Source organism: Pseudomonas sp. WMBT8 (assembly GCF_050916005.1).
In the GTDB taxonomy this organism is placed as follows: domain Bacteria; phylum Pseudomonadota; class Gammaproteobacteria; order Pseudomonadales; family Pseudomonadaceae; genus Aquipseudomonas.
This window is the reverse complement of record NZ_CP188096.1, coordinates 1,546,670-1,662,012: the sequence shown is the minus strand read 5'-3', so window position 1 is coordinate 1,662,012 and position 115,343 is coordinate 1,546,670. Positions and strand designations below refer to the sequence as shown.

The 115,343-nt window shown below is 60.4% G+C and carries 94 protein-coding genes and 1 tRNA gene (2 of these 95 running past the window's edge); 43 read left to right on the top strand and 52 right to left on the bottom strand.

What is annotated here, in order from left to right; all coding sequences use genetic code 11:
- The 5 genes in view from ACO77H_RS07355 to ACO77H_RS07335 are tightly spaced (at most 26 nt apart) and all read left to right on the top strand, a layout consistent with a single transcriptional unit that may run on beyond the window.
- Positions 1-365, top strand: the final stretch of a protein-coding gene (locus ACO77H_RS07355; RefSeq protein ID WP_169954285.1) for a DMT family transporter. The gene continues 529 nt to the left of window position 1, outside the view; 365 of the gene's 894 nt are visible here — the last part of the coding sequence; the start codon falls outside the window, past its left edge; it ends in the stop codon at positions 363-365.
- Between the two features lie 26 nt (positions 366-391).
- Positions 392-2,251 carry a molybdopterin-synthase adenylyltransferase MoeB gene (moeB, locus tag ACO77H_RS07350; RefSeq protein WP_170043303.1) on the top strand — a complete coding sequence of 620 codons (1,860 nt, stop codon included), beginning with the start codon at positions 392-394 and terminating at the stop codon, positions 2,249-2,251.
- A 25-nt stretch (positions 2,252-2,276) separates the two neighbouring features.
- The gene (locus ACO77H_RS07345) at positions 2,277-3,191 is read left to right on the top strand and encodes a PLP-dependent cysteine synthase family protein (RefSeq protein ID WP_172313222.1); all 915 of its coding nucleotides are present in this window, start codon (positions 2,277-2,279) and stop codon (positions 3,189-3,191) included.
- A gap of 23 nt (positions 3,192-3,214) precedes the next feature.
- Positions 3,215-4,207 (top strand): serine O-acetyltransferase, encoded by a 993-nt coding sequence (locus tag ACO77H_RS07340; RefSeq protein WP_169954249.1) that lies wholly within the window; start codon positions 3,215-3,217, stop codon positions 4,205-4,207.
- A 2-nt stretch (positions 4,208-4,209) separates the two neighbouring features.
- Complete coding sequence (locus ACO77H_RS07335; RefSeq protein ID WP_170043301.1) at positions 4,210-4,938, top strand: alanyl-tRNA editing protein; 729 nt, start codon at positions 4,210-4,212, stop codon at positions 4,936-4,938.
- A 54-nt stretch (positions 4,939-4,992) separates the two neighbouring features.
- Here ACO77H_RS07335 and ACO77H_RS07330 read toward each other — a convergent pair whose 3' ends face one another.
- The 7 genes from ACO77H_RS07330 to ACO77H_RS07300 all read right to left on the bottom strand — a co-directional run bounded on the left by ACO77H_RS07330 (position 4,993) and on the right by ACO77H_RS07300 (position 14,595).
- Positions 4,993-5,928, bottom strand: a complete 936-nt coding sequence (locus tag ACO77H_RS07330; RefSeq protein ID WP_432755203.1) for a hypothetical protein — start codon at positions 5,926-5,928, stop codon at positions 4,993-4,995.
- A 166-nt stretch (positions 5,929-6,094) separates the two neighbouring features.
- Positions 6,095-7,579, bottom strand: coding sequence for a 2-methylcitrate dehydratase (gene prpD / locus ACO77H_RS07325; RefSeq protein ID WP_172313230.1), 1,485 nt, complete (start codon positions 7,577-7,579; stop codon positions 6,095-6,097).
- A 247-nt stretch (positions 7,580-7,826) separates the two neighbouring features.
- A complete protein-coding gene (gene prpF / locus ACO77H_RS07320) occupies positions 7,827-9,017 on the bottom strand; it encodes a 2-methylaconitate cis-trans isomerase PrpF (RefSeq protein WP_169954253.1) in 1,191 nt (396 codons plus the stop codon).
- An 11-nt stretch (positions 9,018-9,028) separates the two neighbouring features.
- Positions 9,029-11,623 carry a Fe/S-dependent 2-methylisocitrate dehydratase AcnD gene (acnD, locus tag ACO77H_RS07315; protein WP_432755202.1) on the bottom strand — a complete coding sequence of 865 codons (2,595 nt, stop codon included), beginning with the start codon at positions 11,621-11,623 and terminating at the stop codon, positions 9,029-9,031.
- 202 nt (positions 11,624-11,825) lie between these two features.
- Entirely contained in the window at positions 11,826-12,953 is a 1,128-nt protein-coding gene (gene prpC, locus ACO77H_RS07310; RefSeq protein WP_170057721.1) for a bifunctional 2-methylcitrate synthase/citrate synthase, read from the bottom strand.
- A gap of 41 nt (positions 12,954-12,994) precedes the next feature.
- On the bottom strand, positions 12,995-13,888 hold the full coding sequence (prpB, locus tag ACO77H_RS07305; RefSeq protein ID WP_169954256.1) for a methylisocitrate lyase: 894 nt from the start codon (positions 13,886-13,888) through the stop codon (positions 12,995-12,997).
- The gene (locus ACO77H_RS07300; RefSeq protein WP_169954257.1) at positions 13,885-14,595 is read right to left on the bottom strand and encodes a GntR family transcriptional regulator; all 711 of its coding nucleotides are present in this window, start codon (positions 14,593-14,595) and stop codon (positions 13,885-13,887) included. The genes prpB and ACO77H_RS07300 overlap by 4 nt, the downstream gene beginning before the upstream one ends.
- A 272-nt stretch (positions 14,596-14,867) precedes the next feature.
- On the opposite strand from ACO77H_RS07300, the gene ACO77H_RS07295 reads away from it, so the two are divergent.
- The 4 genes from ACO77H_RS07295 (at position 14,868) to pabB (ending at position 19,385) form a co-directional block, all read left to right on the top strand.
- Complete coding sequence (locus tag ACO77H_RS07295) at positions 14,868-15,404, top strand: ATP-dependent zinc protease family protein (protein ID WP_038442340.1); 537 nt, start codon at positions 14,868-14,870, stop codon at positions 15,402-15,404.
- A gap of 5 nt (positions 15,405-15,409) precedes the next feature.
- Complete coding sequence (locus tag ACO77H_RS07290) at positions 15,410-16,942, top strand: inactive transglutaminase family protein (protein ID WP_169954258.1); 1,533 nt, start codon at positions 15,410-15,412, stop codon at positions 16,940-16,942.
- Positions 16,942-17,928 carry an alpha-L-glutamate ligase-like protein gene (locus tag ACO77H_RS07285; RefSeq protein WP_170057719.1) on the top strand — a complete coding sequence of 329 codons (987 nt, stop codon included), beginning with the start codon at positions 16,942-16,944 and terminating at the stop codon, positions 17,926-17,928. The genes ACO77H_RS07290 and ACO77H_RS07285 overlap by 1 nt, the downstream gene beginning before the upstream one ends.
- 113 nt (positions 17,929-18,041) lie before the next feature.
- A complete protein-coding gene (gene pabB / locus ACO77H_RS07280; RefSeq protein WP_169954260.1) occupies positions 18,042-19,385 on the top strand; it encodes an aminodeoxychorismate synthase component I in 1,344 nt (447 codons plus the stop codon).
- Positions 19,386-19,644: 259 nt separating this feature from the next.
- On the opposite strand, the gene thrH is transcribed toward pabB, so the two are convergent.
- On the bottom strand, positions 19,645-20,262 hold the full coding sequence (thrH, locus tag ACO77H_RS07275) for a bifunctional phosphoserine phosphatase/homoserine phosphotransferase ThrH (protein WP_029298307.1): 618 nt from the start codon (positions 20,260-20,262) through the stop codon (positions 19,645-19,647).
- A gap of 154 nt (positions 20,263-20,416) precedes the next feature.
- Between thrH and ACO77H_RS07270 the strand changes: the two genes are divergently transcribed.
- From ACO77H_RS07270 to ACO77H_RS07260, 3 genes are all read left to right on the top strand, one after another.
- A complete protein-coding gene (locus tag ACO77H_RS07270) occupies positions 20,417-21,151 on the top strand; it encodes a phosphoadenylyl-sulfate reductase (protein ID WP_057960355.1) in 735 nt (244 codons plus the stop codon).
- Between the two features lie 500 nt (positions 21,152-21,651).
- Positions 21,652-23,178, top strand: coding sequence for an NCS1 family nucleobase:cation symporter-1 (locus ACO77H_RS07265; RefSeq protein WP_432755201.1), 1,527 nt, complete (start codon positions 21,652-21,654; stop codon positions 23,176-23,178).
- A gap of 14 nt (positions 23,179-23,192) precedes the next feature.
- Complete coding sequence (locus tag ACO77H_RS07260; RefSeq protein WP_170043295.1) at positions 23,193-23,921, top strand: aspartate/glutamate racemase family protein; 729 nt, start codon at positions 23,193-23,195, stop codon at positions 23,919-23,921.
- A gap of 14 nt (positions 23,922-23,935) precedes the next feature.
- On the opposite strand, the gene ACO77H_RS07255 is transcribed toward ACO77H_RS07260, so the two are convergent.
- Positions 23,936-24,397 carry an anti-virulence regulator CigR family protein gene (locus ACO77H_RS07255; protein WP_407073419.1) on the bottom strand — a complete coding sequence of 154 codons (462 nt, stop codon included), beginning with the start codon at positions 24,395-24,397 and terminating at the stop codon, positions 23,936-23,938.
- 76 nt (positions 24,398-24,473) lie between these two features.
- Positions 24,474-25,397 carry a LysR family transcriptional regulator gene (locus tag ACO77H_RS07250; protein WP_169954265.1) on the bottom strand — a complete coding sequence of 308 codons (924 nt, stop codon included), beginning with the start codon at positions 25,395-25,397 and terminating at the stop codon, positions 24,474-24,476.
- A gap of 125 nt (positions 25,398-25,522) precedes the next feature.
- Between ACO77H_RS07250 and ACO77H_RS07245 the strand changes: the two genes are divergently transcribed.
- Positions 25,523-26,269, top strand: a complete 747-nt coding sequence (locus ACO77H_RS07245; protein WP_169954266.1) for a 3-oxoacyl-ACP reductase family protein — start codon at positions 25,523-25,525, stop codon at positions 26,267-26,269.
- 61 nt (positions 26,270-26,330) lie between these two features.
- On the opposite strand, the gene ACO77H_RS07240 is transcribed toward ACO77H_RS07245, so the two are convergent.
- Positions 26,331-27,020 carry an HAD-IA family hydrolase gene (locus ACO77H_RS07240; RefSeq protein WP_170043292.1) on the bottom strand — a complete coding sequence of 230 codons (690 nt, stop codon included), beginning with the start codon at positions 27,018-27,020 and terminating at the stop codon, positions 26,331-26,333.
- Between the two features lie 115 nt (positions 27,021-27,135).
- Here ACO77H_RS07240 and ACO77H_RS07235 point away from each other — a divergent pair, with 115 nt between their 5' ends.
- Complete coding sequence (locus ACO77H_RS07235; RefSeq protein ID WP_169954268.1) at positions 27,136-27,492, top strand: DUF2784 domain-containing protein; 357 nt, start codon at positions 27,136-27,138, stop codon at positions 27,490-27,492.
- Positions 27,493-27,587: 95 nt separating this feature from the next.
- The gene (locus ACO77H_RS07230) at positions 27,588-28,247 is read left to right on the top strand and encodes an aminopeptidase P family protein (RefSeq protein WP_262381421.1); all 660 of its coding nucleotides are present in this window, start codon (positions 27,588-27,590) and stop codon (positions 28,245-28,247) included.
- A gap of 5 nt (positions 28,248-28,252) precedes the next feature.
- On the opposite strand, the gene ACO77H_RS07225 is transcribed toward ACO77H_RS07230, so the two are convergent.
- The 3 genes from ACO77H_RS07225 to ACO77H_RS07215 form a co-directional block, all read right to left on the bottom strand.
- The gene (locus ACO77H_RS07225; protein ID WP_169954269.1) at positions 28,253-29,263 is read right to left on the bottom strand and encodes an alpha/beta hydrolase family protein; all 1,011 of its coding nucleotides are present in this window, start codon (positions 29,261-29,263) and stop codon (positions 28,253-28,255) included.
- A gap of 322 nt (positions 29,264-29,585) precedes the next feature.
- Entirely contained in the window at positions 29,586-30,011 is a 426-nt protein-coding gene (locus ACO77H_RS07220; RefSeq protein WP_169954270.1) for a response regulator, read from the bottom strand.
- An 80-nt stretch (positions 30,012-30,091) separates the two neighbouring features.
- The gene (locus ACO77H_RS07215; protein WP_432755200.1) at positions 30,092-31,321 is read right to left on the bottom strand and encodes an EAL domain-containing response regulator; all 1,230 of its coding nucleotides are present in this window, start codon (positions 31,319-31,321) and stop codon (positions 30,092-30,094) included.
- Between the two features lie 450 nt (positions 31,322-31,771).
- Here ACO77H_RS07215 and ACO77H_RS07210 point away from each other — a divergent pair, with 450 nt between their 5' ends.
- Genes ACO77H_RS07210 through ACO77H_RS07195 form a run of 4 tightly spaced genes read left to right on the top strand, consistent with a single transcriptional unit; the run spans position 31,772 to position 36,687 of the window.
- A complete protein-coding gene (locus ACO77H_RS07210; RefSeq protein WP_169954272.1) occupies positions 31,772-32,350 on the top strand; it encodes a fimbrial protein in 579 nt (192 codons plus the stop codon).
- 26 nt (positions 32,351-32,376) lie between these two features.
- Entirely contained in the window at positions 32,377-33,096 is a 720-nt protein-coding gene (locus tag ACO77H_RS07205) for a fimbrial biogenesis chaperone (RefSeq protein WP_262380928.1), read from the top strand.
- Positions 33,097-33,110: 14 nt separating this feature from the next.
- Positions 33,111-35,606, top strand: coding sequence for a fimbria/pilus outer membrane usher protein (locus ACO77H_RS07200; RefSeq protein ID WP_432755199.1), 2,496 nt, complete (start codon positions 33,111-33,113; stop codon positions 35,604-35,606).
- 19 nt (positions 35,607-35,625) lie between these two features.
- Positions 35,626-36,687 carry a fimbrial protein gene (locus tag ACO77H_RS07195; protein WP_169954274.1) on the top strand — a complete coding sequence of 354 codons (1,062 nt, stop codon included), beginning with the start codon at positions 35,626-35,628 and terminating at the stop codon, positions 36,685-36,687.
- 127 nt (positions 36,688-36,814) lie between these two features.
- Here the strand turns inward: ACO77H_RS07195 and ACO77H_RS07190 are convergent, their stop codons facing one another.
- From ACO77H_RS07190 to ACO77H_RS07175, 4 genes are all read right to left on the bottom strand, one after another.
- Complete coding sequence (locus ACO77H_RS07190; RefSeq protein ID WP_170057711.1) at positions 36,815-40,441, bottom strand: transporter substrate-binding domain-containing protein; 3,627 nt, start codon at positions 40,439-40,441, stop codon at positions 36,815-36,817.
- Positions 40,442-40,443: 2 nt separating this feature from the next.
- The gene (locus ACO77H_RS07185) at positions 40,444-41,070 is read right to left on the bottom strand and encodes a response regulator transcription factor (RefSeq protein WP_169954276.1); all 627 of its coding nucleotides are present in this window, start codon (positions 41,068-41,070) and stop codon (positions 40,444-40,446) included.
- A 112-nt stretch (positions 41,071-41,182) separates the two neighbouring features.
- Positions 41,183-42,415 carry an EAL domain-containing response regulator gene (locus tag ACO77H_RS07180; protein ID WP_432755198.1) on the bottom strand — a complete coding sequence of 411 codons (1,233 nt, stop codon included), beginning with the start codon at positions 42,413-42,415 and terminating at the stop codon, positions 41,183-41,185.
- Between the two features lie 312 nt (positions 42,416-42,727).
- Positions 42,728-42,817: transfer RNA gene (locus ACO77H_RS07175), tRNA-Ser, on the bottom strand.
- A 333-nt stretch (positions 42,818-43,150) separates the two neighbouring features.
- On the opposite strand from ACO77H_RS07175, the gene ACO77H_RS07170 reads away from it, so the two are divergent.
- From ACO77H_RS07170 to ACO77H_RS07160, 3 genes are all read left to right on the top strand, one after another.
- Positions 43,151-43,840 (top strand): crotonase/enoyl-CoA hydratase family protein, encoded by a 690-nt coding sequence (locus ACO77H_RS07170; RefSeq protein WP_432755197.1) that lies wholly within the window; start codon positions 43,151-43,153, stop codon positions 43,838-43,840.
- Positions 43,841-44,056: 216 nt separating this feature from the next.
- A complete protein-coding gene (locus ACO77H_RS07165; RefSeq protein WP_169956994.1) occupies positions 44,057-44,779 on the top strand; it encodes a 1-acylglycerol-3-phosphate O-acyltransferase in 723 nt (240 codons plus the stop codon).
- Positions 44,780-44,858: 79 nt separating this feature from the next.
- Positions 44,859-45,830 (top strand): magnesium and cobalt transport protein CorA, encoded by a 972-nt coding sequence (locus ACO77H_RS07160; protein ID WP_169956993.1) that lies wholly within the window; start codon positions 44,859-44,861, stop codon positions 45,828-45,830.
- A 24-nt stretch (positions 45,831-45,854) separates the two neighbouring features.
- Here ACO77H_RS07160 and ACO77H_RS07155 read toward each other — a convergent pair whose 3' ends face one another.
- From ACO77H_RS07155 to ACO77H_RS07145, 3 genes are all read right to left on the bottom strand, one after another.
- Positions 45,855-46,577, bottom strand: a complete 723-nt coding sequence (locus tag ACO77H_RS07155; protein WP_169956992.1) for an amidotransferase — start codon at positions 46,575-46,577, stop codon at positions 45,855-45,857.
- Positions 46,578-46,675: 98 nt separating this feature from the next.
- Entirely contained in the window at positions 46,676-48,820 is a 2,145-nt protein-coding gene (locus ACO77H_RS07150; RefSeq protein ID WP_432755196.1) for a 3-hydroxyacyl-CoA dehydrogenase NAD-binding domain-containing protein, read from the bottom strand.
- A 16-nt stretch (positions 48,821-48,836) separates the two neighbouring features.
- Entirely contained in the window at positions 48,837-50,042 is a 1,206-nt protein-coding gene (locus tag ACO77H_RS07145; RefSeq protein ID WP_169956990.1) for an acetyl-CoA C-acetyltransferase, read from the bottom strand.
- Positions 50,043-50,728: 686 nt separating this feature from the next.
- On the opposite strand from ACO77H_RS07145, the gene ACO77H_RS07140 reads away from it, so the two are divergent.
- Positions 50,729-51,541 (top strand): c-type cytochrome, encoded by an 813-nt coding sequence (locus tag ACO77H_RS07140; protein WP_170057707.1) that lies wholly within the window; start codon positions 50,729-50,731, stop codon positions 51,539-51,541.
- A gap of 36 nt (positions 51,542-51,577) precedes the next feature.
- Here the strand turns inward: ACO77H_RS07140 and ACO77H_RS07135 are convergent, their stop codons facing one another.
- The 5 genes from ACO77H_RS07135 to ACO77H_RS07115 form a co-directional block, all read right to left on the bottom strand.
- Entirely contained in the window at positions 51,578-52,117 is a 540-nt protein-coding gene (locus ACO77H_RS07135; RefSeq protein ID WP_169956988.1) for a C40 family peptidase, read from the bottom strand.
- Between the two features lie 144 nt (positions 52,118-52,261).
- Positions 52,262-52,891, bottom strand: coding sequence for a C40 family peptidase (locus ACO77H_RS07130; protein ID WP_057438759.1), 630 nt, complete (start codon positions 52,889-52,891; stop codon positions 52,262-52,264).
- Positions 52,892-53,104: 213 nt separating this feature from the next.
- On the bottom strand, positions 53,105-53,809 hold the full coding sequence (gene hda, locus ACO77H_RS07125) for a DnaA regulatory inactivator Hda (protein ID WP_029292403.1): 705 nt from the start codon (positions 53,807-53,809) through the stop codon (positions 53,105-53,107).
- A 215-nt stretch (positions 53,810-54,024) separates the two neighbouring features.
- A complete protein-coding gene (locus ACO77H_RS07120; RefSeq protein WP_169956987.1) occupies positions 54,025-55,098 on the bottom strand; it encodes an AI-2E family transporter in 1,074 nt (357 codons plus the stop codon).
- Positions 55,099-55,141: 43 nt separating this feature from the next.
- Entirely contained in the window at positions 55,142-56,200 is a 1,059-nt protein-coding gene (locus ACO77H_RS07115; RefSeq protein ID WP_432755195.1) for a DUF2066 domain-containing protein, read from the bottom strand.
- Positions 56,201-56,558: 358 nt separating this feature from the next.
- Between ACO77H_RS07115 and purM the strand changes: the two genes are divergently transcribed.
- The 4 genes from purM (at position 56,559) to ACO77H_RS07095 (ending at position 59,545) form a co-directional block, all read left to right on the top strand.
- A complete protein-coding gene (purM, locus tag ACO77H_RS07110) occupies positions 56,559-57,617 on the top strand; it encodes a phosphoribosylformylglycinamidine cyclo-ligase (RefSeq protein WP_169956985.1) in 1,059 nt (352 codons plus the stop codon).
- The gene (gene purN / locus ACO77H_RS07105; RefSeq protein ID WP_169956984.1) at positions 57,617-58,267 is read left to right on the top strand and encodes a phosphoribosylglycinamide formyltransferase; all 651 of its coding nucleotides are present in this window, start codon (positions 57,617-57,619) and stop codon (positions 58,265-58,267) included. The genes purM and purN overlap by 1 nt, the downstream gene beginning before the upstream one ends.
- A gap of 8 nt (positions 58,268-58,275) precedes the next feature.
- The gene (locus tag ACO77H_RS07100; RefSeq protein ID WP_169956983.1) at positions 58,276-58,989 is read left to right on the top strand and encodes a DUF3108 domain-containing protein; all 714 of its coding nucleotides are present in this window, start codon (positions 58,276-58,278) and stop codon (positions 58,987-58,989) included.
- A gap of 367 nt (positions 58,990-59,356) precedes the next feature.
- The gene (locus ACO77H_RS07095) at positions 59,357-59,545 is read left to right on the top strand and encodes a hypothetical protein (RefSeq protein WP_169956982.1); all 189 of its coding nucleotides are present in this window, start codon (positions 59,357-59,359) and stop codon (positions 59,543-59,545) included.
- Between the two features lie 93 nt (positions 59,546-59,638).
- Here ACO77H_RS07095 and ACO77H_RS07090 read toward each other — a convergent pair whose 3' ends face one another.
- From ACO77H_RS07090 to ACO77H_RS07065, 6 genes are all read right to left on the bottom strand, one after another.
- The gene (locus ACO77H_RS07090) at positions 59,639-60,184 is read right to left on the bottom strand and encodes a DUF2058 domain-containing protein (protein ID WP_076963006.1); all 546 of its coding nucleotides are present in this window, start codon (positions 60,182-60,184) and stop codon (positions 59,639-59,641) included.
- A gap of 25 nt (positions 60,185-60,209) precedes the next feature.
- The gene (mazG, locus tag ACO77H_RS07085) at positions 60,210-61,043 is read right to left on the bottom strand and encodes a nucleoside triphosphate pyrophosphohydrolase (protein WP_169956981.1); all 834 of its coding nucleotides are present in this window, start codon (positions 61,041-61,043) and stop codon (positions 60,210-60,212) included.
- Between the two features lie 166 nt (positions 61,044-61,209).
- Entirely contained in the window at positions 61,210-63,453 is a 2,244-nt protein-coding gene (relA, locus tag ACO77H_RS07080) for a GTP diphosphokinase (RefSeq protein WP_169956980.1), read from the bottom strand.
- Positions 63,454-63,573: 120 nt separating this feature from the next.
- Positions 63,574-64,926 carry a 23S rRNA (uracil(1939)-C(5))-methyltransferase RlmD gene (gene rlmD, locus ACO77H_RS07075; protein ID WP_172313356.1) on the bottom strand — a complete coding sequence of 451 codons (1,353 nt, stop codon included), beginning with the start codon at positions 64,924-64,926 and terminating at the stop codon, positions 63,574-63,576.
- Positions 64,926-65,828, bottom strand: coding sequence for a cysteine synthase CysM (gene cysM, locus ACO77H_RS07070; protein WP_169956978.1), 903 nt, complete (start codon positions 65,826-65,828; stop codon positions 64,926-64,928). Before cysM ends, rlmD begins: the two co-directional genes overlap by 1 nt.
- Before the next feature lie 193 nt (positions 65,829-66,021).
- Positions 66,022-75,381 (bottom strand): retention module-containing protein, encoded by a 9,360-nt coding sequence (locus ACO77H_RS07065; protein WP_432755194.1) that lies wholly within the window; start codon positions 75,379-75,381, stop codon positions 66,022-66,024.
- Between the two features lie 466 nt (positions 75,382-75,847).
- Between ACO77H_RS07065 and ACO77H_RS07060 the strand changes: the two genes are divergently transcribed.
- From ACO77H_RS07060 to ACO77H_RS07050, 3 genes are read left to right on the top strand one after another with little or no spacing between them, the layout of a single operon-like run.
- Positions 75,848-77,206 (top strand): TolC family outer membrane protein, encoded by a 1,359-nt coding sequence (locus ACO77H_RS07060; RefSeq protein WP_169955621.1) that lies wholly within the window; start codon positions 75,848-75,850, stop codon positions 77,204-77,206.
- A gap of 22 nt (positions 77,207-77,228) precedes the next feature.
- Entirely contained in the window at positions 77,229-79,388 is a 2,160-nt protein-coding gene (locus ACO77H_RS07055; protein WP_169955620.1) for a type I secretion system permease/ATPase, read from the top strand.
- A 10-nt stretch (positions 79,389-79,398) separates the two neighbouring features.
- Entirely contained in the window at positions 79,399-80,754 is a 1,356-nt protein-coding gene (locus tag ACO77H_RS07050; protein ID WP_169955619.1) for an HlyD family type I secretion periplasmic adaptor subunit, read from the top strand.
- Positions 80,755-80,874: 120 nt separating this feature from the next.
- Here ACO77H_RS07050 and ACO77H_RS07045 read toward each other — a convergent pair whose 3' ends face one another.
- Positions 80,875-81,471 carry a tRNA-uridine aminocarboxypropyltransferase gene (locus tag ACO77H_RS07045; protein ID WP_432755193.1) on the bottom strand — a complete coding sequence of 199 codons (597 nt, stop codon included), beginning with the start codon at positions 81,469-81,471 and terminating at the stop codon, positions 80,875-80,877.
- Positions 81,472-81,473: 2 nt separating this feature from the next.
- Complete coding sequence (locus ACO77H_RS07040; RefSeq protein ID WP_169955617.1) at positions 81,474-82,367, bottom strand: LysR family transcriptional regulator; 894 nt, start codon at positions 82,365-82,367, stop codon at positions 81,474-81,476.
- Between the two features lie 287 nt (positions 82,368-82,654).
- Between ACO77H_RS07040 and speB the strand changes: the two genes are divergently transcribed.
- Together speB and ACO77H_RS07030 are read left to right on the top strand one after the other, a co-directional pair.
- The gene (speB, locus tag ACO77H_RS07035) at positions 82,655-83,605 is read left to right on the top strand and encodes an agmatinase (protein ID WP_169955616.1); all 951 of its coding nucleotides are present in this window, start codon (positions 82,655-82,657) and stop codon (positions 83,603-83,605) included.
- A gap of 53 nt (positions 83,606-83,658) precedes the next feature.
- On the top strand, positions 83,659-85,041 hold the full coding sequence (locus tag ACO77H_RS07030; RefSeq protein WP_169955615.1) for a sodium:solute symporter: 1,383 nt from the start codon (positions 83,659-83,661) through the stop codon (positions 85,039-85,041).
- 197 nt (positions 85,042-85,238) lie between these two features.
- On the opposite strand, the gene ACO77H_RS07025 is transcribed toward ACO77H_RS07030, so the two are convergent.
- Positions 85,239-85,361 carry a PA1414 family protein gene (locus ACO77H_RS07025; RefSeq protein WP_003210728.1) on the bottom strand — a complete coding sequence of 41 codons (123 nt, stop codon included), beginning with the start codon at positions 85,359-85,361 and terminating at the stop codon, positions 85,239-85,241.
- 139 nt (positions 85,362-85,500) lie between these two features.
- Positions 85,501-86,394, bottom strand: a complete 894-nt coding sequence (gene ptrR / locus ACO77H_RS07020) for a putrescine utilization regulator PtrR (protein ID WP_432755192.1) — start codon at positions 86,392-86,394, stop codon at positions 85,501-85,503.
- A gap of 101 nt (positions 86,395-86,495) precedes the next feature.
- Here ptrR and ACO77H_RS07015 point away from each other — a divergent pair, with 101 nt between their 5' ends.
- Positions 86,496-87,659 carry a YbfB/YjiJ family MFS transporter gene (locus ACO77H_RS07015; protein WP_432755191.1) on the top strand — a complete coding sequence of 388 codons (1,164 nt, stop codon included), beginning with the start codon at positions 86,496-86,498 and terminating at the stop codon, positions 87,657-87,659.
- On the opposite strand, the gene ACO77H_RS07010 is transcribed toward ACO77H_RS07015, so the two are convergent.
- Together ACO77H_RS07010 and ACO77H_RS07005 are read right to left on the bottom strand one after the other, a co-directional pair.
- Positions 87,649-88,056 carry a DUF2177 family protein gene (locus tag ACO77H_RS07010; RefSeq protein ID WP_169955612.1) on the bottom strand — a complete coding sequence of 136 codons (408 nt, stop codon included), beginning with the start codon at positions 88,054-88,056 and terminating at the stop codon, positions 87,649-87,651. The genes ACO77H_RS07015 and ACO77H_RS07010 overlap by 11 nt on opposite strands.
- A gap of 66 nt (positions 88,057-88,122) precedes the next feature.
- Entirely contained in the window at positions 88,123-88,959 is an 837-nt protein-coding gene (locus ACO77H_RS07005) for a CvfB family protein (RefSeq protein WP_038446825.1), read from the bottom strand.
- A gap of 334 nt (positions 88,960-89,293) precedes the next feature.
- On the opposite strand from ACO77H_RS07005, the gene ACO77H_RS07000 reads away from it, so the two are divergent.
- From ACO77H_RS07000 to ACO77H_RS06990, 3 genes are all read left to right on the top strand, one after another.
- Positions 89,294-89,473: a hypothetical protein gene (locus ACO77H_RS07000; RefSeq protein ID WP_007946007.1), complete on the top strand. Its 180-nt coding sequence runs from the start codon at positions 89,294-89,296 to the stop codon at positions 89,471-89,473.
- A gap of 216 nt (positions 89,474-89,689) precedes the next feature.
- Positions 89,690-90,412, top strand: a complete 723-nt coding sequence (locus ACO77H_RS06995) for a TorF family putative porin (RefSeq protein WP_169955611.1) — start codon at positions 89,690-89,692, stop codon at positions 90,410-90,412.
- 66 nt (positions 90,413-90,478) lie between these two features.
- The gene (locus ACO77H_RS06990; RefSeq protein WP_432755190.1) at positions 90,479-91,345 is read left to right on the top strand and encodes a DUF6279 family lipoprotein; all 867 of its coding nucleotides are present in this window, start codon (positions 90,479-90,481) and stop codon (positions 91,343-91,345) included.
- 15 nt (positions 91,346-91,360) lie between these two features.
- Here ACO77H_RS06990 and ACO77H_RS06985 read toward each other — a convergent pair whose 3' ends face one another.
- The 3 genes from ACO77H_RS06985 to ACO77H_RS06975 all read right to left on the bottom strand — a co-directional run bounded on the left by ACO77H_RS06985 (position 91,361) and on the right by ACO77H_RS06975 (position 94,405).
- Positions 91,361-92,170, bottom strand: coding sequence for a copper resistance protein B (locus ACO77H_RS06985; protein WP_432755189.1), 810 nt, complete (start codon positions 92,168-92,170; stop codon positions 91,361-91,363).
- Positions 92,171-92,180: 10 nt separating this feature from the next.
- Positions 92,181-93,917: a copper resistance system multicopper oxidase gene (locus tag ACO77H_RS06980; protein ID WP_432755188.1), complete on the bottom strand. Its 1,737-nt coding sequence runs from the start codon at positions 93,915-93,917 to the stop codon at positions 92,181-92,183.
- A 98-nt stretch (positions 93,918-94,015) separates the two neighbouring features.
- The gene (locus ACO77H_RS06975; protein WP_169955607.1) at positions 94,016-94,405 is read right to left on the bottom strand and encodes a transcriptional regulator; all 390 of its coding nucleotides are present in this window, start codon (positions 94,403-94,405) and stop codon (positions 94,016-94,018) included.
- 155 nt (positions 94,406-94,560) lie between these two features.
- Between ACO77H_RS06975 and ACO77H_RS06970 the strand changes: the two genes are divergently transcribed.
- Positions 94,561-94,836, top strand: a complete 276-nt coding sequence (locus ACO77H_RS06970; protein WP_170043270.1) for a hypothetical protein — start codon at positions 94,561-94,563, stop codon at positions 94,834-94,836.
- A gap of 48 nt (positions 94,837-94,884) precedes the next feature.
- Here ACO77H_RS06970 and ACO77H_RS06965 read toward each other — a convergent pair whose 3' ends face one another.
- Positions 94,885-96,231 (bottom strand): DEAD/DEAH box helicase, encoded by a 1,347-nt coding sequence (locus ACO77H_RS06965; RefSeq protein WP_169955605.1) that lies wholly within the window; start codon positions 96,229-96,231, stop codon positions 94,885-94,887.
- Positions 96,232-96,424: 193 nt separating this feature from the next.
- Between ACO77H_RS06965 and ACO77H_RS06960 the strand changes: the two genes are divergently transcribed.
- Entirely contained in the window at positions 96,425-97,723 is a 1,299-nt protein-coding gene (locus tag ACO77H_RS06960; RefSeq protein WP_169955604.1) for a mechanosensitive ion channel family protein, read from the top strand.
- A 120-nt stretch (positions 97,724-97,843) separates the two neighbouring features.
- Here the strand turns inward: ACO77H_RS06960 and ACO77H_RS06955 are convergent, their stop codons facing one another.
- The 3 genes from ACO77H_RS06955 to ACO77H_RS06945 form a co-directional block, all read right to left on the bottom strand.
- On the bottom strand, positions 97,844-98,713 hold the full coding sequence (locus ACO77H_RS06955; RefSeq protein ID WP_128593759.1) for a carboxylate/amino acid/amine transporter: 870 nt from the start codon (positions 98,711-98,713) through the stop codon (positions 97,844-97,846).
- Positions 98,714-98,916: 203 nt separating this feature from the next.
- A complete protein-coding gene (locus tag ACO77H_RS06950) occupies positions 98,917-99,516 on the bottom strand; it encodes an FMN-dependent NADH-azoreductase (protein WP_169955603.1) in 600 nt (199 codons plus the stop codon).
- 145 nt (positions 99,517-99,661) lie between these two features.
- Entirely contained in the window at positions 99,662-99,976 is a 315-nt protein-coding gene (locus ACO77H_RS06945; protein ID WP_169955602.1) for a 3-phosphoglycerate kinase, read from the bottom strand.
- Between the two features lie 49 nt (positions 99,977-100,025).
- On the opposite strand from ACO77H_RS06945, the gene ACO77H_RS06940 reads away from it, so the two are divergent.
- From ACO77H_RS06940 to aqpZ, 5 genes are all read left to right on the top strand, one after another.
- The gene (locus ACO77H_RS06940; protein ID WP_169955601.1) at positions 100,026-100,949 is read left to right on the top strand and encodes a LysR family transcriptional regulator; all 924 of its coding nucleotides are present in this window, start codon (positions 100,026-100,028) and stop codon (positions 100,947-100,949) included.
- A gap of 14 nt (positions 100,950-100,963) precedes the next feature.
- Positions 100,964-101,767: an alpha/beta fold hydrolase gene (locus tag ACO77H_RS06935; RefSeq protein WP_170043269.1), complete on the top strand. Its 804-nt coding sequence runs from the start codon at positions 100,964-100,966 to the stop codon at positions 101,765-101,767.
- A gap of 3 nt (positions 101,768-101,770) precedes the next feature.
- Positions 101,771-102,331: a peptidylprolyl isomerase gene (locus tag ACO77H_RS06930; RefSeq protein ID WP_432755187.1), complete on the top strand. Its 561-nt coding sequence runs from the start codon at positions 101,771-101,773 to the stop codon at positions 102,329-102,331.
- Positions 102,332-102,411: 80 nt separating this feature from the next.
- Complete coding sequence (locus ACO77H_RS06925; protein WP_169955598.1) at positions 102,412-104,244, top strand: ABC transporter ATP-binding protein; 1,833 nt, start codon at positions 102,412-102,414, stop codon at positions 104,242-104,244.
- A 167-nt stretch (positions 104,245-104,411) separates the two neighbouring features.
- Positions 104,412-105,113, top strand: coding sequence for an aquaporin Z (gene aqpZ, locus ACO77H_RS06920; RefSeq protein ID WP_169955597.1), 702 nt, complete (start codon positions 104,412-104,414; stop codon positions 105,111-105,113).
- Between the two features lie 146 nt (positions 105,114-105,259).
- On the opposite strand, the gene ACO77H_RS06915 is transcribed toward aqpZ, so the two are convergent.
- From ACO77H_RS06915 to aceK, 7 genes are all read right to left on the bottom strand, one after another.
- The gene (locus ACO77H_RS06915; protein WP_432755186.1) at positions 105,260-106,384 is read right to left on the bottom strand and encodes a GNAT family N-acetyltransferase; all 1,125 of its coding nucleotides are present in this window, start codon (positions 106,382-106,384) and stop codon (positions 105,260-105,262) included.
- Positions 106,385-106,549: 165 nt separating this feature from the next.
- A complete protein-coding gene (locus ACO77H_RS06910) occupies positions 106,550-107,884 on the bottom strand; it encodes an OprO/OprP family phosphate-selective porin (RefSeq protein WP_169955595.1) in 1,335 nt (444 codons plus the stop codon).
- 335 nt (positions 107,885-108,219) lie between these two features.
- The gene (locus ACO77H_RS06905; RefSeq protein WP_172313372.1) at positions 108,220-108,453 is read right to left on the bottom strand and encodes an anti-sigma factor family protein; all 234 of its coding nucleotides are present in this window, start codon (positions 108,451-108,453) and stop codon (positions 108,220-108,222) included.
- Positions 108,447-109,061 (bottom strand): RNA polymerase sigma factor, encoded by a 615-nt coding sequence (locus ACO77H_RS06900; protein WP_170043263.1) that lies wholly within the window; start codon positions 109,059-109,061, stop codon positions 108,447-108,449. Before ACO77H_RS06900 ends, ACO77H_RS06905 begins: the two co-directional genes overlap by 7 nt.
- A 43-nt stretch (positions 109,062-109,104) precedes the next feature.
- On the bottom strand, positions 109,105-110,226 hold the full coding sequence (locus tag ACO77H_RS06895; protein WP_170043262.1) for a beta-ketoacyl-ACP synthase III: 1,122 nt from the start codon (positions 110,224-110,226) through the stop codon (positions 109,105-109,107).
- A gap of 226 nt (positions 110,227-110,452) precedes the next feature.
- Complete coding sequence (hrpA, locus tag ACO77H_RS06890; protein ID WP_432755185.1) at positions 110,453-114,364, bottom strand: ATP-dependent RNA helicase HrpA; 3,912 nt, start codon at positions 114,362-114,364, stop codon at positions 110,453-110,455.
- 188 nt (positions 114,365-114,552) lie between these two features.
- Positions 114,553-115,343 carry the final stretch of a bifunctional isocitrate dehydrogenase kinase/phosphatase gene (aceK, locus tag ACO77H_RS06885; protein ID WP_432755739.1) on the bottom strand. Its footprint extends 943 nt past the window's final position, so only the last 791 of its 1,734 coding nucleotides appear in the window; its start codon lies off the right edge, out of view; the stop codon is at positions 114,553-114,555.

Genomic DNA, 115,343 nt, shown 5'->3' with positions numbered 1-115,343 from the left:
TCAGTGTGATCACCTACAACACCCTGCCCATCGGGATTGCCGGGCTGATGCTGTTCGTCGCCGGGCTGTGGTTTGAATCACCGACCTTCGAGGCCATTACCCTGCGTTCCTGGAGCGCCCTGTTCTACCTGGGCCTGGTGGCCTCGGTCGGTGGGTTTATCGTGTACTTCATGCTGCTCAAGCGCCTGAGCCCGATCATCCTGTCGTTCGTCTTCATTATTTTCCCGGTGTTCGCCGTGATCATCGGCGCCTGGTACGAAGGCCTGGAACTGTCCCGGGACCTGATGCTGTATTCGGCGATCCTGCTGGTCGGCTTTGCCATCACCAAGTTGCCGATCGAAAAGCTGCTGGCAAAACCCAATTGACCCTTTCCCCACCACGCGAGAGAAACATGGACGTCCTCCGCCAAACCGCCCTGGCACAGATCTACGCCCACGCCAGCAGCACCTACCCCGAAGAGTGCTGCGGCTTTGTCTTCGCCGACGGCAGTGTGTACCTGGGCAGCAATATCCAGAACGAGTTACACCGCAAGAACCCCGAGGCCTACCCCCGCAGCGCGGCCAACGGCTACACCTTCTCGGTGACCGACACGCTGCTGATGAACAAGGCCTTTCGCACGGATAACCCGGTGGTGGTGATCTACCACTCCCACCCGGATGTCGGTGCCTATTTCAGCGACGAGGATCAGGACAAGGCCCTCTACATGGGGGAACCGATCTACCCCGTCAGCTACCTGGTGGTGGATGTCCGCCAAGGCAAGGCCCTTGGGTCGAAGCTGTTTGCCTGGGATGGCACGCACTTCGCCCTCACCCCCTTCAACGACCTGCAAACGGAGTTGTACATGAACGCTGTCTCTTTCCCCGACATCCTGGCCCGTGTGGCCAAGTTGCCAGAATCGACCCTCGAGGGTGCCGGATCGACATTGCGCGAAGTCATTGAAGGCCTCTGTGCCCGCTACCCGCAGCTACGGGCGCACCTGTTCCACGAAAACAACGGTCGACTCAAGGAACATTTCCTGTTCACGGCCGGGGAAGAACTGATCGGCCCCGACGAGCCGCTGCCCGAGAAAGCCAGGATCGAAGTGCTGCTCGCCACCTCCGGCGGCATCGACATCGAGTCCCTGAGCAACGAGGAAGTGCAGCGCTATGTGCGCCATATCACCCTGCCCGGCGTCGGCCGCGAAGGGCAACTGAACCTGAAGAAAGCCAAGGTGCTGATCATCGGTACCGGTGGCCTGGGCTCGCCCATCAGCCTGTACCTGGCCGCAGCCGGCATCGGCACCCTGGGGCTGGTGGACTTCGATGTGGTGGAAAGCAGCAACCTGCAACGCCAGGTCGTGCACGGCAACAGCACCCTGGGCCTGCCCAAGGTCGAATCCGCCAAGCGCCGGCTGCAGGACCTCAACGCCCATATCCGAATCAACACCTACGACACCGCGCTGAATGCCGACAACGCCCTGGAACTGGTCGGCGCCTACGACCTGGTGATCGACGGTACTGACAACTTCGAGACCCGCTACCAGGTCAATGATGCCTGCGTACAGTTGGGCAAGCCGTTGGTGTACGGCGCGATCTACCGCTTCGACGGCCAGATCAGCGTGTTCAACTATCAAGGCGGGCCCTGCTACCGCTGCCTGTACCCCCACGCGCCACCCGCGGAACTGGCGCCCAATTGCAGCGCCGGTGGGGTGATCGGTGTATTGCCCGGTGTGGTCGGGATGATCCAGGCCACCGAGGCGATCAAGCTGTTGATCGGCCTCGGCGAATCCTTGTCCGGCCGGTTGATGCGTTTTGATGCCCTGGCCATGAAATTCAGTGAACTGCGTTTCAAGCGCCGCGCCGACTGCCCGTGCTGTTCCGACTTGCGTGAAGAACACCAACCCGCCGCCGTGTGTGCCGATACCCTCCGCGGCACCCAGGGCCTGGCAGAAGAGCACTACATCAAGCCCCAGGTGCTCAAGCAACTGCTGGAGCAGCGCCGCAGCGCCGATATCCTGCTGGATGTACGCGACGCCAGCGAGCTGGAGGTCTGCCAACTGCCCGGCGTGGTGCACATCCCCCTGGCCCAGCTCGACGAGCAACTCGATACCCTCAGCCGTGACAACACCCATTACCTGATCTGCTATGCCGGCAGCCGCGCCGAGCAAGCCGCCAGTACGTTGCTGGCCGCAGGCTTTGCCAACACCCGGGTGCTGCAAGGCGGCATGAAACACTGGGTACGCGACGTCGAACCCGACATGCCGTTGTACTGACCACAGGCCTTGGGGTACTTATCCGATGCTGCATAACTCCATACTCGACGCCATTGGCCAAACGCCTATCGTGCGCCTGGAACAATTCTCCGAAGACCTCGGTATCGAGGTCTTCGCCAAGCTTGAATCCCTGAACCCGGGCGGTAGCCACAAGGCACGGATTGCCCTGGGAATGATCCTCGACGCCGAGCGCCGGGGCATCCTGATTCGCGATTCGGGGCAAACCATCATCGAACCCAGCGGTGGCAACACGGGCATCGGCCTGGTGATGGCCGGCAACGTGCTGGGCTACAAAGTGGTGCTGGTGATTCCCGACAACTACAGCCCCGAAAAGCAAAAGCTGCTGCGCCTGTATGGCGCCAAGGTGGTGCTGTCCGATAGCCGCCTGGGCAACAACTCCCATGGCGAAAAGTGCATGGAGTTGCAGCTGGAAAACCCCAGCTTCGTCATGCTCAACCAACAGCGCAACGGCGCCAACCCCCAGACCCACCGCGACACCACCGCCCCGGAAATCATCCGTGCCTTTGGCGAGCGCCAGGTCGACTATTTCGTCAGCGGGATAGGCACCGGGGGCCACATCACCGGGATCGGTGAAACCCTCAAGGCCACCTGGCCGCAGATCCGCGTGATGGGCGTGGAGCCCGAGGAGTGCGACCTGCTCAGTGATAGCCATGCGCCGCATCATATCCAGGGCCTGTCCATCGGCCTGATCCCGAGCATTCTCAACCTGAACGTGCTGGACGGCATGCTCAAGGTCTCGCGCCTCGATTGCCTGGAAATGATGAAACGCATCATGCGTACCGATGCCATCAGCCTGGGGCTGTCGTCGGCCGCCAATATGGTGGCCATCGCCAAGCTCGCACCGGAACTGCCCACCGACACCGTCGTCCTGACCATGGTGTACGACAGCGCCGACAGTTATCTGCCCTGCTTCGAATAACGACAATTACGGGGGTGCCTTCCATGGGAGGCTTTATCGACATGCAACAGCTGCACGATGAGCTGCTGACCCACCTCATCAAGACCCTGTCGCCGGCGCAGATGGCACAGTTGCAGCCACACCTGGCGGCGTTGATCCAGCCCGCCGCGCAGGAGGTGGCCGAGGACTTGATCGCCTATGCCTGGCGCGATCCGGCGTCCAGGGGCCGCGGCGAACTGATCCTGGAGTCCTACGCCTCATTCAAGGCCGTGCTGTATTACCGGCTGGCGCATCGGGTATGGAATCTACCCGACCAGGCCCACGGCCAGTTCTGTGCGATCGCGCTGACGTTGAGCAACCAGGGCAAGATCCTGTCCGGCGCCGAAATCCACCCCGCCGCCCGCATTGGCCGGCGCTTCGTTCTGGATCATGGCTTTGGCACGGTGGTCGGCGAGACCTGCGAGATCGGCAATGACTGCTACATCCTGTGTGGCGTGACCCTGGGCGCCCGGGGCATCGCCAACAACCCGGACGGCAAGCGTCACCCACGCCTGGGCAACAACGTGGAAGTCGGCGCGGGCGCGAGGGTGCTCGGGTATGTGCTGATTGGCGACAACGTGTTTATCAGCCCCTCCTGTGTCATCACCCAGGACGTGCCCGCGGGCACCAAGGTCAAGGTGGTCAACCAGATCCAGTTGCAGAAAAACGACGAAGCTGACGCCAGCAATTACCTCGGGGCATTTGCCCTCGACGAGCGCCTGCACGTGGTCGGCGAAGTCAACATCAGCCACCGGGTCACGGTGCTGGATGCCGACTTCCACCCACTGTCAGGCCTGGTGCTGGAGCCCACGGTCAAGGAGCGTCATCACCTGCAGTTTCGCCTGCGCACGCTGCAGGCCCCCACCTACCCCCCGCGCCTGCCGCTGAACCTGAAGGTGTGCGGACCGAGGTTCGAGGTCACCCTGCTCTCCCCACCCGGGCTGAGCGCAATGGTGCGGCGCCTGCTGCAAACCAGCCCACTGATCGTTGGAGGATGAACATGTCCGTACACACCATGGAAACCTTGGCGCTGTTCGACAGCGCGCCTTACCAGAACGCCTTCAGCGCCCGGGTAATCGCCGTCAGCGAACAGGGCGTGGCCCTCGAACACACGCTGTTCTACCCCACCGGCGGTGGGCAACCCGGCGATACCGGTTACTTCACCCTGCCGGACGGCAGCCGGGTCAATGTGACCGGCACCGTACGCGACCCGGTCCTGCGCTCGATCATCTGGCACCAAGTGGAACACTGCCCCGAGTCATTGCGTGCGGGGGTACAGGTAGATGCCGGCCTGGACTGGGAGCGTCGCTACCAACACATGAAAATGCACACCTGCCTGCATCTGTTATGCTCGATCATCGACGCACCGGTAACCGGTTGCAGCATCAGCGCCGACAAGGGCCGCCTGGACTTCGACCTGCCGGAAATGACCCTCGACAAGGAAAGCATCACCCGCGACCTCAATGCCTTGATCGAGCAGGCCCATGGGGTCAAGTCGCTGTCGATGCCGGCCTCCGAATATTCCACCCTGCTGCAAATCACCCGCACCCAGGCCGTCGCGCCTCCGGTGATCCAGGGCGCGGTACGGGTGATAGAAATTGCCGACATCGATATCCAGCCGTGTGGCGGCACCCATGTGGTCAACACCGAGGAAATCGGTCGTGTGTTCTGCGAAAAAATCGAGAAGAAGAGCAAGCACAACCGACGGGTGATCCTGCGGTTCGAGTGAATCGGCAAGCAGCCAACAGGGAGGCCCAGCCTCCCCTTATCGACGCGTTTGCCCTTACTTCGACTGGGCTTTGACCTGGGCACTCAATTGCGCTATTTGCTGTTGCAGTTGGGAAATCACCTGGGTGAACTCAGTCATCATTTGATCGATGCGAGCGCGCAATTGCTCGTTCTCGCGCATAAGATCATCAACACTGCGGGCCGACGGCGCCGTGGCTTCATCGGCCTGGGCCGATGGGGTGGCGCCCTTGGCACGGGGCGCTTGCTCAGCCGGCGCAGAGTCCGCCGCGGTATTGCTGTCAGCCTTCGGGCCTGCGCTAGGAGCCTGGTTTGCGGAAGTACCGGCCCCCGTTATTTTCTGGCTCAACGCCTGGATCTGCTCTTGCAGCCTGGTAACCACCGTCGTGAACTGGGTTTGCAACCGCTCGACCGTTTCACGCAGTTGGTCGTTTTCAGCAGTCAACTGCTCAAGATTACCCGGCGCTTCGGGGCCTGAAGCCGGCGTACTTTCTGCGTGGGCCGATGCTGCAGGCGCTGTTCCGTCCTGCTGCACCGCTGTGCTGTCCTGCCGAGCCGCTGGTTTTTCACCCGCGCCCTGATTGGATGGAGCGTCCTCTTTCTGCGGTTTTTGCATCGTGTTGACTTGCTGAGTCAGCTCAGCCACTTGCTGCTGCAGCGCGGTGATTATCGGCGAGAACCTGGCCACCAACTGGTTAAGCTGGTCGCGCAGCTGATTGTTTTGCTGGGAAAGCTGAGCGAGCTGGGCCGGGGCGGTATTGGTCGCAGATGACGGTGAGTTGACCAAGCCCTTGTGGGCCGCAAACTGCCCGCGCTGCTGTGCAGTCATAGGCTTTCGAGGGGATGCTGAATCTGCTGGAGTCTGGCCGGGAGTCTGGGTTTTGGCGCTGTTTTCTGGCGGCGCGGATGCAGGCTTGGAGGGCATTTCATAGCCGTGGTAGGGCGCGTACTGCTGCTGGTTTACGCTAGTCATGGCGAACCTCTCATTTAATTCACAGGTATTGCTTGCCAGACGACCCGGTACAAAAGGTCATCTGGCTACCTGATTGGCAATTATCTGAAGACGGTTCCGAAGATGTAGGACATACGATTGGCAAAGTGTGTCGACTGCAAATCCTGCCACCTCGCAGCGGCTTTTATTACATCACCCACAGATCCACAAATCGATTCACCGGCGTCCCTTCCAGCCGTGCCTGGTCCTTGCACAGTGCAAAAATCTCAGCGCTGCGCTGCGCAGTGAAACGTGTCGCCAGGTTGGCCTTGAACTTGTCTTCCAGCAACGGAATGCCATCCGCCCGGCGCCGACGATGGCCAATCGGGTATTCCACCGCAACCTGTTCGGTGCTCGAACCATCGGTGAAAAACACCTGCACGGCGTTGGCAATGGAACGCTTGTCAGCTTCCAGGTATTCGCGGCTGTAACGCGGGTCTTCGACGATGACCATTTTTTTGCGTAACTCATCGATGATCGGGTGTGCGGCATGGAATTCATCTTCGTACTGCTCGGCCACCAGGTTGCCAAACGCCAGGGGCACGGCGGTCATGTATTGCAGGCAGTGGTCGCGGTCGGCCGCATTAGCCAGTTGGCCGACCTTGGAAATGATGCGAATGGCCGACTCGTGGGTGGTGATCACGATGCGCTCGATTTCATGCAAGCGCTGCTTGACCTGCGGGTGCAAGGTGACGGCGGCTTCACAGGCGGTCTGGGCGTGGAATTCGGCGGGAAAGCTGATCTTGAACAGCACGTTTTCCATCACATAAGTGCCATAGGGCTGGGGCAGGCTGAACGCGCGCTTGTCCTCAGGCTTGAGGGCTAGGTCCTTATTGGTGTGGCTGAACAGCACGTCATAAAAACCCCATTGCGGCGCGCTCAACACACCCGGGATGCCCATTTCGCCGCGCAGGGCGATATCCGCCAGGCGCACGCCACGGCTCGACGCATCCCCCGCCGCCCACGACTTGCGCGACCCGGCATTCGGCGCATGACGGTAAGTGCGCAGCGCCTGCCCATCGACAAACGCCTGGGACAACGCCGCCAGCAGTTGCTCACGATTGGCACCCATCAACTTGGCGCAGACCGCCGTAGAGGCGACTTTGACCAGCAGCACATGGTCGAGGCCGACGCGGTTGAAGGAGTTTTCCAGGGCAATCACGCCCTGGATTTCGTGGGCCATGATCATCGCTTCCAGCACCGCGCGCACGGTCAGCGGCGCCTCGCCATGGGCCACGCGTTTTTGCGACAGGTGATCGGCAACGGCCAGGATGCCGCCGAGGTTATCCGAAGGATGGCCCCATTCGGCAGCGAGCCAGGTGTCGTTGTAATCGAGCCAACGCACGATGCAGCCGATGTCCCACGCGGCCTTGACCGGGTCCAGGCGATAGGACGTACCCGGCACCCGGGCACCGAACGGCACCACTGTGCCTTCGACAATCGGTCCCAAATGCTTGGTGCACTCAGGAAAGCGCAGGGCCAGCAGGCCGCAGCCGAGGGTGTCCATCAGGCAGTTGCGGGCGGTGTCCAGGGCGTCCCGTGAGTCGATGCGGTAGTTGAGGACGTAATCGGCGATGTCCTGCAAAACCTGGTCATAGTCGGGGCGGTTGTTCTGGTCGACGTTGGCGCTCATGGCAGTACTCCAAAATAGGTGGGTGTGTTCCTTCCTCAGGCTCAGGGTTGGTCGTTTGTGGCAGGTCTCTCGCCTGCTCTAATACAAAAATCGAGAAGCCACCGCTAGCCCCCTGTGGGAGCGGGCTTGTGTGGGAGCGGGCTTGCTCGCGAAGACGTCGGCCCAGCAAACATTGACATTGACTGACCCACTGCTTTCGCGGGCAAGCCCGCTCCCACACAAGCCCGCTCCCACATTGGGGCCGGCTTTAGAATGCGTCGCCGGGCACGCGCACGTAGCCTTCCATCAAGACCCGCGCACTGCGGCTCATGATGGCCTTCTTCACCACCCATTCGCCGTTGACCTGGCTGGCCTCTGCGCCCACGCGCAAGGTGCCGGACGGATGCCCGAAGCGCACGGCATTGCGTTCCACACCGCCCGCCGCGAGGTTGACCAGTGTCCCGGAAATCGCCGCCGCCGTGCCAATCGCCACCGCGGCCGTGCCCATCATCGCGTGGTGCAGCTTGCCCATGGACAGCGCCCGCACCAGCAGGTCCACATCGCCGGCCTTGATCGCCTTGCCACTGGAGGCCAGGTAATCCGCAGGCTTGGCCACGAACGCCAGCTTCGGTGTGTGCTGGCGCTGGGCCGCTTCGTCCAGGTGCTTGATCAGGCCCATGCGCAACGCCCCATGGGCCCGCACTGTCTCGAACATGGCCAGGGCTTTCGGATCGCTATTGATCGCGCCTTGCAGCTCGGTGCCGGTGTAGCCGAGGTCTTGCGCGTTGATAAAAATCGTCGGGATCCCCGCGTTGATCAGCGTCGCCTTGAAGGTGCCGACACCCGGCACTTGCAGGTCGTCGATCAGGTTGCCGGTGGGGAACATCGAACCGCCGCCGCCCTCTTCTTCGGCTGCCGGGTCGAGGAATTCCAGTTGCACTTCGGCCGCCGGGAAGGTCACGCCATCCAGCTCGAAGTCGCCGGTTTCCTGCACCGCGCCGTCGGTGATCGGCACATGGGCGATGATGGTCTTGCCGATATTCGCCTGCCAAACCCGCACCACGGCCACGCCGTTAGAGGGGATACGCGCAGCGTCCACCAGGCCAGCACTGATGGCGAATGCACCCACCGCTGCCGACAGGTTGCCGCAGTTGCCGCTCCAGTCGACAAAAGGCTTGTCGATGGACACCTGGCCAAACAGGTAGTCCACGTCATGCTCGGCGCGGGTGCTCTTGGCGAGGATCACGGTTTTGCTGGTGCTCGACGTGGCACCGCCCATGCCGTCGATCTGCTTGTCATAGGGGTCGGGGCTGCCGATCACCCGCAGCAGCAGGGCATCGCGCGCCGCCCCCGGGACCTGGGCCGATTCGGGCAAGTCCTTGAGGTTGAAAAACACGCCCTTGCTGGTGCCGCCACGCATGTAGGTGGCGGCGATCTTGATTTGCGCTACGTGTGTCATGGTTATCCTCTTCAGGCGGTCGCCGCCGATTCCAGGAAGTCCTGGGCAAAACGCTGCAACACGCCGCCCGCCTCGTAGATCGACACTTCTTCGGCGGTGTCCAGGCGGCAGGTCACTGGCACTTCGACACGTTCGCCATTCTTGCGGTTGATCACCAGGGTCAACTGCGCACGCGGGGTGCGCTCGCCGATTACGTCATAGGTTTCGCTGCCATCGATCTGCAGGGTCTTGCGGTCGGTGCCCGGCAAAAACTCCAGGGGCAGCACGCCCATGCCCACCAGGTTGGTGCGGTGGATGCGTTCGAAGCCTTCGGCGGCAATCGCTTCCACACCCGCCAGGCGCACGCCCTTGGCCGCCCAGTCGCGGGACGAACCCTGGCCGTAGTCGGCGCCGGCAATGATGATCAGCGGCTGCTTGCGCTCCATGTAGGTTTCGATGGCTTCCCACATCCGCGTGACCCGGCCTTCGGGTTCGATGCGCGCCAGGGAACCCTGCTTGACCTTGCCGTTTTCCTGGACCATTTCATTGAACAGCTTGGGGTTGGCAAAGGTCGCGCGCTGGGCGGTCAGGTGGTCGCCACGGTGTGTTGCATAGGAGTTGAAGTCGACTTCCGGCAAGCCCATTTTCGCCAGGTACTCGCCGGCGGCACTGTCGAGCATGATCGCGTTGGACGGCGACAGGTGGTCAGTGGTGATGTTGTCCGGCAGCACCGCCAGCGGGCGCATGCCCTTGAGCGGACGCGCACCGGCCAGGGCGCCTTCCCAGTACGGCGGACGACGGATGTAGGTGCTTTGCGGGCGCCAGTCGTATAGCGGGGTGACTTTCGGGCCGGTGTCTTCATGGATCGCGAACATCGGGATGTAGACCTGGCGGAACTGCTCAGGCTTGACCGAGGCCTTGACCACCGCGTCGATTTCTTCGTCGCTCGGCCAGATGTCCTGCAGGCGGATTTCCTTGCCACTCGCGTCCAGGCCCAGTACGTCTTTTTCGATATCGAAACGGATGGTGCCGGCAATCGCGTAGGCCACCACCAGCGGTGGCGACGCCAGGAACGCTTGCTTGGCGTACGGGTGGATGCGCCCGTCGAAGTTGCGGTTACCCGAGAGCACGGCGGTGGCGTACAGGTCGCGGTCGATGATTTCTTGCTGGATCACCGGGTCGAGTGCACCGGACATGCCGTTGCAGGTGGTGCAGGCGAAGGCAACGACACCAAAACCCAACTGCTCCAACTCGCTGGTCAGCCCGGCTTCGTCGAGGTACATAGCCACGGTTTTCGAACCCGGGGCCAGGGATGACTTGACCCACGGCTTGCGGGCCAGCCCCAGCTTGTTGGCATTGCGCGCCAGCAGGCCGGCGGCGATCACGTTGCGCGGGTTGCTGGTGTTGGTGCAACTGGTAATGGCAGCGATGATCACCGCGCCGTCGGGCATTTGCCCCGGCACGTCATCCCATTGCCCGGAAATGCCCTTGGCCGCCAGGTCGCTGGTAGCCACACGTGCATGCGGGTTGCTCGGGCCGGCCATATTGCGCACGACGCTGGACAGGTCAAAGCTCAGGCCACGCTCGTATTGCGCCCCCTTGAGGTCATCGGCCCACAGGCCGGTGTGCCGTGCGTACTGCTCGACCCGGGCGACTTGTTCGTCTTCGCGACCGGTGAGCTTGAGATAGGCGATGGTCTGCGCGTCGATGTAGAACATCGCCGCCGTGGCGCCGTATTCCGGGGCCATGTTGGAGATGGTGGCGCGGTCGCCCAGGGTCAGGGCCGAAGCGCCTTCACCGAAGAACTCCAGCCAGGCACCGACGACTTTCTGCTGGCGCAGGAACTCGGTCAGGGCCAGCACCATGTCGGTGGCGGTGATGCCCGGTTGCAGCTTGCCCGTCAGTTCGACGCCAACGCTTTCCGGCAGGCGCATCCACGACGCGCGGCCAAGCATCACACTTTCGGCTTCCAGGCCGCCGACGCCAATGGCAATCACGCCCAGGGCGTCGACGTGGGGGGTGTGGCTGTCGGTGCCGACGCAAGTATCCGGGAAGGCCACGCCGTCACGCACCTGGATCACCGGGGACATTTTCTCCAGGTTGATCTGGTGCATGATGCCGTTGCCCGGCGGGATCACATCGACGTTCTTGAAGGCCTTTTTGGTCCACTCGATAAAGTGGAAACGGTCTTCGTTGCGGCGGTCTTCGATGGCGCGATTTTTCTCGAAGGCCTGTGGGTCAGAACCACCGGCCTCGACCGCCAGGGAGTGGTCGACGATCAGTTGGGTCGGCACCACCGGGTTGACCTGGGCCGGGTCCCCCCCTTGCAGGGCGATGGCATCACGCAGGCCGGCGAGGTCCACCAGGGCGGTCTGGCCGAGGATGTCATGGCATACCACACGGGCCGGGAACCAGGGAAAGTCGAGGTCGCGCTTGCGTTCGATCAACTGGCTCAGGGACGCGTTGAGCGTCGCCGGGTCGCAGCGGCGCACCAGGTTTTCGGCGAGCACGCGGGAGGTGTAGGGCAGCGTGGCGTAGGCACCGGGGGTGATGGCCTCGACAGCCGCACGGGCGTCGAAGTAATCCAGGCGGCTGCCGGGGAGCGGTTTGCGAAATTCAGTGTTCATCGTCAGGACTCGGTCACGGTAGTTACAGAAGGAAGACCTGTACCGACCCAGAATTGGAATGAGGTCAAAATGTGGGAGCGGGCTTGCTCGCGAATGTGGTGTGTCATTCAACACATTCAGTGACTGTTACCCCGCATTCGCGAGCAAGCCCGCTCCCACACTTCTGATTCGGTTACCAATTCGGGATTGTCGGTCTCCTCATTCAGCGACGTTCGATTGGCACGAACTTGCGCTGCTCGACGCCGATGTACTCGGCGCTTGGACGGATGATGCGGTTGTTGGCACGCTGCTCGAACACATGCGCCGCCCAGCCGGTGAGGCGCGAGCAGACGAAGATAGGCGTGAACAGCTTGGTCGGGATGCCCATGAAGTGGTACGCCGAGGCATGGTAGAAGTCGGCGTTGGGGAACAGTTTTTTCTGTTCCCACATGGTTTTGTCGATGGCTTCGGAGACCGGGAACAGCACCTTGTCGCCCACTTCATCGGCGAGTTTTTTCGACCAGCCCTTGATCACTTCATTACGCGGGTCGTTGTCTTTATAGATCGCGTGGCCAAAGCCCATGATCTTGTCCTTGCGCTCCAACATGCCAAGGGTGCCTTTCACGGCTTCTTCGGCCGAGGAGAAACGCTCGATCATTTCCATCGCCGCTTCGTTGGCGCCGCCATGCAGCGGGCCGCGCAGCGAGCCGATGGCGGCGGTGACGCAGGAATACAAGTCGGACAGGGTCGAGGCACACACACGAGCGGTGAAAGTCGAGGCGTTGAACTCGTGCTCGGCGTACAGGATCAGCGACACGTTCATGACTTTTTCGTGCAGCGGGCTCGGCTTCTCGCCGTGCAGCAGATGCAGGAAATGCCCACCGATGCTCGGCTCGTCGGTCACGCAGTCGATGCGCTTGCCGTCATGGCTGAAGCGGTACCAGTAGCACATGATCGCCGGGAACGCGGCCAGCAGGCGGTCGGTGACATCGCGCTGCACGCTGAAGTCTTGTTCCGGCTCGATGTTGCCGAGGAACGAGCAACCGGTGCGCATCACGTCCATCGGGTGGGCGTCGGCGGGGATGCGCTCCAGCACTTCCTTGAGCGCCTGGGGCAGGTCACGCAGCTTGCTCAGCTTGGCGCTGTAGGCCGCCAGCTCGGCCTTGCTCGGCAATTCGCCGTACAACAGCAGGTAGGCGACTTCTTCAAACTGCGCGTCGGCGGCCAGTTCACGCACGTCGTAGCCGCGATAGGTCAGGCCGGCACCGGCCTGGCCCACGGTGGACAGTGCCGTCTGCCCGGCCACCTGGCCACGCAGGCCGGCGCCACTGAGTACTTTTGCTTCAGCCATGGTTCTTCTCCAATTTTGTAGTTATCTGGGAGGCGCTGCGCTTATTTCTTGGCGGCGAACAGCGCGTCGAGCTTCTGCTCGAAGGTGTGGTAGTCAATGCGATCGTAAAGCTCCATGCGGGTTTGCATGGTGTCGATCACGTTCTGTTGGGTGCCGTCGCGACGGATCGCGGTGTAGACGTTCTCGGCGGCCTTGTTCATGGCGCGGAATGCCGACAACGGGTACAGCACGATGGAAACATCGGCAGATTTCAACTGTTCGGTGGTGTACAGCGGCGTCGCGCCGAATTCCGTGATGTTGGCCAGGATCGGCGCCTTCACACGGGAGGCGAACAGCTTGTACATCTCCAGCTCGGTGATGGCCTCGGGGAAGACCATGTCGGCGCCGGCCTCGATGCACGCGGCAGCGCGTTCCAGGGCAGACTCCAGGCCTTCCACGGCCAGGGCGTCGGTGCGCGCCATGATCACGAAGCTGTCATCGGTGCGGGCATCCACGGCAGCCTTGATGCGGTCGACCATTTCCTGCTGCGAGACGATTTCCTTATTCGGGCGATGGCCGCAGCGCTTGGCGCCCACCTGGTCTTCGATATGGATCGCGGCGGCGCCGAACTTGATCATCGACTTGACGGTACGCGCCACGTTGAACGCCGAGGAACCGAAACCGGTGTCCACGTCCACCAGCAGCGGCAGGTCGCATACGTCGGTGATCCGGCGCACGTCGGTCAGCACGTCATCCAGGCCGGTGATGCCCAGGTCCGGCACACCCAGGGAGCCCGCGGCGACACCGCCACCAGACAGGTAAATGGCCTTGAAACCGGCGCGCTTGGCCAGCAAGGCATGGTTGGCGTTGATCGCGCCAACCACTTGCAGCGGGTGTTCGCTGGCTACCGCATCACGGAAACGCTGGCCTGGGGTGCTGTTTTTATCGGAACTCATGACTCACCTCTCGAGGGGGCGCCGTCGGGGAAGTGACGGGCGATATTGCGTTTGGAAGCGCCGATATGACGGCGCATCAACAACTCGGCCAGTTCACCGTCGCGATCGGCAATCGCGTCAAGAATGCGGTGATGCTCGGCAAATGCCTGGCGTGGACGATTGGGGGTGGCGGAGAACTGGATGCGGTACATGCGCACCAGTTGATACAGCTCGCCGCACAGCATCTGGGTCAAGGTGCGGTTACGCGCGCCCTGGATGATCCGGTAGTGAAAGTCGAAGTCGCCTTCCTGCTGGTAATAGCCAACACCGGCCTGGAACGCAGCATCGCGCTCGTGGGTGTGCAGGACCTGGCGCAGCTCCTCGATTTCTGCGTCGGTCATGCGCTCGGCGGCCAGGCGGCAGGCCATGCCTTCGAGGGATTCGCGGATTTCGTAGAGTTCCACCAGTTCCGCCTGGCTCAGGGACACCACCCGCGCGCCGACATGGGGCACGCGCACCAGCAGGCGCTGGCCTTCCAGGCGGTGGATCGCCTCGCGCAACGGGCCACGGCTGATGCCGTAGGTGCGCGCCAGCTCAGGCTCAGAGATCTTGCTGCCGGGGGCTATCTCGCCCTTGACGATGGCGGCCTGGATACGACGGAAGACGTTCTCGGACATCGTCTGGGAATCGTCCTGCCCTGCCACCGGAATTTCCAGCTGATCCAGCATGATTGTCGACACCTTTAAAAGCAATGCCGCAAAAACTAGCCAATCAGCCCCTGATAGTCAAAGAATAAATGCACATTGTCGACAATCGTCTAATAACCCGCCCTGCACGCGACAAGGCATGGCCGGCTGCCAGCGCTGGCGCCAGAAAACCTTCATGTTAGAATGCCCGCCGCATTTGCCTGACATCTCCGGATGAAAAGGCGCACGAGGGAGCTTGCGCAGCAATGCCAGTCGCCTTGAATCAAACATCGCACTGCACCGCCTCAGGATCTATGAGACTCAAGCCCTTCCCCCTATTGTTCTGCCTACTGATGTTTCCGGGCCTTGGCATCGCTGCCGAGAAGACGGTTTACGGCCTCAATGAATACGCCAAGCTGGCGGGCATTGACCTGGAAGTCGCCGCCAAGCTCGACACCGGCGCCAAGACTGCGTCCTTGAGTGCCCGGGATATCAAGCGCTTCAAGCGCAATGGTGAGTCCTGGGTCCGCTTCTACCTGGCCATCGACACCGCCCATTCGCACCCCATCGAGCGCCCCCTGGCCCGCGTCAGCAAGATCAAGCGTCGCGCCGGCGACTACGACCCCGATGAGGACAAGAACTACACCGCCCGTCCGGTGATTGCCCTGGACATCTGCATGGGCACCGCTTTACGCAGCATCGAAGTGAACTTGACTGACCGCAGCGCCTTCCAATATCCGCTGCTGATCGGCTCCGAAGCCTTGAAACGCTTTGATGCGCTGGTCGACCCCAGTCTTAAATACGCAGCGGGCAAACCTGCCTGCGCCACCGACGCTCATACCGCCGAGTAATTCCAATGCGCTCTCTTACTATGCACCTGAAGATTCTGATCGCCGTCCTGGTGGTACTGGGCATTTCGGTCACGGCCTATCAGATCTTCGTCCTCGGCATCCCGGTGACCGAAGACGCCACTGACGACCTGTGGAACATCGACGCCAAGGTCGAGTTCGTCGCCAATGCCAAGGACCCGGTCAAGGTCCAGATGTTCGTGCCGCCCCTGAGCCGCGACTTCGTCAGCCTCAATGAGAGCTTCATCTCCAATAACTATGGGGTGAGCGTCAACCGCATCGACGGCAACCGCAAGGTCACCTGGTCGGCCCGGCGCGCCAAGGGCAACCAGACCCTCTACTACCGCCTGGTGCTGACCAAGCGCTACAGCGGCGAGAAGGTCAAGGTCAAGGGCCCGACCTTCCGCGACAGCATTGCCGTGGAAGGCCCGGAAAAAATCGCCGCCGAGGCCCTGCTGGCACCGATCCGCCAGCACTCGGCCGATGTCGAGACGTTTATCAGCGAAGCCATCAAGCGCACCAACAACCTTAACGACGATAACGTCAAGCTGCTGCTGGCGGGCGATCCGTCGACGCCCCACAAGGCCAAGATCGTCGAGTTGCTGCTGTCCATCGCCCACGTGCCGGTAGAAAAAGTCCACACCATCCGCCTGGTGGCCGACCAACCGCAAACCCCGGAGCTGTGGCTGCGCAGCTTCAATGGCAACGACTGGCTGTACTTCAACCCGGAAACCGGCGAACAGGGCCTGCCCTCGGACCGCCTGCTGTGGTGGACTGGCGATGAAAACCTGATCACCGTCGATGGCGGCAAGAAAGCCGCGGTGACCTTCAGCCTGAACAACAGCGAGATGAACGCGATCCGCCTGGCCAAGCTGACGGACGAGAACACCGACGCCAACTTCCTCGAATACTCGCTCTACGGCCTGCCGCTGCAAACCCAGCAGACCTTCATGATCATGGTGATGATCCCCATTGGCGTGCTGGTGATTCTGATCCTGCGCAACCTGATCGGCCTGCAAACCCTGGGTACATTCACCCCGGTACTGATCGCCCTGGCATTTCGCGAGACGCAGCTGGGCTTTGGCATCGTGCTGTTTACCGTGATTACGGCGCTCGGGCTGTCGCTGCGCTCGTACCTGGAGCACTTGAAGTTGCAGATGCTGCCGAGGCTGTCGGTGGTGCTGACCTTCGTCGTGGTGCTGATTGCGGCCATCAGCCTGTTCAGCCACAAGCTGGGCCTGGAACGCGGCCTGTCGGTGGCGCTGTTCCCGATGGTGATCCTGACCATGACCATCGAACGCCTGTCCATCACCTGGGAAGAGCGCGGTGGCGGCCATGCGATGAAAGTCGCGATTGGCACCCTGTTCGCCGCGTCCCTGGCCCACATCATCATGAGCGTGCCGGAGCTGATCTACTTCGTGTTCACCTTCCCGGCGATCCTGTTGATCCTGGTGGGCTTCATGCTGGCCATGGGTCGCTATCGTGGCTATCGCCTGACCGAGCTGGTGCGTTTCAAGGCCTTCCTCAAGGCTGATTCGTAATGTTCGGGTTCTGGAAGACCTGGAAGGCCCTGGAGGCGCGGGGCATCATGGGCATCAACCGGCGTAATGCCGACTACGTGCTCAAGTACAACAAGCGCAGCCTGTATCCGATTGTCGATGACAAGATCATCACCAAGGAGCGGGCGATTGCGGCCGGGATCCATGTGCCAGAGATGTACGGGATCATTTCCACCGAAAAAGAAATCGACAAGCTCGACGAAATCATTGGTGGCCGCAGCGATTTCGTGATCAAGCCGGCCCAGGGCGCCGGCGGCGACGGCATCCTGGTGATCGCCGACCGCTTTGAAGGGCGCTATCGCACCGTATCCGGCAAGATCATCAGCCACGAGGAAATCGAGCACCAGATCTCCAGCATCCTCACCGGCCTGTATTCCCTGGGCGGCCACCGTGACCGCGCACTCATCGAGTACCGCGTGGTGCCCGACCAGATCTTCAAGAGCATCAGCTACGAAGGCGTGCCGGATATCCGCATCATCGTGTTGATGGGCTACCCGGTGATGGCCATGCTGCGCTTGCCGACCCGCCAGTCCGGCGGCAAGGCCAACCTGCACCAGGGCGCGATTGGTGTCGGTGTGGACCTGGCCACCGGCCTGACCCTGCGCGGCACCTGGCTGAACAACATCATCACCAAGCACCCCGACACCACCAACGCGGTGGACGGTGTGCAACTGCCCAACTGGGACGGTTTCATGAAACTCGCCGCCGGCTGCTACGAGTTGTGCGGGCTGGGTTACATCGGCGTGGACATGGTGCTGGACCAGGAAAAAGGCCCGCTGATCCTGGAACTCAATGCCCGGCCGGGGCTGAATATCCAGATCGCCAACGATTGCGGCCTGACCTTGCGTACCCATGCGGTAGAAGCCCGCCTTGAAGAGCTGAAGGCGGCGGGCGTGACGGAAACGGCTGAAGAACGCGTGCGGTTTGCCCAGGAAATGTTTGGGCATATTCCACCGGTAGAAGGCTGAGTAACCCACCCGGCCGCGCCCCTCAACCAACAATCCCCGACATCCCCTCTAGGAGCAAATCCTACAGGGGACTACAATCCCCTCCCCCGCGCCCATGGCTGATACACCCCCGCATGTCGACCTGCTCCGTACACCCGCTGCCCTACCACGCCAACCCCGCCGAGTATTTTGCGGCGATCCGCCATGCGCCTGGCGCCGTGCTGCTGGACAGTGGCCGGCCGGCAGCCGAGCGTGGTCGTTATGACCTGCTCAGCGCCTGGCCGGAAGCAACGTTGGCGGTGTGGCCGGATGAAAGCGGTAGCGATTTCCTGGAGCGTCTGAGGGAAAACCTGACGCTGCTGGGTGACGCCAGCCTGCCCGCGCCTTATGAACTACCGTTTGCCGGCGGCTTGATCGGCTACCTGAGCTACGACTTTGGCCGCCACCTGGAACAACTCCCGCAGCAGGCAATCGATGACATCGGCCTGCCCGACGCACGTTTTGGCCTCTACTCCTGGGCGTTGATCAGCGACCACCAGGCACGCACCAGCCAATTGGTGTTCCACCCGAAACTGCCGCAAAGCGAACGGCAAAGGCTGCTGGACCTGTTCCGCCACCCTGCCGCCCACACCCCGGCCAGCTTCAAGCTGCACAGCCGAATGACCCCAGACCTGAGCGCCGCCGCCTATGAACAGGCTCTGGCGCGGATCCAGGACTATATCCAGGCGGGTGACTGTTACCAGGTCAACTTTGCCCAACGCTTTCGCGCGGCGTGCAACGGCGATCCCTGGGTCGCCTATTGCGCCTTGCGGGCCGCCTGCCCGACGCCGTTCTCGGGCTTCCAGAGCCTGCCGGATGACGGCGCGGTCGTGAGCCTGTCACCGGAACGCTTCGTGCGGATCAGCCAGCGCCAGGTGGAAACCCGCCCGATCAAGGGCACCCGCCCCCGAGGGCGAACACCCAACGAGGATGCAGCCAACGCCGCCGAACTCCTGGCCAGCCCCAAGGATCGGGCAGAGAACCTGATGATCGTCGATCTGTTGCGCAATGACCTGGGGCGCACCTGCCGCACCGGCTCGGTCAAGGTGCCGGAGCTGTTCAGCCTGGAAAGCTACCCGAATGTGCATCACCTGGTAAGCAGCGTCACGGGCGAGTTGGCTGACGACAAAGACGCCCTGGACCTGATCGCCGGCAGCTTCCCCGGCGGCTCGATTACCGGCGCACCGAAGATCCGTGCAATGCAGATCATCGACGAACTGGAACCGACCCGGCGCGGGCTGTACTGCGGCTCGCTGCTATACCTTGACGTACGCGGCGAGATGGACAGTTCCATCGCCATCCGCAGCCTGCTGGTCAAGGACGGCCAGGTCTGTTGCTGGGGTGGCGGCGGGATCGTCGCCGATTCCCAGTGGCAAGAGGAGTACCAGGAATCGATGACCAAGGTGCGGGTGTTGCTGGAGACGCTGGAAGGGCTGTAAGCGCCTATCCCAAGGAAAGAACCTGAATCAGAACCGCCGTGGACCGTACTGCAGCGCAACAATAGCGTCTGCCGTCCGTGAGGGATCACATGGCGCAACTGCTTGTTGCCCTGATCGTTTTTGTCGCTTGCGCCGTTGAAGCACAGCCCTTTTTCAAGGGCCTCATCGTGAGCAAGCCCACCTTCGACTGCGTTCCCAAAGGATAAACACGGTCGAGGTGGGCTTGCTGGCGATGAGGCATCCAGCCTCGCTAAATCACTTACAGGCTCAACGAACGATTCGAAGCCTTGATGAACTCCCGCTTCAAGTCCTCAAAGGTATGCACCGCCGGAAATTGCGGGAACTCGCGGATCACGTTTTCCGGTGCATGGAACAGAATCCCACGGTCCGCTTCACCGAGCATGGTGGTGTCGTTGTAGGAATCGCCCGCAGCGATGACCCGGTAGTACAGGGTCTTGAAGGCCAGCACCGACTGGCGCTTGGGGTCTTTCTGGCGCAATTGATAGCTCACCACCCGGTCATTTTCATCGGTAATCAGGCGGTGGCAAAGCAGGGTCGGAAAGCCCAGCTGACGCATCAACGGCTGGGAAAACTCATAGAAGGTGTCCGACAGGATCACCACCTGGAAGCGCTCGCGCAGCCAATCGACGAACTCGATCGCACCTTCCAGCGGCTTGAGCGTGGCAATCACTTCCTGGATATCCGACAGCTTCAAGCCGTGCTCGTCGAGAATCCGCAGGCGCTGCTTCATCAGCACGTCGTAGTCGGGAATGTCCCGGGTGGTGGCCCGCAAGGATTCAATACCGGTTTTTTCAGCGAAGGCGATCCAGATTTCCGGAACCAGCACCCCTTCCAGGTCGAGACAGGCAATTTCCACAAGACACTCCCATTTGGATTTTTTTTCAGTTGAGCGAGCAAAAGGACTGCCGAACTCTAGCGATTCGCGCTGGCCGCCGCAACGCAGGGCGGATTTTGTTAACATCCCACTCCTATAGAGCGCTCAGCGCCACTGACCTGTAGGAACCGTCCTGATGAACCAAGCCTTCGACGTCGCTGAACTCGCCGCGACCTATGCCAACAAGTCCGCCCAGGACATCCTCAAGCTGGCGTTCAGCCAGTTCGGCGATGACCTGTGGATTTCCTTCAGCGGTGCCGAGGACGTGGTGCTGGTGGATATGGCCTGGAAACTCAACAAGAACGTCAAGGTCTTCAGCCTCGACACCGGCCGCCTGCACCCGGAGACCTACCGGTTCATCGAGCAGGTGCGTGATTTCTACAAGATCGATATCGAATTGATCTCGCCAGACCAGAGCAAGCTGGAACCCTTCGTCAAGGAAAAGGGCCTGTTCAGCTTCTACAAGGACGGCCATGGCGAATGCTGCGGCGTGCGCAAGATCGAACCGCTGCGCCGCAAACTCTCCGGCGTACGCGCCTGGGCCACCGGCCAGCGCCGCGACCAGAGCCCCGGCACTCGCAGCCAGGTGGCGGCCCTGGAAGTCGATAGCGCGTTCTCCACGCCCGAGCGCACCCTCTACAAGTTCAACCCCCTGGCACAAATGACCAGCGAAGAAATCTGGGGTTATATCCGCATGCTCGAATTGCCGTACAACAGCCTGCACGAACGCGGGTTTATCAGCATCGGCTGCGAGCCCTGCACCCGCCCGGTGCTACCGAACCAGCACGAGCGCGAAGGCCGCTGGTGGTGGGAAGAGGCAACCCAGAAGGAATGTGGGCTGCACGCGGGAAATATCATCAGCAAGGCCTGAAGCCTGGCCTGCCAAGCATGTCGCAACAAACTCGTGTGGGAGCTGGCTTGCCTGTGATCGCATCACCTCGGTGTAGTTGAATACCGGGATGATGCGATCACAGGCAAGCCAGCTCCCACATTTGTTTCCATCGACCATAAAACCTGTACACACAAACGTTACAACCAGTGCCATTTTTGTGTGCACTTTAATAATTACGCACCGAAAAGTTACACCCTGTTTTTGCCTACTTCCTACATCCTCCATTCCCACAATCCCGCAAAAAAATAAATACCTGTTCAAACGGTCAATTTATAACTGTTTAAATTCAGCCAATTATTAATAAACCCTGCAAAAACGAAATTAGCCGAACTTTTGATAGATGAAAACCTGGCACACAAGTGGCTAAGGGAGCTGAAGTCTTTGTATACAACTTCAACAACAACCCTCATACACTTTGTGTCCGCACGCTAGCCGCGCCTTACCCGCGTGCTCGCTGCAGATGCCAGGAGCTTGCCGGAATGCGTACAACTCTGCCCAACACTCTCGCACTGGATCTGCCCTCCTCCACAGCAATACCCACGGCCCCCAACGGGCCACTGGTACTCAGCCCGCGCCTGCATAACAAGGACCTGGCACCCACCAAGGCCGAAGGCCGGCGCTGGGGTGGCTATAGCATTTTTGCCCTGTGGACCAACGATGTGCACAACATCGCCAACTACTCCTTCGCCATCGGCTTGTACGCCCTGGGCCTCGGTGCCTGGCAGATTTTGTTGTCGCTGGGGATCGGCGCGGCGCTGGTGTATTTCTTTATGAACTTGTCGGGTTACATGGGCCAGAAAACCGGCGTGCCATTCCCGGTGATCAGCCGGATCAGTTTTGGCATCTATGGCGCGCAAATACCTGCGCTGATCCGGGCCGTGATCGCGATCGCCTGGTTCGGGATTCAAACCTACCTCGCATCAGTGGTGTTCCGCGTGCTGTTGGTGGCGATTCATCCAGGGTTCGCCGACTACGACCACAACTCGATACTCGGCCTCTCAACCCTGGGCTGGGCCTGTTTTGTGATGATCTGGTTCGTGCAACTGGTGATCCTGGCCTACGGCATGGAAATGGTCCGGCGCTACGAGGGCTTTGCCGGCCCGGTGATCCTGCTGACCGTTGCGGCGCTGGCCGGCTGGATGTATTTCCAGGCAAGCGGCACTATCGCCTGGTCGATCCGCGAGCCCCTGAGCGGTGGCGAGATGTGGCGCAATATCTTTGCCGGCGGCGCCTTGTGGCTGGCGATCTACGGCACCCTGATCCTCAACTTCTGCGACTTCGCCCGCTCATCGCCCTGCCGCAGGACCATCAAGGTCGGCAACTTCTGGGGCCTGCCGGTGAACATCCTGGTGTTCGCGATCATCACCATCCTGTTGTGCGGCGGGCAGTTCCAACTCAATGGCCAGGTGATCGAAAGCCCCACCCAGATCATCGCGGCCATTCCCAACACCTTCTTCCTGGTGCTGGGCTGCCTGGCATTCCTGATCGTCACCGTGGCGGTGAACATCATGGCGAACTTCGTTGCCCCAGCCTTTGTATTGAGCAACCTGGCGCCCAAGTATCTGAATTTCCGGCGTGCGGGGCTGATCAGCGCGTTCCTCGCGGTGCTGATCCTGCCGTGGAATCTCTACAACAGCCCGCTGGTGATTGTGTACTTCCTCTCCGGCCTGGGTGCGCTGCTGGGCCCGCTGTATGGCGTGATCATGGTGGATTACTGGCTGATCCGTAAGGGCCGGATCGACGTGCCGCAGCTGTACAGCGAGGACCCCAACGGGACGTATTACTACAGCCGTGGGGTGAACATGCGGGCGGTCGCCGCGTTTGTCCCAGCTGCGGTGATTGCCATTGTGCTAGCGCTGTTGCCGGGTTTTGCCAGTGTCTCGCCGTTCTCCTGGCTGTTTGGCGCGGGGATTGCCGGGGTGCTGTATCGGCTGATCGCCAAGCGCCAGCCGTTCTATGCCGATATCAGCGGCGAGAGCATCGCTGTCGACAACGTCAGTCATTGATCAGGGAGCATTCCATGCGCATTCTCGTCGTCAACGTCAACACCACCGAATCCATCACCCAAGCCATCGCCCAACAGGCGCGCAGCGTTGCGGCAGCGGGCACCGAAATTGTCGGCCTGACCCCGTTTTTCGGCGCCGAGTCGGTGGAAGGCAATTTTGAAAGTTACCTGGCAGCCATCGCGGTGATGGACCGGGTGATGGCCTACGACCAACCATTCGATGCGGTCATCCAGGCCGGCTACGGCGAACATGGCCGCGAAGGCCTGCAGGAACTGTTGAACGTGCCGGTGGTGGATATCACCGATGCCGCCGCCAGCACCGCAATGTTCCTTGGCCATGCTTACTCGGTGGTCACCACGCTGGACCGCACAGTGCCGCTGATCGAAGACCGGCTCAAGCTTTCCGGGCTGTTTGAGCGCTGTGCCTCGGTGCGCGCCAGCGGTATGGCGGTGCTGGAACTGGAGGAACACCCGCTGCGGGCCATGGAGGCCATCGTGCGCCAGGCCGAGCTGGCCATCAGCGAAGACAAGGCCGAGGTGATCTGCCTGGGTTGTGGCGGCATGGCCGGGCTCGATGAGCAGATCCGCCAGCGCACCGGCGTGCCGGTGGTCGATGGCGTGACTGCAGCGGTAACCCTGGCCGAATCCTTGGTGAGGCTGGGGTTGTCGACGTCGAAGGTGCGCACCTATGGAACACCCCGGCCAAAGACCATCATCGGCTGGCCTGGCAGGTTCGCACGCTGAATCGCCGATCTCGATCAGTTCAAGACGTCATTGAGCACTTCATAAATGATCCCGGTGGCAATCGTCACCAGGATCAGGTCGGTGCCAGCCTGTTGCCATTCGTAGCCGTCGTAATGGGGCAGGCGCCCCAACAGGCGTCCATCAAGTTTCTTGGCGATTCCCGGTGGCAGGGGTTTGCCACGGGCCAGGTTTTTCTGGATGCCTGGCGGCAGGGACGAACCACCGCGCCAGTAGTCGCGGCTGTCACCAAGGATTACCCGCACACCCCCGATATCAATTTGCGGGCCGCTGTAATGGGCGCCTGCACCCTTCTTGCCACCACCCTGGACCTGATTACCCTGGCCGCCACCCTTATTGCCATGGGCACTGCCTTTGTCCTTGCCGTTGCCATTGCCGGGATCGGCCAGCAGCGCCGGGGAGCCTGCAATCAACGCCAGGCTGGTAAATACGAGTAAAGCGCGTGATATGGACATGATCGGTCTCGACAGTCGCAAGCCCCATTGGCCCGTATCAGCTTAGAACACTAGCGGGCAGCGAGTTCAGCAGTGAGTGCTATACCGCGCTGAACCGCTGCGCCAACTGCTGCTGGGCAAACTGCTCGAGGATGAAGTCGACGAACACTCGGGTCTTGCCCGGCAGCAGTTTGTGCTCGGCGTAGTACAGGGAGATGTTGCCGTCATCGACGTACCAGTCGGGCAGCACCCGCACCACGGCGCCACTGTCGAGGAACGGCACAGCCATCGGCATGCTGACCAGGGCAATCCCCAGGCCTTGGGTGCAGGCGCAGCACGCGGCTTCGGAGTCGCCCATGGTCATGCGTGGCTTGAGCATCAGGGGCCGCTGTTCGCGGGCGCGGTTGGTCAGTTGCCAAGTGCGCACGCGGCCGGTTTGCGGCGAGCGAATCAGGATGCCATTGCACAAGCCCAGGTCTTCGGGAACACGCACGGGCAGGCGCTTGGCCAGGTAATCGGGCGAGGCCACCAGAATCCGGTGGGCCGGGGTCAACTTGCGTGCGACCACGCCCTGGGGTAGCTCGAACCCGCCGCCGATGGCGGCGTCGAAGCCCTGGCCGATCAGGTCGACCTGGCGATTATCAAAATGCCAATCAGGGCTGATATCGGGAAAGCGCCGCAAAAACTCCGCCAGCAACGGCACCACATAACGGTTGCCAAATACCGTCCCCATACTCACCTTGAGCGTACCCACCGGTCGGCCTTCGGCGCTGGCCAGGTTGGCCACCGCATTCTGGATGGTGGTGAGGCTGGCGCTGACCTCTTGCAGGAACAACTTGCCGGCTTCGGTCAATGTAAGCCGCCGGGTGCTGCGCTGGAACAGCCGCACCCCCAGGCGCGCTTCAAGCTTAGCCACGCTTTTGCCGACGGCCGCCGGCGTCAGGCTCAGGTGCCGCGCCGCTTCGGCAAAGCTGCCGCCTTCGGCGCTGCGCACGAAGCATTCGATACTACCGAAGCTCTCCATACCACCTCACTCTAAACTTTTGGTTTACACAGACTATAGCAATCACGGTCTACCGAGGGATGCCCGCGAGGTCGATACTCGGCAACAACACAAGGCATTCGCGCCTTGCCTAATTGGAGATCGACATGACCACGCAAAACCTCAGCGGCAAAGTTGCCTTGATCCAGGGCGGTTCCCGCGGTATCGGCGCCGCCATCGTCAAACGCCTGGCCGCGCAAGGTGCAGCCGTTGCCTTTACTTACGTCAGCTCTGCCGCCAAGGCCCAGGCCCTGCAGGACAGTGTGATCAACGATGGCGGCAAGGCCCTGGCGATTCACGCCGACAGCGCCGATGCCGTGGCCATTCGCAATGCGGTCAACGCCACGGTTGAAGCGTTCGGGCGCCTGGACATCCTGGTGAACAACGCCGGGGTGCTGGCGGTCGGCCCGCTGGAAGAGTTCAAACTGGAAGACTTTGACCAGACCCTGGCCATCAACGTGCGCAGCGTGTTTATCGCCACCCAGGAAGCGGCGCGACACATGGGCGAAGGGGGTCGCATCATTAATATCGGCAGCACCAACGCCGAGCGCATGCCCTTCGCCGGCGGCGGCCCGTATGCCATGAGCAAGGCCGCGCTGGTGGGCTTGACCAAAGGCCTGGCGCGCGACCTGGGGCCACGGGGAATTACCATCAACAACGTGCAGCCGGGCCCGGTGGACACCGATATGAACCCGGCCAACAGTGAGTTTGCCGAGAGCCTGATTGGCTTTATGGCGGTGGGCCGTTATGGGCAGGTGGCAGAGATCGCCAGCTTTGTCGCCTACCTGGCAGGGCCGGAGGCGGGCTATATCACCGGGGCCAGCTTGACTATTGATGGTGGCTTTAGCGCCTGATTGCAGTGTGCTATCGGGCGCCATCGCCGGCCGCCGGCGCCTACGCAGGCGCCGATAGCTTTCAGCGCATCGGTGGCAGGCCGTAGGCCGCCAGGTCGAAGTCCGCGAGTTTGCGGATGATCTGGTCGGCATGAGCGTACTTGCTGTCGGCCATGGCCTCATCAGGCACGGCGATGGCCGTCATGTTCGCGGCCTTGGCTGCGGTCACGCCAAACGGTGAGTCTTCAAACACCAGGCAATCCTCGGGCGCAACGCCCAGGCGGCGGGCAGCGGTGAGGAAGATGTCTGGCGCAGGCTTGGCTGCGCCGACTTCCGGGTCGTCGGCGGTGACGATGGTGCCGAACAGGCCAAACCACTCCCGGTGCAGCGTGGTCTTGTGGCCAAACGAATTGCGCGACGAACTGGTGCCCACGGCTATGGGGATATTGTGCGCACTTAAATGCCGCACCAACGCCTCGGCGCCCGGCATGCCCAGCGCCTTGGGAAAACGCTCGCTCATCAACGGCTCACGGATGCGCAGGAACTCCTCGGGAGTGATCGGCAAGTCCAGCGCCTTGACCACATACTCGGCCAGGTCCTGGGCGCCACGGCCGATGATGTGCTGCTTGATGCCCCAGTCGTAGGTACGGCCATAGCGTTCGGCAATGATCTGCGTGACTTGGGTATAGATGCCTTCAGTGTCCAGCAACAACCCGTCCATATCGAAAATCACGGCCTTGATCGGGCCGACAGCAGTACGCGATGCGCTCATCACAAAAGATCCGTGGCAAAGGACTAAAAGGATTCAGCACAATAACGGCCCTGCCAGCCTGCAAGCAACCCATTATCCCTTAGACTGGCGCCCTAACCGTTCAAGCGAACCCGATATGCTTTTGCGCATTGCCGCCGACAGCCTGGTGCTGTTTCACCTGTGTTTTATCCTGTTTGTGCTGTTCGGTGGCCTGCTCGCCCTGCGCTGGCGCCGAGTCATCTGGCTGCACCTGCCCGCCGCCGCCTGGGGCATGGCCGTCGAGTTCTTCCACCTGCCCTGCCCCCTGACCCGCTGGGAAAACCTGCTGCGCCACCTCGCCGGGCAAGAAGGTTATGGCGCGGGTTTTATCGAGCACTACATCATTGCCCTGATCTATCCGGCGGGCCTGACACCCCAGATCCAACTGGGCCTGGGCGCCCTGGTCCTGCTGATCAATATTGCGGTGTATACGCGCCTGGCCAGGCGCTCGTAGCCTGGCTTCGTTGCATGCATGGGTACCCCGATCACTACCGCTCGCTATATAGTAAAAGATATAGCGATTAGCCAATAAAAATCGAGGATACCCCGTTGAACGCACCTTCGAAGGAAGCCGTGGGCGCCGCCTACAGCATCGACTCCATGCGCCACGCCCAAGCCATGACCTGGCGCGCCATCGAGCAATTGTCCCAGCAGATCCGCCCCGGCATGCTCGAATCCCAAGCCCGGGAACTGGGCAAGCAGGTGCTTGCCGATCTGGACATGCAACGCATCTGGCACCCGCTGCTGGTGCGATTTGGCGCCAACACCCTCAAGACCTTCAAGCAACGCTCCGACGGCGACCCGGTACTAGCCGAGAACGACATCTTCTTTATCGACATGGGCGCAGTGTGGCAGGGCCATGAAGGCGACGCCGGCGCCACCTTCACCACCGGCAGCGACCCACAAATGGCCGCCTGTGCCAGCGCAGCCAAAGCGCTGTTCGAGCGGGTGCAGTTGCGCTGGAAAACCGAAAAAGTCGTCGGCCTTGAGCTCTATCGCTATGCCCAAGAACAGGCCCGGGACATGGGCTGGGAACTGAACCTAAGCATCAAGGGGCACCGCGTCAGCGACTTCCCCCATGCCATCCACCGTGGCGGCGACCTGGGGGATTTCGAACATTACCCCAATGAAGGGCTGTGGATCCTGGAGATTCAGATTGCCCACCCGAGCAAGGCTTATGGGGCGTTTTATGAGGATTTGCTGGCCTAGCCTGTTTAACGAGCCAGAAATTCAACAATCAGGGAAGTGACCTGCTGCTGGATCACCTCACGCGGGCGGGCACCTTCGCCATCGCGGCAGATCATGCCGTCGCCTGGCGAGCTTTTTTCAATCAACGCCTCCCCGCCCGGCTTGCACACGGCCATAAAACTGAAGTGAGTGGCGTCGCTGATTTCGACATAGCGCGTCGATGCCGGGGGCAGGCGCTTGGCCAAGTCAGCAGACTCCAACTCAGCGGGAAGCTCTGTTGAGGGCACGCCCGCAGCAATCACCAACGTCGGCACCGGCAACGCCGCCAGGCTTTGATCGGTAAACCCACGCGACAGGCCCAGGTCCAGCGAAACAATGGCAGTGACCCGCTTGTCACTCAAATCCTCTGCCAACGGCGCCTGCGCGGGGTTCAACTGCTGGTAGACCGCGCAAGGGGCCAACTGCCGGTGAACCTTGCAGTCCTGGGCAAAACGCTCAGGGTCGAAACGGGCACCGGCGACTTCCAGCGCCGTCCAACCGCCCAGCGAATGACCCACCACTGCAATTCGACCGGGCAGCACCTCGCCAAACTGGTTTGGCTGCGCCAGCACCGCGTCGATAGCGCGGCGAATATCCACCGGCCGCTGCCATAACTGCGCGGCGGCACGAGCGCTGCGGTCCTTACTGGTAGTGCCAGGATGATTGACCGCCGCCACGATAAAACCCCGCTGGGCCAACGCACTGGCCAACCACTCCTGATTGCCCCAACTGCCGCCGAAACCGTGGGAAAGCACTACCAACGGATGCTCACCCACCGCCGCAGGCGCATCACGCACGGCCAGGGCACTGAAAAACACCGGGTTGTCGTCGATCACCTTTGGCGTGGCGGTAGTGGAGCTGGGATACCAGACCACCATCTCCAGCGGGCGCTCGTTGTTGGGGTCTGGCAAGGTCGAGGCTTGGAAGCCGACAGGGTTACTGGCAAAAACGGTGGAAGTAACGCAGGTAAGGAGCAGAGCGATTAGGGCTGCTTTCAATGGGAATCTTCCTTGATGGGATGCAATGCACGGCAGACACTGCGCGTGTGGCCACATTATTCCCATATCGCTGGTTTTCATGCAGCAAAAACCACAAACCCCCGGCTTTCTCTAGGAAAACCGGGGCGATTCAAACGGCTTCGTCCGTACATTCACAGCATTCGCGGGCGATGGCGAGAGCAAAGTGCAACAGTCAATAGTTCCCTTAAAACTGGAAATCGACTGCGAGTCTGATGTTTTGTCCAGCGATGCATGGACGGCTTGATGCCGGAAATGGAAATGTCTACGAGCCCTGTTCGGTAATCGCTATAACGGTCTGAGTTCAAAGCACCCTGCGCAAACGAATACTACGTGTGGGTTGAACTTTTGGTGGGTCGATCGTGCGCATAAGGCTTCTTATCGCCCGCTCATCAGGTGTTCGCGTGAGTTTACTAATTACTTTTGATCCCGGCGCCGGGACTGTCACCAGGTTGTCAACTGGGAGGCCGTCATAAACTAACGTATGACGAACAGCCGGACAGTTCATAAAAAAATCATCCAGGCTAAATGTTACATCTACTCCCAAAGCACTGTTTATCACCAAAAGGTCAAAGGGCTCGACGGCGTTTTCAACCATTGCCAACAATTCCGCAAATGTTTCCACGGGTGCGATTCGGTGATACCCCTGCTGATTCAGCATTTTCTCAATACTCAACCGTTGTGCAGGTTGATCGTCAACAACCAAAATTCGTAAATAGGGGGTCGGCATTCTTGATCCTTGTAAATTGCGAAAGCACGCAGTAACTGCATGCAGACAGCGATGCAGGCCTACAAACTGATGCCAACGTGTTATCGGGGTGTGAGCGAGCGCAACCTTCGCTCCTCGGGATTTGGATAACGCGATTGAAGCCAACTTTCCAGGCCGTGCTTCGTCATCGGTTTGGCAAAAAAGTAGCCCTGACCATGCACGCAGCCAAGATCCACTAATTGGTGGTGTTGTTCCTGGGTTTCGATACCCTCAGCCACCACCGTCATACCTAAGGACTCTCCTAACGCGATGGTGCTGCTGATGACAGCCCGGGAACGAGGCCCATCACCCAGTGACTGAACAAACTCACCGTCCAGCTTGATCTCGTTGAAAGGCCACTGACACAAACGTTGCAATGACGAAAAACCACTGCCGAAATCATCAATGGATAGCCGGCATCCCATCATGCGCAGCCGCACGAGATTTTCCATGCAGGTAGCTGAAGCTTCCACAAGGCCTGTTTCGGTCAGTTCGAAAGTGACGCCGGCTCCAGGCAACCTGAAACTCGCCAGGGTTGCTTTAATCCTTGTGACCAAAGCCGCATTGGAAAGCTGTGAAGGTTGCAGATTGAATGCAATGTTCAAAGGGGTTCCGTGCATCAAAAAATGCCGCTGCAACTGCAACCCTTGATCAAACTGGGCGAAAAACAACTCATCCATCAAGTTGCAACGCTCAAGAGTCGGCATAAAAACGACCGGTGAAACAACGCCACCGGTTGGGTGGTTCCAGCGCGTCAGAGCCTCGACACCTGATACCTCATTGCTCAACAGATTGATTTTGGGCTGAAAGTAAGTCTCCATCTGCGCGCATTCCATTGCACGGCGGACCTGCGCTTCATCAGCTACCAAATCGATGTTAGGGGAATCCGATGGGGTAGCCGGCTGATTCAAGTAGTTTTTCAGCAACCTGCTCAACGTATCAAACTGCAGAGGCTGCCCCAGCTCCCCCAACATTCTCAATCCTAATAAAGGGATCAGTTTTGTGGCGGCTCTGCGCACGTCCTCCGCAAGCGAACTGTTGACAATGACCGACTTGACTAAACCGTTCTGTGCCGAGCACCGTAAAAAATCGAGGCTATCGAGGCCGTGCATACGTAGATCGCATAACACAACATCTACGGGCCCGACGCTTTGCAGGGTGTGTAGCGCATCCAGCGCCGAGAGAGCACTGAACACCGACTCACAGCCCAATTGCCGCAACATATTGACGGAGATTGCTCGTTGAAAAAAATTGTCGTTCAAGACCAGAACACGTAATGGTAGTACTTGCATGAATAGCTCTCCGGAATACGGTAAAACTTTAATTTTCTATACTCCTTAACTTTCGAGTGCTTTTCCCTTCCTCTAAACATGACGTACTACACGCGGGTCAAACACGTATCTTGGTGCTTTAGTACGATCTAGTTGGATTCCTTATTATCGCTATCCTTCACCGTGCAAACGCCTAGAAATCTCCCGCCACAACGTAGGAAATTTCTCACAGAAAGAAATACGGAATGACCGCTCGCGTCCGAACGTCACGAGGAAATTTCCTACAATTCAGAAGGAACGAGACTACACACACCTTCATTCCCCCCAGACAAACTATTGCCAATTCGATCTGCACCATACAACCACTACGCAACGTTAGTGCTCGTCGAAGTTGGTTTCTACTCTGCAGAGATTCACTGGTCTTGCAAGGTAAAAACCTAATACGTACCTTAACCAAGCAATGGAATTTTTATGATCAAGCACGCTTTCTCCCTGGTAGCACTGACCGCCGCACTGACCTCTGCAAATGTAATGGCTGCCGACAACGCCGCCGGTGGTGTTATTTCCTTCAGTGGCGCAATTACCGACACTACTTGCACTATTAACGGCGGTAAAAGTGCAGACTTCACCGTTGCCCTGTCGCCTATCTCTGTTAACGACGCCGGCACCACTGTTGGCCCGCTGACCAAAAACAAAAAATCGTTCTCGCTGACCTTCTCGGGTTGCACCCCAGCAGCAGGAACTGCTGGCACTCCATTGAAAATGTATTTCTCGTCCGCAGATAACATTTCCACAGACGGTAAGTTCTTGCTGAACAACACAGTCAACGAAAGTGATGCTGCTGTTGCCAAAAACGTCGGCTTCTCGTTGGCGAAACCAGGTTCCACCACACCGATCCAATTGAACGTGCCGTTCAACACGCTCATCAGCGGAGCCGGTACAACACCTGAAACACTAGTACTTGATGCGTACTACTACAAAACCAACACCGCCGCCGCCAAAGTTGGTGCCCTTAGCTCCAACCTGACCTACACCATTTCCTACTTGTAATACAACCCGTGTGCCAGGCCCATCCCATGGGCCTGGTTCAGGAAAACATCATGATAAAGCAACTAGTTTTAGCAGGGTTACTACTTGGCTCGGTGTCTGCGCAGGCCAACATTATCATCAATGGCACTCGGGTGGTTTATCCAGAAGCAAACAAAGATGTGATAGTTCAACTCATCAATAATGGGAGTGACTCATCCTTGGTACAAGCCTGGATAGATGATGGCGACATCAACTCCACGCCGGAAACAGCGAATGTTCCGTTTCTGCTATCTCCGCCGGTTGTCAAAGTATCCGGCGATAGCGGTCAACAGCTCCGAATTACAAAAATCGGCGCCCCACTGGTTGCGGATCGGGAGTCTGTTTTCTTTTTAAACGTGCTGGACATCCCGCCAACTCCAGAAAATTTGCAGGGTGCAAACACACTGCAACTGGCGATCAAGTCTCGCATAAAAATGTTCTATCGCCCGAGCGGACTAAAAGAGAAAGCCAGCAGCAGCGTCGAAAAAATCGAACTGCAAGCGGTCGCGAAAGGTTTTAACGTGATCAATAAAAGCGCGTACTTTTTCACACTCGCCAACATTGACCAGCACGATAAAAAACACCTGCTCGTTGACTCAGTCATGGTCGCTCCTTTTTCCTCCGCATTCGTCGAGAGCAAAGAGTCCGTCAGTAAAAATACACCCTACACCATGATGTATATTGATGATTTGGGTGCCTACAAAACTAAAGCTGTAGTATCGCACTAAGGTGAAGCCCCAGAATGAAACAGCATAAACCCCTTATTAAAGCTCTCACGATGTCCTCGCTGTTTCTACTGGACAAAGCCTATGCAGAAACCTTTGATACTTCGCTTATGGCCGGTAAATCTCGCGAATCCGATCTTTCACGCTTCTATGCAAACTCCGAGATACCTGCGGGCAAACAAGATGTTGATATTTATGTCAATAACACTTGGAAAGGTCGCTATTCATTAGTGTTTGGCGGCGTAAAAGACGACATCAAGATCAGCTACGAAGATAGCGCACTTCTTGGGATCAACATGGGTGGCTTGCCCGCTGCGCAGCCAGGCGCGGACAGTCTACAAGTCAGCCAATTGGTTCAAGGCGGTTCTTTTATTTTAGATATTAGCACCCTGAGCCTGAAGCTGACTGTGCCCCAGTCTTATGTGAATCGTTCGGAAGCTGGTTATGTCGACCCGAAATTCTGGGATCATGGCGTGCCTGCATTTTTATTTGGCTACAATGCAATGCATTACAGCATACAATCGAAAAAAGGCGGCTCATCCAGCGACGAACTGTACTCTGGTCTGGATTTCGGTATCAACTTTGCTGGTTGGCAGTTCCGGGAAAATAGCTCGTTAAGAAAAAGCTCCTCGGAAAATTTAAAGTACCAAAAAAATACACGCTATCTTCAGAAGAACATTGCCTCCATCACCTCCAACTTCAAGCTCGGTGATTTTTACTCGGAAGGTGATCTCTTTGACTCGATTAGAGTTCGAGGTGTGGCGTTGACGTCCGACATCAATATGCTGCCTAACTCCAAACAGGGTTTTTCACCCATTGTGCGTGGCGTCGCACAAACCAATGCCCTGGTAAAAGTCATCCAGAACGGCAGCGTGGTTTATCAGGAGAGCGTACCGCCAGGCGCCTTTACCTTCGACAATATCCAGCCCACCGGCTCTGCTGGCGACCTGACGGTGGTGGTCCACGAGGCCGACGGTCGCGAGCAGTCGTTCAGCGTACCGTTTTCCGCCGTGCCTAATATGCTCAAGGAAGGGATCAGTAAGTACAGCCTGGTGGCCGGTAACGTAAACCAGACCAATACCGACTATAACCCTGGTTTTGTGCAGGGTACGTTCCAGTATGGGCTTAACAATCTGTTAACCGGATATACCGGCACAACCCTCAGCAATGATTACCGCGCCTACCTTGTCGGCAGCGGCTTGAACCTGCCGATCGGTGCAGTCTCTGTTGACGTGACCCAATCCAATACTCAGTTAAAAAACCAAAGCAAAAGCGGGCAAAGTGTACGGGTGTCCTACAGTAAGTTCCTGGATGTAACGGATACCAACTTTACCCTGGCGGCGTATCGATATTCTACCGAAGGCTACTACAGCTTCAGCGATGCCATTTATTCCCAAGAGGGATACCGTGAACTCGAAAGACAAATCAACGACTATCGAAACAGACTTGACGAAGATGATGCTCCGATCCTCGACTTGAATACTTGGGATGCTCTGCGAAGCGCACGCCCACGCAACACCTTCAATTTAAGTCTGAACCAGCGTTTGAAAGATAACTGGGGCACCGTGTTTTTTTCCGGAACACAACGCGACTACTGGACAAACAACACTAAAAGCCGTGAGTACCAATTTGGCTACACAAACGCTGTGGGGCAGGTTAATTACAGTATCTCTGCCAACCGCGTCAGAAACTCCAACCGTGACGAAGAGACGCGATTCTATCTCTCAATGACCATGCCCTTTGATATCGCCGGCAACAGGGTGTATCTCAACAGTGGTGCATCACTGGTGGACTCGCGCTACCAGCAAAGTAACGTTAGCGTGAGTGGCAATGCACTGGAATCAAACCGCCTGAGTTACACCGTAGCTGCCAGCAATCAAAACGGAGGGGATAACACCGCCAGCGTCAATACCTCCTACCGTAGCAATGTCACAACAGTAGGTGCCTCTTACGGTGAGTCGTCCGATTATCGGCAAACCGGCCTAGGTGCGCGAGGCAGTGTCGTGATGATTCCTGGGCATATATTGGCCTCCAATGAAATCGGCAGCACCATGATGGTAGTCGAGGCCCCCAAGGCCGAGGGCCTGATCGTCAATGGAGACCAAAGTATTGTGACCAATAAAGATGGCTTGGCGCTGATTCCGTACGCAACACCTTATCGGTTGAACTCAGTTACGTTGTCCGACAGCGGTAACAGTTCCGGCGCAGAGATCGTCGGAAACATTGCCAATGCAGTGCCCTTCGCCGGCACAGTCAACCATGTAAAATTTGAGACTGACCAACGCCAGTCTTACATCGTGCAGGCACGCAAGGCAGATGGTGGCCCTCTACCGTTTGGCGCGGAGGTATTAGATAAATCAGGCGAGTCTATCGGTTTCATCGGCCAGGCCAGCGTTCTGTATGTAAAGTCCAATGAAAAGCCAGAGTACCTTGAGGTTCGACTTAACAACGGCAGTTGCATTATTCACCGGCCTGACTTGGCCGAAACCACATCAAAAAATATCTGCCATTAATTCGAGACAATAAATTATCATGAACAGATTTTTTCTTATTTTTTTAGTAGCTGGACTATTCAGTAGCAATGGCTATGCACGTTGCTACGGTGAAACACCCACCCAATACGGAAACCCAATACTGATCGACATTTCAAATGAGTTGAGCGCAAAAAACCCTGTATTTGAGAAGACGTTTTATACCCAGTTTCCGGCAGCGTCTGTCAATTGCAATGGAAACTCAAAAATCGAAGCTTATTCCCCAATTGGCAATAAAAAATTACGCTTGGGATTTGATAAAGGGGCACGCTGGGTAGAAATGAGCATCGTTGGATCGTTCCCAGAGCAATCCATTCCGGCAGGTACTCACTCATCTGGAGAATTTAACACGCCTGTGACTCTGCGTTTTACTTTGGTGCCCCGGGGTGGTGGCGATCAGGTTGTAGCCGAAGAAGGCCAAGATACATTAAATATTAATGACGTAGCTATTGCGAGAGATACAACTAGCGGCGGTATGGGTTTTTTTGAATGGCTCGGGAAATTCCTCCGTTATGTAGGGAGTTTTTTCACCTATTGGCCAAAAGACTTCCAGGATATGTTTGCCCAGAACATAATAGTAAAATACACCCCAAGGATGACAACTTGCACCTTCAACAATGCAGGATTGATGGTAAATCTTCCTAAAATAGGCGTTGCGCAGCTGACAAAAATCCCTCAACCGGGTTATACGCCATTTACATTGAATTTCAGCTGTAACAACCTGCTGGCTAACGGCAGCACCGACCGCGCAATCGACATGTTTTTATCCAGCAATAACCTGCTTCCATCCGACAATAGCGTATTGATGGACAGCACGCCTGGCTCGGCGAAAGGCGTCGGTATAAAGGTAGCCAAACGCGACACTCCCAACGCACCGGTTGTCTTTTCCACCTCCACCTTAAACCGGGGAAGTGCCACCTCCATTTTCAGTGCCGCAGCAGGTGCTGTGGTTAATAGCAATTTCTCGGTTGGCATGGGCGCCTACTACTTCCCTTACAACCCCGCTCAACTTACCAGCGGTGAAGTCAGGGCAACTGCTACGCTGAACATCGTTTATCAGTGATCATCACCCCAGATCGATAAACGATTGACGATCAACAATGCCAACGACCCATTGATACAGCGGGGTCGTTGGCCATTCCCCAAGCTTCCGCTCCTGCGTAAACGCATCTGGTTCCCCTGACGCCTGGCTAGCCAGTACACTCCTCCAGACGCTGCGCCAATGCCTCCATTGCCTCGTGCAGAGCATCCACCGATTGGGTCAAACGCACGGCATCATGCCCGTTGCAGTCAGCTTGCAGTTGCTCGCAGCACTGGATCAGTCGATGCGCCTTGATGATACGTGCTCCCCCCTTGACTCGATGGCTCAGGTCAGACAGCCCGGTCAAGTCGTGATCACTGTAGAGCTTGAGCAGCCGTAACAAATCCTCTTCATTGCTACTGGCCAGATCCTTCAACAAGCTGTTAACCAGCGTGCGGTCACCATGAGCCAGTTGTTCGAGGCTGCTGAGGTCAATGTCGTCGGAGAGTGGTACTGACGCATCAGTGTCCCCTGCTTCCTCGAACACCGACTCCACGCCGGACAAGCGCGCAGTCAGGTCCTTCATACTGATGGGTTTGAATAGACAATCATCCATGCCCGCCTCCAGGCAACGATCCTTTTCCTCCGGTTGCGCGTTGGCGGTGAAACCCAGGATCAAGCAAGGCGCCGCGCCCGAATCAGCCTCCTCGGCGCGGATCGCCCTGGCCAGTTCGTAGCCTGTCATCACCGGCATGTTGCAGTCGGTAATCACCACATCGAAATGACCATTGCGCCAGGCACGCAAGCCGTGGGCTCCGTCGGATTCATCGGCAACCGTATGCCCCAGGTAACTCAACTGCTGCGACAACAGCAGGCGGTTGGCCGGATAATCATCAACCACCAGCACTTTTAACGGCTGGCTGAATTCGGGTAATACGGGTTCCGGCCGGATGAGCGGCAATGGCGCAAGAACCGCCAGCTCCAGTAACACCTCGGCCTCCGTGCCTTGCCCCATCACGCTACTCAAGTTCAACTCACCCTGCATCATCGAACACAGTTTACGGCTGATCGCCAGCCCCAAGCCTGAGCCTCCAGCCCCCGCATGACTGGCCTGGCTGAACGGTACAAACAGCCGCTGCTGATCGTCCTGGGAAATCCCAATGCCGGTATCGCGCACCAGCACACGAACACCCATGCTTTCGTCTGCGGCCGCACGCGTGACCTCTACACAGACCTGCACTTGCCCGACGTCCGTGAACTTGATGGCGTTACCCAGCAGGTTGGAAAGCACCTGTTTGAACCGTAGCGGGTCGATCAAGACCTCCTGGTTGGCGTCTTCATCGAATGACAGCGCAAGATTCAGTTGCTTCTGCCGGGCCAATCCCTCGAACATCCGTACCACCGACACCACCAGGTCTTTGAGTGCCGCCCGTTGCGGTGACAGCGTCAAGCGCTCGGACTCGATGCGCACCACGTCCAGAATGTCGCCGATCAGTTCCAAAAGCCCACGCGCGGCGCCCGACGCCACTTCGATGGCAAAACGGTCAAGAATGCCTTGGTCTGCCTTTTTCATGGCCAACTCCAGCATCCCCACCACTGCGTTCATCGGTGTGCGGATCTCATGACTCATGGTGGCCAGAAAGGTGGTTTTCGCCCGATTGGCCTTCTCAGCATCCTGCTTGGCGTCTTTGAGCTCCACCAGCAAACGCTCACGCTCACTGATATCGATCCAACCCGCAATGATTCCTTTGACCTCACCCGCGTTATTGCGAAACGGGAGAATCCAGTGATAAGCGGTAATCGTCTGCCCATTAAAAAACACAATCTCACGGTCGGTCAGCAGCTCCTGGCCGCCGTCCATCACCTCCAGATAGAGCTGCTCATAGGCCGCAACCTGGGCAGAATCGTCGTCCAGCGTTTGCGTTTCAGATAGGCGTTTACCAATAACTGTTTCAAGGGTGCTGCCAATCTCCTCCAGATAACGGCGATTGCACAATAACAAGCGTGTCTGGCGATCGCGTACGTAGATGGGATGAGGTAACCCATCAATAAGTACGCGCATGAACTCCATTTGTTCTTTCAATGCCTGTTCGGCCACGTCGCGCTTCTGGATCAGGCGTCGCAAATAGAGAATCCAGGCGAATGCCACCAGCAACAAGATCACAGCAATAGCAGAACCGCGGATGATTTCCGATTGATTGGCGTGCGTGCGCTTGTTATCCACCGCCACTTCACCGCGCCAGCGATTGGTCAGTTCGTCCAACTCCTTCGGGGAGATGCTGAGCATCACCTTGTCCAGGACCGAGTACAGTTCTAGCGATCCTCGATCGGTGGCAAGTGCCATCTGCGCGGGTGGAGCCCCCACGGCACCACTTACACGCAAACTGGATGGATACTGGGTAGCAATCAGATAGCGGGCATTGACCAGGGTCGTGACAGCGCCATCTGCTTTACCCTGTGCGACCATCGACAACGCTTCACCCGCCTCTCGCGCTTCAACCAAAACAATGCCCGGGTACTGCAGTTCAATGTAATTCCGGACGCCGCTGTCGTGCCTGATTGCCAAGCGTTTACCGGCCAGATCTTCCAAACGGCCAAATGCCCCATCGCCCTTACGAATACTCAATACATAAGGGTTGGTCAAATAGGACCGGGTAAAACGCAGGTCGCTGTTATCCGTATTCTGGTGAAACGCGGCAATGAAATCCACTTTGCCCTTCTTGACCAACGCCACCAGGCCATCCATCGAATCTGCACGTACCACCTCGAAGGTAAGGCCGGTACGCCGACGAATCATCGCCAACAAATCAGCGCTGATACCGCGAAAACTCCCCTGCTGATCGAAAAACGCCAGTGGAGGACTGCTCTCCAATACCCCTACCCTCAACTGCGGATGGTCTGCGAGCCAGCGCCTCTCCTTGGCGCTCAGGTCAACCGGGCCTTGGTCGCGTACGGTGATCGTATCTGCCCCCCAGCGTCGCAAGATGGTCATGCTTTCTTCGGCAGGAATCGCCGCCAACGCCCGATTGATGATTTCAAGAAGCTGACGGTCTTCAACCCGTAATGCAAAACCAATGCTGCTCACCTCCAGGCTCGCGAAGTCTGACAGGTGAACGTCGTGCAGGAAATTTCGGTTGATCAGATAATTGGAAGTAACCGCCCCTCCCAAGTACACATCAGCCTGGTCGAAAACCACAGCACTGATGGCGTCCAGATCGGTCGGGTAGATCTGCAGTTTAGCCAACGGGTAGTACGCCATGACCTCGGAAGGGGGTAGGCCATTCGCAGACATAGCCAAACGCTGCCCGCCAAGATCCTTAGGCAACTCCACGCCGGCATCACGCCGGCTAACCAACACCGGCTGATCATCGAAGTAAGACCTTGAAACTACAAGCTCGGGATCGGCCTCGTCGACATGCGTGGCGATCCCGAGCAGGTCAAACTCACCTCTTTTAAGTGCCTCTATCGCGTGTGCACGGTCGGGATAGCGTTGAACCTGGATGTCGATGTTCAACAGGTCCGAAATCAGCTCCACATAGTCAGCCGTCACCCCTTCGTAATCGTAGGTACTTGCACTCAAGCCCAAAGGCGCCGAGTCGGTGATGGCAACCCCGACTCGCACGTTTTTTTTATCGCGCAACAAACGGTTGTCGGCGTCCGACAACTTCAGGTTCAACCCGGTGAGATGGGAGCGTCCCAATAACCTCAACGGCTCGATATCGTCGTGAAAATGCACCGCCTGAACAAGAGGGCTGATACAGAGTAAAAAAAACAGAAACCCGATTGGCCGCTTCATGCTTAAAGAAGGTTGTTGCGTTTGGCAAACTCGGCAAGATAGACCACTGACTTGACGTTGAGCTTTTCAATCAGTCGGGTTTTATAGGTGCTGATGGTTTTGTTACTCAGAAGCATCGAGTCGCCAATTTCCTTGTTGCTAAAACCCCGAGCCAGTTGCTGCAAAATGGTCAGCTCACGGTCGGACAGTTGACCAATCAAGTCAGACTCACTGACCTGATTGTCACCAGCGCGCACCGAGCTGTTGGAGAGCAATGGAAAATAGCTGTAACCATCCTTTATCGCCTTGATCGCGCGAGTCAACTCCTCAAGGCTCCCCGTCTTGGAAACATAGCCCGAGGCTCCGGCTTTCATGCAGCGCATGGCATAAAAAGAAGCCTCCATGGATGTCAGCACCAGAATTTTACAGGGCAATCCAAGCGCCGAGATGCGACCGATCACCTCCAGACCATCAAGTAATGGCATGGCGATATCGAGCAGGATCAGATCGGGGACATGCTCTCGCGCTAGGCGTACAGCCTCCACACCGTTAGCCGCCTCCGCCACAATTTCAAACTGTTCGGCACCAACCAGTAACTTTACAGAGGCACGAACAAACGAATGATCATCAACGACTAACGCTTTTAACATATGAACCTCTTCGGGAGACAACAACACACCATCACCAGAACAAGACATCCCGACCTTAAGCTCTATACAAAGTAGCTTAAAACGCGCCTGGCAAAATTATGGCATCTATTTTTTATGCAACCGAGGCGCGGCATTGCAACCACACTGCAAAGTCGTCAGCACTCATGGGGACCGCCAGATGAAAACCCTGGCCAAATGAACAGCCCAGATCGACGAGGGCGTTGAGCGTATAGGCATTTTCAATGTTCTCGACAACCAGATCCATCTTCAGCGCCCTGGCCAGCGCCACGCTACTTGAAATGACCGCCCTGTTCCCCAAATCGTCAACATCCCGGACAAAGACACCGTCTAGCTTGAGTTGGTTGAAGGGCAAATGCGCCAGTTGCGTCAAAGAGGAAAAGCCAATGCCGAAGTCATCGACCGACAAACCACAGCCGGCTTGATGCAGATGCAACAAATTTTCCACAGCAGAGGCTGGCAAATCCAGCAGACCGTTTTCGGTGATCTCGAACATCAGTGCAGCACCCGGCAATTCATATTGATGCAAGCGCTGGATAACGTGTTCGACCAGGTCGCTGCTCACCAATTGAGAGGCTGTCAGGTTGAACGCTAGCCCCGTATCAAACCCTTGCTCGCGTAGCCGGCTCATGAGTTCGAGCCCTTGGTCTAGAAGCCGCTTGAACATCTCATCGAGCAGGTCATAAGCCACCACTGCCGCCAACAGATCCCGAGGCAGTAAAAGCCCGCGCTGGGGGTGATTCCAGCGCACTAGAACCTCGGCACCAAACAATCGGCCATCGTGCAGGTTGAACTTGGGTTGGTACCAGGCCTGAAACTCTCCAGCCATCAAACCCAGCAGAACCTGCTGGCGAGGGATCAACTCAATCGCTGTCAGAGTCCCCCTCAGTGCAGAGCAGTACAACGGGGTGAAATCAGACAGGATCTTTTGCAAAGCCCGCAGTTGCAGGGGCTTTTCCAACACACCGAGTAAACGGATAGAAGATAAAGTGGTCAACTTCTCGACCGAACGCCGCAATGCCAGCGGCAACTCTCCATGTATAACCAGCGCACGTACGTTACCCAGTTCGCTGGCCACGCGCAGAAACTCAAGGTTGTTAATCGAACCGTCAGCCAGGTCAAAAAAAATGATGTCGATCACTGCTTGACTGCGAATGTGATCCACTGCTTGCATTGCATTTCCGGCCGACACAACGCTCGCCACCTGCAGATTCAGCAACCCGTTGACCAACACACTGCGTTGCAACGCATGGCTTTCTATGACGAGAACACACCCCTCAACCATCTGTTTCAACCTACCCATTATTAATGGGTAGGACTTTGCCAACTAACTATCCTGCGCCCTTAGAGAAACATCCTCCCGACATGTAGGAAATTTCCCAGGGATAGCCTTAATTACCGTGCCAGAAATTAAATAATCCGTAAGGCGACCTGCGGTTGGATCACCTCACTCGCACGAGCGCCATCGACATGTCCAGTAGAACTCACGCAAGGCCTCAGGAGGCCAGCCAGCAAATGACCAAGCGACATTCATTGCCAGCTTAACCGACACGCAAAAAAACGTAGGGGGGGCGGATGGGGGAACAAAAAACATCAGACATGAAAAAGCCCCGTAAAACGGGGCTTTTTCATAACAATATGGCGGTGAAGGAGAGATTCGAACTCTCGATACAGTTTCCTGTATACACACTTTCCAGGCGTGCTCCTTAAGCCACTCGGACACTTCACCGTATCTCGTCAAACTGATTCAGTCTGTCGAGGCGCGCTAATGTAGTCGAAAGCTTTTCCGATGGCAAAGGTTTTTTTCAGAATTTTCATGCGCTTAGACGGTTATCCCATGCCGCCTCCCTCTGGCACGGCGTGGAGGGCGGCGATTGTGCCATTCTCAAGGCGTGTCGGTATGGGGCCAAGGTGGCTGGCGAGCCCTGACGTAGCCTACTCTGGGCCGGGAGGTTGGGAAAAGGCTGACTGGCCAGTCAGTCATGGCGCTTTACCGGGGCGGCCATGCTGGGTAACGTCTGCGGCCTGCCCTTCTATTAAACGTATTACAAGGAATCGCGTCATGAGTGAGTTGATTGCCTACCACCTCGAAGACGGTATCGCGACCCTGACCTTGAGCAACGGTAAGGTCAATGCCATTTCCCCTGCCGTGGTCAGTGCGTTTAATGAAGCGCTGGACCAGGCCGAGAAGGATCGCGCGGTGGTGATTATCACCGGTACGCCGGGGATTCTGTCGGGTGGTTATGATTTGAAAGTGATGACGGCCGGCCCTAAAGAGGCGGTCAGCCTGGTGACGTCGGGCTCGACCCTGGCGCGTCGCCTGCTGTCGCACCCGTTTCCGGTGATTGTGGCGTGCCCTGGGCATGCGGTGGCAAAGGGGGCGTTCCTGTTGCTGTCGGTCGATTACCGGATTGGTGTCGAGGGGCCTTTTAGCATTGGTCTGAATGAAGTGATGATCGGCATGACCATGCACCATGCCGGGATTGAACTGGCCCGCGATCGCCTGCGTAATTCGGCGTTTCATCGTTCGGTGATCAATGCCGAGATGTTCACCCCGCAAGACGCCTTGAGCGCCGGTTTCCTCGATAAGGTGGTGGCACCCGAAGAGCTGCAAGCCGCGGCCCTGGAAGCGGCGCGGCAGTTGAAGAAGATCAATATGAACGCCCACAAGCAAACCAAGCTGAAGGTGCGTAAAGCCCTGCTGGATCTGCTGGATAACGCGATCATTCAGGACCAGGAACATCTGGGCTGAGTCTCCCGAGACCGCATCAAACAAAGCCCGACCCTGTGTCGGGCTTTTTCTTACAGCCCGTTCTGAATCACCTTGCAACCGCTCTAGATGGCATCTGTCTCCATCTGCTGAAACATGTACTTAAACATCGCCCATCTCCTACCTCTACAGGGGTAATTGCCGAATACAGTGCACGTCCGTACACTGCGCCACCTTTTGTCCCGATGGTCCGTGTCGATGCTCTATTGTTTACGCATGTTATTGATGGGCCTGCATTTTCTGATTGCCGGTGTGCTGGGCGTGCTGCTGGGGATCTGCCGGCCGTTCAACCCGGATAACAGCCGCCTGTGCGCACGCCTGTATGCTCTGCCGGCCATGTGGATCCTGCGGCTGCGGGTCAAGCCGCAAGTGGACTCGCTGCGCAACAAGCCGAGCAGTTGCGTGATTATTGCCAACCACCAGTCCAACTATGATTTGTTCGTGTTCGGCAATGTGGTGCCCTATCGCACCGTGTGCATCGGCAAAAAAAGCCTGAAGTGGGTGCCACTGTTCGGGCAACTGTTCTGGCTGGCGGGCAATGTGTTGATTGACCGGGGCAATGCGCAGAAGGCGCGGCGGTCGATGTTGACCACCACCCATACCCTGCAACACGAAGAAACCTCGATCTGGGTGTTTCCGGAAGGCACACGCAACCTGGGTGAATCGTTGCTGCCGTTCAAGAAGGGCGCGTTCCAAATGGCGATTGCCGCCGGAGTGCCGATTGTGCCGGTGTGCGTCAGTACCTATGTGACGCAGATGAAGCTCAATCGCTGGAACAGTGGCGATATCTTGATCCGGTCATTGGCGCCGATTCCTACAGCAGGATTGACGATGGATGACATGCCCGGGCTGATGGAGAAGTGCCGGACGCAAATGGTCGAGTGCATTGAAGCCATGGATCAAGCACTGCAAAAAACCTGACGGCAAGCCGGCTCCTACAATGTGGCGTTTCAGGCTAAGCTGGCCGGTTACTGCCACTTGTGAAGAAGCGATCAGCATTATGGGTAGAGTTGTTGCGGCGGCCGTCTATAGCGCCGGTAAAAAAGTCCGGGATATCACCCTCGATGAAGGCGCCGCCTGGGCGGCCAAGCCTGATCACTTTGTATGGATCGGCCTGGAAGAGCCCGACGCCCAGGAACTGGCCAACCTGCAACGCCAGTTCAACCTGCATGAACTGGCCATCGAAGACGCCCTCGAAAAACACAGCCGGCCGAAGCTGGAAACCTTTGGCGACGCACTGTTTATCGTGACTTATTCGCCGGTGCGCCATGAAGGCAAGCTGGAGTTTATCGAGACCCATATTTTTGCCGGCAACGGCTATATCATCACCGCGCGCAACGGCCACTCGGCGTCCTACGGCTATGTACGCCAGCGCTGTGAGGCGCGGCCGCTACTGCTGGAGCACGGGGAAGATTTCGTACTCTATGCCCTGCTGGATTTTGTCACCGAAAACTACCAGCCCGTGAGTGAGGCGATTCATGCCGAGATCGATGCGCTGGAGCACAACGTGTTGTGCAACTCCCTGAACGAGCGCGATATCCAGAACCTGCACGGCCTGCGCCGCGACGTACTGCGGCTGCGCCGGCATGTGGCGCCAATGGTGGAAATCAGCGAGGAATTGCAAAAGCTGAGCTTCCCGTTTATCGACAAGAACATGCGCCCATACTTTCGCGATGTAGAGATCCACGTCACGCGGCAGATGGAAGACCTTTCGACCCTGCGCGACATCGCCAGCCAGACCATCGAGATCGGCGTGCTGCTCGAAGCCTCGCGCCAGAGCGTAGTGCAGCGCAAGTTTGCAGCCTGGGCGGCGATCCTCGCATTCCCCACGGCGGTGGCCGGGATCTATGGGATGAACTTCCAGAACATGCCGGAACTGCAATGGCACTACGGCTATTTTGCGGTGCTGGGATTTATCGCGGTGGGGTGTACGGGCCTGTGGGCCAGCTTCAAGCGCTCGGGGTGGCTGTAACCTGCCCACCCCGGCCGGCCGGGATCAGGCGACCTGCGGCTTGTGGGCTACAAAACGCATCATCCATTCCGCCACGGTTACCCCGTGGTGGTCATGGGCAAGGCTGGCGACGCCCTGCTGGTAGATCTGTTCGCCAAGGTTGAGCTGGCGAATGTCGAGCAAGGCCCGGGAGTAATCGTGGATAAACTCCGGATGCCCCTGGAAGCACAGCACCTGATCATTGATGTGATAAGCGGCAAACGGGCAGAAATCGCTGGAGGCGATCACCGTGGCGTTTTCCGGCAAGGCGGTGACCTGGTCCTGGTGGCTGATCAATAGGGTCAGTTCTTCTACCACCGGGCTCATCCACGGCGCCTTGGCGGCCAATTGATAGTTGTGCGTGCCCACGCCCCAGCCCTGGCTCGCCCGCTCGCTCTTGCCGCCCAGCAGCAGCGCCAGTAGTTGATGGCCGAAACAGATGCCGAGCAGCTTGTCGCCCCGCTCGTAACGGTTCAGCAGGTAGGCCTTGAGGGTTTCGATCCACGGGTCGGTAGCGAAGGAATCCGCCTTGCTGCCCGTGACCAGGTACGCGTCGAACACTTCGCTGTCCGCCGGGTAGTGGCCTTGCATCACGTTGTAGACGACGAATTCGGCGGCAATCGGCTGCTGCGAAAACAGGCGCTGGAACATCTGCCCGTAACCTTGATATTGATCGACCAGTTCCGGACGCAGGATATCGGTTTCCAGAATGCAGACGCGTAGCGACATAAAAAATACCTGACACGGTGATGGGAATAACGCACACCCGCCAGCCTGCCCTGAAATACCCTGTCAAGGCAAGCCCCCACCCATGACCTGTCAGGAGGTTAGAACGTTGTGCCCTGGGCGGCCTTTTCCAGCAACAAGGCTGGCGGGGTGAACCGTTCGCCGTATTGCTCGGCCAGGTAACGCGCCCGCGCCACGAAGTCGTTCAAACCGTACTGGTTGATAAACTGCAGCGCCCCGCCGGTCCACGCCGCAAAGCCGATGCCGAAGATCGAACCGATATTGGCATCGGCGGTGGACATCAACACGCCCTCCTCCACACACCGCACCGTTTCGATGGCCTGGATAAACAGCAGGCGGTCGCGCACATCCTGTGCCGAAATCTGCTGGCCGGGCTTCTCGAAGCGCACCTTGAGTTCTGGCCACAGGTATTTCTGGCCACCGCTGGGGTATTCGTAGAAACCACCGCCCGCCGCCTTGCCCGGGCGCTTGTACTCATTGAGCAACAGGTCGATCACCGCAAACGCCGGATGCTCGGGCAGCGTCTTGCCTTCGGCGTGCAGATCCTTGGCTGTCTGCTGACGGATATGGCTCATCAGGCTGAGGGAAACTTCGTCAGAAATCGCCAGCGGACCAATCGGCATCCCGGCCTTGCGCGCTTCGGTCTCGATCATCGGCGCAGCCACGCCTTCGCCGAGCAGGGTGATGCCTTCGTTGGTGAAGGTGCCAAATACCCGCGAGGTGAAAAAGCCGCGACTGTCGTTCACCACAATCGGGGTTTTCTTGATTTGCAGTACGAAATCAAAACCACGAGCCAGGGTTTCGTCGCTGGTATTGGCGCCTTTGATGATTTCCACCAGTGGCATTTTTTCCACCGGGCTGAAGAAGTGCAGGCCGATAAACTTGCCTTGGTCTGGCACCGCATTCGCCAGGCCGCTGATGGGCAAGGTGGACGTATTGGAAGCAATCACCGCGTCAGCGCCTACCACGCGCTGGGCCGCCGCCGAGACCTTGGCCTTGAGGTCACGGTCTTCGAATACGGCTTCGATGATCAGGTCGCAACCGGCCAGGTCGGCATCGCTGTCTGTAGGATGGATCCGCGCCAGGGTGCTTTCCCGCTGCTCAGGCGTCAGTTGCCCACGGCTGACTTTCTTGTCCAGCAGCGCCGCCGAGTGGGCCTTGCCCTTCTCTGCCGCCGCCAGCGTCACGTCCTTGAGCACCACGTCCACTCCCGCCGATGCACTGGTGTAGGCAATCCCCGCGCCCATCATGCCGGCGCCGAGGATGCCGACCTTGCGCGTGACATACGGCGCAAACCCCGCAGGCCGTGAGCCCCCGGCGTTGATTTCGTTGAGCTGGAACCAGAAGGTGCCGATCATATTCTTCGCCACCTGGCCGGTGGTGAGCTCGGTGAAGTAGCGGGTCTCGATCAGGTGCGCGGTGTCGAAGTCCACCTGGGCGCCCTCCACGGCCGCACAGAGGATTTTCTCCGGCGCCGGGAAGCAGCCATTGGTTTTGCTGCGCAGGATCGACGGCGCAATGGCGAGCATTTGCGCGACTTTTGGATTGGACGGTGTGCCACCTGGAATCTGGTGACCCTTGATATCCCAAGGCTGTTTGGCCGTCGGGTTGGCCAGGATCCAGGCCCGGGATTTGGCCAGCAGTTCATCGTGATCCGCCGCCAACTCGTCGATCAACCCGGCTTGCAGGGCCTTCTGCGCGCTGATCTTCTTGCCTTCCAGCAGGTACGGCAAGGCCTTCTCCAGACCCAGCATGCGCACCATGCGCACCACCCCGCCGCCGCCCGGCAACAGGCCGAGGGTGACTTCCGGCAAGCCGATCTGCACGGCTGGATGATCCAGCGCCACGCGGTGCTGGCACGCCAGGCATAGCTCCCAGCCACCGCCGAGGGCGGCGCCGTTGATCGCGGCCACCACCGGCTTGCCGAGGTTTTCCAGGCTGCGCAACTGCGCCTTCAGGCCCAGGACCATGTCGTAGAACGCCTTGGCATGGGGCTTGTCGACTTTGATCAGCTCATTGAGGTCACCGCCGGCAAAGAAGGTTTTTTTCGCCGAGGTGATTATGACCCCGGCAATCCCATCCTTTTCCGCATCCAGGCGTGCGACGGTGGCGGCCATGGCCTCGCGGTAGGCCGCGTTCATGGTATTGGCACTCTGGCCGGGCATGTCGAGGGTCAGCACCACGATCTGGTCCTGGCCTTTTTCGTAACGAATGGCGTCGGTCATGACAAATTCCTTAGGCTCAGAGGCGTTCGATAATGGTGGCGATACCCATGCCGCCGCCCACACAGAGCGTGGCCAGGCCGTAGCGCTGCTGGCGCACCTCCAGTTCGTCGAGCAAGGTGCCGAGGATCGCGCACCCCGTGGCCCCCAGCGGGTGGCCCATGGCAATCGAGCCACCATTGACATTGACCCGGGCGGCGTCGATGCCCATGTCCTTGATGAACTTGAGCACCACCGAGGCGAAGGCTTCGTTGACCTCGAACAGGTCGATGTCCTCGACCCGCAGGCCGGCCTTGGCCAGGGCCTTGCGGGTGGCCGGCGCGGGGCCAGTCAACATGATGGTCGGATCGGTACTGGTGACGGCGGTGGCGACGATACGCGCACGCGCTTGCAGGCCCAATTCACGGCCCCGGGCCTCGGAGCCGATCAGCATCAAGGCCGCGCCATCGACAATCCCGGAACTGTTACCCGGTGTGTGCACATGCTGGATGCGCTCGACATGGCTGTAGACCCGCAAGGCCGTGGCATCGAAGCCCATCTGCCCCATCATTTCGAAGCTCGGCTTGAGTTTGCCCAACCCTTCGAGCGTCGAGTCGCCACGGATAAATTCGTCGTGATCGAGCAGTACGATGCCGTTCTGGTCCTGCACCGGGATCAGGGATTTGTTGAAGGACCCATCTGATCTGGCCCGCGCCGCTTTCTGCTGGGAGTGCAAGGCGAAGGTGTCGACATCTTCGCGGCTGAAGCCTTCCAGGGTGGCGATCAGGTCGGCGCCAATCCCCTGGGGCGTGAAGTGGCTGTGCATATTAGTCTGCGGGTCCAGCACCCAGGCACCGCCATCGCTGCCCATGGGCACGCGGGACATGGACTCGACACCGCCGACCACCACCAGGTCCTCGAAGCCGGAACGCACCTTCATCGCCCCAAGGTTGACCGCCTCCAGGCCCGACGCACAGAAGCGGTTGACCTGCACACCGGCGACGCTGACGTCCCAGTCGGCTACCAACGCGGCCGTCTTGGCGATATCCGCGCCCTGGTCCCCGACTGGCGTGACGCAACCGAGCACGATGTCATCCACCTGGCGCGTGTCCAGGTCACTGCGCTGTTGCAGGGCGCTGAGCAAGCCGGCCAGCAGGTTCACCGGCTTGACGCTGTGCAAGGCGCCATCGGCCTTGCCTTTGCCCCGGGGCGTACGTATCGCATCAAAGATCAAAGCTTGAGTCATGACGTCCTCGAACCACTGTGCAATGGAGCTCTCAAGGGGAGAGCCGACCGTGCCCTTACCTTAAGCGCCGCCAGGGCAGATTCAATGACCGATGCGCTCATTGACCTTGACGAGCACGCTCAGACGAACGGTAGGAGGCTGGCGAAAACCCCAGGTTAATCGTTTTAGCTGTCTAGCCAAGGGGCTGGCGCGAAGATGGCCATATGCCTCATGCGCTTTTAAAAGGATTTCAATCTAAGTTGATATGAAAGCGATCTAAGCCACGCCCGACATGGGCTCTAAGGTTGAATCAGTAAGAAGTGTATGACGCTGCTGCCGGGTCTTGCTGGAGCAGCTGTAAGAAAAATGCCATCTCGCAGGCCTAACGTAGTCAATGATGGTGCTTACATCGGCGCATTTGACGCTCAGGAATAACAACAAAAGGCAGTCAGCCATGTTCAAACAATCGAAAGTCCGCCAGGCGGGGCTCATTCTCTTCGCCACCACACTGATTCTGATTTTGCCCAACCTGACCAAGATCATTGGTTGAGCGGGCCGATCACACCTAGATATTGCAGCCTTTGGCAGCACCGCCCGGGAAACCGCGTAGAGCGTTCCCGTGGCCGGGGCTGTCTTTTTTGCGTACGGTTTCGTCGTCGATGTCCGGTATCCTGAGCCCAGACCGCCACTGCCGAATGGGACTCGCCTTGAAACACATTATCGTCCTGCTGATGCTGATCCTGGCCTACCCCGCCAGCGCCGCCTCGTTGACCATCGAGCTGGATCACAGCCGCACAACCTGGCAAACCGCCGAGTTGCTCAAGCACCCGGCAGCGCAAACCGTGCAGATCGTTGATGACGTTTCCTACAAGCGCAACATGACCTATCGCGCAGTACCGCTGGCCGTACTCTTGCCGGGCGTGTTGGCGCAGAACCATGTGCAGGCGGTAGCGCTCGATGGTTTCGCCGCCGAACTGGCTGCCGCCCCGCTGCTTTCGCAAAGCGGCGCCCAGGCGTGGCTGGCGGTGGAGGATCCGGCCCAGCCATGGCCCCCGCTGGCCAAGGGCAAGCCCAGCGCCGGGCCATTTTACCTGGTGTGGACCCAACCCCAGGCGAGCGGGATCAGCCCGGAACAATGGCCCTTCCAGATCTCGACGATCAAACAGTTGAAAACCGTTGCCGAACGCTTCCCGGCGCTGCTGCCGGACCCTGCGCTGGCGGTGGACGATCCGGTCAACCAGGGGTTCGCCCTGTTCCAGAAGAACTGCCTGGCCTGCCATCGCCTAAACGGCGCGGGTGACGCGCAGGTAGGCCCGGACCTGAATCTGCCCTACAGCCCCACCGAATATTTCGGCGGCGACTTTCTCAAGCGTTACATCCGTGATCCCCAGAGCCTGAGGCATTGGCCGCAAGCCAAGATGCCGGCATTTACCGCCAGCGTGTTGCCAGAGGCCGACCTGGAGTTGCTGGTGGGCTATTTGAAGCATATGGCCACTCGCAAAACCGACACCCCCTTGTAGGAGTCGGCTTGCGGACTCCTACAAGGGGGCGTGCTTCTAGGGATTACGCGCCAGATGCTCCGACGGCAATACGCGCTTGGCGCTCAGATAGGCATTCTGCCAGTAGGCCTTGGACAAGGTATCAAGCTTCACCGTACCGCCGGTTTGCGGTGCATGGACGAAACGCCCTTCACCCACATAGATGCCGGCATGGCTGACCTGCGAGCCGCCGCCCGTGGCGAAGAACAGCAAGTCGCCGGTCTGCAGCGCATCTTCACGCACGTCCTGGGCCCGCATCACGATCAACTCGCGAGTGGTGCGCGGCAGGGAGATACCAGCGGCATCGCGGTAGACAAAACCAATCAGGCCACTGCAATCAAACCCCGAATCCGGCGTATTGCCGCCCCAGCGATAAGGCGTGCCGACCAGGCCCAGGGCACGAAACAGCACATCTTCAGCCGCTGGCGAAAAGTTCTGGGTGGCGTAGTTGAAGACCGGCTTGGGCTTGACGGCCACAGGCGCAGGCGGAGGACGGCTGGCGCAGGCACTGAGCAGTGCGGCGCAAACAAGAAGAATTAGGCGGGCCGAGGTCGACATGGGCAGAACAATCCTGATCTGGATGCGGCTTTCGCTGCCGAACGCTGAAAACTAGACCGCGCAAGCAAGCTTGCGCGGTCAGGTTCGCAACAATATCTCAGGATTCTAGCGGTTACGCGTCAAACTTCAAGTATCACTTTAACTTTACTTGCGAGCGGTAACGGTAGTCGGGGCCATCGCCAATGCACGCTTGGCTTCGATGAAGGTTTTGCTCCAGTAGCTGTCGCCCAGCTTATCGACCCGCACCCCACCGCTGCGGCGGCTGCTGGAGTGGATGAACTGGTCATCGCCCAGGTAGATACCGGCGTGGCTGACACGACCACGGCCATTGGTACTGAAGAAAAGCAGATCGCCAGGCTTGAGGTTGTTCCGTGCGACCAACGGTGCATCCACGTTGATCATTTCGCGGGTGGAGCGCGGCAGGTTCATGCCGGCCTCTTCACGAAACAGATAGCCGATAAAGCCACTGCAGTCGAAACCGGCTTCAGAGGTACCGCCGAAACGGTAACGGGTACCGATCAGGGACATGCCGCGTTCGAGAATGCTATCGGCCAGCAGAGGCAGCTGATAAGGCTTGCTATCGGCGAACTGGGCCAGTTCTTTTTCGGTCGCCACCTCTTCTTCATAAACAGAAGAAGACTGTGCTGCGACGAATTTGGCTTGATGCTGTTGTTGCGGCTTTTGCTGCTCGACCACCTGCTGGGGGTGGGTGGCGCAACCAAACAACAGGGTAACGAGTGCGAGAGGCACGAGGGGTGCGAAGCGATTTAGCATGGGCACGACCGTGGCTGATATGTAAAGAAGTCGAGACTATGCCTTCTATGACATCGATTTGCAAATTCAATCGTGATCTATGTGACTTCTTGTTTGACCTATGTCATCTAAGCCCTTACACCCCATTTAAACCCTTTTGCGTGGCCATAGCGGCTCAAGCGCAGGTTTTCTGGCGCCTGGAATTTGCCAGGAGCACCGGTTTCAAAGGGCTGGCTACCAGCCGAGGGTTTCTTTGAGAAAGGGGATAGTGAGCTTGCGCTGGGCCTGCAAGGAGGCCTGGTCGAGCTGCTCGAGCAAGTCGAACAGCGCGCTCATGCTGCGGGTACCGCGGGTGAGGATGAAATGCCCGACTTCATCGGTCAGGTGCAAGCCACGGCGCGAGGCACGCAGTTGCAGGGCCCGCAATTTGTCTTCGTCGGACAGCGGGCGCATCTGGAAGATCAGCGCCAGGGTCAGGCGCGACTTGAGGTCTGCCAGCTTGACCGGCAATTCCCGCGGCGAAGTGGACGCGGCAATCAACAGGCGCCGGCCACTGTCGCGCAGGCGGTTGAACAGATGGAACAGTGCTTCTTCCCAGTCTGCCCGGCCGGCGACCGCTTGCAGGTCGTCCAGGCACACCAGTTCGTATTGCTCAAGGTTGTCGAGGATGCCGATGCCACGGTCCAGCAGCTCGGCCAACGGCAGGTACACCGCCGGCTCACCCAACTGCTCAAAACGCAGGCAGGCGGCCTGCAACAGGTGGGTCCGCCCCACGCCGTCCTTGCCCCAGAGGTAGATCAGGCTTTCCGTCCACCCGGCGTCGGCTTCGCAGAGCCGCTCGACATAGCCGAGTGCAGCGGCATTGGCGCCTGGGTAGTAATTGATGAAGGTAGCGTCGTCACGCAGACGCACACCTAGGGGCAGCTGAATCGGTTTCATGCTGACTGAACGGTTCCAATCGAACCGTTAGTGGCCTCTGTGAAAAGTTTGCAAAGTTTATACCCGTGACGCCGGGCGCACAATGCAACAGACCACAAGCAAAATCAAAGGTTTGCGTTAACTCATTGGATTTTTTGGAGATTGTTTGACGCGATGGCTAAATGCCAAGCCCTAGAGGCAACAAACCCGGCCTTGAGCCGGGTTTGTGATCAGCCTTACAACTGAGGGTCATCGGCGCCCGTATAGACGTCCGAATCCTTGTACACATCATGCACATGGCGCACCAGCACCATGATCACCGCCGCCACCGGCAGCGCCAGGAGGATGCCGGTAAAGCCAAACAGCTCGCCGCCCGCCAGGATCGCAAAGATCACGGCCACCGGATGCAGGCCGATGCGGTCGCCCACCAGCAACGGCGTCAGCACCATGCCTTCCAGGGCCTGGCCGACCATGAACACCGCGACAATCCCCAGCATCGGGTACAAGTCGCCGCCAAACTGGAACAGGCCGGCCACCAGCGCCGCGCCAATCCCGATGACAAAGCCCATGTACGGCACAATCGCCGCCAGGCCGGCGATCATGCCGATCAACAGGCCCAGTTCCAGGCCAATCGCCATTAGCCCGCCAGCGTAGATAATCCCCAGCGCGACCATCACCAACAACTGCCCGCGAACAAACGCACCCAGTACCTCATGGCACTCCCCGGCCAGGGACACGATGCGCTCCTCGCTATCACGGGGCAGCAGGCTGCGGATCTTGGCCATCATGATGTCCCAGTCACGCAGCAGGTAGAACGCCACCACCGGGATCAACACCAGGTTGGTCAGCCAACCGATCAGCGCCAGGCTGGAGGCCGTGGCTTGGCTGAGGATCACCCCGACGATATCGGTGGTCTGGCCCATATGCTCGCTGATCGCGGCCTTGACCTTGTCGAACTTCCAGAAGCCATCGGCCAGGCCGAGCTTGGACTGCGCCCACGGCATGGCCGTGTGTTGCAGCCAGTCGAGCATTTGCGGCGCCAATTCGTACAGGCGGATCATCTGCTTGGCCAGCATCGGCACCAGCACCAACAGCAGCGCCATGACGATCAGGGTAAACAGCGCAAATACCGCCACCACGCCCCAGGTGCGCGACAGGCCGAGTTTTTCCAGGCGATCGACCACCGGGTCGAACAGATAAGCCAGCAGCAAGGCGACCAGGAACGGCGTCAGGATCGAATGCAGCAAGAACACAAAGACGCACAGCAGGACAATCCCGCCAAGCCACACCCAACGACGCGTATCCGCCATAAACCACTCCATCTGTCAGTTGCTTCTATATAAGGAAGAACATTTACCAACGAAAACGCAGCTGCGGCTCGGGCTCGGCTTGTGGCACGGGTGCCGGTGAAGCGCCTTCAGCCACTGGCGCCGGCACAGGTTGTGGCGCGAGCGCCTCGCCGGCCGGCACTTCCTGCAGCTTGGCCAGGCTCAACTGGCTGCGCAGTTGCTCGCTGCTGCCATTGACCCGATAGACGATCCGGTCGCCATCCACTCGCTGCAACTGCGCACCAAAGGGCTCCAGCAGGTGACCGAGGGCGGCGTAGCGTTCCAGGGTCATGCCCTGCACTTGCAGCAACTGCTCGCTGGACACCCCGGCTTTTACCGCAAACCGTGGGGCAAGCCGCTCACTGACCGCCAGCAAGACGGCATCGGCCAAGGCCGCAGTGTCGGCGCCCTGTACGGTGCCCTGCTCGGCTTTGTCACCCAGCCACAGGCGCCACTTGGCTTGCCATTGGCCCGCGTCTTCACGGGCATGCACCGCCAGCAGCGCATCGGCGCCATAACGCTCGGAGGCCGAACGCAGGGGCGCGGGATCTGCGCTCTCAAGATTAGGCGCGGTGGCAACGATCTGTTCATCGAGGTCACCCAGCGGCAGGCGCAACGGCAAGCCCCGGTGCTGGGCCGCACGGCGCAGCGGCTCGGCAGCGGCCTGGCCATCACCCACCAGGCTGCTGCCTTCGGTGGAATCGCTGAGCCACCAGCCAAGGATCGATGGCCGATTGTTACCCCACAGCGCCAGGCCGGCATCACGCAGGGCGCGGTCGGTGCTGACCGGATCGAAATCCACTTGCAGGCTTTCCGGCGGACCGGCGTCGTAGCCGTACTGGCTGATGATCTGTTGCGGATCCTTGCGAATTGCCGCCAGGCCGGGGCCCTGGGCGGCCTTGGTGTCGCCGGTGAGGCGGATCACCAGGGTTTCCAGGGCGCGCTGGGTAGCTTGTGCGCGCTCCTCGGGCGCCTGGCTGCTGACCGGCTCCAGCACTTGATAAAGACCATTAACGGTTTCGGCATGACTGGCCAGGCTGACCAACGACAAACAGCCCACAAAAAAATATCTACTCAGACCCATGAAAAAAGATTCCCGAACGACAAAAAAGCGGCTGGAACAGGCCGCGTGAAGAAGGTTAAGCAAGGCTGTGACCACAGCGACCGGCAAAACATTCACAAGGCCCCGGTAAGTTTTCGTACTGTCATAACGATAGCGGGTTAAAGGCTATACCTTAATACAGGCGATCGCGGCGCCGATTAAGGTTTTTTTAGCACCATATGCCCCTGCCCGTCGGCCCGAGGATGGCCGCTGCCCCTCAAGCCTGATAAAATCGCGCGCCTTCGCAGACCGTCAACGGCTGGGCGTCCTGAAGTGTTCGACTTCCGTACCCCCACCGCATCGGTCGTTACCCCTGAATCCCCCCCTAAAGGCCTGGATCATGAGCAAGCAACCCTCCCTGAGCTACAAGGACGCCGGTGTAGACATCGACGCCGGTGAAGCATTGGTCGAACGCATCAAGAGCGTCGCCAAGCGCACTGCGCGCCCCGAAGTCATGGGTGGCCTGGGCGGTTTCGGCGCCCTCTGCGAGATCCCGGCCGGCTACAAGCAGCCTGTGCTGGTCTCCGGCACCGACGGCGTGGGCACCAAGCTGCGCCTGGCGCTGAACCTGAACAAGCACGACACCATCGGCATCGACCTGGTGGCCATGTGCGTCAACGACCTGGTGGTATGCGGTGCCGAGCCGCTGTTCTTCCTCGACTACTACGCCACCGGCAAACTGAACGTGGAAACCGCTGCACAAGTGGTCACCGGTATCGGCGCTGGCTGCGAACTGTCGGGTTGCTCCCTGGTCGGCGGCGAAACCGCTGAAATGCCGGGCATGTACGAAGGCGAAGACTACGACTTGGCCGGCTTCTGCGTCGGCGTCGTGGAAAAAGCCGAGATCATCGACGGCTCCAAGGTAGCTGCCGGTGACGCCCTGCTGGCCCTGCCATCGTCCGGCCCGCACTCCAACGGCTACTCGCTGATCCGCAAGATCATCGAAGTGTCCGGCGCCGACATCGAGAACACCCAGCTCGATGGCAAGCCTTTGACCGACCTGCTGATGGCCCCGACCCGCATCTACGTCAAGCCGTTGCTCAAGCTGATCAAGGACACTGGCGCAGTCAAGGCCATGGCCCACATCACCGGTGGCGGCCTGCTGGACAACATCCCGCGCGTGCTGCCAAAAGGCGCCCAGGCCATCGTCGACGTGGCCAGCTGGCAGCGCCCGGCGGTCTTCGACTGGCTGCAAGAGAAAGGCAACGTCAACGAAACCGAAATGCACCGCGTGCTGAACTGCGGCGTGGGCATGGTCATCTGCGTGGCGCAAGAACACGTGGAAAGCGCGCTGAACGTACTGCGTGAAGCCGGCGAGCAGCCATGGGTGATCGGCCAGATCGCCACCGCTGCCGAAGGCGCTGCCCAGGTTGAACTGAAGAACCTCAAGGCTCACTGATGCCAGCAACCTGTGATGTCGTGGTGCTGCTCTCCGGCACCGGCAGTAACTTGCAGGCCCTGATCGACAGCACGCGCGCCGGCGACAGCCCGGTGCGCATCGCTGCGGTGATTTCCAACCGCAGCGACGCCTACGGCCTGCAACGCGCCCAGGACGCGGGTATCGATACCCGCTCCCTGGATCACAAGGCGTTCGAAGGTCGCGAGGCCTTCGATGCAGCCTTGATCGAGCTGATCGACGCCTTCAACCCCAAACTCGTGGTGCTCGCCGGCTTCATGCGCATTCTCAGCGCTGATTTCGTGCGCCATTACCAGGGGCGCCTGCTGAATATCCACCCTTCCCTGCTGCCCAAATACAAAGGGTTACACACTCACCAGCGGGCCCTTGAGGCCGGCGATACAGAGCACGGCTGCAGCGTGCACTTTGTCACCGAGGAACTCGATGGCGGGCCACTGGTCGTACAGGCAGTAGTTCCGGTAGAGTCTGCGGACTCAGCGCAGAGCCTTGCGCAACGGGTTCACACCCAGGAACACAGGATTTACCCGCTGGCGGTTCGCTGGTTTGCCGAAGGACGCTTGGTTCTCGGTGAACAGGGTGCATTGTTGGACGGCCAGTTACTTGCGGCCAGCGGCCACTTGATTCGTACCTAGGAGATTTTATGCGTCGCGCCCTGCTCTTCGCTTTTGCTCTGCTTGCCCTGCCTACCGTGCACGCGGCAGATCTTCAGCCTTTCTCCGCCAGCTATACCGCCGACTGGAAGCAGTTGCCCATGAGCGGTACTGCGGAACGCAGCCTGGAAAAAACCGCCGACGGTACCTGGAAGCTCAGCTTCAAGGCCTCGATGATGATCGCCAGCCTGACCGAAACAAGTACCTTGACCCTGGACAAGGATACTTTGCTGCCACAGTCCTACCACTTTGAACGAGGTGGGCTGGGTAAAGCCAAGAAAGCCGACCTGGACTTCGACTGGACCGCCAAGATGGTCACCGGTACCGATCGCGGCGATGCAGTGAAGATCCCGCTGAACCGTGGCATGGTCGACAAATCCACTTACCAGTTGGCCCTGCAGCATGACGTGGCCGCCGGCAAGAAAACCATGAGCTACCAGGTGGTGGATGACGGCGAAGTCGACACCTATGACTTCCGCGTGCTGGGTGCCGAGAAAGTCGACACCAAGGCCGGCAAGATCGACGCCATCAAGGTTGAACGCGTGCGCGACCCGACGCAAAGCAAGCGCACCACCGTGATGTGGTTTGCCAAGGATTGGGACTACCTGCTGGTTCGCCTGCAGCAAGTCGAAACCGACGGCAAGGAATACAACATCATGCTGTTGGACGGCACGGTCAATGGCAAGGCTGTGAAAGGCATCTGATCGTTGATGGGTTGAAAGAGCCTCGCTAAATGCGGGGCTTTTTTTCGCCTGGAGTTTGTGGTGAGGCGACTGGCGCTATCTATCGCAGGCAAGCCAGCTCCCACAGGTGAGCGCATTCCAAGCTGGCTTGCCTGCGATAGCGGTGGGATGCCCGGCACACGGCCAAAGCCTCACTCAAACATGAAACTTTTGTCATAAAACCCCGCCCCCTGCGACGCAATGTCGCGGTTTACGTGGCCTGGAGCATTGTTGCGTTTGCTGCAATGAATTGTTGCGCGCAAAGTCAGTTTACTTAGCAAGCTAACAAAATATATAACAAAGGCCTGCGACGCCTTGCCGCAGATCAACCAGAGACTGGAGCAAGCAGATGACAGTAAAAGTAACGGAACGCGACGATGCCCATATGTCCCACGAGGCCCTGGCCCACGGGATTCATATCTGGGATGTGCATCAACAAGACCTGCTGGTAGGTATGTTTCACAACGAGTCCGACGCCCATAACTATAAAAACGAGCTCGAAACCCTCGAAATGAGACGCCAGGCATCTAGCTCCTGAATAACTGAAATCCCATAGCCACCCGGCCCACGCAGCCGCAGTGCCTATAAACACAAACCCCGCCTTTTGAGCGGGGTTTGTTGTCTTAACGCCTTACCACATCAGATCGTCAGGGATCTGGTAGGCGGCATACGGATCATCTTCATCCGGCACCTGAGCCTCGGTGAGGATGTTCATCTGTACGATACGCTCCGGTGCGCGCTCCTGGATTTTCAGCGCGGCCTCCCGCGGGATCACTTCGTAGCCGCCGCCGTGATGGACAATCGCCAACGAGCCGTTGCTCAGCTTGTTGCGCATCAACGTGTTGACCGACAGGCGCTTGACCTTCTTGTCGTCAACGAAGTTGTAGTAGTCCTCGGTGGTCAACTTGGGCAGGCGCGAGGTCTCGATCAATTGCTTGACCTGCGCGGCACGGGCCTTGGCCTCGACCTTTTCCTGCTGCTGGCGGTTGAGCTCCTGGTCGCGCTTGACCTTCTCGGCCTGCGCTTCCAGGGCCAGGCGCTGCTGGGTGTCATCGGCCTGGGCCTGGCCTTTGTGAACCAGGCGCTGCTGCTTCTGCTTGTCTTTGCCGACCTGCTTGGCCTGCTTCTGATTGACCAGGCCTGCTTTGAGCAACTGGTCGCGAAGGGAAATGCTCATGGTGCTTACTCACTTAGGCAACTGCTCAACCGCAGTTGGACACATTCTTTTCCTGGCGTTTGGCTTCGCCCCATAGGGCGTCCAACTCTTCGAGGGTGCAATCTTCCATGGGACGGTGGGTGTCGCGCAATGCCTGTTCGATAAATCGGAATCGCCTTTCGAATTTGGCATTGGCACCGCGCAGGGCGGTTTCCGGGTCCACCTTGAGGTGCCGCGCCAGGTTGACCGCCGCAAACAGCAGGTCACCGACTTCATCGGCAATCGCTGCCGGGTCGTTGTCGGCCATGGCTTGGAGCACTTCATCGAGCTCTTCACGTACGTTATCCACCACCGGCAACGCCGCCGGCCAGTCGAAGCCGACCTGGCTCGCGCGCTTTTGCAATTTGGCCGCGCGGGACAGGGATGGCAAGGCGGTAGGCACATCATCGAGCAGGGACAGTTGCTGCGGGGCGTCGGATTTTTCTGCGCGCTCCTCGGCCTTGATTTGCTCCCAGCGCGCCTTGACCTGCTCTTCGTTTAACTGAGGAATATCCAGCGGCGCATACAGGTCACCGGTGGGGAACACATGGGGATGGCGGCGAATCAGCTTGCGGGTGATGCTGTCGACCACGCCGGCAAACTCGAAGCGCCCTTCTTCCCGGGCCAACTGGCTGTAATACACCACCTGGAACAACAGGTCGCCCAGCTCGCCTTGCAGATGATCAAAATCCCCGCGCTCAATGGCGTCGGCGACTTCGTAGGCTTCTTCCAGGGTGTGGGGCACGATACTGGCGTAGGTTTGCTTGATGTCCCACGGGCAACCGTATTGCGGGTCGCGCAGGCGGTTCATCAGGTGTAGCAGGTCTTCAAGTGAATACATCGTTCTCTATCCGATCAAGTGGGAAAACCACCGAGCAAATGTGGGAGCCGGGCTTGCCCGCGATGCAGGCACCTCGGTATCGGGTAGACCGAGGCGCCTGCATCGCAGGCAAGCCAGCTCCTACACAAGCCCGCTCCCACATTTCAGGCCGCACTCATCCAGCGACTCATGGCGTGCGGTTACGCCGGGTCTCGATGATGTTCGGCAACTGGGAAATACGCCCCAGCAGCCGCCCCAACGCGTCCAGCCCCGGAATCTCGATGGTCAGGGACATCAACGCAGTGTTGTCCTCCTTGTTCGAGCGGGTGTTGACCGCCAGTACGTTGATCCGCTCGTTGAGCAGCACTTGCGAGACGTCACGCAGCAACCCCGAACGGTCGTAGGCGCGGATGATGATGTCCACCGGGTAGGTGAGCACCGGCACCGGACCCCAGCTGACCTGGATGATCCGCTCCGGCTCGCGCCCGCCCAGTTGCAACACCGAGGCACAATCCTGGCGGTGAATGCTCACCCCACGGCCCTGGGTGATGTAGCCGACGATCGCGTCGCCCGGCAACGGCTGGCAGCAGCCGGCCATCTGGGTCATCAGGTTGCCCACGCCCTGGATCTGGATATCGCCGCGCTTGCCCGGCTTGTAGCCCGTGGCCTTGCGCGGAATCAGCTCCAGTTGCTCGCTGCCGCGCTCCGGTTCCACCAACTGCTGGGCCAGGTTGACCAGTTGCGCCAGGCGCAAGTCGCCGGCGCCCAGGGCGGCGAACATATCCTCGGCAATCTTCATGTTGGCTTTTTCGGCCAACTTGTCGAAATCCACCTGGGGCAGGCCCAGGCGTCCCAGTTCGCGTTCGAGCAGGGTCTTGCCGGCGGCGACGTTCTGGTCCCGCGCCTGCAGCTTGAACCAGTGGACAATCTTCGCCCGCGCCCGCGATGTGGTGATGTAGCCCAGGTTCGGGTTCAGCCAGTCGCGGCTCGGCGTGCCGTGCTTGCTGGTGATGATCTCGACCTGTTCACCGGTCTGCAGGCTGTAGTTGAGCGGCACGATGCGCCCGTTGATCTTGGCGCCACGGCAGTTGTGGCCGATCTCGGTGTGCACGCGATAGGCGAAGTCCAGCGGCGTCGCGCCCTTGGGCAGGTCGATGGCGTGGCCGTCGGGGGTGAAGATGTAGACCCGGTCAGGCTCGATATCCACCCGCAACTGCTCGGCCAGGCCGCCGATATCACCCAGTTCTTCGTGCCATTCGAGCACTTGGCGCAGCCAGGAGATTTTCTCTTCGTACTGGTTGGAGCCCGCCTTGACGTCGGTGCCCTTGTAGCGCCAGTGCGCGCAAACCCCCAGCTCGGCTTCCTCGTGCATGGCGTGGGTGCGGATCTGCACTTCCAGCACCTTGCCCTCGGGGCCGATCACCGCGGTGTGCAGCGAGCGGTAGCCGTTTTCCTTGGGGTTGGCGATGTAGTCGTCGAATTCCTTGGGAATGTGCCGCCACAGGGTGTGGACGATGCCCAGCGCGGTGTAGCAATCGCGCATTTCCGGCACCAGCACACGCACGGCGCGCACGTCGTAGATCTGGCTGAAGGCCAGGCCCTTGCGCTGCATTTTGCGCCAGATCGAATAGATGTGCTTGGCGCGACCACTGATATCGGCCTCGACACCGGTGGCCTGCAACTCCGAGCGCAACTGGCCCATCACATCGCTGATAAAGCGCTCACGGTCCAGCCGCCGCTCATGCAGCAGGGTGGCGATCTGTTTGTATTGATCGGGTTCGAGGTAGCGGAAGGACAAGTCCTCCAGCTCCCACTTGATATGGCCGATCCCCAGGCGGTGGGCCAGGGGCGCGTAGATATCGAACACCTCGCGGGCGACGCGGTTGCGCTTTTCGTCATCCGCGGTTTTCACCGCACGGATCGCGCAGGTGCGTTCGGCCAGCTTGATCAGGGCGACGCGCACGTCGTCGACCATCGCCACCAGCATCTTGCGCAGGTTTTCTACCTGGCCCTGGGTGCCCAGCACCATCGACTGGCGCGGGCTGAGGCTGGCGCTGATCGCGGCCATGCGCAGCACGCCATCGATCAGCTTGGCCACCACCGCGCCGAAACGCTGGCTGACCAAGGGCAACGCGATATGCCCTTCGCGCACGCCGCGATAGAGCACCGCGGCGATCAGCGAATCCTGATCCAGCTTGAGGTCGGCGAGGATCTCGGCGATTTCAAGCCCGGTACGAAAACTGGAGGTTCCTTCGGCCCAAAGATTCTTGGCCGCATTGTCTTGCTGTTCAGCCTCGCGAGCGAACTCGCAGGCGGCTTTCAAGGCTTCACGGTCCAGTGCCGGATCGACACTGATGGCATGATCCAGCCATGCCTCGAGATTGATACTGCCGTCGGTGTTGATCGGCTGGTGTGCTCTCACCTGTACCATCTTGCTTACCTTCCCTACGACGCGCCTGTAGCGCGTCAAAATCGCTGACCCTTGTACCGCGAACTCCCTGGCAGGTCACAGGCCCTGGAGAACGCAGGCCAGTCGGACTAAGCGAGCATCCTAGCTCGCTTCAAATAACGCCATCGCCTCGACATGCGCGGTTTGCGGAAACATATCGAGGATCCCGGCACGTTTTAGCCGGTAGCCTTGCTTGACCAACTCGACAGTGTCCCGCGCCAGCGTGGCTGGATTGCAGGACACATACACCAGGCGATCAGCCCCCAGAGTGGCGAGCTTGCGCACAACCTCCAGGGCACCATCGCGGGGTGGGTCCAAGAGTACCGCACAAAAGCCTGCTTTGGCCCATTGCGCATCACTCAAAGGCTGGGACAAATCGGCCTGAAAAAACTGCACATTATGCAAATTATTGCTACCTGCGTTGAGGGCTGCGCGGTCCACCATGGCCTGCACGCCCTCTACCGCCACCACTTCACGCACTTGGCGGGCCAGGGGCAAGGCAAAGTTGCCAAGGCCGCAGAACAGGTCCAGCACCCGTTCGTCGGAACGCGGGGCCAACCAATCCAGCGCCTGGGCCACCATCGCCTCGTTGACCCCGGCATTGACCTGCACAAAATCCCCCGGCCGGTACGCCAGCTCCAGGTCCCACTGCTCCAGACGATAGCCCAGGGCCGCCCCGGCCGCGAACGGCTGCGGCTCGCCCTCGCCATGCAGCCACAACTGGGCGTCATGGAACCCGCAGAATTCTTGCAGCACCAGCAGGTCAGCGTCGGACAACGGCGCCATATGCCGCAGCAACACGGCAATCGACGAGCCGCTGAACAGTTCCACATGCCCCAGGGCCTGAGGTTTGCTCAGGCGCCGCAACATGTTGGGCAGGCGCTGCATGATCGGTTGCAAGGCCTGTACCAGCACCGGGCAATCATCGATGGCGACGATGTCCTGGCTGGCCACGGCGCGAAAACCCACGTCCAGGCGCTTGGCCTTGGCATCCCAACGCACGGCGACCCGCGCCCGGCGGCGATAGCCGAACTCGGGGCCGCTCAACGGCGCTGCCCACTCCTGGGGCTCGACCCCGGCAACACGGGACAATTGCTCGGCGAGCATGCGCTGTTTCAGGGCAAGCTGTTCGGCATGGGGCAGGTGTTGCAGGCTGCAACCGCCACAACGGCCAGCATGCACGCACGGCGCCGGGCGGCGCAGTTCGCTGGCCTGGAACACCCGCTCGGTGCGGGCCTCGACCACTTTGCCATGGGCACCGAGCACCCGCGCCTCGACCTCTTCGCCGGCCAGGGCGCCCACCACAAACCAGGTGCGACCTTCGAAAAACACGATCCCCCGGCCATCATTGGCCAGGCGCTCAATGGTCAGGCGTTGTTTCTTGCCGACCGGGATTTGGGGCGCCCGGCTGCCGCCCGTGGGCTGGAAGCGCAGGCCTCGCTCTTGCTTGGCCATCAGTTGGGCGCGTCGAAAATGCCGGTCGACAGGTAACGGTCGCCTCGGTCACAGATGATCGCGACGATCACCGCGTTTTCCAGTTCTGCAGACAGGCGCAACATGCCGGCCACGGCGCCACCGGAGGACACGCCGCAGAAGATGCCTTCTTCACGGGCCAGGCGACGGGTGGTGTCTTCGGCTTCGCGCTGGGCCATGTCGATGATGCGATCGACGCGGGCAGCGTTGTAGATCTTGGGCAGATACTCTTCGGGCCAACGACGGATCCCCGGGATCGCCGCGCCTTCCATCGGTTGCAGGCCAACGATCTGGATCGCCGGGTTCTGCTCCTTGAGGTAGCGCGAGTTGCCCATGATGGTGCCGGTGGTGCCCATGGAGCTGACGAAATGGGTGATGGTGCCCTGGGTCTGGCGCCAGATCTCCGGGCCGGTGCTGGTGTAGTGCGCCTCGGGGTTGTCACCGTTGGCGAACTGGTCCAACACCTGGCCACGGCCTTCGGCGGCCATGCGCTCGGCAAGATCACGCGCGCCTTCCATGCCCTCTTCCGGGGTCACCAGTACCAACTCGGCGCCATAGGCGGTCATCGCCGCCTTGCGCTCGGCGCTGCCGTTGTCGGGCATGATCAGGATCATTTTGTAGCCTTTGATCGCCGCGGCCATGGCCAGGGCAATCCCGGTATTACCGGAAGTGGCTTCGATCAGGGTGTCGCCGGGCTTGATCTGCCCGCGCTGCTCGGCACGGGCGATCATCGACAGCGCCGGGCGGTCCTTGACCGAGCCCGCCGGGTTATTCCCCTCGAGCTTGAGCAGCAAGGTATTGCTGGTGTTACCCGCCATGCGCTGCAAGCGGACCAAAGGTGTGTTGCCGACGCAATCGGCGATGGTTGGGTATTGCAGGGTCATGGCGTATTCGCAATCCAGACTGCGGGGGCGCCTATCATACCGGCAAACGCTGGCGGGCCATATCACGCAAAGTATGGTGCTTATAACTCAATGCGCTAACAGCGCCAAAAACGCCTGTCGGCGATGGCGACCTATTGATCGCCATCGTCGGCAAGCCGGCTGCTGCACAGTGTTTTGCGTTGCAAGGATCCGCTCAGACCGTATCCACCTTCAACGAATGGTCATTCAACATCCCGTTGATGATCGTCGCGGTATCCGCGCCACCCGCAATCAGCCCGCCCGCGCCCGGTGTCACACCGTATTGGGTCGCCAGGTTGACCCCGGCCAGGTCGATGGTCTGGGTCGGCGTGGCACCGGCCACGGCGCTGATGTCGATGGTGGTCAACAACGTGGCCCCACTGCCCGTGACCTTGAAGTGCAGGTAGTCATCCAGGGACGCCGCCGTCGCATTCTCCCCTTGCAACAATTGCGAGAGGTCCAGCTTGTCGGTGCCCACGCCAAAGTCGGTGATGACATCGTGCCCGCTGTTGCCCGTCAGGTACTGGAACGTATCGGCACCAGGGCCACCGGTCAGGGTGTTGTTGCCCGGGCCGCCGATCAGGATGTCATCGCCACCCTCGCCCTTGAGGGTGTCATTGCCCAGCCCGCCGGAGATCAGGTTGTTGTTGCCGTTGCCAGTGAGGAAGTCATTGAAGTTGGAACCCACCAGGTTTTCCAGGGCCATCAATGTATCGGTCCCGGCCCCGCCGGTGATTTGCGCGCTCGCCAGGCCAAGGTTGACGGTCACGCCTGCCGTGGCGTGGGCATAGCTGACCGTATCGATGCCCGCCCCGCCATCGAGCAGGTCGTTGCCGATGCCACTGAACAGCAGGTCATTGCCATTGCCGCCGTGCATCTCGTTGTTGCCGTTACCAGCGCTCAGCACATCGTTGCCGTCGCCGCCATTGAGGATGTTGTTGCCCGCTCCGGCCAGGATGATGTCATCGCCGCTGGTCCCGTTGAGGGTGGTGCCGGCCTGGTAGCTGATGTCCACGGCAGCGCTGTCACTGCCGCCGTGGTTATCGCTGACCGAGTAGTTACCGTGGTAGTCCGGCGTGTAGTCCTGGGCGCCGGAGTAGTTGATCTTCATGTTCAACTGGTAGTTTTCGGCGCTATTGACCCCGCTGCCTGTCGGGTTAGTGACGTTGGTGATATGGATCTGATAGGTGCTGTCCATCGCTGCAGCAGGCAAGGTCGTGCCATCGGGAATGACAGTCTCGGGTCCGCCATTGATCGAGTACGCCATGATGACGTTACCGCTCGCCAGGTTGTGATCCAGGTTGAGGGTTTCACCCGCCTTGAGGCTGACCGTAATGCGGTCTTCGGCATTACTGTTGCCGACCGCGCCGAGGTTACCGCTGACCACGAGTAAAGCGGTCATGGCCGCCGAGTCGCGGGCAAAGGAGGTACGCACATCCGCCAGGGTCGTGCTGCTGGGGTTGATGAACGATCGGCTCCCCGACCCGGTAAAGCTGACGCCCTTGGTGGCCACCCAGCCGGTTGGAAAACTGGTAGGGATAGCCGTCAGGGTGTCATGGTTGGCATCGCTGTCATTGGCCAGCAGCAACTCGGCAGGCACCACGATATTGCCCGACAGGATATTGGTGATCACATGGTCGTCACCGGCCACCGGCGCCACGTTGGGGTTGACCTTGACCACCAGGCTGGAACTCGCCAGGTCGCCGTCGTTGTCGCTGACGATCACCCCAAAGGTTTCGGTGACCAGCGAGCCGGTCAGCTTGGGCGGTGTGTAGCGGAACTCGCCGTTGTCCATGTCCACTATCAGCGTGCCGCCCTGGTTGGTGGTGATGGTGACGCTGTTGCTGACGGTGTCGAACGTGCCATGCCCGCCCGGCAGGTTGGCGCTCATCGAGCCCCCCGCCGCGGGGTTGTAGGTATAGGTGATGCCGTCCACCGTGAGGGATTTGACGAAGCCACCATCGGCGCCGAACGTGCCGTCCGTCAGCAGGCTGCCGGTGACTGGCGCGCCCTGTACCGTGCCGGCCAGCACTGCATCCAGGCCCGCCAGGTTGGCCACCACCACCGCATTGGTGTTGGTGTGGGTGCTGCCGTCGTACGCCACCGGGTCCAGGTAAATGCTGTTGACGCCGGCCCCCAGGCCGATGGCATAGGCCTTGATGCCGTTGGCATCGAGGAAGGCGCGCCATACACCTTCTTCAGTGGCGTCGATCCCATCACCGTATTCCGGGTTGACCACGTTGCCGGGGTTGTTCGGGTTATTGGTGTTGGACGTGGTGGGGTTACCGTCCGAGAAGAAATACGCCACGTTCTGCGCACCTTCCAGCTTGCCGGCAGTGCCGTAGGCGGTCTGCGCGGTGCCGAGGGCCGAATCGTAGTTAGTGCCGTTGAACGCGGTGAGGCCGTTGACCAAGGACTTGGCCGTGGCGACGCTGACCCACTGGCTGCTCAATTGCTGGGAGCTGTCATTGAAGGTCACGATCTGCACCTTCACATCACCCATCTCGTCATAGCGGTTGAGCAACTCGACGATGGAGGCCTTGGCCAGGTCGAGCCGCGAACCACCGGCCCCGGACGGGTCGTTCATGCTGCCGGAAATATCGATGATCAGCAGCAGGTTGGAATCTACCTCCGTGGCCGTGACCTCACGTGCGCTGGACACCACTTTGGGCACGTCATCGACGATGCTCACCACGATGCTGCTGGTGGTGGAGTTGCCCAGTTGGTCGGTGGCCTTGTAGGTGAAAGTCTCGGTCAGCACATTCGGCCCATCGTTGCTGTTGGGCAAAGTCTTGGGAGCCGACGTCAGGGTGTAGGTGTAGGTGCCGTTGGGGTTGAGCAGGATCTGCCCATAGCTGCCCGTTGCGCTGCCCACCAGGCTGAAACTCAACGGGCCACTGCCGCCAGTGGCCGACCCCACCAGGGTGCCGCTGGCGGTTTCGCTGGTGGCGGTCGGGTCGCTGCCGACCACGGTGCCGGGCGCCAGGTCCTGGCCGTCGAGGTTCAAGTCCAGGGCTTTCTCGTAGACCGTGACGTCGCCGTCGACTGTCGCCACCAGGCCGCTGTCGGCCACCGTAATGGTCAGGGTCGTGGTGCTCAAGTCACCGTCGCCATCGCGCACGGTATACACGAAGGTATCCACGGCTCCCGGCGGGCTCACCGAGTTGGGGTTGCTGTGGTACACGGCATTGCCGTTCGCATCCAGGGTCAGGTAACCGAAGTTGCCGTTGATATTCACGCCCAGGCCACCACTGGCCGGGGTGCCGGTATTGCTCCCCGCCCGCACCCCGACCACCGCGCCGGCCAACGTGGGGCTATCGGCGCCGCCGACGTCATTGCCCAGCACATTGGCGCTGACCACACCGCCTTCTGCCACCGAGCGCACGTCAGGGTTGGCGGTGGGCAGGTCGTCGATGATGTTGATATCGATCGTGCCCGTGGCCGTATTGGTGTCGTAATCGCTGGCCGTGACCGTGATGTGCTCGGGCAGGCTGTTGTCACCGCTGGCATTGGGGTGCATTTCATTGTCGAGCAGGGTGTAGCGGTAGCTGACCACCCCGGTGTTGGGGTCGTAGCCGACCACCGTAAAATTGTTGCCCAGCAGGGTGCCTTCCGACAGCGGGAAGGTGGCTACGACGCCGTTGGTCACCACGTTCAGGCCGCCGACCGTGAGGTTCTTCAAACCGTCCAGGGCCGTCACGGTGAAGGTACCGGTCTGGGTCAGCAAGGGGGTGTTGGGGCTGGAACCATCGATCAGGTTTTTTTCAAAGACGGTCAACTCACCGCCGGTGAGGTCCAGGCCGGTCAGCACCACCGGATCGTTGTTGTTATGCACCTGTAGCACCAGTTTGGCGGTGCTGGTATCGCCATCGCTGTCGTTCAACTGATAAGTGAAGGTCTCGGTGCCGTTCCCCCCACCGTGAAGGGCGACGAATTGTGGGTCGGTCTTGTCGAGGGTGTAGGTGTAGCTGCCATCGGCAAACAGTTGCAGGGTGCCGTAGGTGCCGACGATGGTGTTTGGCGTAACCGGGCCGGTGGCGATGCGGTCGGCGCCTTGTACGTCGTTACCGAGAACACTGCCGCTGAGGATGAGCTGGCTTTCGGAGGCGACACCCGCGGGATTGTCGTCGACAGCTTTTGGCACGTCGTCGACCACTTTGACGTCCAGGGAGCCATTGGCGCTGCTGTTGTTGCTGTCGGTCGCAACCACCGCAAACGACTCACTGATGCTATTGGTGCCCGCTCCGGTTGGGTGGCTATCGGTGCCGTTGAGGGTGTAGCTGTAGCTGATCACCCCGGTGCTGGCGTTGTAGCCGGTGATGGTCAGGGTGTTGCCAAAGCCGGTGGGTTCCGACTGCGGGAACGTCGCCGCGACGCCGTTGGTGACGACGTTGATGCCGCCAACGGTGAGGTTTTTCAGGCCGTCCAATGCCGTCACGGTGAAAGTGCCGGATTGGGTCAACGCAGGCCCGTCGATAGCACTGCCCAACGGCAGGTTTTTCTCGTAGACCGTGACTTCGCCGCCGGTGACGTCTAAGCCGGTTAGCACCACCGGGTCGTCGTTGTTATGCACCTGCAACACCAGGTTCGCGGTGCTGGTATCGCCGTCGCTGTCGTTCAGTTGGTAGGTGAAGGTTTCAGTGCCACTGCCACCGCCATTTAGGGCCATGAACTGCGGGTCAGTCTTGTCGAGGGTGTAGATGTAGCTGCCATCGGCGAACAGTTGCAGGGTGCCGTAGGTGCCAACGATGGTGTTGGGCGTAACCGGGCCGGTGGCGATGCGGTCGGCGCCTTGTACGTCATTGCCCAGCACGCTGCCGCTCAGGGTCAGCAGGCTTTCGGAAGCGATACCCGCCGGATTGTCGTCGACCGCTTTTGGCACATCGTCGACCACATTGACGTCCAGTGAACCGTTGGCGCTGCTGTTGTTACTGTCGGTCGCAACCACCGCAAACGACTCACTGATGCTATTGGTGCCCGCTCCGGTTGGGTGGCTATCGGTGCCGTTGAGGGTATAGCTGTAGCTGATCACCCCGGTGCTGGCGTTGTAGCCGGTGATGGTCAGGGTGTTGCCGAAGCCGGTGGGTTCCGATTGTGGGAACGTCACGGCAACACCGTTGGTGACGACGCTAATGCCGCCCACAGTGAGGTTTTTCAGGCCGTCCAATGCCGTCACGGTGAAGGTGCCGGACTGGGTCAACGCAGGCCCGTCGATAGCACTGCCCAGCGGCAGGTTTTTCTCGTAGACCGTGACTTCGCCGCCGGTGACGTCTAAGCCGGTCAGCACCACCGGGTCGTCGTTGTTATGCACCTGTAGCACCAGCTTGGCGGTGCTGGTATCACCGTCGCTGTCGTTCAGTTGATAGGTGAAGGTTTCAGTGCCGCTGCCACCGCCATTCAGGGCCATGAACTGCGGGTCAGTCTTGTCGAGGGTGTAGATGTAGCTGCCATCGGCGAACAGTTGCAGGGTGCCGTAGGTGCCGACGATGGTGTTTGGCGTAACCGGGCCGGTGGTGATGCGGTCGGCGCCTTGTACGTCATTGCCCAGCACGCTGCCGCTCAGGGTCAGCAGGCTCTCGGAGGCGATACCTGCGGGGTTGTCGTCGACGGCTTTGGGCACATCGTCGACCACATTGACGTCCAGTGAACCATTGGCGCTGCTGTTGTTACTGTCAGTGGCAACCACCGCAAACGACTCACTGATGCTATTGGTGCCCGCTCCGGTTGGGTGGCTATCGGTGCCGTTGAGGGTGTAGCTGTAGCTGATCACCCCAGTGCTGGCGTTGTAGCCGGTGATGGTCAGGGTGTTGCCGAAGCCGGTGGGTTCCGACTGCGGGAACGTCGCCGCGACGCCGTTGGTGACGACGTTGATGCCGCCAACGGTGAGGTTTTTCAGGCCGTCCAATGCCGTCACGGTGAAAGTGCCGGATTGGGTCAACGCAGGCCCGTCGATAGCACTGCCCAACGGCAGGTTTTTCTCGTAGACCGTGACTTCGCCGCCGGTGACGTTCAGGCCAGTCAGCACTACCGGATCGTCGTTGTTATGCACCTGCAACACCAGGTTCGCGGTGCTGGTATCGCCGTCGCTGTCGTTCAGTTGGTAGGTGAACGTTTCAGTGCCACTGCCACCGCCATTCAGGGCCATGAACTGCGGGTCAGTCTTGTCGAGGGTGTAGGTGTAACTGCCGTCGGCGAACAGCTGCAGGGTGCCGTAGGTGCCAACGATGGTGTTTGGCGTAACCGGGCCGGTGGCGATGCGGTCGGCGCCTTGCACGTCATTGCCCAGCACGCTGCCGCTCAGGGTCAGCAGGCTCTCGGAGGCGATACCAGCCGGATTGTCGTCGACGGCTTTTGGCACATCGTCGACCACATTGACGTCCAGGGAGCCATTGGCACTGCTGTTGTTGCTGTCGGTCGCAACCACCGCAAACGACTCACTGATGCTATTGGTGCCCGCTCCGGTTGGGTGGCTATCGGTGCCGTTGAGGGTGTAGCTGTAGCTGATCACCCCAGTGCTGGCGTTGTAGCCGGTGATGGTCAGGGTGTTGCCAAAGCCGGTGGGTTCCGACTGCGGGAACGTCGCCGCGACACCGTTAGTGACGACGCTAATGCCGCCCACAGTGAGGTTTTTCAGGCCATCCAACGCCGTCACGGTGAAGGTGCCGGATTGGGTCAGCGCAGGCCCGTCAATAGCACTGCCCAGCGGCAGGTTTTTCTCGTAGACCGTGACTTCGCCGCCGGTGACGTCTAAGCCGGTCAGCACCACCGGGTCGTCGTTGTTATGCACTTGCAGCACCAGGTTCGCGGTGCTGGTATCGCCGTCGCTGTCGTTCAGTTGGTAGGTGAAGGTTTCAGTGCCGCTACCACCGCCATTCAGGGCCATGAACTGCGGGTCAGTCTTGTCGAGGGTGTAGATGTAGCTGCCATCGGCGAACAGTTGCAGGGTGCCGTAGGTGCCGACGATGGTATTTGGCGTGACGGGGCCGGTAGCGATGCGGTCGGCGCCTTGTACGTCATTGCCCAGCACGCTACCGCTCAGGGTCAGCAGGCTCTCGGAGGCGATACCTGCGGGGTTGTCGTCGACGGCTTTTGGCACATCGTCGACCACATTCACGTCCAGTGAACCGTTGGCGCTGCTGTTGTTACTGTCAGTGGCAACCACCGCAAACGACTCACTGATGCTGTTAGTTCCAGCGCCCGTTGGGTGGCTATCGGTGCCGTTGAGGGTGTAGCTGTAGCTGATCACCCCGGTGCTGGCGTTGTAACCGGTGATGGTCAGGGTGTTGCCGAAGCCGGTGGGTTCCGACTGCGGGAACGTCGCGGCGACACCGTTAGTGACGACGCTAATGCCGCCCACAGTGAGGTTTTTCAAGCCGTCCAATGCCGTCACGGTGAAGGTGCCGGACTGAGTCAAAGCAGGCCCATCGATAGCACTGCCCAACGGCAGGTTTTTCTCGTAGACCGTGACCTCCCCGCCATTCACCTCGAGTCCCATCAACACCACCGGGTCGTCGTTGTTATGCACCTGCAACACCAGGTTCGCGGTGCTGGTATCGCCATCGGCATCCGTCAAGGTGTAGGTAAACGTCTCCGTCCCATTGCCGCCACCGTGCAACCCCAGGAAGTCGCTGTCGGCCGGGTTCAGCGTGTACACATAAGTGCCATTCGCCGCCAACTCCAGCGTGCCGTAGAGCCCCGTGAAGGAGCCCGGCGTCACCGGCCCGGACGCGACCCGATCAGCGCCTTGCACGTCATTGGTCAATACCGTGCCGCTCAGGGTCAGCAGGCTTTCGGAGGCCACTTGTGCATTGCTGTCATCGGCAGCTGTCGGTACATCGTCCACCACACTCACGTGCAGGGTGCCGGTGGCGGTGCTGTTGTTGGTGTCATTGGCGATAACGCTGAAGCTCTCGGTCAGCTCATTCACCCCTCCCGCCGACGGGTGCGCCTCGGTGCCGGTCAGGGTGTAGCTGTAGCTGATCACCCCGGTGGCCGGGTCAAACCCGGTGATGGTCAGGGTATTGCCCAGGCCGGTGGCGATCGATTGCGGGAAGCCGGCGGCGACACCACCGGACACCACGTTGATACCGCCCACGGACAGGTTCTGCAAACCGTCCACGGCCGATACGGTCAGGCTGCCGGTGCGGGTCAGCGCGCCAGCGTCGGGGCTGCTGCCATCCACCAGGTTTTTTTCGTAAAGGGTCAGGTCAGCGCCATTCACGCTGATGCCGCCGATCACCACCGGGTCGTCGTTGTTGTGCACTTGCAGCACCAGGTTGGCGGTGCTGCTGTCGCCATCGGCGTCGGTCAGGGTGTAGGTGAAGGTTTCCGTGCCATTACCGCCGCCCTGCAGCGCGACAAAATCAGGGTCGGCGCTGTTCAACGTGTAGGTGTAGCTGCCATCGGCCGCCAGCACCAAAGTGCCATATTGACCGGTGAACGTACCGCCCGTGATCGGGCCACTGGCGACTCGGTCGGCGCCCTGGGTGTCGTTGTCCAGGACGTTGCCGCTGAGGGTCAACAGGCTTTCCGAAGCACTGCCCTCATGGCTGTCATCCAGCGCCTTGGGCACGTCATCGACAATGGTGATATCCAGCGAGCCGGTGGCGGTGTCGTTATCGCTGTCGGTGGCCACTACCGCAAATTGCTCGCCCAGGCTGTTGGTGCCGCCACCTGACGGATGGGCCTCGTTGCCGGTCAAGGTGTAGCTGTAGCTGATCACCCCGGTGGCCGCGTTATAACCGGTGATGCTCAGGGTATTGCCCAGCCCGGTGGTGATAGTTTGCGGAAAGCTGCTGGCCACCCCGCCGCTGACCACACTGATGCCGCCCACCGTCAGGCTTTGCAGGCCGTCGGGCGCTGTGACGCTGAAGGTGCCGCTTTGCACCAGCGCCGCCGGGTTGCTGGCCGAGCCTTGGGCAAGATTGGCCTCGTTGAGCGTCAACTCGCCGCCCTCGACCTCCAGCCCACCCAGGCTCACCGGGTTGTCGGGAGGCACCACCACAGGCTGGCCGTTGCCGGTGTCCGGCTGGCCGGCGACCTGGAACAACGGAAACTCGGGAATCCCACCAAACCCTGCCGTAGGAAAGCCGATGACCGGCTCCACGCGCCCGGCGACTTCGGTCAACAGCACAAAGGAGTGCCCGCCGCCCAACTCACCCGCCGCCGTGCTGCCGGTTTGCCCGGCAGCCGTGGCTTCAGCGGTCTGGGTCGGGTCGTCACCGGCGGCGATGGCTTTTTGCAACTGCTGCACATCGGTCAACTGCGCCTGGCTCGGCGCAAGGTCTTCGGAGGCGTGAATCTGCGGCGCCTGGCCAGCCAGCAATTGCGGGGAAAGGCCCAGGCTGCTGTCGCGCCCCAGGGTCAGCTCATGGCCGTTGGTCAGTTGCACCGCCACCGCACCGGCCGCGCCGGTCTGCAGTTGCTCGCCGGCAAACAGTCGGTCGCCTTCGACCAGGCTTCGGCGGCTGCCATCTCCCGCCACCGCGAAGACTTCACCAACCACCTTGCTGACAACACCGATTAACTTGGCCATGTGCTTATCTCCCTGTCCGACCCCAGTAGTCGGCACCTCGGTTACGTGCACAAGCGCAGTGGATCGGGTGGCCCGCAGGTGGCACAAAACTGATTCAAATCAGCCGCCAACCAGCGTTTTGACCTACCTGCAGAGAGCCTTCCAAGGGAACAAGTGACAAAAAACCGTCACCCTGAAATTCCCTTTTTTCCGCTACCCCATCATCCGCTTGCACTTGCGATTGAACTTTCCAAGAGCCTCAAAACGCGCCGAAGCGCACATAACTCAAGGCTTGTGCTTTGAACAATGTCTTGCTTCGCGCAGAACGCATAAGTTTTTTTGGACATAACCATTATGAGAAATCCTTCTTAGGTCCTCCCGCAAATGTTCTTAGCTCTGTTGTTACAAGCCTGAGACGGTTTGACCCCTTAAATTCGTCAAATAAATGGCGACAGACCAGCAACATTGATACACAGGAGAGGTACCCATGCGCGTCTTTACCCCCCTCTGCAGCGCGATTCTGATCGCCATGGCCTGCACCAACACCCAAGCGATGTCGCTGACCCAAGCGATCCAAAGCACGCTGGACACTCACCCGGAACTCAATGCCAGCCGTAATAGCCGGCTGTCGGCTGATGAAGATGTGAAAGTCGCCAAGGGCGGTTTCTACCCCAGCCTCGACCTCAACGCCGCCTACGGCCGCGGTTACAGCGACAACAGCACCACCCGCGCCCGTGGCGGCAACCACCACACCGAGACCGACAACTACACCCAGTCGGAACTGCGCCTGCGTCAGATGCTGTTCGACGGTTTCAACACCTCCAACGAAGTGCAGCGCACCGGGGCGGTGGTCAACTCCCGCGCCTATTACACCCGGGGCACCGCCGAAAGCCTGGCCCTGCGCACCGTCGAGGTGTACCTGGAAGTGCTCAAGCGCCGCGACCTGCTGACACTGGCCAAGAACAACCTGCAGGCGCACCTGCGGGTCACCGACCAGATTGGCCTGCGCACCGAGCGCGGCATCGGCAGTACCGCTGACCGCGATCAGTCCACCGCCCGCCGGGCCCTGGCAGACAACAACTACCAAACCGCCCTGGTCGACCTGCAAGACGCCGAATCGAACTTCTACAGCGTGGTCGGGCGCATGCCGGACGAACTGGAAAGCCCGGCCTCGATCAAGGGCGAACTGCCCAGCGACCAACTCGGCGCCCGGCGCAGCATGCTGGAGAACAACCCCTATCTGAAATCGGCCCAGTCCGACGTGATGGCCGCCGAGAGCCAGTACGAAGTGGCCAAGTCGCCGTTCTACCCACGCTTCGATGCCGAGGCGGCGGTGGGTGCCAATAACAATGTGCAGGGCGACCTGGGCCACGACAACGAATGGCGGGTGGGCGTGGTGATGAACTACAACCTGTTCCGTGGCGGCAGCGACAAGGCCCGCCTGGCGTCGGACTCGCACAAGATCAACCAGGCCATGGACATCCGCAACAACGCCCTGCGCATGCTCAACGAGAACCTCAACCTGGCCTGGCATGCCATGGACAACGCGCGCATCCAGACCCCCACCGCCCGCGAATACGCCGAAACCACCCAGCGCGTACGCGCGGCCTACCAGGACCAGTTCGGCTTGGGCCAACGCACCCTGCTGGACCTGTTGGACAGTGAAAACGAGCTGTACAACGCCAATCGGCGCTACACCGAAGTGCGCTACACCGAAGAGTTCTCCATGTACCGCGTGCTGGCCAACATGGGCGAGTTGCTGAACAAGGAGCGCGTGGTGGTGCCGGCCGAAGCCATTGCCCAGTCGGAAGTCAGAAGCGAAGCCCACCTGCCTGACCTGAAGTAGCCAACACGTGGAGCAGATCGCCGTGAGCCAGATGGAACCGCTGAACCCGGGTGTCGACCCGCGCCAGAGCTTTGATGACCCGTTGCTCGACGGCCTGCTGATCCTGTGCAAGCTGCACGGCTGTACCGTCAGCCGCTCCAGCCTGAGCGCCGGCCTGCCCTTGGCAGAGCAACGCCTGAGCCTGGACTTGCTGCCACGGGCGGCGGCCCGGGCCAGCTTGCAGGCGCGGGTATTGCGCCGGGACTTGAAGGCCATCTCGGCGTTGAACCTGCCAGTGCTGTTGCTGCTCAAAGAAGGCCGCTGCGCGGTGCTGCGGCGCTGGGGCGAGGATGGCCAGGCGCTGATCCTGCCCAGCGAAGCCGAGGGCGGCGAACAGTGGGTCAGCCGCGAGGAGCTCGAGGCGGCCTACAGCGGCCAGGCCCTGTTCGCCCGGCCCCGGCACGAGATCGAAGACCTGCGCGCGCCGCTGGTGCCACGGGTCGAGGCGTGGTTTCGCGACACCCTGAAGCTGTCGCGCTGGCTGTACAGCGATGCGATCCTCGCCAGTTTGCTGATCAACCTGCTGGGCCTGATGGTGCCGCTGTTCGTCATGCAGACCTACGACCGCGTGGTGCCGAACCAGGCCACCTCGACCTTGTGGGTGCTGGTGATCGGCCTGCTGATCGGCACGGGCTTCGAGCTGGTGCTGCGAGTGGTACGCGCCCATCTGCTGGACACCGCCGGCAAAAAGACCGATGTGATTCTTTCCGCCACCCTGTTCGAGCGCATCACCGGCATGTCGATGAAAGCGCGCCCCGCGACCATCGGCGGTTTTGCCCAGAGCATCCATGACTTCCAGGGCCTGCGCGAATTCCTCACCGCCGTGACCCTCACCAGCCTGATCGACCTGCCTTTCGCCGTGCTGATGCTGGTGGTGATCGGCCTGCTCGGCGGCTGGCTGGTGATCATCCCGTTGTGTGCGTTCCCGCTGACCATCGGCTTTGCGATGCTGATCCAGGCGCGCCTGCGCGACACCGTGCAAAAAAGCCTGAGCCTGGGCGCCGAACGCCAGGCGCTGTTGATCGAAACCCTCAGCGGCCTGGAAACCCTCAAGGCCTGCAGCGCCGAAAGCGAGCGCCAGCACCAGTGGGAAAGCACCCACGGCGCCCTCACCCGCCTCGACAGCCACGCGCGCAACCTCTCGGCGCTGGCCACCAATGGCACGCTGTTCATCCAGCAGTTTTCCGGGATGGCCACGATTGTCGCCGGGGTCTACAGCATCATCGCCGGCAGCCTCAGCGTCGGCGCGCTGGTGGCCACCTACATGCTCGGCAGCCGGGTACTGGCGCCGCTGGGGCAGATCGCCGGGTTGATCACCCGCTACCAGCAGGCGCAGTTGACCATGCGCAGCACCGACGCGCTGATGGCCCTGCCCCAGGAGCGCGACCCGCAGCAGCGCCCACTGGAACGCACGCAACTGAGCGGCGCCCTGGAAGTCAGCCAGGTCACCTTCCGCTACGCCGGGCAAAATGCCCCGGCCCTGAGCCAGGTCAGTTTCCAGCTCAAGGCCGGCGAACGCGTGGGGATTATCGGCCGCAGCGGCTCGGGCAAAAGCACCCTGGGCCGCCTGGTGATGGGTTTTTACGCGCCAGAAGAAGGCCAGTTGCTGCTCGATGGCCTCGACCTGCGCCAATTGGATGTGGCCGACCTGCGCCAGCAAGTCGGCTATGTGGCCCATGACCTGCCGCTGTTGGCCGGCAGCCTGCGCGACAACCTGACCCTGGGCGCGCGCTACATCAGCGATGCGCGGATGCTCGAAGTGGCCGAATTGACCGGTGTCAGCGAACTGGCCCGCCAGCACCCTCAAGGCTTCGACCGGCCGGTGGGCGAGCGCGGGCAGTTGCTGTCCGGCGGCCAGCGCCAGGCGGTGTTGCTGGCCCGCGCGCTGCTGCTCGACCCGCCGATCCTGCTGCTGGACGAACCCACCAGCGCCATGGACAACAGCAGCGAAGAAACTCTGCGCCAGCGCCTGGAACTGTGGGTCAAGGGCAAGACGTTGCTCTTGGTCACACACCGCACCTCGATGCTCAGCCTGGTCGACCGCCTGATCGTGCTGGACAACGGCCGCATCGTTGCCGATGGTCCCAAAGAAAGTGTGATCGATGCTCTGCGCAAGGGCCGTGTCGGCTCGGCCGCCGTCTAGGAGCCCCACCATGTCAGCCACTCCCACGTCACCGGGCTATTTCAAGAGTTTTGGCAAAACCGCCGACAGCGAATTCATGCCCGAACTGGCGGGCGCTGCGCTGCAGGACTCGCCGCGCCGCTCACGGATTATCGTGTGGCTGACCGCCGGCCTGATCATCTGCGCCCTGCTATGGGCCAACTTTGCCGTACTCGATGAAGTAACCATGGGCGAAGGCAAGGCCATCCCGTCGAGCAAGGTGCAAGTGATCCAGAACCTGGAGGGTGGCATCGTCACCCAGATTTATGTGCGTGAAGGGCAGATGGTGGACAAGGGCGACAAACTGCTGCAACTGGACGACACGCGGTTCCGCTCGAACAAGGGCGAAAGCGAAGTCGACCGGTATGCCCTCACCGCCCAGGTCGAGCGCCTGTCGGCCGAGGCCGAGGGGCGGCCGTTCAAATTGTCCGATGAAGTGATCGCCAAGGCCCCGCAAGTGGCCGAAGACGAACGTTCACTGTTCGAACAACGCCAGCGCCGCTTGAGCAGCGAGCAACGGACCTTGAGTGAACAACTGCGGCAGAAAACCCAGGAACTGGCGGAGTTTCGCTCCAAGCAGGGCCAATTCAGCTCCAGCCTGGCGCTGTTGCAACAAGAGATGAACATGTCGGCGCCCCTGGTGGGCACCGGTGCGGTATCGCCGGTGGAAATCCTGCGCCTCAAACGTAGCGCCGTGGAGATCCGCGGTTCGCTGAACGCCACCACCCTGGCGATCCCCCGGGCGGAATCGGCGATCAATGAGATCAAGAGCAAAATCGACGAATCGGTACAGACTTTCCGCTCGGAAGCCGCCAAGGAACTCAACGAAAAACGCACCGACCTGTCAAAAATCACCGCCACCAGCATCGCCATCGATGACCGCGTCAGCCGCACCACCGTGGTCTCGCCGGTGCATGGGGTGATCAAGCAATTGAAGGTCAACACCATCGGCGGCGTCGTCCAGCCAGGCAGCGACATGGTGGAAATCGTCCCGCTGGAAGACAACCTGCTGATCGAGGCCAAGGTGCGGCCCCAGGACGTGGCGTTCTTGCATCCGGGGCAGAAGGCGATGGTCAAGTTCAGTGCCTATGACTACACCATCTACGGCGGGCTGGCGGCGAAACTGGAACTGATCGGCGCCGATACGATTACCGACGACAAGGGCAACAGCTTCTACCTGATCCAGGTGCGCACCGATAAGAACCATCTGGGTGGGGAGAAAAAACCGCTGCTGATCATCCCGGGGATGGTGGCGACGGTAGACATCATTACCGGGGAGAAAAGCGTGCTGGATTACTTACTCAAGCCGGTGTTGAAGGCGCGCACGGAGGCGATGCGCGAGCGTTAGCGGTGTTTGGGTGGGCGCCATCGCCGGCAAGCCGGCTCCTACACTGACCGCGCATGTCTTGAGCAACGCGGTCAATGTGGGAGCTGGCTTGCCAGCGATGGCCCCACCTCGGTGCCCCTGCTAGTCACCCCCATGATTGCGCTGGAAAACCTCTTTCCCCATCGCCGCAATCTGCCCCTCGATCAGCGCCTCGAACGGCCGCAACAAGGGCTCGAATGACTGCGGCGCCTCCAGCACCTGCAACGCCTGCACGATCGCCTCCACCGTCGACAGCGCCCCCGGCCCCGGTGCCTTGCGCAGCCGGTAGCGGGACACGGCCCCTTCAGCCAGCGTCACCCGTGGCAACGCCGCCAGCAGCGGGTTGAGGTGCAGCAACTTGCGCGCCTTGCGCCAGGTGCCGTCGGGCACCACCAGCAGCAACGGCTGGCTGGATGGGCTGTAGGCCTGCAAAGGCTGCGCATCCTCGGCGGGAAACAGCAGCCGCGCCTGATAGCCCGGCGGGTTGAGCAAGGTCTGCAAGTCTTCGAATATTTCACCTACCACCAGTTGCGCATTCACCAGGCCCAACGCGGCCAGGCGTGCGGTGTTGAGCGCATGGTTGACCTCGCTGGGATGCTGCAACAGCAACACCCGGGTGCGGCTGTCGAGGCGCGGGATCAGTGCGCACAGGCAGTGGGTGGTTGGCCGCAGGCAGCGGGGGCATTGGGGTCTGGACATGTTCAGGCCTGATTGAGCTGTGCTTTGAGTAAATCGCGGAAGGTCTGGATCAACGGCTCGCGGCTGCGCCCACGGCGCATGATCAGCGAAAACGGCGCCTGGTAGCCAAAGGTCGCCGGCAGCAGCACCCGCAAGTCGCCCTTGTCGGCCCAGGCCTGGGCGTAGTGTTCGGGCAAATAGCCGATGTAGGCGCCGGACAGCACCAGGATCAACTGCGCCTCCATACTTTCTACGGTGGCGGCGCTGTGCTTGAAGCCGTGGCGCGCCAGTTCCGCCTGGCTCCAGTAACCGCGCCCGACCATGCGTTGCTGGGTGATCACCTGCTCCGGAATGCGCCTTTCGCTGAACAGCGGATGCCGCGAGCTGCAATAGAGCCAGTGCTGTTCGCGGTACAGCGGCATGTAGACCAAGCCGCTCATGCGGTTGGAGAAGGCGCCGATGGCGAGGTCCAGGCGATTGTCCTGCACCCCCAGTTGCAGTTCGTAGGGGCTCATGACCGATAAGTGCAGATGCACCGCCGGGTGCTCAAGGCTGTAGGCGCCGATGACTTCGGCGAATGGCAGGGCCTTGTCGCTGACCGTGGAGTCGAGCACACCCAGCTTGAGCGTGCCGCGCAGTTCGCCCTTGAGCGCCGCCGCGTATTGCTCGAAGCCCTCCAGTTCGCCCAGCAGGCGCAGGGTCTCCTGGTGAAACAACTCACCCTTGCTGGTCAGGCTGAAGCCGCCACGCCCGCGATGGCACAACACCAGGCCCAAGGCGCCTTCCAGCTGGCTCATGTAGGTGCTGATGGCCGAGGTCGACAGGTTGAGCTCGTGCTGGGCACTGGCAAACCCTTGGTGGCGCACCACGCTTGCGAAGATGCGCAACAGTTTCAGGTCGGGCAAGGCGCTGGCCATGGAACCTCCAGGCAAAAAATCGGCTGACAGGCCCATTCCCTGTAGGAGCGAGCTTGCTCGCGAAAAACCTGAGAGCGCCGCGTACATTCTGAATGCCCGCGTAATCGTTAACGTTTTTCGCGAGCAAGCTCGCTCCTACAGGGAACAGGGTTTGCAACCCGGTGGAGTCTACCCCAGGCATTAGTTCAGAAAAATCTGAACTAAGTATTTCCCCACAGCGATTCTTCCCTTGTCTGGCATTTCGCAGAATCGACCCCTGATAACCACAACAACGATGAGGCCCTGCCGTGGACAAGATCTTTCACCAACCACTGGGCGGCAACGAAATGCCGCGCTTTGCCGGCATCGCCACCATGATGCGCCTGCCCCACCTGCAAACCGCCGCCGGCCTGGATGCGGCCTTTATCGGCGTGCCCCTGGACATCGGTACTTCACTGCGCGCCGGCACCCGCTTCGGGCCGCGTGAAATCCGCGCCGAATCGGTGATGATCCGCCCCTACAACATGGCCACCGGCGCTGCGCCGTTCGACTCGCTGTCGGTGGCCGATATCGGCGATGTGGCGATCAACACCTTCAACCTGCTGGACGCCGTGCGCATCATCGAAGAGTCCTACGATGAGATCCTCAAGCACGATGTGATCCCGCTGACCCTGGGCGGCGACCATACCATCACCCTGCCGATCCTGCGGGCGATCCACAAGAAGCACGGCAAGGTCGGGCTGGTGCATATCGATGCCCACGCCGACGTCAACGACCATATGTTCGGCGAGAAAATCGCCCACGGCACCACCTTCCGCCGGGCCGTCGAAGAAGGCCTGCTCGATTGCGACCGCGTGGTGCAAATCGGCCTGCGCGCCCAGGGCTATACCGCCGAAGACTTCAACTGGAGCCGCAAACAGGGGTTTCGCGTGGTCCAGGCCGAAGAGTGCTGGCACCACTCCCTCGCGCCGTTGATGGCCGAAGTCCGGGAGAAGGTCGGCGGTGGCCCGGTGTACCTGAGCTTTGACATCGACGGCATCGACCCGGCCTGGGCGCCGGGCACCGGCACCCCGGAAATCGGCGGGCTGACCACCATCCAGGCGATCGAGATCATCCGTGGCTGCCAGGGCCTGAACCTGATTGGTTGTGACCTGGTGGAGGTTTCGCCGCCCTACGACACCACCGGCAACACCTCGTTGCTGGGCGCCAACCTGCTGTACGAAATGCTCTGCGTACTGCCGGGCGTCACGCACCGCTGATGTAGCGCGCTACCTGATCAGTCAATAAAAACAATAACTGGAGAAGCGCCACCATGGCCCTGGATCTGTTCGTCGTACTTATCTACGCCGCCGGCATGCTTGTGCTCGGCTATTTCGGCATGCGCCGGGCCAAGACCCATGAAGACTACCTGGTCGCCGGGCGCAACCTGGGGCCGACGCTGTACATGGGCACCATGGCCGCGACGGTGCTGGGCGGCGCGTCCACGGTGGGCAGCGTGCGCCTGGGCTATGTGCATGGCATTTCCGGTTTCTGGCTGTGCGCGGCGCTGGGCACAGGGATCATTGCGCTGAACCTGTTTCTGGCCAAACCCTTGCTCAAGTTGAAAATCTTCACCGTGACCCAGGTCCTGGAGCAGCGCTACAACCCCACGGCCCGCCAGGCCAGCGGCCTGATCATGCTGGCCTACGCGCTGATGCTGGCGGTGACCTCGATCCTGGGGATTGGCACCGTATTGCAAGTGATGTTCGACCTGCCGTTCTGGGCTGCCATCCTGCTGGGCGGTGGCGTGGTGCTGGTGTATTCGACCATCGGCGGCATGTGGTCGCTGACCCTGACCGATATCGTACAGTTCGTGATCAAGACCGTCGGCCTGATGTTTATCCTGCTGCCGATCTGCCTGTACCGCGTAGGCGGCTGGGATGAGCTGGTGGCCAAGCTGCCGGCGGCCAGTTTCAGCTTCACCAGCATCGGCTGGGACACCATCATCACCTACTTCATGATCTACTTCTTCGGCATCCTGATCGGCCAGGACATCTGGCAACGGGTATTTACCGCCCGCGACGCAAAGGTCGCCCAGTATGCGGGGACCTTCGCCGGTTTCTACTGCATCCTCTACGGCCTGGCCTGCGCCCTGATCGGCATGGCCGCCCACGTGCTGATCCCGGACCTGGACAACGTCAACAACGCCTTCGCCGCCATCGTCAAACTGTCGTTGCCCGATGGCCTGCGCGGCCTGGTGATTGCGGCGGCCCTGGCGGCGATGATGTCCACCGCCAGCGCCGGCCTGCTCGCCGCATCCACCGTGCTGACCGAGGACCTGCTGCCGCGCCTGCGCGGCGGCAAGCAGTCGAGCCTGAACATCAACCGCCTGTTCACCCTGCTGACCGGCTGCGCCGTGCTGGCTATCGCCCTGGTGGTCAGCGATGTGATCAGCGCACTGACCCTGGCCTATAACCTGCTGGTCGGCGGCATGCTGATTCCATTGATCGGGGCGATCTACTGGAAACGTGCCACTACCGCGGGCGCGATCAGCGCCATGGCATTGGGGTTTGTCACATCCCTGGGGTTCATGATCAAGGATGGTTTGGAGGCAAACACACCGATCTACTACAGCCTGGGCGTGAGTGTGGTGAGTTTTGTGCTGGTGAGTGTGCTGTCGCGTCGGCCAGAGGTGGCGGCGGCCGACGCAGCCTGAGTGAAGCTGGCTTGAGCGGGTGCGATAAACATCAAACAAAAAATGGGAGCGGGCTTGCCCGCGATTACGGTAGGTCAGTCAAACTTTCAGTGACTGATTTAGCGTAATCGCGAGCAAGCCCACTCCCACATCGAATCTGCGGTGTTGCGTGGTCCTACAACCGCGCTCAAACCCTGTGTCTGAGCGCTTTTACGGACTTACCTGCGACGCGGGCGGCGCTGTTCGTCATCGGTGCGGATTGGCACCGGTTGCAGCGGTGGCTCGATCAAGCCGAGTGCGACGCCGAGGTCGTGCAGCCAGTTTTGCAGTTTTTCTTTCATGGTGCCCCCTTTGAGGGTAGTGCCGAGCAGCTGGAATTCTGTGGCTGCTTCCTACAGATAGTAGTACTAAGTCCTACGCAATGCTTGCCTGAAACCGCAACGAACCATTACTGAATTGATACAAATCCTGACGGGGTGGTCAGGCAATCGCTTGCGCCTGCTGTTCTGGACGCGTCTTGCCCGCTTGCTGCAGGTCAATCCACGCGTTGAGATTAGCGCCGAGCATGCCCTTGCGCCACATCAGCCAGGTGGTGGCATGGGCAAATGGCTCGGCCAGGGGGTGGATCGACACACTGTCCTTGCCCGGCAGACTGTCGAGCATCGACTCGGACATCAACGCGACCCCGGAACCGGCGATCACGCACGCAAGCATGCCTTGATAGGACTCGATCTCGATGGCCCGGCCCATGGCCACGCGATCGTGGGAAAACCACGCCTCCAGGCGCGCCCGATAGGAACAACTGCGTCGGAAGGTGAACACCGCGCGCCCGGCCACATCCTGCGGGCCGCGTACCGGTGGGTGGTCCGCCTCGCAAATCAGCAGCAAACGTTCCTCGCACAATGGCACACCATCCAGGGTCGCCAACGCCAGCGGGCCATCCACCAATGCCGCATCCAGGCGCCCGGTGATCAGGCCCTCGAGCAGCTCGCCACTGGGCGCCGACTGCACTTGCAGGTTCACCATCGGGTAAGCCTTGTGATAGCGCGCCAGCAGTTTTGGCAAATGGATCGCGGCGGTGCTGTACATGCTGCCCAGCACAAAGTCCCCGGCCGGCTGCCCGCCCTGCACGGCGCCGTGCGCTTCATCATGCAGGGCCAACAGCCGCGTGCTGTAGTCGAGCAGCACCTTGCCCGCGGGCGACAGTTGCAGGCGCTGGCGCTCGCGCACGAACAACTCGACACCCAATTGCTCTTCCATTTGCTTGAGCCGGGTCGAAAGGTTCGACGGCACCCGGTGCAGACGCTCTGCAGCACGGGTGATGGAGCCCTCCTCGGCCACGGCCTGGAAAATACGCAATTGGCTGAACTCCACGACCATTCTCCTTAACTGAACAAGTTACTCAGTATTATTCATTTTTACTGAACAACAATCCACCTTAACCTGGGGTCATCGCTTCTGCAGGAAGGTGCCCCATGTCTCCCCTGATCCGTTTACTCGCCAGTTTTATCGCCCTGATGATGGCCATGGGCATTGGCCGCTTCGCCCTTACCCCACAGATGCCGCACTTGCTCAGCGAAGGGCAAATCGACCTGACCGAGGCCGGGCTGATCGCCGCAGCCAACTACCTGGGCTACTTCGTGGGGGCCGTGGACTCGATGTTCGCGCGCAGTCATCACCACATACGCGGGCGGTTGCTCGGCGGGTTGTGGTTGTGTGTGCTGCTGACCCTGGCGTCGTTCTGGGCCAACGGCTTCTGGTCGCACCTGCTGCTGCGCTTTGGCACGGGCGTGGCCAGCGCCTGGGTGCTGGTGATGATTACCGGCCTGAGCCAACCCCTGGCGATTGCCGCCGGGCGCCCGCGGCTGGGCGCATTGGTGTTTGCCGGGCCGGGGCTGGGAATCCTGCTGACGGGATTGCTGGCACTGGCCTCCAACCTGCTGGGCAAGGATTCGGCGACGCTGTGGCTGGTGTATGGCGTGGTCGCTCTGGGCATGTTGCTGGTGATCCTGCCATTGCTGCCCAAGCCGCACAGGGAGGCGCTACAAAGCAGCGCCGCTGCCGGGCGCAACGCCAGCATCATGCATCTGGGCTGGGTTTACCTGCTGTATGGCCTGGGCTACATCATTCCCGCCACCTTCCTCTCGCAAATGGCCAGCGCGCAGTTCAAGGGCGCCTGGCAGGCAGACCTGTTCTGGCCATGCTTTGGCTTGGCGGCGGCCCTGGGCGTGTTGCTGGTCAGCCTGCGCAAGCCCAACCCCGACACCACGCGCTACTGGTTGATGGCCACACTATGGCTGCAAGCGGCTGGCGTCTTCGCGTGTTTGTTGGGCAATGGCGTGGGTTTGGCCCTGGGCGTCGTGCTCTGCGGGCTGCCGTTCCTGGCGTGCATGCAACTGGTGATGCAACGCCTGCGGGAAATCGCGCCGCACGCGGCGCAACGCGGCACGGGGTTGCTGACGGCGTGCTTTGCCCTGGGCCAGTTGAGTGGGCCGTTGCTGGCCTCGTTAAGCAGTCACCTGAGCGGCGGCTTGCAACCGGCGCTGATGGTAGCGGGTAGCGGCCTGATACTGGCCGGCGCATTGCTGCTTCGACCTGCCCGGGCACTGATTGATTGCCGGGCGCGGGTCAGCCGCTGACGCGGCGCGCCGCGCCGTACCCCAACGCACAACAGGCCGCCGTGAGGCAGGTGCCCCACGCCATGTCCATCAATGCAAGGCCCGCAGACCAGCCTTGCAAGGTCGCCCAGTTGCTCAGGTCATAGGTGCCATAGGCGACCAACCCGAGCAACGCGCCCAGGCGGGCGGCCCGTTGCCAGCCACCACTGGCCAGCGCCGGCACCACCACAAAGGCTACACAGCCCAATGCATAAAGGAAGTAGAACAGCGCCGCCGGCAGCCATCGCGGTTGTTCAAGCATCAGCGGCCCCAGCAAGGCCTTGTAGGTCGGCCCCATCAACACGCCAAGCCAGAGGCCATCAAGCACCAAAAAAGCCAATAACGTACCGAGGTAAGCAAACACGACTTTTTTGCCCATGACGACAACCTACTGTAGGAGCCGGCTTGCCGGCGATAGCGACTCCCACCCAAGAGCAGCTTGCAGTCAGCTTAGTTCAATGCGATCGGCATGAATCACGATCTGACCCTGCTTATACAGCGCACCAATGGCCTTCTTGAAGTTGCCCTTGCTCACGCCAAACAAGTTGCTGATCACGGTCGGATCGCTCTTGTCGCTGACCGGCAGGCTGCCGTTGTTTTCACGCAACTTGGCGAGGATCTTCGAGTTCAGGCTGGACGCCGCTTGCTCGCCGACCGGCTGCAGGCTCAGGCTGATATTGCCGTCGGCGCGGATTTCCTTGATGAAGCCCTTCTCTTCCTTGCCCGGACGCAGGAACTTGAACACTTCGTTCTTGTGGATCAGGCCCCAGTGCTTGTTGTTGATAATTGCCTTGAAGCCCATATCAGTGGCTTCGGCAACCAGCAAGTCGACTTCCTGGCCCACGGTGTAGTTGGCCGGCGTCTTGTCCAGGTAACGGTCCAGGCGCGCGGTGGCGGTGATGCGCTTGGTGTGTTTGTCGAGGTAGACGTGCACCACACAGTATTCACCGGCGGTCAGTTGGCGCTTTTCCTCGGAGTAAGGCAGCAGCAGGTCCTTGGGCAGGCCCCAGTCGAGGAACACCCCGATACTGTTGACTTCGACCACTTTCAGGCTGGCAAACTCACCCACCTGCACTTTTGGTTTTTCAGTGGTGGCGATAAGTTTGTCATCGCTGTCCAGATAAATAAAAACGTTAAGCCAGTCTTCATCTTCACTGGGAATATCTTTGGGAATATAACGATTGGGCAAGAGGATTTCGCCATCTTGCGCACCGTCCAGATACAAACCAAAGTTAGTGTGTTTAACCACTTGCAAACTGTTGTAGCGCCCGACTAAAGCCATTTCCAATACCCTCATTGCGTGGGCGGCATTCTACCCGAGTTGAAGGCGGCGGTCCCGTGTCCGGGCGCGCAACCCTGAAAAATCGCGGGTTTGCCGGGCAGTTGTGGGCAATTGCCCCGCTCGTCAGGTCAAGCCCGAGCTGTGCAGCAATGGCCAGGTGCTGTTTTTACCCATGGTTTCTATTTAAAACAGCGAGTTAGGGCCTTCGATCAAAGACCAACTTCGGGCTTTTATAATAGCGCAGCTTATTCCTGGGAGATATTTACCAAGCAATTGTCAAGCTTTTCATGTACGATGCCTGGCCAAGTTAATTTTCTACAGGTTAGTGGCCGCCATGCGCGTAAAAGCATCCAACAGCAAAGCAAAGCCAGCTCCCGCCGTTGAAACCAGCGAATCGATCAACAACCAAATCGCCGCGTTCCTCAAGTCCGGTGGCGAAATCCAGCAGATCGCCAAGGGCGTGAGCGGCCAGACTTTCGGCCCGTCCAAGCAGATCACCCTGGGTAAAAAGTAAGCGCGCAGCCGCCTACGCACCCCACCTGGTCCCTAAGCGCCTTGCCATCAAGGCGCTAGGACTAGAGCAAGCAACCTCCCCCTGACACACATTCAACTGCGCCAATCGACGAACGGGCCTCAACCCCGGACTTTCGCCGGTATGCTTGCACACCTCTAGAACGGGCGTTTGCCCGATTCCTTCGGTTACTGCTCCTCGCTTTTCATGGAGTGACGCATGCTCAAGCCCTGCATATTCCTGGTCAGCGCCCTGCTCGCCAGCCCCCTCGCCCAAGCGCAGGTTTTCCAGCGTGAACTGGGCGACTTCGACTTGAAACTGGGAACCACCCCCAGCCGCAGCATGGCCCAGGGCCTGGTCAAACCCACCGCTCCGGGCAGCAACTCGTTCCACGGCGGCCTCGACCTCACCCACGCCAGCGGCCTGTATTTCGGCCAGTTTTCACCGAGCATGGGCCTGTCGCCCGCCAGCAACCTCGAAGTCGATTCCTACATGGGCTTCAAGCGCCCGTTCGACCAGACCCTGGGCTATGAGCTGGGGATGATTCACTACAGCTACCCCAAGCTCAGCCCCCTCGACAGCCAGGAGTTCTACGGCGGCCTGAACCTGCTGGGCAATCGGTTTGGCGTGTCACTGGGCAACGACCCCGACCGGCGCGACAGCACCCTGTTTGCCGACCTGGGCGGGACCCAACCCTTCGGCATTGGCGTGAGCATGAAGTACACCACTCATCAGTTGGGCGCCCCAGCCTCGGTGGAGGGCGGCTCAATCCGCAGCTTCAGCGACTGGTCGGTGAAATTCTCGCGGCCATGGATGGGCATGGACCTGGACCTGATTTACAGCGACTCCAGCCTCAACGGCAGCGACTGCTCGGCCTACTCCGGACACAATTCGCAATGTGATGGCCTGTTGACCCTAAAGGCCGAGCGGTCGTTTTATTGATGGGCTGAACTGTCACGCCCCCGGCGGGTTCAGATGAACATCCCTGGTCTGTGCAAGGACTCGCCCATGCTGCGTCGGTTAAGAATCCTGGTGGCCTTGCTGGCCCTGAGCGTCCTGCTGGCCGGCTGCAATCGCGTGGGCCTGGCCTATCGCAATCTCGATGTGATCATCCCATGGACACTCAACGACTACCTGGACATGAACGCCGGGCAGAAAAGCTGGTTCAACGACACCCTCAAGGAACACCTGGCCTGGCACTGCACCACCCAATTGCCCGGCTACCTGGACTGGCTCGACCGCCTGCAACAGATGGTCGACAACCATCAAGTCAGCGATGCCGCCCTGCAAACCCGCACCCTCGAAGCCAAGCAGGCAATCGCCGACGTCGCCCGGCAGATTACCCCGTCAGCCATCGAGTTGCTGCGTGGGCTGGATGAGCAGCAGGTGCGCGAGATGGATCAAGCGCTGGCCAAGGACCTGCGCAAACGCCAGGACGAATACCTCAAGCCGCCCTTGGAACAGCAGATCAAGGACCGCAGCGAGCGCATGAGCGAACGCCTGAATGCCTGGCTTGGCCCGTTGAGCACCAGCCAGCAGGAGCGTGTGCGGGCCTGGTCCACCGCCCTCGGTGCGCAGAACCAGCAATGGATCGGCAACCGCGCCCATTGGCAGGCGCAGTTCATCGCGGCAGTCAATCAACGGGCCAATAGCGATTTCCCGCGCAAGATGGAGCAACTGCTGGTGGACCGTGAAAGCCTGTGGACGACGGACTATCGCCAGGCCTACGCCCAGACCGAAGCGGCGGCCCGCAGCCTGCTGGTGGACTTGATGGCCGAAAGCACCGTGCAGCAACGCCAGAAGCTGGTGCAGCGGATCGATAAGGTGCGCAGCGACTTCCAGTCACTCAAGTGCCTCAAGGGCAGCGCGGCCTAGGCGACTGCAGCGCCCTCAGAACCACAGGCGCACGCCCAGGACCCAGCGCACTTCGCTGCGGTCCTCGCCCTCATCCCTGGCGTATTCGGCCGTCTGGCCATAGGCGCGATTCCAGGTCACGCCGACATAAGGGGCAAACTCGCGGCGGATTTCGTAACGCAGCCGCACCCCGACCTCGGTGTCCGCAAGGCCGGAACCAATCCTTCTCTGAGGGTCGTTTTTCCCGTAGACGTTGGCCTCGGCGGTGGGCTGCAGCACCAGGCGATTGCTCAGCAAAATGTCGTAGTCGCCCTCCAGCCGCGCGGCAGTCTGGCCACCTTCACCGACAAACAGCGTGGCCTCGGCCTCGAAGTTGTACAGGGCCATGCCTTGCAGGCCCAGCGCCGCCCAACTCTGGCTGTCGCCCGGCTTGAAATCCTGGCGCATACCGGCCACTACATCCCACCAGGGGCTAATGGCGTGGCCCCATAACGCCTGGACCTCGGCCTTTTCGGTATTGCCCTTGGCGCGCTCGCCCTCGCTGCGCAGCCATAGGCGATCGATATCCCCGCCGACCCAACCCTTGGCATCCCAGCTCACGGCATGGCCATCGCCGGCCCCCTGCCATTCCAGCTGGTTGATCACAAACAGTGAGTTGAGGGCGCTGTCATGCACCACATGCCCACCCGGCGCGTCGTACACCGCTGCGCGGTCGGCATCGGTCAGCAGCGGGATCGGCGTGCGGCTCTGGCTGGGCGGCGTCATGCCGTGCATCTGGCTGTGGGCCAGCGCTACGGGGGCGAATGTCGTAATCAGCAGCGCAACGCGGCGAAATAGAGGGTTCATGCTCGGCTCCTCACTCTTGCACCCGGACTTCACGGAACATGCCCATTTCCATGTGGTACAGCAGATGGCAGTGGAAGGCCCAGCGCCCCAGGGCATCGGCCGTCACCCGGTAGCTGCGGCGGGAACCTGGCGGCATATCGATGGTGTGTTTGCGCACCATAAACTGGCCGTTTTCGTCTTCCAGGTCGCTCCACATGCCATGCAGATGGATGGGGTGGGTCATCATGGTGTCGTTGACCAGCACCAGCCGCACGCGCTCGCCATAGGTCAGCCGCAGCGGCTCGGCATCGGAGAACTTCACCCCGTCGAAGGACCAGGCGAACTTCTCCATATGCCCGGTCAGGTGCAACTCGATGGTGCGGCCGGGTTCGCGGCCATCGGGGTCGGCAAAGCTGCTGCGCAAGTCGGCATAGGTCAGGACCCTGCGCCCGTTGTTGCGCAGGCCCATACCCGGATCATCGAGCTTGGGTGAGGTGCTCATGGCCTGCATGTCCACCAGCGGGTTATTGGTTTCGCTGGCCGGGTGGCCTTGCATCGGCATCGCCATCCCTGCCATTGCGCCGTGGTCCATGCCGGGCATCGCACTGTGGTCCATGCCAGGCATAGCCCCCGTGGCACCGTGATCAATGCCGCCCATGCCCATGTCGTCCATGGTCAACCAGGGGCGCGGGTCCAGCGCGGGAACCGGCGCCCGCAAGCCCGGCTGGCGGCTGAGAGTGCCGCTGGCGTAGCCGGTGCGGTCCATGGATTGGGCGAACAGGGTGTAGGCGGCGGCGCTCGGTTCGACGAGCACGTCGTAGGTCTCGGCCACGGCGATGCGCAACTCGTCCACGCGGATCGGTTTTACCGGCTGGCCATCGGCAGCCACCACCGTCATCTTCAGGCCCGGAATACGCACATCGAAGTAGGTCATGGCCGAACCGTTGATCAACCGCAGACGGATCTTCTCACCGGCGCGAAACAGCCCGGTCCAGTTTTGCGCAGGTGGCTGGCCGTTCATCAAGAAGGTGTAGGTCGCGCCGCTGACATCCGCCAAGTCCGTGGGATTCATCTTCATTTGCGCCCACATCAGACGGTCGGCAGCGGTGGCCGACCAGCCCTTGTCGGCCACATCCTTGATGAAGTCGCCCACGGTGGGTTTATGGAAGTTGTAGTAATCGGACTGTTTCTTCAGCGTCTTCATCAGGCTGGCGGGATCTTCATCGGTCCAGTCCGTGAGCATCACCACATAGTCGCGCTGGTAGGTGAAGGGTTCCGGCTCCCGCGGATCGATCACCAGCGGCCCATAGACCCCTTGTTGCTCCTGGAACCCGGAGTGGCTGTGATACCAGTAGGTGCCGTGCTGGTTGACCTTGAACTGGTAGACATACACCCCGCCCGGCTCGATCCCCTTGAAACTCAGGCCCGGCACGCCATCCATATTGGCCGGCAGGATAATCCCATGCCAGTGGATCGACGTCGGCTGCGCCAGGCGATTGCGCACGCGCAGGGTCACGGTATCGCCTTCACGCCAGCGCAGCAGCGGGCCCGGCAGGCTGCCGTTGATCGTCAGCGCGGTGCGCACGTGGCCGGTGATATTGACCGCAGTCTGGCCGATAGACAGCTCGAACTCGCGGCCCGCCAGCACACCTGGCTCCCCGGGGCTGGCCAGGGCCCAGACCGGTGGCCGCCACAGGCCTGCACCACCCAGCAGGCCGGCCGCAGCCAAGCCTTTGACGAAGGTTCGTCGAGAAGTGTTGGAGTGCATGCCGATTCCATTCCCGTCAATTGAATGACCGCAGAGTAGGGACCGGCGCCTGTCAGTTGGCTTAGCGCCAGATTACCTATTTGACAGTTTGCGCGTGCTCAGGCGATCTGCGCCTTGGAGGCCACCACCTCGAACGTCGCCGGGTCCAGCGCGTCAGCCTGCTCGTCCAGCACCTGGCGCGGATGATTGTTACCCGGGATGGAGCTGTCGATCAGCGCCAGCAGCCGCGCACCCAGCGGCGTCAAAATGAAGTTCTCACCGTTGCCGCCCTCATCCTCGGGCCGGGACTCGATAAAGCCGCGCTTGAACAACAATGCCTCGTAGTCGGCGGCAGTCTTCTTCAGCGCATCAAGGTCACCGTTGAACTCACCCGCCGTGGCCTTCTCGGCGGCTTCCTGTTCGGCATATTTGCGCGGGGCAAAGCTGCCCTCGCCGTTTTGCACTTCATGCAACAGACGTTCGATCAGATCCCAATTGTAAGTGCTCATCCTCAATCCTCCTGCAGGCACACCGGCTGGCTGCCTTCAAAGGTTGTGACCTGTGGGTGCGGGCGCCGTTCAGCCGGGTCGACGGGCGTGATTGCACTGAACTTTTCGCCGGCCGGTGCCCTCAACCGGGTATCACCGCCAAGGAGGTCTACCCCATGAAAACCCTGATGCAACTGGCTGTCGCCGCCACCCTGTTGAGCGCCTTGCCCGCCTGGGCCTGTACCCCGGAAGAAGCCACGCAAAAACGCGAACAACTGGCCAAGGAGGTCAGCACCCTCACCCAGCAGAACCCGACCAAGGCCAAGGAAATCAACGACGAACTGCAGCAGATGGACCTGGACACCGAAAGCGCGAAGTTTCCGGACAAGTGCCAGTTGATCGAGGCGCGGCTCAAGGAGTTGAAGGAAGCGGCGGCCAAGGCGAAAAACTGAGGGCATAAAAAAACCGGACATTGTCCGGTTTTTTAGTGCGCTGGCGTATTACTCGGCAGCCGGCGCTTCTGGCTTGCGGCGCTTGAGCGGCGCCATGCCGTCCTTGCTGACCAACGACAGGTTGTCGGTCTTCGGCCGGTTGGCGATCTTGCGCTTGGTCGGCGACTTGGCGCCGGTTTTCTTCTTGTCGCCCTTGGCGTCGACCTTTTTCTTCTTCACGCCCACGGCCTTGCCCGAGGCCTTGACCTTCTTCGGCCCGGTGTAGGTGCCTTTGACTTCCTTGATGGTGCGGCGCTCGAACGACTGCTTGAGGTAGCGCTCGATGCTCGACATCAGGTTCCAGTCGCCATGGCAGATCAGCGAGATGGCCAGGCCATCGTTGCCGGCACGCCCGGTACGGCCGATACGGTGCACATACTCGTCGCCGCTGCGTGGCATATCGAAGTTGATCACCATGTCCAGGCCTTCGACGTCCAGGCCGCGCGCGGCGACGTCGGTGGCCACCAGGATCTTCACGCCGCCCTGCTTGAGGCGGTCGATGGCCAGCTTGCGGTCCTTCTGGTCCTTCTCACCGTGCAACACAAACGCCTTGTACTCCTGAGCCACCAGGCGCCCGTAGATACGGTCAGCCATGGCCCGGGTGTTGGTGAACACGATGGCCTTCTGATAGGTCTCGTTGGCCAGCAGCCAGTTGAGGATCTGCTCTTTGTGCACATTGTGGTCAGCGGTGATGATCTGCTGACGGGTAGTCGAGTTCAGGTCGCTGACGTTATTGACCTGCAGGTGCTCGGGGTTGTTCAGGACCTTGGCGACCATCTCGCGCAGGGTCGAACCGCCGGTGGTGGCGGAGAACAGCATGGTCTGCTGGCGGTTGACGCATTCTTCGACCAGGCGCTGAACATCGTCGGCAAAGCCCATGTCGAGCATGCGGTCGGCTTCGTCGAGCACCAGCACTTCGACTTCCTTGAGGTCCAGGTTGCCGGCGTTCAATTGCTCGATCATCCGCCCTGGGGTGCCGATCAGGATATCCGGGACCTTGCGCAGCATGGCGGCCTGCACCTTGAAGTCTTCGCCACCGGTGATCAGGCCGGACTTGATGAAAGTGAACTGCGAGAAGCGCTCCACTTCCTTCAAGGTCTGCTGGGCCAGTTCGCGGGTAGGCAGCAGGATCAGGGTCTTGATGCTGACGCGGACCTTGGCCGGGCCGATCAGGCGATTGAGGATCGGCAGGACGAAAGCGGCGGTCTTGCCACTCCCGGTTTGAGCCGTCACCCGCAGGTCACGCCCTTGGAGCGCGAGCGGGATGGCCGCTGCTTGCACAGGCGTAGGCTCGACAAATTTAAGCTCGGCCACGGCTTTGAGCAGGCGTTCGTGCAGGGCGAATTGGGAAAACACGGGTGCTACCTCGAAGAAATACAAAAAATCAGCTGCATAGGGTAACGGTTTCGGGCGCTCAGGCCGAGTTTCTTTACGCGAAGTGGGCCAATCAGGTGGTTTTTTGTCAGGTGATTTGTCTGCCTGCACAACTTTGCAGCACTTAAATGCTCTAATCGCCCCGTCATGTCTTACAGAAGAATCGCGTTAAACCATGGATATCAAACAGCTCTGGCTCAACGTCCAAGACCTCTGGGGTGCCTTGGACCAACACCCGCTGCTGCATTCAAGCCTGGCTTTGCTGGTGCTGTTGGTGGTGGCCCTGCTGGTCGGACGGGTGGCACGCTACCTGATCCTGCATGCCGTCAAGTTGCTCGGCCGCCAACCTGCCCTGCATTGGCTCAATGACCTGCGCCACAACAAAGTCTTCCACCGCCTGGCACAGATGACGCCGTCGCTGGTGATCCAGTTCGGCCTGCACCTGGTGCCGGAATTGAGCAAGACCAGCGCGCTGTTCATCGGCAACGTGGCGCTGGCGTTCACCATCCTGTTCCAGGTATTGGCCATGAGCGCCCTGCTCAACGCCCTGCTGGATATCTACGCCCGCACCGAACATGCCCGCACGCGCTCGATCAAGGGCTATGTGCAACTGGCGAAAATGGTGTTGTTCGTGTTTGGCGCGATCATCATCGTCGCAACCTTGATCGACCGCTCGCCGCTGTTGCTGCTGTCGGGGTTGGGTGCGATGTCGGCGGTGATCCTGTTGGTGTACAAGGACACCTTGTTGTCGTTTGTCGCCAGCGTGCAATTGACCAGCAACGACATGCTGCGAGTCGGCGACTGGATCGAAATGCCCCAGGTCGGCGCCGATGGCGACGTGGTGGACATCACCTTGCATACGGTCAAGGTGCAGAACTTCGACAAGACCATCGTCTCGATCCCCACCTGGCGCTTGATGTCCGAGTCTTTCAAGAACTGGCGCGGCATGCAGGCCTCGGGCGGGCGGCGGATCAAGCGCAGCCTGTTTATCGACGCGGCCGGCGTGCGTTTCCTGCGTGACGATGAAGAAGTGCGGATGACCCAGGTCCACCTGCTGACCGACTACATCAGCCGCAAACAGGCAGAATTGAAAGCCTGGAACGAAGCCCAGGGCCACAGCGCGCAACTGTCGGCCAACCGCCGGCGCATGACCAACCTGGGCACCTTCCGTGCCTATGCCCTGGCTTATCTGAAGAGCCATCCGGATATCCAGCCGAACATGACCTGCATGGTGCGCCAGATGCAGACCACCTCCCAGGGCGTGCCGCTGGAAATCTACTGCTTCACCCGCACCACGGCGTGGGCGGATTACGAGCGGATCCAGGGGGATATTTTCGACTACCTGCTGGCGGTGCTGCCGGAGTTTGGCTTGAGCCTGTACCAGCAACCGAGTGGCAACGACCTGCGGGCCGGAGTACTGCCGGCGGTGTTGGGTGCCAGCCATTTGCCGGCGCCGGAGAAGGCTACGCTCTAACCAGGCGCGAAGCTGCCCCCTGTGGGAGCGGGCTTGCCCGCGATAGCGGTGTGTCAGTCAACACAGCTGTTACTGATCGTCCGCTATCGCGGGCAAGCCCGCTCCCACCTTTGGGAACGATCATTGCCGGCAGAGTGGCGCCGGGCGAATCCCCAACCGGCTGATCCACACTGCCGCCACAATCACCGCCCCGCCCAGGAACAACCGCCCCAGCGGCTCATGCTGATTCCAGATCAGCAGATTCAGCAGCAACCCCACCGGCACATGCAGGTTGTTCATCACCGCCAGGGTGCCGCCATTGACCAGGCACGCGCCCTTGTTCCACCAGTACAAACCCAAGGCGGTGCTGACCAGGCCAAGAAACAGCAGCACACCCCATTGCAACGGCGCTTCGGGCAGGAAGTTGGCCTTGCCGAACAGCAGGAACGCCGGCAATACCACCGCCAACGCCCCCAAATAGAAGTAGCCAAAGCGCCGGTAGTGCGGCAGGTCGCTCGGGTGCCGCGCCACCAGGCGCCGATACAGCACTTGCCCAGCGGCGTAGGTGAAGTTGGCCAGTTGCAGCAGCAAAAAGCCCATGAAGAAGTCCGGGTTGATCTGGTCAAAACGGATCACCGCCGCCCCCGCTACCGCCACCAGCGCGGCGATCAGCGCCCAGGGGTTGAAGCGCCGGTTCAGCGCGTCTTCGATCAGGGTCACATGCAACGGCGTGAGGATGGTGAACAGCAGCACCTCCGGCACCGTCAACACGCGAAAGCTCAAATACAGGCACACGTAGGTCACGCCGAACTGCAACGCGCCGATCAGCAGCATGCCGCGCATGAACGCAGGCTCCACCGAGCGCCAGCGGGTCAGGGGGATAAACACCAACCCAGCCAGCAGCACACGCACCAGCACGGCGAAGTAGCTGTCGACATGACCGGCCAGGTATTCGCCGATCAAGCTGAAGGAAAACGCCTGGATCAGGGTGACAATCAGTAAGTAGCCCATGTGCGCCTCATATTTGAATGGGCGCGACATTAGCGTCTTTCACGGCGGGGCGAAACTCGGGGCAAAAAAAACCCGACCTCGCTAAAGCGCCAGTCGGGCAGGAGCACTCAGGAGCAACGAGCGCAAAGGGAGGTTCGATACGCGTACTTGAAGGGTTGCGTGGAGCTATAAAAACATCGCGCGATTATCTGGCGATTAACGCTTCAGGCAACTTGTGCCAGCAGGGCCTTGGCATGGTTCACGCCCTTTTCCTGGAAATCGCCACCCAGGTTCACCCCTTCGGCATGAATGAAGGTCACATCATGGATGCCGATAAACCCCATGACCTGGCGCAGATACGGTTCCTGGTGATCGCTGCTCGCGCCGGTGTGGATGCCACCACGGGCGGTCAGCACAAAGGCGCGCTTGCCGGTCAACAGGCCCTGGGGGCCGGTGGCGGTGTACTTGAAGGTCACGCCGGCACGCAGCACATGGTCAAGCCAGGCCTTGAGGGTGCTGGGGATGGCGAAGTTGTACATCGGCGCGGCCATCACCAGCACATCGGCGGCCAGCAACTCGTCGGTCAGGTGGTTGGAACGATCCAGGGAAGCCTGCTCGTCGCTACTGCGCTGCTCGACCGGCTTCATCCAGCCACCCAGCAGGTTCGCGTCCAGGTGCGGCACCGGGTTGACAGCCAGGTCGCGCACGGTGATCTGATCGGCCGGGTGGGCCGCCTGCCATTGGCTGATGAACTGTTGGGTCAACTGGCGGGAGATAGAGTCCTGCTGGCGGGCGCTGCTTTCGATGATCAGAACGTTGGACATGGCTTTGTAAGCTCCATCGGTAATTGCTGTAAGTCGATGGAGTGAAGGTTAAACAGAGCCCGTTCGATAAAAAAGCGCAAAAAACTGCTATAACCCATCTATAAAGTTGTTTATAAGCGGAGCATCGTCAGTGCTCCGCAGCACCTTACTTGGGTTCGCAGGTCAGCTTGATCCGCATCTTGATAATCGCGCGGCTGAACTTGACCGTGGTGTTGGTGCTTTTGCCGGCGGGGACCGTGACCTTGCGCACCCGCGCTGGCTCCGGGCCATTGGTAAACGCGACCGTACACGCAGCGTCATTGCTGCCAAAGTTACTGAGCTGGATGGAGCTGATATCGCCGTCCACATCGGAGGCGTTGTAATCGATGCTGACCCCTTTGATCGACTTTGACACGTCGATCGGATAGGCAAACGCGCTCAACGGCAACAATGCCAGCACTACACAACAGAATTTTCTCATTCGGCAGTCTCCAATAAGGACCGCCAGCTTAGGACAAGAGGAGCTCATCTTGAAAGCGCCCCGCGTGACCCTTGATCAATGGCGCACGTTGCAAGCCGTGGTCGACCATGGCGGCTTCGCCCAGGCGGCCGAAGTGCTGCACCGCTCGCAATCCTCGGTGAGCTACACCGTGGCCCGCATGCAAGACCAACTGGGCGTGCCCCTGTTGCGCATCGATGGGCGCAAGGCCGTACTCACCGACGCCGGCGAAGTGCTGTTGCGTCGCTCCCGGCAACTGGTGAAAAACGCCAGCCAACTGGAAGACCTGGCCCACCATATGGAACAAGGCTGGGAAGCCGAAGTACGCCTGGTAGTCGATGCCGCCTACCCCAACGCCCGCCTGGTACGCGCCCTCACCGCCTTTATGCCGCAAAGCCGTGGCTGCCGTGTGCGCCTGCGCGAAGAAGTGCTGTCGGGTGTCGAGGAACTGCTGATCGAAGGCGTGGCCGACCTGGCGATCAGCGGCTTCAGCATCCCCGGCTACCTGGGCACGGAAATGAGCGACGTGGAATTTGTCGCCGTGGCCCACCCCGAACATCCGTTGCACCGGCTCAACCGCGAATTGAGCTTCCAGGACCTGGAAAGCCAGATGCAAGTGGTGATCCGCGACTCCGGTCGCCAGCAACCGCGGGACGTCGGCTGGCTCGGCGCCGAACAGCGCTGGACCGTGGGCAGCCTGGCCACCGCCGCCACCTTCGTCGGCAGCGGCCTGGGGTTTGCCTGGCTGCCCCGGCACATGATCGAGCGCGAACTCAAGGAGGGTGTGCTCAAGCAACTGCCCCTGGAGCAAGGCGCCAGCCGCCACCCGACGTTCTACCTGTACTCGAACAAGGACAAGCCCCTGGGCCCGGCCACGCAGATTCTCGTCGAACTGCTGCGCACCTTCGACACCGCACCGCTGGACGCACCCTTTGCCGCTCCCCGGCAAGCCTGACACGGAGTTCACCGATGGCCTATTTCGAACATGAAGGCTGCACCCTGCATTACGAGGAATACGGCCACGGCGAGCCACTGATCCTGATCCACGGCCTGGGCTCCAGTTGCCAGGATTGGGAGCTGCAAATACCGGTATTGTCCCGGCATTACCGCCTGGTGGTGCTGGATGTGCGCGGTCACGGGCGCTCCGACAAGCCCCGGGAGCGCTACAGCATCGCCGGTTTTACCGCCGACCTGGTGGCGCTGATCGAACACCTGCAACTGCCCGCCGCCCACGTGGTAGGCCTGTCGATGGGCGGGATGATCGCCTTCCAACTGGCGGTCGACCAACCGCAGTTGCTCAAAAGCCTGTGCATCGTCAACAGCACACCCGAGGTCAAGGTGCGCAGCGCCGATGATTATTGGCAATGGGCCAAGCGCTGGAGCCTGGCGCGCGTGCTGAGCTTGAATACCATCGGCAAGGCGCTTGGCGACCGGTTGTTCCCCAAGCCCTCACAGGCCGACCTGCGGCGCAAGATGACCGAACGCTGGGCAAAAAACGACAAACGTGCTTACCTCGCCAGCTTCGATGCGATTGTGGGCTGGGGGGTGCAGGAACGACTTTCGCGGATTACCTGTCCAACCCTGGTCATCAGCGCCGACCACGACTACACCCCGGTGGCGCAAAAACAAATCTATGTAAAACTGCTGCCTGATGCGCGGTTGGTGGTGATTGCGGACTCACGTCACGCGACACCGCTGGACCAACCCGAGACCTTCAATACAACCCTGCTCGATTTTCTCAAGACCGTCCAAACCACTTCCCAGGATCACTGACCCATGCTGAAAAAAATCGCCGTTTTTGCCGGTTCTGTTCTGTTTGCTGCCAACCTGATGGCGGCGGACGCCAAGGCACCGCATGTCTTGCTGGACACCAGCTTTGGCAAAATCGAAATCGAACTGGACCCGGTCAAGGCGCCGATCTCCAGCAAGAACTTCCTGGAATACGTGAAGAGTGGTTTTTATACCAACACCATTTTTCACCGTGTGATTCCAGGCTTCATGGTCCAGGGCGGTGGCTTCACCTCGCAAATGGTCCAGAAAGACACCAAGGACCCTATCCGCAACGAAGCCAGCAACGGCCTGCATAACGTGCGTGGCAGCTTGTCGATGGCCCGGACCTCCAACCCCAACTCGGCCACCAGCCAGTTCTTCATCAACGTTGCCGACAATGCCTTCCTCGACCCAGGTCGCGATGCCGGTTACGCAGTCTTCGCCAAAGTCGTCAGTGGCATGGACGTGGTGGACCAGATCGTCAACTCGCAGACCACCACCAAGCAAGGCATGCAAAACGTGCCCGTCGATCCTGTGCTTATCAAGTCGGCCAAAATCATCGACTGATCGACAGGAGTTCCGCGCGCCGCCCACAAGGCCGCGCGCGTATTCAACAAGGAGAGCCCGCCCGGCGGGCGTCAGACCTAATGCTCTATCGTCGTTTTGAACAACTGATCGATATCTTCCGCGACGCTCCCAGCGCGGCACCTCCCGATAAAGTCCTGCCCTTCTACCTCTATTACCTGCGCCAGGTCTGGCCGTGCTTTGCCGCGCTGCTGGTGGTGGGCCTGATCGGCGCGCTGATCGAGGTGGCGCTGTTCAGCTACCTGAGCCGCATCATCGACCTGGCCCAGGGCACGCCGCCGGCCAATTTCTTCCAGATCCACGCCACCGAGTTGATCTGGATGGCCGTGGTCGCCCTGCTGCTGCGCCCGATCTTCGGCGCCCTGCACGACCTGCTGGTGCACCAGACCATCAGCCCCGGCATGACCAGCCTGATCCGCTGGCAGAACCACAGCTATGTGCTCAAGCAGAGCCTGAACTTCTTCCAGAACGATTTTGCCGGGCGCATTGCCCAGCGCATCATGCAGACCGGCAATTCGCTGCGTGACTCGGCCGTGGCCGCCGTCGATGCCATCTGGCACGTGGCGATCTATGCCATCAGTTCCCTGGTGCTGTTCGCCGAGGCCGACTGGCGCCTGATGATCCCGCTGGTCACCTGGATCATTGCCTACAGCCTGGCGCTGCGCTACTTCGTGCCACGGGTCAAGGAACGCTCGGTGATTTCCTCCGAGGCGCGCTCCAAATTGATGGGGCGCATCGTCGATGGCTACACCAATATCACCACCTTGAAACTGTTCGCCCACACCCAGTCCGAGCAGGAGTACGCCAAGGAAGCGATCATCGAGCAGACCGAAAAAACCCAGTTGGCCAGCCGCGTGGTCACCAGCATGGACGTGGTCATCACGACCATGAACGGCCTGCTGATCGTCACTACCACCGGCCTGGCCCTGTGGCTGTGGACGCAATCGCTGATCTCGGTCGGCGCCATCGCCCTGGCGACCGGCCTGGTGATCCGCATCGTCAACATGTCGGGCTGGATCATGTGGGTGGTCAATGGCATTTTCGAGAACATCGGCATGGTCCAGGACGGCCTGAAAACCATCGCCCAGCCGCTGGCGGTAATCGACCGCGAGAACGCCCCGCGCCTGCGCGTGCCCCACGGCGAAGTGCGCTTCGAACAGGTGGATTTCCACTACGGCAAGAGCAGCGGCATCATCAGTGGCCTGAACCTGGTGATCAAGCCAGGGGAAAAGATCGGCCTGATCGGCCCGTCCGGTGCCGGCAAGTCGACCCTGGTCAACCTGCTGCTGCGCCTCTACGACCTGCAAGGCGGACGCATCCTGATCGACGGCCAGGACATCGCCGAAGTGGCCCAGGAAAGCCTGCGCGAACGCATCGGCATGATCACCCAGGACACCTCGCTGCTGCACCGCTCGATCCGCGACAACTTGCTGTACGGCAAACCCGATGCCACTGACCAAGAGCTCTGGGAAGCGATCCGCAAGGCGCGTGCCGATGAATTTATCCCGCTGCTGTCGGACGCCGAGGGCCGCATTGGCCTGGATGCCCATGTGGGTGAGCGCGGGGTGAAACTCTCCGGCGGGCAACGCCAGCGCATCGCAATCGCCCGGGTCCTGCTCAAGGACGCACCGATCCTGATCATGGACGAAGCCACTTCGGCCCTGGACTCGGAAGTGGAAGCGGCCATCCAGGAAAGCCTGGAAACCCTGATGCAGGGCAAGACGGTAATCGCCATCGCTCACCGCCTGTCCACGATTGCTCGAATGGACAGGTTGGTGGTCCTGGAAAAAGGCCAGATCGCCGAAAGTGGCAGCCATGCGCAATTGCTGGCACATGGCGGCCTGTACTCGCGATTGTGGCAGCACCAGACCGGAGGATTCGTGGGTATCGACTGATTCTGGACTACTAACCGCGCGATCAATTCCGAACAATTCTGACAGTTTTTTCTAACTCGCTGGCCGTGTATCACAATCCTGCTGTACTGCAATCAGGGCCCAGGGAGGGCCCTGACATCAGACTGCAGGGAAGCCTCACCGACCAGTTGATTTAGAAGGACGCGTTCATGTCTCTGTTCAAACGTTCCGTTACAGAAGGGTTAGGTACGTTTTGGCTGGTGTTGGGTGGTTGCGGGAGTGCGGTTCTGGCCGCAGCGTTCCCCGATGTCGGAATCGGCCTGCTGGGTGTCTCGCTGGCATTCGGGCTTACCGTACTGACCATGGCATTTGCCATTGGCCATATCAGCGGCTGCCACCTCAACCCGGCAGTCACCGTGGGCCTGGTGGTCGGCGGCAGGTTTTCGGCCAGGGAAATGCCAGCGTATATCGTCGCGCAAGTCATTGGCGGCGTAGTGGCAGCGGCCCTGCTGTACTTCATTGCCAGCGGCAAGCCGGGTTTTGAACTGGCTTCGGGCCTGGCATCCAATGGCTACGGTGAACACTCGCCGGGCGGGTATTCGATGGCGGCTGGGTTTGTCACCGAACTGGTGATGACCGCGATGTTCGTGCTGATCATCCTCGGCGCCACTGACCGTCGCGCACCGGCTGGCCTGGCACCCATCGCCATTGGCCTGGGGCTGACACTGATCCACCTGATCTCCATCCCGGTCACCAACACCTCGGTCAACCCGGCCCGCAGCACCGGCCCTGCGCTGATTGTCGGCGGTTGGGCGATCCAGCAGCTGTGGCTGTTCTGGCTGGCGCCGATCCTTGGCGCAGTGATCGGTGGCATCACCTACCGTTGGTTGGGCAAAGAAGAAACCGCCTGATCCAACAGTATTGACCCACCCTGTGGGAGCGAGCTTGCTCGCGAAAAACCTGAGGGCGCCGCGTTTATCCAGAATGAACGCGGTGTACTTGAGTTCTTCGCGAGCAAGCTCGCTCCTACAGGGGAACAGGTTGAGTTCCCTGAGCGTTATTCCTGTCGATACGGCAACGCCGACCGCGCCTCCTCGGCATACGCCAGAATCCCCACCCGCTCGCGCTCCAGGAAATCCGCCACGGCGGTTTTCAAGCCTGGATGGCGCAAGTAGTGCCAGGAGTGGGTAATCACCGGCTCAAATCCACGGATCAACTTGTGCTCGCCCTGGGCCCCGGCGTCGAAACGTTGCAGGCCATTGGCAATCGCGTGGTCCATGCCTTGATAGAAGCAGGTCTCGAAATGCAGCCGGTCGAATTCGCCCAGGCAGCCCCAATAGCGGCCATATAGGCTGTCGCCGCCGACCAGGCTGAACGCCATGGCCACCGGGCGCGGCCCTTGCTTGGCCAGCACCACCCGTATTGCCTGCGGCATGCGTTCGGCCAGCAGGCTGAAAAACGCCCGCGTCAGGTACGGTGACTGCCGGCGCACCGCATAGGTGTTGGCGTAGCAGGCGTAGACAAAATCCCACTGGGCCTCGCTCAGCTCATGGCCGTGCAGCCACTCGAACTCGATGCCCTGCCCCGCCACTTGTTCGCGCTCCTTGCGCATCTGCTTGCGCTTGCGCGAGCTCAAGGCGTCGAGGAAGTCCTGGAAGTCGCGATAACCACGGTTCTGCCAGTGGAACTGGCAACCCAGGCGCGCAAGCCAACCGGGTTGCTGGCCCAGCGCGGCATCGGCCATGGCATCGGTGAAGTTGATGTGGGCACTGGAAAGCCCTTCGATCTCCAAGTAGCCAGGCAGGCTCTGGAGCAGCTCCAGGCCATCCGCGCCACTGGCCGTCAACAGGCGCGGCCCGCTGACCGGGCTGAAAGGCACCGCTGTCAGCAGCTTAGGGTAATAGTCGATGCCCGCGCGCGCGCAGGCGTCAGCCCAGCCATGGTCGAATACGTATTCGCCATAGGAGTGCCATTTGCGATAGCTGGGCAGCGCCGCCACCAGCCGCTCGCCCTCGTAATGCAGCAAGTGCTCCGGCTGCCAGCCAGAATGCCGGCCAAGGCTGGCACTGTCTTCCAGCGCACTGAGGAAAGCATGGCGCAGAAACGGCTGATCCTCGGGAACCAATGCGTTCCATTCATCAGGCGATACTTCGGACAGGCTATTCAAACGTTTCAACGGCATGCCATTCCCCGACGGTAAACGCTCGCTCACGATATTCAGGCCATTCTGACAGAACCTGCCACCCGCGCGGTCAGCAAAAAAAAACCCCGCCAGTTGGCGGGGTGAAAAAGAGGATCGCGCTTTAACGGATGAAGAAAGAGCGCGTTGGAGCGGTATTACAGTTGCTTAGAACACGTACTGCACACGACCGACGATGGAGTCACCGCTGTCATCGCCATTGGCGTTGGTGATTTTGTCGGTGCTGACCTTGCTGTAGTTCACGGACAGCTTGACCGCTTCGTTGGCGTACCAGTTCACACCCAGGGTGTTCACGTTGGCCTTGGCGTCGCCGGTTTCGCGGGTAGCGCTGCTGACGACGATGTTCTTGTCGTCAACCTTGATGCTGTCGTAACGGTAGAACACTTCCCAGGCGCCGTACTGCTTGTTCTCAGGCTTGATGGCGTCGAACTTGCCGCCGTCGAGCTTGTAGGCACGGGATTCGCCGGTCAGGGTGTAGGCCAGTTGGCCGTAGAAACCGCTGGTTTTCACGTCCTGGTAGGCATTGCTGTCAGCCTTCATCTTGCGGCTCAGGGCTTCGGCCTGTACCGAGAATGGGCCAGTGGCGAAGGCAAACTCACCACCGAACACGGTGTCGGTGTCATAGGCGCCGACTGCGGTCAGGTTGCTGGCGTTCAGGCCCACACCGCCGCCGAAAGTAGCGCGGTTGCCGTTGGAGCCAGCATCGTTGCCACCGGTCGTCGCCACGCCACGGGCGCCAAGACGCGGACGGATCCGCGAGTCGAAGGCCGCGTCGTTGAGGTCACGTGCCGCCACGTTCAAGCCGAAGTGCAGGACGTCGCCGCCTTTGTTCATCGGCGCCAACACGATACGGCCGTTGAATTGCTTCACGCCCTTGCCGTCTTCGTCGTTGATGTCTTTGGAAGCCAGGCTGGCGGAGCCGTAGAACATCTCAGCCGCAGTGCCGCTGACCTGGATGCCCATGCCGTTTTCGTGGGTGTTGACCCAGTCTGCAACCTCGTAGGCCGAGTTACGCTCCATGGCGGTGATCCACTTGGAGCTGGTAGCTTTTTCCAGGCCGAAATCCGGGTCAAAACGACCAACGCGGATAGTCACCGGCTTGAAGCCCACATAGGACATGGACGCTTCGTCGAAGTAACCGTCGTCGGAGTTACCCGAGTTGTGGGAGAAGTCGTAGTTGAGCTGGTATTTGAAATCCTTGTAAACGGTGCCACCCAGCTCCAGGAAGGCGCGACGGAAGTAAGCGGCGTCGCCCGAATCACCGTTCTTGGTGTAGAAGCCGTCAAATGTGCCGTAATCGGCTTGCAAGCGACCACCCAGCTTGAAGCTGAAGTTCTGGTCGGTAGTAGCAACCTCAAGGCCGCCCTTGGTTTTGACAACGATATCGGCGCCGTCAGTAGTGACAGTACCAGCGAAAGCCTGGGCGGTAACGGCCAGGGCCAGGGCGCTGGCCGCGAAACCGGCGAAGTGCTTACGGATCATCGAAGAATTCCCCTAATTGGTGGTCTTTTGCGTTGGAAAACACACGGGTTCTGCCCCGCTGGTGTTGGGAGGGGATCTTGGCGAGGGGATATTTCAGCCAAGTTGCTGCAAGATAAATATTTTATTACAGGGGAACTTTCTTACAACCACTTGGAATAAGCGCAACGCTACGGCCGGCGTGGGTTTGAGCTAAAAAAGTACGAGAAATGCCAAGTGAAAAAAAGGTGAAAAAAAATGACAAACCTGCAAGGTTTTTCAGCGCATAGCTTTTCGCCGACACAAAAAAGCCCGCGACGGGGACGTCGCAGGCCTTGGCAACCGCAGACAGCGTTGGGTCAGGAGTTGCGCTTGAGCTCCGAGGCCAGGCGCTCGGCCAACCCTTGCGCATCGGCCACTTCGGGTTCGGGCAGGATGCGCAACGTGGCTTGCATCAGGCGCATCTGGCGAATGAAGCGCCGGCAATTGGCGCAGAACATCAGGTGATGGCGCATACGCAGGCGATCACCAAAGGTCAGTTGCCCATCGAGAAAATCGCTGGAACGCGCCACTTGTTCTTTGCAGGTCAACATTCGCCGGTCTCCTCGAAATGCTCCACCGTAGCGAAGACTTTAAGCCGCGCCCGGTGCAGCAGCACTCGCACATTGGAGAGCGAGATCTCCAGAAGATTACAAATCTCTTCCAGTTCCAGCCCCTGGCGCTCGCGCAGCAGCAGCACACTGCTTTGCAGCTCGGACAGACTTAGCAACGTGTGCTCCAGACATTCACGCAGCTCGTTTTCGGTGAGCAACGCCTCGGGGGTGTCCTGGTGCCAGGCAAATGGCGCGACCAGCCAATGCTCATCGCCGGCGGCAAAACGCTCATCGCCGATGGTGCCGTGGGGCGATGGCAGGTCGTCCAGCAGCACTTCCCGTCGATTCTGCTTGTAGCGCCCCTTGGCCGAGTTGGCGGTGATGGTCAGCAGCCAGGTCTTGAGGCTGGAACGCCCTTCAAACCGAGCGAGGCTGCGCACCACCGAGAGCCATGCGTCCTGGACCACTTCGTCGGCATGGCGCTGGCCTACGATGGCGTAGGCCACCGCACGCATCGCGCTCTGGTAGGTGGTGACCAATTCCTTGTAGGCCCGCTGCTCGCCCTTGAGCAGGCGTTCAAGCAGGTGCGCGTCGTCGGCTGCTGCCATTCAAAACCTCATTGTGCAGGACGTGGCCGCAATCGCCTGGTTCCTAGCGCTTGCGCAGGATCACGCTGCCAATCGAATACCCGGCGCCAAACGAGCTGAGTACCGCCAGTGCGCCCTTGGGCAGGTCGTCCTGATAGGTGTGGAACGCGATCACCGAACCCGCCGAACTGGTGTTGGCGTAGGTATCGAGGATCACCGGTGCTTCTTCGATCTCGGCTTCACGGCCCAGCAGCTTCTTGACGATCAGATGGTTCATGCTCAGGTTGGCCTGGTGCAACCAGAAACGCTTCACATCGGTGACGCTCAACTGATTTTCCGAAAGGTGCTGGCCGATCAACTCGGCAACCATTGGGCAGACATCACGGAAGACTTTGCGGCCTTCCTGCACGAAAAGTTTATCTGGCGCACCAACGCCCTCTTCCGCCGCGCGGTTGAGAAAGCCAAAGTTGTTGCGGATGTTATTGGAGAACTTGGTCAGCAACTTGGTGCTGACAACGTCGAACTGGTGTTCGGAAGTGGCCAGGTCGGCACGCTCCAGAATCACCGCGGTCGCCGCATCGCCGAAGATGAAGTGGCTGTCACGGTCGCGGAAGTTCAGGTGGCCGGTGCAGATCTCCGGGTTGACCATCAGGATCGCCCGGGCCTGGCCCAGCTGAATGCTGTTGCAAGCGTTCTGGATACCGAAAGTCGCCGAAGAACACGCCACGTTCATGTCAAAACCAAAACCCTGGATGCCCAGGGCTTCCTGGACTTCGATGGCAATGGCCGGATAGGCGCGTTGCAGGTTGGAGCAGGCGACGATCACCCCATCGATATCGGCGGCAGTCTTGCCAGCGCGCTGCAGGGCTTGCTCGGCGGCGCCCACGGCCATCTGGCAGAGAATCGACCACTCGTCGTTGGAGCGCTCGGGCAAACGCGGGGTCATGCGCTGGGGGTCAAGAATGCCTTCCTTGTCCATGACAAAGCGGCTCTTGATACCTGAGGCCTTTTCGATAAAGGCGGCGCTGGATTCGGTCAACGCCTGAACGTCGCCCTGCTCGATGGCCACGGCGTTGTCGGCATTGAACTGTTGAACGTAAGCATTGAAAGACTGCACCAGCTCTTCGTTGGAGATGCTGTTGGCCGGGGTGTACAGGCCTGTGCCGCTGATGACGACGTTATGCACGGTCGTTCCTCTAAATCTGTTCAGGCAGAAGGGATTGGTACCTTCGTACCAAACCGTAAATCGCTTTAGTCCGCCGCGCGGACATCAAACGGGGAAACGCTTTGTCCCGGCGCGTCGAGGCTGATACAGCCAATCTAGACGATCCTGGCATTTATAGCGGCGAAGTTTGCCATAAACCGGGGGGTTTGGCGCCTGTCGCGCGCGCACCCGCCCCCGGTACGCCAGGTCAAGGCTCGACCTGGCTCCACTGTTTGCTCAAGCGCTTGTCGGAAATCGGCGCCTTGGTGCCCAACTGCTGGGCAAACAACGACACCCGGTATTCCTCCAGCCACCAGCGGTAAAGCTCCAGTTGCGGGTCGCGCTTCCCTTCCTGGGTGTGCTTGTTCAGGCGCGTCTGGTACTGGCTCCACAGGCCGCTCAACTCACCGCTCCAGACCCGGTCCTTCTGCACCTGGCTGGGCAGTTTTTCCAGGCGTAGCTCGATGGCCTTGAGATAGCGCGGCAGTTCCTTGAACCACTGCGCCGGGGTTTCGCGCACAAACCCTGGATACACCAGGTTGCTCAGTTGCTGCTTGATATCGTTGAGTGCCACGACCTGGGCCAGGTCGATCTTGCCTTTGAAGCGCTTTTGCAGGCCATGCCACAGTTTCAGCACTTCCAGGGTCAGGCGCGCCAGGCGTTCGGCATGTTCGGTCCAACTGCCGCGCTTGCGCTCGGCCAGGGCGGCCAGGCCCGCGCCATCCCTGGGCAGGCTGGCCTCGCCTTCCAGCACGCAGCTGTCGAGGCTGGCCAGCAGAATGTCCTCCACCAGGGCCTCGATACGTCCCAACTCGCGGTACATCAGCCCCAGCTCTGTCAGGCCCGGCAATTTGCCGCGCAGGAATTTTGCCGGTTCGGCCAATTGCTGCATCAACAGGCGCTGCAAGGCGCGGCGATGCTGGAACTCGGCTTCGGCAGCCGTAGAGAAACGTCCTTCCTTGACCGTGCCGTTTTCTTCTACCAGCGCCGGATACACCGTCATCGACAGGCCAGCAATCTTCTGCTGGGTAGTCTCGGCAACCGCAGCGAAGACCTTGGCCTCCACCGGCTGCTGGCTTTTGGCAGTCTGCGGCACTGCCAGGGCAGCCTGGCTGGCTTCGACAAACCGCGCAGTCAACGCTGCCAGGTCGCGGCCTTCGCCGAGGAACTTCCCCTGGGCGTCGACCACTTCCAGGTTCATCTTCAGGTGGTTTTCCACCTGCTGCGCCGCTTCGCTCCAGGCTTCATCGCTGACCCGTACACCGGTCATGCGCAACAGTTCGCGCCCCAGCGCCTGGGGCAGCGAGCCCTGGGCAAATTCGATACGTTGCAGCGCGGCCTTGACGAAGTCCGGCACCGGCACGAAGTTCTTGCGCAGGGCCTTGGGCAGGTTGCGCACCAGGGCAATGCACTTGGCTTCGATCAGCCCGGGCACCAGCCATTCCAGACGCTCGGCGGGCAAGGCCGGCAACAGCGGCGCCGGCACGCGCAAGGTCACGCCGTCGCGCGGGTGGTTGGGTTCAAAGTGGTAACTCAAGGCCAGGGCCAGGTCGCCCAGGTGCAAGGTGTCGGGGTAATGGGCGGCGGTGACCTCGCTGGCCTCGCGGGCCAGCACGTCTTCTTCGCGCATGATCAGCAGTTGCGGGTCTTTCTGGCTGGTGATCTTGTACCAACTGTCGAAGGTCGCCGTCTGATGAATCTCCGCCGGCAGGCGCGCGTCGTAGAAGGCGTACAGGGTTTCCTCGTCGGCCAGGATATCGCGGCGCCGGGCCTTGGCTTCCAGCTCGTCCAATTGCTCCAGCAACTGCTGGTTTGCGGCCAGGCACTTGGCCCGGGATTGGATCTCGCCACGCACCAGGCCTTCGCGGATAAACAGCTCGCGGGACACCACAGGGTCCACCGGCCCGTAATGCACGGGCCTGCGCCCCACCACAATCAAACCGAACAACGTGATCTGCTCAAAGGCCACGACCTGGCCGCGCTTCTTCTCCCAATGGGGTTCGAAGTGGTTTTTCTTGATCAGGTGCCCGGCCAACGGTTCGATCCAATCGGCATCGATCTTGGCCACCATGCGCGCATACAGCTTGGTGGTTTCCACCAGTTCGGCGGTCATCAACCATTGCGGACGTTTCTTGCCGATCCCCGAGGAGGGATGAATCCAGAAGCGCCGCTGACGGGCCCCCAGGTAATCGCCGTCTTCGGTTTTCTGGCCGATCTGGCTCAGCAGGCCGGACAGCACCGCCTTGTGCAGTTTCGGGAAGTCCGCCGGTTCCTTGTTGACCGTCAGCTGCATATCGCGGCAGATCAGGCTCAACTGGCGATGGGAATCGCGCCACTCGCGCAGGCGCAGGTAGTTGAGGAAGTTCTTGCGACACCAGTTGCGCAGCGGGCTGGCGGTCAGTTCCTGGCGCTGCTCTTCAAAGCCGCGCCACAAATTGACCAGCCCGGCGAAGTCCGAATCGGGATCCTTCCATTGCGCGTGGGCCTGGTCGGCCGCTTGCTGGCGCTCCGGCGGGCGCTCGCGCGGGTCCTGGATCGACATGGCGCTGGCGACGATCAGCACTTCCTGCAAACTGCCAAGCTTGGCCGCTTCCAGCAACATGCGACCCATGCGCGGGTCCACCGGCAGGCGCGCCAGTTGCCGGCCCAGGGGTGTCAGTTGGCTATTGCGGTCTACTGCCGAGAGTTCCTGCAGCAGGTTGAAACCATCGCTGATGGCCTTGCCATCCGGCGGCTCGATAAACGGGAAGTCGGTGATTTCGCCCAGGCGCAGGTGCAGCATCTGCAGGATCACGGCCGCAAGGTTGGTACGCAGGATCTCCGGGTCGGTAAATTCCGGGCGCCCGATAAAATCTTCTTCGCTGAACAGGCGCACGCAAATGCCCGGCTCGACCCGGCCGCAACGGCCTTTACGCTGGTTGGCGCTGGCCTGGGAAATCGCCTCGATCGGCAGGCGCTGGACCTTGGCGCGGTAGCTGTAGCGGCTGATGCGTGCGGTGCCGCTGTCGATCACGTAGCGGATGCCCGGCACGGTCAGCGAGGTTTCCGCAACGTTGGTCGCCAGCACCACGCGCCGCCCCGGATGGGACTGGAAAATGCGCTGCTGTTCGGCCGGTGACAGGCGCGCGTACAACGGCAGGATTTCGGTGTGCTTGAGCTGGGCCTTGCGCAGCATATCGGCGGCATCGCGGATCTCGCGCTCACCGGGCAGGAACACCAGCACATCACCAGGGCTCTTGCGCTCGCTGCGCTCAAAGGCGGCGATTTCATCGAGGGTGGCGAGGATCGCCTGGTCCACGGTCAAGTCGTCTTCGACGCGGTTGCCCTCTTCGTCCTGCTCCAGGGTCAGCGGGCGGTACCAGGTTTCCACCGGGAACGTACGCCCCGAGACCTCGACAATCGGCGCATCGTCGAAGTGCTTGGAAAAGCGCTCCAGGTCGATGGTGGCCGAGGTGATGATGACTTTGAGGTCGGGACGGCGCGGCAGCAGGGTCTTCAGGTAGCCGAGCAGGAAATCGATGTTCAGGCTGCGCTCGTGGGCTTCGTCGACGATGATCGTGTCGTAGCGTTCGAGGTAGCGATCGTTCTGGGTCTCGGCGAGCAGGATGCCGTCGGTCATCAACTTGATCAGGGTGTTGGAATCGCTCTGGTCCTCGAACCGCACCTGATAACCCACCAGCGCCCCCAGCGGCGTGGCCAACTCGTCCGCGACCCGGCTCGCCACACTGCGCGCGGCGATACGCCGGGGCTGGGTATGACCGATCAAGCCGTACTGGCCGCGACCGATTTCCAGGCAGATCTTCGGCAACTGCGTGGTTTTACCCGAGCCGGTCTCGCCCGCGATGATCAGCACCTGATGCTTTTGCAGCGCGGCCTTGATCTCGTCGCGCTTGGCGGCGATGGGCAGGCTGTCGTCATAGCGAACCTGCGGCACGCTGGCCGCGCGCGCCGTGACCTGGGCACACGATGCCTGCATGCGCGCCACCCACTGCGCCAGCTTCTCCTCATCGGGTTTCTTGCGCAGCTCAAGCAACTGCCGACGCAAGCGGTGGCGGTCGGCGAGCATGGCGTGATCGAGGTTTTTCAGGAGTTGGTCGATAGCGGGCGCTTGGTCAGTCATCAGGTACTTTGAAGGTCGTCTATTTATGCACGGCCGGCAATTGTGGCAGAAAAGCGCACACAACGTTAAAGGCCGCGTAAATCACCTGAAGGGGCTGGCCCGGTCGGCATCGCTGTTGGCTGGCCCACCGCTATCGCAGCCTCGCCGGGGCTCGACAGCTCCCACAGGGTCTGGCGGTATTGATGCCCTTATTCGTTATCCAGGCCCTTGCGCCGATACGGGAACACATCAATCACCTTCCCCGCCCGAATCGCCTCTTGCAGGCCTTTCCAGTAGTCGGCGTTGTACAACTCGCCGTGCAGTTCATCGAACAGGCGCCGCTGCCCGGCGTCGGCAAACAGGAACGGCGGGAATTCCTCGGGGAACACGTCCAGCGGGCCGATGGAATACCAGGGCTCGGAGGCCATTTCGTCTTCCGGGGTGCGCGGTGCCGGGATGTGGCGAAAGTTGGCTTCGGTAAGAAAGCAGATCTCGTCATAGTCGTAGAACACCACGCGACCATGACGGGTGACGCCAAAGTTTTTCAGCAGCATGTCGCCGGGAAAGATATTCGCCGCCGCCAGTTGCTTGATGGCCAGGCCGTAGTCTTCGAGGGCTTCGCGTACCTGGGCCTCGTTGGCGTTTTCCAGGTAGAGGTTGAGCGGGGTCATGCGGCGTTCGGTCCAGCAGTGGCGAATCAGTACCGTGTCGCCTTCGACTTCGACCGTGCCCGCGGCCACTTCCAGCAGTTCGGCCAGGCATTGCGGCTCGAATTTGCTCAAGGGGAAACGGAAATCGGCGAACTCCTGGGTATCGGCCATGCGCCCGACCCGGTCGACACTCTTCACCAGGCGGTACTTCTCGATCACCGTGGCACGGTTGACGTTTTTCGACGGCGAAAAACGGTCCTTGATGATTTTGAACACCGTGTTGAAGCCCGGCAGGGTAAACACGCTCATGACCATCCCACGCACGCCCGGGGCCATGATGAACTGATCGT

What these genes read in the sequence shown, in the direction of transcription:
- ACO77H_RS07285 (WP_170057719.1), top strand. Translation starts at nt 16,942, where the DNA reads ATGTTCGGGTTCTGGAAGACCTGGAAGGCCCTGGAGGCGCGGGGCATC.
- ACO77H_RS07270 (WP_057960355.1), top strand. Translation starts at nt 20,417, where the DNA reads ATGAACCAAGCCTTCGACGTCGCTGAACTCGCCGCGACCTATGCCAAC.
- ACO77H_RS06955 (WP_128593759.1), bottom strand. Translation starts at nt 98,713, where the DNA reads ATGGGCTACTTACTGATTGTCACCCTGATCCAGGCGTTTTCCTTCAGC.
- ACO77H_RS07045 (WP_432755193.1), bottom strand. Translation starts at nt 81,471, where the DNA reads ATGTCCAGACCCCAATGCCCCCGCTGCCTGCGGCCAACCACCCACTGC.
- ACO77H_RS07330 (WP_432755203.1), bottom strand. Translation starts at nt 5,928, where the DNA reads ATGACTAGCGTAAACCAGCAGCAGTACGCGCCCTACCACGGCTATGAA.
- prpB (WP_169954256.1), bottom strand. Translation starts at nt 13,888, where the DNA reads ATGAGTTCCGATAAAAACAGCACCCCAGGCCAGCGTTTCCGTGATGCG.
- ACO77H_RS06900 (WP_170043263.1), bottom strand. Translation starts at nt 109,061, where the DNA reads ATGGCAGCAGCCGACGACGCGCACCTGCTTGAACGCCTGCTCAAGGGC.
- ACO77H_RS06970 (WP_170043270.1), top strand. Translation starts at nt 94,561, where the DNA reads ATGAAAACCCTGATGCAACTGGCTGTCGCCGCCACCCTGTTGAGCGCC.
- ACO77H_RS07300 (WP_169954257.1), bottom strand. Translation starts at nt 14,595, where the DNA reads ATGCTGGATCAGCTGGAAATTCCGGTGGCAGGGCAGGACGATTCCCAG.
- ACO77H_RS07040 (WP_169955617.1), bottom strand. Translation starts at nt 82,367, where the DNA reads ATGGCCAGCGCCTTGCCCGACCTGAAACTGTTGCGCATCTTCGCAAGC.
- ACO77H_RS06925 (WP_169955598.1), top strand. Translation starts at nt 102,412, where the DNA reads ATGCTCTATCGTCGTTTTGAACAACTGATCGATATCTTCCGCGACGCT.
- ACO77H_RS07005 (WP_038446825.1), bottom strand. Translation starts at nt 88,959, where the DNA reads ATGGCTTTAGTCGGGCGCTACAACAGTTTGCAAGTGGTTAAACACACT.
- ACO77H_RS07245 (WP_169954266.1), top strand. Translation starts at nt 25,523, where the DNA reads ATGACCACGCAAAACCTCAGCGGCAAAGTTGCCTTGATCCAGGGCGGT.
- ACO77H_RS06915 (WP_432755186.1), bottom strand. Translation starts at nt 106,384, where the DNA reads ATGCCGTTGAAACGTTTGAATAGCCTGTCCGAAGTATCGCCTGATGAA.
- ACO77H_RS06910 (WP_169955595.1), bottom strand. Translation starts at nt 107,884, where the DNA reads ATGATCCGTAAGCACTTCGCCGGTTTCGCGGCCAGCGCCCTGGCCCTG.
- ACO77H_RS06905 (WP_172313372.1), bottom strand. Translation starts at nt 108,453, where the DNA reads ATGTTGACCTGCAAAGAACAAGTGGCGCGTTCCAGCGATTTTCTCGAT.
- ACO77H_RS07185 (WP_169954276.1), bottom strand. Translation starts at nt 41,070, where the DNA reads ATGTTAAAAGCGTTAGTCGTTGATGATCATTCGTTTGTTCGTGCCTCT.
- ACO77H_RS07265 (WP_432755201.1), top strand. Translation starts at nt 21,652, where the DNA reads ATGCGTACAACTCTGCCCAACACTCTCGCACTGGATCTGCCCTCCTCC.
- cysM (WP_169956978.1), bottom strand. Translation starts at nt 65,828, where the DNA reads ATGACCCTGCAATACCCAACCATCGCCGATTGCGTCGGCAACACACCT.
- ACO77H_RS07235 (WP_169954268.1), top strand. Translation starts at nt 27,136, where the DNA reads ATGCTTTTGCGCATTGCCGCCGACAGCCTGGTGCTGTTTCACCTGTGT.
- ACO77H_RS07200 (WP_432755199.1), top strand. Translation starts at nt 33,111, where the DNA reads ATGAAACAGCATAAACCCCTTATTAAAGCTCTCACGATGTCCTCGCTG.
- ACO77H_RS07195 (WP_169954274.1), top strand. Translation starts at nt 35,626, where the DNA reads ATGAACAGATTTTTTCTTATTTTTTTAGTAGCTGGACTATTCAGTAGC.
- aqpZ (WP_169955597.1), top strand. Translation starts at nt 104,412, where the DNA reads ATGTCTCTGTTCAAACGTTCCGTTACAGAAGGGTTAGGTACGTTTTGG.
- ACO77H_RS07215 (WP_432755200.1), bottom strand. Translation starts at nt 31,321, where the DNA reads ATGCAAGTACTACCATTACGTGTTCTGGTCTTGAACGACAATTTTTTT.
- ACO77H_RS06945 (WP_169955602.1), bottom strand. Translation starts at nt 99,976, where the DNA reads ATGAGAAAATTCTGTTGTGTAGTGCTGGCATTGTTGCCGTTGAGCGCG.
- ACO77H_RS07145 (WP_169956990.1), bottom strand. Translation starts at nt 50,042, where the DNA reads ATGACTCAAGCTTTGATCTTTGATGCGATACGTACGCCCCGGGGCAAA.
- ACO77H_RS07220 (WP_169954270.1), bottom strand. Translation starts at nt 30,011, where the DNA reads ATGCCGACCCCCTATTTACGAATTTTGGTTGTTGACGATCAACCTGCA.
- ACO77H_RS06975 (WP_169955607.1), bottom strand. Translation starts at nt 94,405, where the DNA reads ATGAGCACTTACAATTGGGATCTGATCGAACGTCTGTTGCATGAAGTG.
- ACO77H_RS07345 (WP_172313222.1), top strand. Translation starts at nt 2,277, where the DNA reads ATGCTGCATAACTCCATACTCGACGCCATTGGCCAAACGCCTATCGTG.
- acnD (WP_432755202.1), bottom strand. Translation starts at nt 11,623, where the DNA reads ATGAACACTGAATTTCGCAAACCGCTCCCCGGCAGCCGCCTGGATTAC.
- ACO77H_RS07260 (WP_170043295.1), top strand. Translation starts at nt 23,193, where the DNA reads ATGCGCATTCTCGTCGTCAACGTCAACACCACCGAATCCATCACCCAA.
- ACO77H_RS07210 (WP_169954272.1), top strand. Translation starts at nt 31,772, where the DNA reads ATGATCAAGCACGCTTTCTCCCTGGTAGCACTGACCGCCGCACTGACC.
- ACO77H_RS06930 (WP_432755187.1), top strand. Translation starts at nt 101,771, where the DNA reads ATGCTGAAAAAAATCGCCGTTTTTGCCGGTTCTGTTCTGTTTGCTGCC.
- ACO77H_RS07165 (WP_169956994.1), top strand. Translation starts at nt 44,057, where the DNA reads ATGCTCTATTGTTTACGCATGTTATTGATGGGCCTGCATTTTCTGATT.
- ACO77H_RS06995 (WP_169955611.1), top strand. Translation starts at nt 89,690, where the DNA reads ATGCTCAAGCCCTGCATATTCCTGGTCAGCGCCCTGCTCGCCAGCCCC.
- ACO77H_RS07010 (WP_169955612.1), bottom strand. Translation starts at nt 88,056, where the DNA reads ATGGGCAAAAAAGTCGTGTTTGCTTACCTCGGTACGTTATTGGCTTTT.
- ACO77H_RS07295 (WP_038442340.1), top strand. Translation starts at nt 14,868, where the DNA reads ATGAGACTCAAGCCCTTCCCCCTATTGTTCTGCCTACTGATGTTTCCG.
- ACO77H_RS07205 (WP_262380928.1), top strand. Translation starts at nt 32,377, where the DNA reads ATGGGCCTGGTTCAGGAAAACATCATGATAAAGCAACTAGTTTTAGCA.
- prpF (WP_169954253.1), bottom strand. Translation starts at nt 9,017, where the DNA reads ATGACACACGTAGCGCAAATCAAGATCGCCGCCACCTACATGCGTGGC.
- prpC (WP_170057721.1), bottom strand. Translation starts at nt 12,953, where the DNA reads ATGGCTGAAGCAAAAGTACTCAGTGGCGCCGGCCTGCGTGGCCAGGTG.
- ACO77H_RS07030 (WP_169955615.1), top strand. Translation starts at nt 83,659, where the DNA reads ATGGCCCTGGATCTGTTCGTCGTACTTATCTACGCCGCCGGCATGCTT.
- moeB (WP_170043303.1), top strand. Translation starts at nt 392, where the DNA reads ATGGACGTCCTCCGCCAAACCGCCCTGGCACAGATCTACGCCCACGCC.
- ACO77H_RS07060 (WP_169955621.1), top strand. Translation starts at nt 75,848, where the DNA reads ATGCGCGTCTTTACCCCCCTCTGCAGCGCGATTCTGATCGCCATGGCC.
- ACO77H_RS07240 (WP_170043292.1), bottom strand. Translation starts at nt 27,020, where the DNA reads ATGAGCGCATCGCGTACTGCTGTCGGCCCGATCAAGGCCGTGATTTTC.
- ACO77H_RS07100 (WP_169956983.1), top strand. Translation starts at nt 58,276, where the DNA reads ATGCGTCGCGCCCTGCTCTTCGCTTTTGCTCTGCTTGCCCTGCCTACC.
- purN (WP_169956984.1), top strand. Translation starts at nt 57,617, where the DNA reads ATGCCAGCAACCTGTGATGTCGTGGTGCTGCTCTCCGGCACCGGCAGT.
- prpD (WP_172313230.1), bottom strand. Translation starts at nt 7,579, where the DNA reads ATGAGCGCCAACGTCGACCAGAACAACCGCCCCGACTATGACCAGGTT.
- ACO77H_RS07340 (WP_169954249.1), top strand. Translation starts at nt 3,215, where the DNA reads ATGGGAGGCTTTATCGACATGCAACAGCTGCACGATGAGCTGCTGACC.
- ACO77H_RS07115 (WP_432755195.1), bottom strand. Translation starts at nt 56,200, where the DNA reads ATGGGTCTGAGTAGATATTTTTTTGTGGGCTGTTTGTCGTTGGTCAGC.
- ACO77H_RS07015 (WP_432755191.1), top strand. Translation starts at nt 86,496, where the DNA reads ATGTCTCCCCTGATCCGTTTACTCGCCAGTTTTATCGCCCTGATGATG.
- ACO77H_RS07150 (WP_432755196.1), bottom strand. Translation starts at nt 48,820, where the DNA reads ATGACCGACGCCATTCGTTACGAAAAAGGCCAGGACCAGATCGTGGTG.
- rlmD (WP_172313356.1), bottom strand. Translation starts at nt 64,926, where the DNA reads ATGGCCAAGCAAGAGCGAGGCCTGCGCTTCCAGCCCACGGGCGGCAGC.
- ACO77H_RS07250 (WP_169954265.1), bottom strand. Translation starts at nt 25,397, where the DNA reads ATGGAGAGCTTCGGTAGTATCGAATGCTTCGTGCGCAGCGCCGAAGGC.
- ACO77H_RS07000 (WP_007946007.1), top strand. Translation starts at nt 89,294, where the DNA reads ATGCGCGTAAAAGCATCCAACAGCAAAGCAAAGCCAGCTCCCGCCGTT.
- ACO77H_RS07025 (WP_003210728.1), bottom strand. Translation starts at nt 85,361, where the DNA reads ATGAAAGAAAAACTGCAAAACTGGCTGCACGACCTCGGCGTCGCACTC.
- ACO77H_RS06950 (WP_169955603.1), bottom strand. Translation starts at nt 99,516, where the DNA reads ATGTCCAACGTTCTGATCATCGAAAGCAGCGCCCGCCAGCAGGACTCT.
- pabB (WP_169954260.1), top strand. Translation starts at nt 18,042, where the DNA reads ATGTCGACCTGCTCCGTACACCCGCTGCCCTACCACGCCAACCCCGCC.
- relA (WP_169956980.1), bottom strand. Translation starts at nt 63,453, where the DNA reads ATGGTACAGGTGAGAGCACACCAGCCGATCAACACCGACGGCAGTATC.
- ACO77H_RS07170 (WP_432755197.1), top strand. Translation starts at nt 43,151, where the DNA reads ATGAGTGAGTTGATTGCCTACCACCTCGAAGACGGTATCGCGACCCTG.
- ACO77H_RS07190 (WP_170057711.1), bottom strand. Translation starts at nt 40,441, where the DNA reads ATGAAGCGGCCAATCGGGTTTCTGTTTTTTTTACTCTGTATCAGCCCT.
- ACO77H_RS07065 (WP_432755194.1), bottom strand. Translation starts at nt 75,381, where the DNA reads ATGGCCAAGTTAATCGGTGTTGTCAGCAAGGTGGTTGGTGAAGTCTTC.
- ACO77H_RS07095 (WP_169956982.1), top strand. Translation starts at nt 59,357, where the DNA reads ATGACAGTAAAAGTAACGGAACGCGACGATGCCCATATGTCCCACGAG.
- ACO77H_RS07160 (WP_169956993.1), top strand. Translation starts at nt 44,859, where the DNA reads ATGGGTAGAGTTGTTGCGGCGGCCGTCTATAGCGCCGGTAAAAAAGTC.
- ACO77H_RS07135 (WP_169956988.1), bottom strand. Translation starts at nt 52,117, where the DNA reads ATGTCGACCTCGGCCCGCCTAATTCTTCTTGTTTGCGCCGCACTGCTC.
- ACO77H_RS07090 (WP_076963006.1), bottom strand. Translation starts at nt 60,184, where the DNA reads ATGAGCATTTCCCTTCGCGACCAGTTGCTCAAAGCAGGCCTGGTCAAT.
- hda (WP_029292403.1), bottom strand. Translation starts at nt 53,809, where the DNA reads ATGAAACCGATTCAGCTGCCCCTAGGTGTGCGTCTGCGTGACGACGCT.
- ACO77H_RS07050 (WP_169955619.1), top strand. Translation starts at nt 79,399, where the DNA reads ATGTCAGCCACTCCCACGTCACCGGGCTATTTCAAGAGTTTTGGCAAA.
- ACO77H_RS07155 (WP_169956992.1), bottom strand. Translation starts at nt 46,577, where the DNA reads ATGTCGCTACGCGTCTGCATTCTGGAAACCGATATCCTGCGTCCGGAA.
- ACO77H_RS07290 (WP_169954258.1), top strand. Translation starts at nt 15,410, where the DNA reads ATGCGCTCTCTTACTATGCACCTGAAGATTCTGATCGCCGTCCTGGTG.
- ACO77H_RS06990 (WP_432755190.1), top strand. Translation starts at nt 90,479, where the DNA reads ATGCTGCGTCGGTTAAGAATCCTGGTGGCCTTGCTGGCCCTGAGCGTC.
- ACO77H_RS06985 (WP_432755189.1), bottom strand. Translation starts at nt 92,170, where the DNA reads ATGAACCCTCTATTTCGCCGCGTTGCGCTGCTGATTACGACATTCGCC.
- ACO77H_RS06960 (WP_169955604.1), top strand. Translation starts at nt 96,425, where the DNA reads ATGGATATCAAACAGCTCTGGCTCAACGTCCAAGACCTCTGGGGTGCC.
- hrpA (WP_432755185.1), bottom strand. Translation starts at nt 114,364, where the DNA reads ATGACTGACCAAGCGCCCGCTATCGACCAACTCCTGAAAAACCTCGAT.
- ACO77H_RS07130 (WP_057438759.1), bottom strand. Translation starts at nt 52,891, where the DNA reads ATGCTAAATCGCTTCGCACCCCTCGTGCCTCTCGCACTCGTTACCCTG.
- ACO77H_RS06980 (WP_432755188.1), bottom strand. Translation starts at nt 93,917, where the DNA reads ATGCACTCCAACACTTCTCGACGAACCTTCGTCAAAGGCTTGGCTGCG.
- ACO77H_RS06935 (WP_170043269.1), top strand. Translation starts at nt 100,964, where the DNA reads ATGGCCTATTTCGAACATGAAGGCTGCACCCTGCATTACGAGGAATAC.
- ACO77H_RS07120 (WP_169956987.1), bottom strand. Translation starts at nt 55,098, where the DNA reads ATGGCGGATACGCGTCGTTGGGTGTGGCTTGGCGGGATTGTCCTGCTG.
- ACO77H_RS07335 (WP_170043301.1), top strand. Translation starts at nt 4,210, where the DNA reads ATGTCCGTACACACCATGGAAACCTTGGCGCTGTTCGACAGCGCGCCT.
- purM (WP_169956985.1), top strand. Translation starts at nt 56,559, where the DNA reads ATGAGCAAGCAACCCTCCCTGAGCTACAAGGACGCCGGTGTAGACATC.
- mazG (WP_169956981.1), bottom strand. Translation starts at nt 61,043, where the DNA reads ATGTATTCACTTGAAGACCTGCTACACCTGATGAACCGCCTGCGCGAC.